This is a genomic window from Pseudotabrizicola sp. L79 (assembly GCF_036553525.1).
GTDB lineage: Bacteria > Pseudomonadota > Alphaproteobacteria > Rhodobacterales > Rhodobacteraceae > Pseudotabrizicola.
Window position 1 is genome coordinate 446,544 of the sequence record NZ_JAZHDA010000053.1, and the last position, 114,486, is coordinate 561,029.

At 61.2% G+C, this 114,486-nt stretch carries 110 protein-coding genes and 1 tRNA gene (2 of these 111 running past the window's edge); 47 read left to right on the forward strand and 64 right to left on the reverse strand.

All coding sequences use genetic code 11. From position 1 onward, the window contains the following. Both V3C85_RS17100 and V3C85_RS17105 read left to right on the forward strand, forming a co-directional pair. Nucleotides 1–320, forward strand: the 3' portion of a protein-coding gene (locus V3C85_RS17100) for an IclR family transcriptional regulator (protein ID WP_331796606.1). It extends 466 nt beyond the left edge of the window; 320 of the gene's 786 nt are visible here — the last part of the coding sequence; the start codon falls outside the window, past its left edge; the stop codon is at nt 318–320. Nucleotides 321–346: 26 nt separating this feature from the next. Then, on the forward strand, nt 347–1,402 hold the full coding sequence (locus tag V3C85_RS17105; RefSeq protein ID WP_331796608.1) for an ABC transporter ATP-binding protein: 1,056 nt from the start codon (nt 347–349) through the stop codon (nt 1,400–1,402). A gap of 9 nt (nt 1,403–1,411) precedes the next feature. On the opposite strand, the gene V3C85_RS17110 is transcribed toward V3C85_RS17105, so the two are convergent. The 4 genes from V3C85_RS17110 to argH form a co-directional block, all read right to left on the reverse strand. After that, a complete protein-coding gene (locus V3C85_RS17110; RefSeq protein WP_331796609.1) occupies nt 1,412–3,880 on the reverse strand; it encodes a DUF4175 domain-containing protein in 2,469 nt (822 codons plus the stop codon). Nucleotides 3,881–3,910: 30 nt separating this feature from the next. Next, nucleotides 3,911–5,176: a diaminopimelate decarboxylase gene (gene lysA, locus V3C85_RS17115; RefSeq protein ID WP_331796610.1), complete on the reverse strand. Its 1,266-nt coding sequence runs from the start codon at nt 5,174–5,176 to the stop codon at nt 3,911–3,913. An 81-nt stretch (nt 5,177–5,257) separates the two neighbouring features. Next, nucleotides 5,258–5,392: a hypothetical protein gene (locus V3C85_RS17120; protein ID WP_331796611.1), complete on the reverse strand. Its 135-nt coding sequence runs from the start codon at nt 5,390–5,392 to the stop codon at nt 5,258–5,260. A gap of 30 nt (nt 5,393–5,422) precedes the next feature. Further along, the gene (gene argH, locus V3C85_RS17125) at nt 5,423–6,826 is read right to left on the reverse strand and encodes an argininosuccinate lyase (protein WP_331796613.1); all 1,404 of its coding nucleotides are present in this window, start codon (nt 6,824–6,826) and stop codon (nt 5,423–5,425) included. A 22-nt stretch (nt 6,827–6,848) separates the two neighbouring features. On the opposite strand from argH, the gene V3C85_RS17130 reads away from it, so the two are divergent. Beyond that, on the forward strand, nt 6,849–7,397 hold the full coding sequence (locus V3C85_RS17130; RefSeq protein ID WP_331796614.1) for a TlpA family protein disulfide reductase: 549 nt from the start codon (nt 6,849–6,851) through the stop codon (nt 7,395–7,397). 40 nt (nt 7,398–7,437) lie between these two features. Here V3C85_RS17130 and fliP read toward each other — a convergent pair whose 3' ends face one another. Genes fliP through fliF form a run of 4 tightly spaced genes read right to left on the reverse strand, consistent with a single transcriptional unit; the run spans nt 7,438 to nt 10,640 of the window. Further along, nucleotides 7,438–8,145, reverse strand: a complete 708-nt coding sequence (fliP, locus tag V3C85_RS17135; protein WP_331796833.1) for a flagellar type III secretion system pore protein FliP — start codon at nt 8,143–8,145, stop codon at nt 7,438–7,440. A gap of 32 nt (nt 8,146–8,177) precedes the next feature. Then, nucleotides 8,178–8,450, reverse strand: a complete 273-nt coding sequence (locus V3C85_RS17140; protein WP_331796616.1) for a FliM/FliN family flagellar motor switch protein — start codon at nt 8,448–8,450, stop codon at nt 8,178–8,180. Continuing rightward, nucleotides 8,443–9,033 carry a FliH/SctL family protein gene (locus V3C85_RS17145; protein WP_331796618.1) on the reverse strand — a complete coding sequence of 197 codons (591 nt, stop codon included), beginning with the start codon at nt 9,031–9,033 and terminating at the stop codon, nt 8,443–8,445. Before V3C85_RS17145 ends, V3C85_RS17140 begins: the two co-directional genes overlap by 8 nt. Continuing rightward, on the reverse strand, nt 9,033–10,640 hold the full coding sequence (gene fliF / locus V3C85_RS17150; protein ID WP_331796620.1) for a flagellar basal-body MS-ring/collar protein FliF: 1,608 nt from the start codon (nt 10,638–10,640) through the stop codon (nt 9,033–9,035). Before fliF ends, V3C85_RS17145 begins: the two co-directional genes overlap by 1 nt. A 119-nt stretch (nt 10,641–10,759) precedes the next feature. On the opposite strand from fliF, the gene V3C85_RS17155 reads away from it, so the two are divergent. The 9 genes from V3C85_RS17155 (at nt 10,760) to V3C85_RS17195 (ending at nt 17,594) form a co-directional block, all read left to right on the forward strand. Continuing rightward, a complete protein-coding gene (locus tag V3C85_RS17155; RefSeq protein ID WP_331796621.1) occupies nt 10,760–11,233 on the forward strand; it encodes a flagellar basal body-associated FliL family protein in 474 nt (157 codons plus the stop codon). An 11-nt stretch (nt 11,234–11,244) separates the two neighbouring features. Continuing rightward, the gene (locus V3C85_RS17160; RefSeq protein WP_331796623.1) at nt 11,245–11,625 is read left to right on the forward strand and encodes a hypothetical protein; all 381 of its coding nucleotides are present in this window, start codon (nt 11,245–11,247) and stop codon (nt 11,623–11,625) included. Continuing rightward, nucleotides 11,622–12,191 (forward strand): MotE family protein, encoded by a 570-nt coding sequence (locus tag V3C85_RS17165; RefSeq protein ID WP_331796624.1) that lies wholly within the window; start codon nt 11,622–11,624, stop codon nt 12,189–12,191. The genes V3C85_RS17160 and V3C85_RS17165 overlap by 4 nt, the downstream gene beginning before the upstream one ends. A gap of 48 nt (nt 12,192–12,239) precedes the next feature. Continuing rightward, the gene (gene motA / locus V3C85_RS17170) at nt 12,240–13,109 is read left to right on the forward strand and encodes a flagellar motor stator protein MotA (protein WP_331796625.1); all 870 of its coding nucleotides are present in this window, start codon (nt 12,240–12,242) and stop codon (nt 13,107–13,109) included. 128 nt (nt 13,110–13,237) lie between these two features. Further along, a complete protein-coding gene (locus V3C85_RS17175; protein WP_331796626.1) occupies nt 13,238–15,214 on the forward strand; it encodes a hypothetical protein in 1,977 nt (658 codons plus the stop codon). Between the two features lie 138 nt (nt 15,215–15,352). Beyond that, nucleotides 15,353–16,156, forward strand: coding sequence for a lytic murein transglycosylase (locus tag V3C85_RS17180; protein WP_331796627.1), 804 nt, complete (start codon nt 15,353–15,355; stop codon nt 16,154–16,156). Between the two features lie 54 nt (nt 16,157–16,210). Beyond that, nucleotides 16,211–16,285, forward strand: a tRNA-Glu gene (locus V3C85_RS17185). 213 nt (nt 16,286–16,498) lie between these two features. After that, complete coding sequence (locus tag V3C85_RS17190) at nt 16,499–16,984, forward strand: twin-arginine translocation pathway signal (RefSeq protein WP_331796628.1); 486 nt, start codon at nt 16,499–16,501, stop codon at nt 16,982–16,984. A 4-nt stretch (nt 16,985–16,988) separates the two neighbouring features. Then, the gene (locus V3C85_RS17195; RefSeq protein WP_331796629.1) at nt 16,989–17,594 is read left to right on the forward strand and encodes a ferric reductase-like transmembrane domain-containing protein; all 606 of its coding nucleotides are present in this window, start codon (nt 16,989–16,991) and stop codon (nt 17,592–17,594) included. Here the strand turns inward: V3C85_RS17195 and V3C85_RS17200 are convergent. From V3C85_RS17200 to bhcA, 12 genes are all read right to left on the reverse strand, one after another. Beyond that, nucleotides 17,591–18,469, reverse strand: coding sequence for a DMT family transporter (locus V3C85_RS17200; RefSeq protein WP_331796630.1), 879 nt, complete (start codon nt 18,467–18,469; stop codon nt 17,591–17,593). The genes V3C85_RS17195 and V3C85_RS17200 overlap by 4 nt on opposite strands. A 17-nt stretch (nt 18,470–18,486) precedes the next feature. Continuing rightward, nucleotides 18,487–19,146, reverse strand: coding sequence for an ABC-type transport auxiliary lipoprotein family protein (locus tag V3C85_RS17205; protein WP_331796631.1), 660 nt, complete (start codon nt 19,144–19,146; stop codon nt 18,487–18,489). Further along, nucleotides 19,146–20,885 (reverse strand): MlaD family protein, encoded by a 1,740-nt coding sequence (locus V3C85_RS17210; RefSeq protein ID WP_331796633.1) that lies wholly within the window; start codon nt 20,883–20,885, stop codon nt 19,146–19,148. The genes V3C85_RS17205 and V3C85_RS17210 overlap by 1 nt, the downstream gene beginning before the upstream one ends. 9 nt (nt 20,886–20,894) lie before the next feature. Beyond that, on the reverse strand, nt 20,895–21,674 hold the full coding sequence (locus tag V3C85_RS17215) for an ABC transporter ATP-binding protein (protein WP_331796634.1): 780 nt from the start codon (nt 21,672–21,674) through the stop codon (nt 20,895–20,897). Between the two features lie 3 nt (nt 21,675–21,677). Next, nucleotides 21,678–22,805 carry an ABC transporter permease gene (locus V3C85_RS17220; RefSeq protein WP_331796635.1) on the reverse strand — a complete coding sequence of 376 codons (1,128 nt, stop codon included), beginning with the start codon at nt 22,803–22,805 and terminating at the stop codon, nt 21,678–21,680. 171 nt (nt 22,806–22,976) lie between these two features. Next, complete coding sequence (locus V3C85_RS17225) at nt 22,977–23,654, reverse strand: GntR family transcriptional regulator (RefSeq protein ID WP_331796636.1); 678 nt, start codon at nt 23,652–23,654, stop codon at nt 22,977–22,979. 8 nt (nt 23,655–23,662) lie between these two features. Beyond that, nucleotides 23,663–24,397: an SDR family oxidoreductase gene (locus V3C85_RS17230; protein ID WP_331796637.1), complete on the reverse strand. Its 735-nt coding sequence runs from the start codon at nt 24,395–24,397 to the stop codon at nt 23,663–23,665. Nucleotides 24,398–24,406: 9 nt separating this feature from the next. Further along, the gene (locus V3C85_RS17235; RefSeq protein ID WP_331796638.1) at nt 24,407–26,188 is read right to left on the reverse strand and encodes an IlvD/Edd family dehydratase; all 1,782 of its coding nucleotides are present in this window, start codon (nt 26,186–26,188) and stop codon (nt 24,407–24,409) included. A gap of 135 nt (nt 26,189–26,323) precedes the next feature. Further along, nucleotides 26,324–27,283, reverse strand: coding sequence for an iminosuccinate reductase BhcD (gene bhcD, locus V3C85_RS17240; protein ID WP_331796639.1), 960 nt, complete (start codon nt 27,281–27,283; stop codon nt 26,324–26,326). A 162-nt stretch (nt 27,284–27,445) separates the two neighbouring features. After that, nucleotides 27,446–28,609 carry a 3-hydroxy-D-aspartate aldolase BhcC gene (gene bhcC / locus V3C85_RS17245; protein ID WP_331796640.1) on the reverse strand — a complete coding sequence of 388 codons (1,164 nt, stop codon included), beginning with the start codon at nt 28,607–28,609 and terminating at the stop codon, nt 27,446–27,448. 4 nt (nt 28,610–28,613) lie between these two features. Further along, nucleotides 28,614–29,585, reverse strand: coding sequence for a beta-hydroxyaspartate dehydratase BhcB (gene bhcB / locus V3C85_RS17250; RefSeq protein ID WP_331796641.1), 972 nt, complete (start codon nt 29,583–29,585; stop codon nt 28,614–28,616). A gap of 41 nt (nt 29,586–29,626) precedes the next feature. Next, nucleotides 29,627–30,817, reverse strand: a complete 1,191-nt coding sequence (bhcA, locus tag V3C85_RS17255) for an L-aspartate--glyoxylate aminotransferase BhcA (protein WP_331796643.1) — start codon at nt 30,815–30,817, stop codon at nt 29,627–29,629. Between the two features lie 176 nt (nt 30,818–30,993). On the opposite strand from bhcA, the gene bhcR reads away from it, so the two are divergent. The 4 genes from bhcR (at nt 30,994) to manD (ending at nt 34,996) form a co-directional block, all read left to right on the forward strand. Continuing rightward, the gene (gene bhcR, locus V3C85_RS17260) at nt 30,994–31,812 is read left to right on the forward strand and encodes an HTH-type transcriptional regulator BhcR (RefSeq protein WP_331796644.1); all 819 of its coding nucleotides are present in this window, start codon (nt 30,994–30,996) and stop codon (nt 31,810–31,812) included. Nucleotides 31,813–31,925: 113 nt separating this feature from the next. Next, nucleotides 31,926–32,531, forward strand: coding sequence for a sulfite oxidase heme-binding subunit YedZ (locus tag V3C85_RS17265; RefSeq protein ID WP_331796645.1), 606 nt, complete (start codon nt 31,926–31,928; stop codon nt 32,529–32,531). 13 nt (nt 32,532–32,544) lie between these two features. Beyond that, complete coding sequence (locus V3C85_RS17270) at nt 32,545–33,744, forward strand: Gfo/Idh/MocA family protein (protein WP_331796646.1); 1,200 nt, start codon at nt 32,545–32,547, stop codon at nt 33,742–33,744. 25 nt (nt 33,745–33,769) lie between these two features. Continuing rightward, nucleotides 33,770–34,996 (forward strand): D-mannonate dehydratase ManD, encoded by a 1,227-nt coding sequence (gene manD / locus V3C85_RS17275; protein ID WP_331796647.1) that lies wholly within the window; start codon nt 33,770–33,772, stop codon nt 34,994–34,996. Nucleotides 34,997–35,039: 43 nt separating this feature from the next. On the opposite strand, the gene kduD is transcribed toward manD, so the two are convergent. The 4 genes from kduD to V3C85_RS17295 all read right to left on the reverse strand — a co-directional run bounded on the left by kduD (nt 35,040) and on the right by V3C85_RS17295 (nt 38,801). Continuing rightward, a complete protein-coding gene (gene kduD / locus V3C85_RS17280; RefSeq protein ID WP_331796648.1) occupies nt 35,040–35,795 on the reverse strand; it encodes a 2-dehydro-3-deoxy-D-gluconate 5-dehydrogenase KduD in 756 nt (251 codons plus the stop codon). Next, nucleotides 35,792–36,619, reverse strand: a complete 828-nt coding sequence (gene kduI / locus V3C85_RS17285; RefSeq protein ID WP_331796650.1) for a 5-dehydro-4-deoxy-D-glucuronate isomerase — start codon at nt 36,617–36,619, stop codon at nt 35,792–35,794. The genes kduD and kduI overlap by 4 nt, the downstream gene beginning before the upstream one ends. Nucleotides 36,620–36,665: 46 nt before the next feature. After that, nucleotides 36,666–37,964 (reverse strand): MATE family efflux transporter, encoded by a 1,299-nt coding sequence (locus V3C85_RS17290; protein ID WP_331796652.1) that lies wholly within the window; start codon nt 37,962–37,964, stop codon nt 36,666–36,668. 153 nt (nt 37,965–38,117) lie between these two features. After that, nucleotides 38,118–38,801, reverse strand: a complete 684-nt coding sequence (locus V3C85_RS17295) for a GntR family transcriptional regulator (RefSeq protein ID WP_331796654.1) — start codon at nt 38,799–38,801, stop codon at nt 38,118–38,120. A 318-nt stretch (nt 38,802–39,119) separates the two neighbouring features. Here V3C85_RS17295 and V3C85_RS17300 point away from each other — a divergent pair, with 318 nt between their 5' ends. The 9 genes from V3C85_RS17300 to V3C85_RS17340 all read left to right on the forward strand — a co-directional run bounded on the left by V3C85_RS17300 (nt 39,120) and on the right by V3C85_RS17340 (nt 48,899). Next, complete coding sequence (locus V3C85_RS17300) at nt 39,120–40,223, forward strand: ABC transporter ATP-binding protein (protein ID WP_331796656.1); 1,104 nt, start codon at nt 39,120–39,122, stop codon at nt 40,221–40,223. Between the two features lie 34 nt (nt 40,224–40,257). Then, nucleotides 40,258–41,187, forward strand: a complete 930-nt coding sequence (locus V3C85_RS17305) for an ABC transporter permease (protein WP_331796657.1) — start codon at nt 40,258–40,260, stop codon at nt 41,185–41,187. Between the two features lie 13 nt (nt 41,188–41,200). Further along, nucleotides 41,201–42,082, forward strand: a complete 882-nt coding sequence (locus V3C85_RS17310) for a carbohydrate ABC transporter permease (RefSeq protein ID WP_331796658.1) — start codon at nt 41,201–41,203, stop codon at nt 42,080–42,082. Nucleotides 42,083–42,116: 34 nt separating this feature from the next. Beyond that, nucleotides 42,117–43,682 (forward strand): extracellular solute-binding protein, encoded by a 1,566-nt coding sequence (locus tag V3C85_RS17315; RefSeq protein WP_331796659.1) that lies wholly within the window; start codon nt 42,117–42,119, stop codon nt 43,680–43,682. A 78-nt stretch (nt 43,683–43,760) separates the two neighbouring features. After that, complete coding sequence (locus V3C85_RS17320; protein ID WP_331796661.1) at nt 43,761–46,127, forward strand: DUF4962 domain-containing protein; 2,367 nt, start codon at nt 43,761–43,763, stop codon at nt 46,125–46,127. Next, entirely contained in the window at nt 46,124–46,867 is a 744-nt protein-coding gene (locus V3C85_RS17325) for an SDR family NAD(P)-dependent oxidoreductase (RefSeq protein WP_331796663.1), read from the forward strand. The genes V3C85_RS17320 and V3C85_RS17325 overlap by 4 nt, the downstream gene beginning before the upstream one ends. 21 nt (nt 46,868–46,888) lie before the next feature. Continuing rightward, nucleotides 46,889–47,200 (forward strand): cupin domain-containing protein, encoded by a 312-nt coding sequence (locus V3C85_RS17330; RefSeq protein ID WP_331796665.1) that lies wholly within the window; start codon nt 46,889–46,891, stop codon nt 47,198–47,200. Nucleotides 47,201–47,217: 17 nt separating this feature from the next. Then, the gene (locus tag V3C85_RS17335) at nt 47,218–48,129 is read left to right on the forward strand and encodes a sugar kinase (protein WP_331796666.1); all 912 of its coding nucleotides are present in this window, start codon (nt 47,218–47,220) and stop codon (nt 48,127–48,129) included. Between the two features lie 26 nt (nt 48,130–48,155). Then, entirely contained in the window at nt 48,156–48,899 is a 744-nt protein-coding gene (locus V3C85_RS17340; protein ID WP_331796667.1) for a ribonuclease activity regulator RraA, read from the forward strand. Nucleotides 48,900–48,915: 16 nt separating this feature from the next. Here V3C85_RS17340 and V3C85_RS17345 read toward each other — a convergent pair whose 3' ends face one another. Further along, the gene (locus tag V3C85_RS17345; RefSeq protein ID WP_331796668.1) at nt 48,916–50,076 is read right to left on the reverse strand and encodes an acetate/propionate family kinase; all 1,161 of its coding nucleotides are present in this window, start codon (nt 50,074–50,076) and stop codon (nt 48,916–48,918) included. Then, the gene (locus V3C85_RS17350) at nt 50,073–51,455 is read right to left on the reverse strand and encodes a bifunctional enoyl-CoA hydratase/phosphate acetyltransferase (protein WP_331796669.1); all 1,383 of its coding nucleotides are present in this window, start codon (nt 51,453–51,455) and stop codon (nt 50,073–50,075) included. The genes V3C85_RS17345 and V3C85_RS17350 overlap by 4 nt, the downstream gene beginning before the upstream one ends. Before the next feature lie 281 nt (nt 51,456–51,736). On the opposite strand from V3C85_RS17350, the gene V3C85_RS17355 reads away from it, so the two are divergent. The 3 genes from V3C85_RS17355 (at nt 51,737) to V3C85_RS17365 (ending at nt 54,671) form a co-directional block, all read left to right on the forward strand. After that, nucleotides 51,737–52,687 (forward strand): sugar ABC transporter substrate-binding protein, encoded by a 951-nt coding sequence (locus tag V3C85_RS17355; protein WP_331796670.1) that lies wholly within the window; start codon nt 51,737–51,739, stop codon nt 52,685–52,687. A 75-nt stretch (nt 52,688–52,762) separates the two neighbouring features. Beyond that, on the forward strand, nt 52,763–53,884 hold the full coding sequence (locus V3C85_RS17360; protein WP_331796672.1) for an ABC transporter permease: 1,122 nt from the start codon (nt 52,763–52,765) through the stop codon (nt 53,882–53,884). Between the two features lie 28 nt (nt 53,885–53,912). After that, nucleotides 53,913–54,671, forward strand: coding sequence for an ATP-binding cassette domain-containing protein (locus tag V3C85_RS17365; protein ID WP_445942037.1), 759 nt, complete (start codon nt 53,913–53,915; stop codon nt 54,669–54,671). Nucleotides 54,672–54,760: 89 nt separating this feature from the next. Here the strand turns inward: V3C85_RS17365 and V3C85_RS17370 are convergent, their stop codons facing one another. The 14 genes from V3C85_RS17370 to V3C85_RS17435 all read right to left on the reverse strand — a co-directional run bounded on the left by V3C85_RS17370 (nt 54,761) and on the right by V3C85_RS17435 (nt 67,944). Next, nucleotides 54,761–55,342: a DUF4202 domain-containing protein gene (locus V3C85_RS17370; RefSeq protein WP_331796675.1), complete on the reverse strand. Its 582-nt coding sequence runs from the start codon at nt 55,340–55,342 to the stop codon at nt 54,761–54,763. 148 nt (nt 55,343–55,490) lie between these two features. Beyond that, nucleotides 55,491–56,738 (reverse strand): organoarsenical effux MFS transporter ArsJ, encoded by a 1,248-nt coding sequence (gene arsJ / locus V3C85_RS17375; RefSeq protein ID WP_331796677.1) that lies wholly within the window; start codon nt 56,736–56,738, stop codon nt 55,491–55,493. 92 nt (nt 56,739–56,830) lie between these two features. Next, entirely contained in the window at nt 56,831–57,838 is a 1,008-nt protein-coding gene (locus V3C85_RS17380) for an ArsJ-associated glyceraldehyde-3-phosphate dehydrogenase (protein ID WP_331796679.1), read from the reverse strand. A gap of 5 nt (nt 57,839–57,843) precedes the next feature. Further along, nucleotides 57,844–58,689 carry an arsenate reductase/protein-tyrosine-phosphatase family protein gene (locus V3C85_RS17385; RefSeq protein ID WP_331796681.1) on the reverse strand — a complete coding sequence of 282 codons (846 nt, stop codon included), beginning with the start codon at nt 58,687–58,689 and terminating at the stop codon, nt 57,844–57,846. A 61-nt stretch (nt 58,690–58,750) separates the two neighbouring features. Continuing rightward, entirely contained in the window at nt 58,751–59,155 is a 405-nt protein-coding gene (locus V3C85_RS17390; protein WP_331796683.1) for a CBS domain-containing protein, read from the reverse strand. A gap of 178 nt (nt 59,156–59,333) precedes the next feature. Further along, complete coding sequence (locus tag V3C85_RS17395) at nt 59,334–60,305, reverse strand: FAD:protein FMN transferase (RefSeq protein ID WP_331796685.1); 972 nt, start codon at nt 60,303–60,305, stop codon at nt 59,334–59,336. A gap of 4 nt (nt 60,306–60,309) precedes the next feature. Beyond that, nucleotides 60,310–61,533, reverse strand: coding sequence for an NADH:ubiquinone reductase (Na(+)-transporting) subunit F (gene nqrF / locus V3C85_RS17400; protein ID WP_331796686.1), 1,224 nt, complete (start codon nt 61,531–61,533; stop codon nt 60,310–60,312). Beyond that, nucleotides 61,530–62,132 carry an NADH:ubiquinone reductase (Na(+)-transporting) subunit E gene (gene nqrE / locus V3C85_RS17405; protein ID WP_331796688.1) on the reverse strand — a complete coding sequence of 201 codons (603 nt, stop codon included), beginning with the start codon at nt 62,130–62,132 and terminating at the stop codon, nt 61,530–61,532. The genes nqrF and nqrE overlap by 4 nt, the downstream gene beginning before the upstream one ends. Then, nucleotides 62,129–62,791: an NADH:ubiquinone reductase (Na(+)-transporting) subunit D gene (locus tag V3C85_RS17410; protein WP_331796690.1), complete on the reverse strand. Its 663-nt coding sequence runs from the start codon at nt 62,789–62,791 to the stop codon at nt 62,129–62,131. Before V3C85_RS17410 ends, nqrE begins: the two co-directional genes overlap by 4 nt. Nucleotide 62,792: 1 nt before the next feature. Further along, nucleotides 62,793–63,599 carry an NADH:ubiquinone reductase (Na(+)-transporting) subunit C gene (gene nqrC, locus V3C85_RS17415; RefSeq protein WP_331796692.1) on the reverse strand — a complete coding sequence of 269 codons (807 nt, stop codon included), beginning with the start codon at nt 63,597–63,599 and terminating at the stop codon, nt 62,793–62,795. Continuing rightward, on the reverse strand, nt 63,592–64,401 hold the full coding sequence (locus V3C85_RS17420) for an RnfABCDGE type electron transport complex subunit D (protein ID WP_331796694.1): 810 nt from the start codon (nt 64,399–64,401) through the stop codon (nt 63,592–63,594). Before V3C85_RS17420 ends, nqrC begins: the two co-directional genes overlap by 8 nt. After that, nucleotides 64,398–65,519: a hypothetical protein gene (locus V3C85_RS17425; RefSeq protein WP_331796696.1), complete on the reverse strand. Its 1,122-nt coding sequence runs from the start codon at nt 65,517–65,519 to the stop codon at nt 64,398–64,400. The genes V3C85_RS17420 and V3C85_RS17425 overlap by 4 nt, the downstream gene beginning before the upstream one ends. An 8-nt stretch (nt 65,520–65,527) precedes the next feature. Next, complete coding sequence (locus tag V3C85_RS17430; protein WP_331796698.1) at nt 65,528–66,616, reverse strand: polyheme membrane-associated cytochrome C; 1,089 nt, start codon at nt 66,614–66,616, stop codon at nt 65,528–65,530. Nucleotides 66,617–66,801: 185 nt separating this feature from the next. Beyond that, nucleotides 66,802–67,944 (reverse strand): alpha-D-ribose 1-methylphosphonate 5-triphosphate diphosphatase, encoded by a 1,143-nt coding sequence (locus V3C85_RS17435; RefSeq protein ID WP_331796699.1) that lies wholly within the window; start codon nt 67,942–67,944, stop codon nt 66,802–66,804. A gap of 103 nt (nt 67,945–68,047) precedes the next feature. On the opposite strand from V3C85_RS17435, the gene V3C85_RS17440 reads away from it, so the two are divergent. Continuing rightward, a complete protein-coding gene (locus V3C85_RS17440; RefSeq protein WP_331796700.1) occupies nt 68,048–68,728 on the forward strand; it encodes a DUF1045 domain-containing protein in 681 nt (226 codons plus the stop codon). On the opposite strand, the gene phnN is transcribed toward V3C85_RS17440, so the two are convergent. The 7 genes from phnN to phnG are packed head-to-tail and all read right to left on the reverse strand — an operon-like array spanning nt 68,710 to nt 73,703. Continuing rightward, the gene (gene phnN, locus V3C85_RS17445) at nt 68,710–69,243 is read right to left on the reverse strand and encodes a phosphonate metabolism protein/1,5-bisphosphokinase (PRPP-forming) PhnN (RefSeq protein WP_331796702.1); all 534 of its coding nucleotides are present in this window, start codon (nt 69,241–69,243) and stop codon (nt 68,710–68,712) included. The two genes, V3C85_RS17440 and phnN, sit on opposite strands and share 19 nt — an antisense overlap. Beyond that, complete coding sequence (phnL, locus tag V3C85_RS17450) at nt 69,240–69,914, reverse strand: phosphonate C-P lyase system protein PhnL (RefSeq protein ID WP_331796703.1); 675 nt, start codon at nt 69,912–69,914, stop codon at nt 69,240–69,242. The genes phnN and phnL overlap by 4 nt, the downstream gene beginning before the upstream one ends. A 4-nt stretch (nt 69,915–69,918) precedes the next feature. Further along, on the reverse strand, nt 69,919–70,698 hold the full coding sequence (gene phnK / locus V3C85_RS17455; RefSeq protein WP_331796704.1) for a phosphonate C-P lyase system protein PhnK: 780 nt from the start codon (nt 70,696–70,698) through the stop codon (nt 69,919–69,921). Next, nucleotides 70,695–71,579: an alpha-D-ribose 1-methylphosphonate 5-phosphate C-P-lyase PhnJ gene (locus V3C85_RS17460; protein WP_331796705.1), complete on the reverse strand. Its 885-nt coding sequence runs from the start codon at nt 71,577–71,579 to the stop codon at nt 70,695–70,697. The genes phnK and V3C85_RS17460 overlap by 4 nt, the downstream gene beginning before the upstream one ends. Then, nucleotides 71,576–72,658, reverse strand: coding sequence for a carbon-phosphorus lyase complex subunit PhnI (locus V3C85_RS17465; protein WP_331796707.1), 1,083 nt, complete (start codon nt 72,656–72,658; stop codon nt 71,576–71,578). The genes V3C85_RS17460 and V3C85_RS17465 overlap by 4 nt, the downstream gene beginning before the upstream one ends. Then, a complete protein-coding gene (gene phnH / locus V3C85_RS17470) occupies nt 72,658–73,254 on the reverse strand; it encodes a phosphonate C-P lyase system protein PhnH (RefSeq protein WP_331796708.1) in 597 nt (198 codons plus the stop codon). Before phnH ends, V3C85_RS17465 begins: the two co-directional genes overlap by 1 nt. Then, complete coding sequence (gene phnG, locus V3C85_RS17475) at nt 73,251–73,703, reverse strand: phosphonate C-P lyase system protein PhnG (RefSeq protein WP_331796709.1); 453 nt, start codon at nt 73,701–73,703, stop codon at nt 73,251–73,253. The genes phnH and phnG overlap by 4 nt, the downstream gene beginning before the upstream one ends. A 120-nt stretch (nt 73,704–73,823) precedes the next feature. Here phnG and phnF point away from each other — a divergent pair, with 120 nt between their 5' ends. Next, nucleotides 73,824–74,543, forward strand: a complete 720-nt coding sequence (gene phnF, locus V3C85_RS17480) for a phosphonate metabolism transcriptional regulator PhnF (protein WP_331796710.1) — start codon at nt 73,824–73,826, stop codon at nt 74,541–74,543. Nucleotides 74,544–74,628: 85 nt separating this feature from the next. Beyond that, a complete protein-coding gene (locus V3C85_RS17485) occupies nt 74,629–75,810 on the forward strand; it encodes an alpha-D-ribose 1-methylphosphonate 5-triphosphate diphosphatase (RefSeq protein ID WP_331796711.1) in 1,182 nt (393 codons plus the stop codon). 120 nt (nt 75,811–75,930) lie between these two features. Here the strand turns inward: V3C85_RS17485 and V3C85_RS17490 are convergent, their stop codons facing one another. The 7 genes from V3C85_RS17490 to V3C85_RS17520 all read right to left on the reverse strand — a co-directional run bounded on the left by V3C85_RS17490 (nt 75,931) and on the right by V3C85_RS17520 (nt 84,358). Then, entirely contained in the window at nt 75,931–76,596 is a 666-nt protein-coding gene (locus tag V3C85_RS17490) for an SDR family NAD(P)-dependent oxidoreductase (protein WP_331796712.1), read from the reverse strand. 3 nt (nt 76,597–76,599) lie between these two features. After that, complete coding sequence (phnE, locus tag V3C85_RS17495) at nt 76,600–77,937, reverse strand: phosphonate ABC transporter, permease protein PhnE (RefSeq protein ID WP_331796834.1); 1,338 nt, start codon at nt 77,935–77,937, stop codon at nt 76,600–76,602. Nucleotides 77,938–77,944: 7 nt separating this feature from the next. Continuing rightward, complete coding sequence (gene phnE / locus V3C85_RS17500) at nt 77,945–78,823, reverse strand: phosphonate ABC transporter, permease protein PhnE (protein ID WP_331796714.1); 879 nt, start codon at nt 78,821–78,823, stop codon at nt 77,945–77,947. Nucleotides 78,824–78,906: 83 nt separating this feature from the next. Further along, nucleotides 78,907–79,803, reverse strand: coding sequence for a phosphonate ABC transporter substrate-binding protein (gene phnD / locus V3C85_RS17505; RefSeq protein ID WP_331796715.1), 897 nt, complete (start codon nt 79,801–79,803; stop codon nt 78,907–78,909). Nucleotides 79,804–79,847: 44 nt separating this feature from the next. Then, nucleotides 79,848–80,666, reverse strand: a complete 819-nt coding sequence (phnC, locus tag V3C85_RS17510) for a phosphonate ABC transporter ATP-binding protein (RefSeq protein WP_331796717.1) — start codon at nt 80,664–80,666, stop codon at nt 79,848–79,850. A gap of 133 nt (nt 80,667–80,799) precedes the next feature. Then, nucleotides 80,800–82,143 (reverse strand): esterase-like activity of phytase family protein, encoded by a 1,344-nt coding sequence (locus V3C85_RS17515; RefSeq protein WP_331796719.1) that lies wholly within the window; start codon nt 82,141–82,143, stop codon nt 80,800–80,802. A gap of 169 nt (nt 82,144–82,312) precedes the next feature. Beyond that, nucleotides 82,313–84,358: an NADH:flavin oxidoreductase gene (locus tag V3C85_RS17520; RefSeq protein WP_331796721.1), complete on the reverse strand. Its 2,046-nt coding sequence runs from the start codon at nt 84,356–84,358 to the stop codon at nt 82,313–82,315. Nucleotides 84,359–84,478: 120 nt separating this feature from the next. On the opposite strand from V3C85_RS17520, the gene V3C85_RS17525 reads away from it, so the two are divergent. Next, the gene (locus tag V3C85_RS17525) at nt 84,479–85,153 is read left to right on the forward strand and encodes a TetR/AcrR family transcriptional regulator (RefSeq protein WP_331796722.1); all 675 of its coding nucleotides are present in this window, start codon (nt 84,479–84,481) and stop codon (nt 85,151–85,153) included. Here V3C85_RS17525 and V3C85_RS17530 read toward each other — a convergent pair. After that, nucleotides 85,131–86,048 (reverse strand): LysR substrate-binding domain-containing protein, encoded by a 918-nt coding sequence (locus V3C85_RS17530; protein ID WP_331796723.1) that lies wholly within the window; start codon nt 86,046–86,048, stop codon nt 85,131–85,133. The genes V3C85_RS17525 and V3C85_RS17530 overlap by 23 nt on opposite strands. A gap of 142 nt (nt 86,049–86,190) precedes the next feature. Between V3C85_RS17530 and V3C85_RS17535 the strand changes: the two genes are divergently transcribed. Beyond that, nucleotides 86,191–87,423: an aromatic ring-hydroxylating oxygenase subunit alpha gene (locus V3C85_RS17535; RefSeq protein WP_331796724.1), complete on the forward strand. Its 1,233-nt coding sequence runs from the start codon at nt 86,191–86,193 to the stop codon at nt 87,421–87,423. Nucleotides 87,424–87,426: 3 nt separating this feature from the next. After that, entirely contained in the window at nt 87,427–88,488 is a 1,062-nt protein-coding gene (locus V3C85_RS17540; protein WP_331796725.1) for a hybrid-cluster NAD(P)-dependent oxidoreductase, read from the forward strand. 15 nt (nt 88,489–88,503) lie between these two features. Here V3C85_RS17540 and V3C85_RS17545 read toward each other — a convergent pair whose 3' ends face one another. After that, entirely contained in the window at nt 88,504–90,882 is a 2,379-nt protein-coding gene (locus V3C85_RS17545) for a DUF1989 domain-containing protein (protein ID WP_331796726.1), read from the reverse strand. A gap of 301 nt (nt 90,883–91,183) precedes the next feature. Here V3C85_RS17545 and V3C85_RS17550 point away from each other — a divergent pair, with 301 nt between their 5' ends. The 13 genes from V3C85_RS17550 (at nt 91,184) to V3C85_RS17610 (ending at nt 104,883) form a co-directional block, all read left to right on the forward strand. Continuing rightward, on the forward strand, nt 91,184–91,843 hold the full coding sequence (locus tag V3C85_RS17550) for a helix-turn-helix domain-containing protein (RefSeq protein WP_331796728.1): 660 nt from the start codon (nt 91,184–91,186) through the stop codon (nt 91,841–91,843). Nucleotides 91,844–92,059: 216 nt separating this feature from the next. Next, nucleotides 92,060–92,956 carry a class II glutamine amidotransferase gene (locus V3C85_RS17555; protein ID WP_331796730.1) on the forward strand — a complete coding sequence of 299 codons (897 nt, stop codon included), beginning with the start codon at nt 92,060–92,062 and terminating at the stop codon, nt 92,954–92,956. Between the two features lie 3 nt (nt 92,957–92,959). Further along, nucleotides 92,960–93,649, forward strand: a complete 690-nt coding sequence (locus V3C85_RS17560) for a GXGXG domain-containing protein (protein ID WP_331796731.1) — start codon at nt 92,960–92,962, stop codon at nt 93,647–93,649. A gap of 9 nt (nt 93,650–93,658) precedes the next feature. Next, nucleotides 93,659–94,984: an FMN-binding glutamate synthase family protein gene (locus V3C85_RS17565; RefSeq protein ID WP_331796732.1), complete on the forward strand. Its 1,326-nt coding sequence runs from the start codon at nt 93,659–93,661 to the stop codon at nt 94,982–94,984. Nucleotides 94,985–95,013: 29 nt separating this feature from the next. After that, nucleotides 95,014–96,321: a type III glutamate--ammonia ligase gene (gene glnT, locus V3C85_RS17570; protein WP_331796733.1), complete on the forward strand. Its 1,308-nt coding sequence runs from the start codon at nt 95,014–95,016 to the stop codon at nt 96,319–96,321. Nucleotides 96,322–96,535: 214 nt separating this feature from the next. Next, entirely contained in the window at nt 96,536–97,879 is a 1,344-nt protein-coding gene (locus tag V3C85_RS17575; protein ID WP_331796734.1) for an NAD(P)/FAD-dependent oxidoreductase, read from the forward strand. A 267-nt stretch (nt 97,880–98,146) separates the two neighbouring features. Continuing rightward, entirely contained in the window at nt 98,147–99,535 is a 1,389-nt protein-coding gene (locus V3C85_RS17580; protein WP_331796735.1) for an ammonium transporter, read from the forward strand. A 22-nt stretch (nt 99,536–99,557) separates the two neighbouring features. Next, entirely contained in the window at nt 99,558–99,722 is a 165-nt protein-coding gene (locus V3C85_RS17585) for a hypothetical protein (RefSeq protein WP_331796736.1), read from the forward strand. Between the two features lie 294 nt (nt 99,723–100,016). Further along, on the forward strand, nt 100,017–101,156 hold the full coding sequence (locus tag V3C85_RS17590; RefSeq protein WP_331796737.1) for an aminomethyltransferase family protein: 1,140 nt from the start codon (nt 100,017–100,019) through the stop codon (nt 101,154–101,156). A 74-nt stretch (nt 101,157–101,230) separates the two neighbouring features. Beyond that, complete coding sequence (locus V3C85_RS17595) at nt 101,231–101,848, forward strand: dimethylamine monooxygenase subunit DmmA family protein (RefSeq protein ID WP_331796738.1); 618 nt, start codon at nt 101,231–101,233, stop codon at nt 101,846–101,848. Further along, entirely contained in the window at nt 101,845–102,807 is a 963-nt protein-coding gene (locus V3C85_RS17600) for a PDR/VanB family oxidoreductase (protein ID WP_331796739.1), read from the forward strand. The genes V3C85_RS17595 and V3C85_RS17600 overlap by 4 nt, the downstream gene beginning before the upstream one ends. Nucleotides 102,808–102,817: 10 nt before the next feature. Further along, nucleotides 102,818–103,885, forward strand: a complete 1,068-nt coding sequence (locus V3C85_RS17605) for a heme-dependent oxidative N-demethylase family protein (protein WP_331796740.1) — start codon at nt 102,818–102,820, stop codon at nt 103,883–103,885. A gap of 50 nt (nt 103,886–103,935) precedes the next feature. Beyond that, entirely contained in the window at nt 103,936–104,883 is a 948-nt protein-coding gene (locus tag V3C85_RS17610; RefSeq protein ID WP_331796742.1) for a GlxA family transcriptional regulator, read from the forward strand. Between the two features lie 20 nt (nt 104,884–104,903). Here the strand turns inward: V3C85_RS17610 and V3C85_RS17615 are convergent, their stop codons facing one another. From V3C85_RS17615 to V3C85_RS17650, 8 genes are all read right to left on the reverse strand, one after another. Beyond that, nucleotides 104,904–105,467 (reverse strand): sarcosine oxidase subunit gamma, encoded by a 564-nt coding sequence (locus V3C85_RS17615; protein WP_331796743.1) that lies wholly within the window; start codon nt 105,465–105,467, stop codon nt 104,904–104,906. Beyond that, complete coding sequence (locus V3C85_RS17620; protein ID WP_331796745.1) at nt 105,460–108,408, reverse strand: sarcosine oxidase subunit alpha family protein; 2,949 nt, start codon at nt 108,406–108,408, stop codon at nt 105,460–105,462. The genes V3C85_RS17615 and V3C85_RS17620 overlap by 8 nt, the downstream gene beginning before the upstream one ends. Then, complete coding sequence (locus V3C85_RS17625) at nt 108,405–108,689, reverse strand: sarcosine oxidase subunit delta (protein ID WP_331796747.1); 285 nt, start codon at nt 108,687–108,689, stop codon at nt 108,405–108,407. The genes V3C85_RS17620 and V3C85_RS17625 overlap by 4 nt, the downstream gene beginning before the upstream one ends. A gap of 9 nt (nt 108,690–108,698) precedes the next feature. Further along, complete coding sequence (locus V3C85_RS17630; protein ID WP_331796748.1) at nt 108,699–109,949, reverse strand: sarcosine oxidase subunit beta family protein; 1,251 nt, start codon at nt 109,947–109,949, stop codon at nt 108,699–108,701. 277 nt (nt 109,950–110,226) lie between these two features. Further along, complete coding sequence (locus tag V3C85_RS17635; RefSeq protein WP_331796749.1) at nt 110,227–110,586, reverse strand: RidA family protein; 360 nt, start codon at nt 110,584–110,586, stop codon at nt 110,227–110,229. A gap of 18 nt (nt 110,587–110,604) precedes the next feature. Further along, a complete protein-coding gene (locus V3C85_RS17640; RefSeq protein ID WP_331796750.1) occupies nt 110,605–111,327 on the reverse strand; it encodes a DUF3726 domain-containing protein in 723 nt (240 codons plus the stop codon). Next, on the reverse strand, nt 111,324–113,006 hold the full coding sequence (locus V3C85_RS17645; protein WP_331796751.1) for a hypothetical protein: 1,683 nt from the start codon (nt 113,004–113,006) through the stop codon (nt 111,324–111,326). The genes V3C85_RS17640 and V3C85_RS17645 overlap by 4 nt, the downstream gene beginning before the upstream one ends. A 72-nt stretch (nt 113,007–113,078) precedes the next feature. Further along, nucleotides 113,079–114,486 carry the 3' portion of a BCCT family transporter gene (locus V3C85_RS17650; protein WP_331796752.1) on the reverse strand. It continues 137 nt past the right edge of the window, so the window shows 1,408 of its 1,545 coding nt (coding positions 138–1,545); its start codon lies beyond the right edge, outside the window — the gene reads right to left on this strand; its stop codon occupies nt 113,079–113,081.

Consider the following 114,486-nt stretch of genomic DNA (forward strand, 5'->3'; position numbering starts at 1 on the left):
TTGCCAGCGCCATCGACCGCCAAAGCTTTTTCCCGCATACGCCGCACACACTTGCCAGCGCCGAGGCGCTGCGGGACGAACTGACCACCATCCGCGCGCAGGGCCATGCCTTTGACCGCGAAGAACATGAACCCGGCATCATTTGCTGCGCCGTGCCGATCCTGACCAAGGGCGGCCGGGTTCTGGGGGCGCTGTCGGTGACGTCCACCACGGCGCGCACCTCGCTGACCGCGCTGGAGCAAGAGTCGGGCAGAATCAAGGAAATTGCGGCGCATATCGCCGCAGACGCGGAAAGCTGGCGCTTTCCGGAACAGGGTTAGGCCAGCATGGGCCAAGGGAGGGGACTATGACAGGTGTCACGCTGAACCGCGTTGTCAAACGCTATGGCGATGTGCAGGTGATCCACGGGGTTGATCTGGACATTGAGGATGGCGAGTTTTGCGTCTTTGTCGGCCCGTCGGGTTGCGGCAAATCCACCCTGTTGCGGATGGTGGCGGGGCTGGAGGTGACCAGCGCAGGCCAGATCAGGATTGGCAGCCGGGATGTGACCAAGGCTGACCCGGCCGAGCGCGGGGTGGCGATGGTGTTTCAGACCTATGCCCTTTACCCGCATATGACGGTGGCCGAAAATATGGGCTTTGGCCTGAAGATGACCGGCCACCCCAAAGCCGAAATCGCGGCCAAGGTGGCCGAGGCGGCGCGCATCCTGAAGCTGGAGCCTTATCTGGACCGCAAGCCCAAGGCCCTGTCGGGCGGGCAGCGGCAGCGGGTGGCCATTGGCCGGGCCATCGTGCGCGGGCCCGAGGTGTTTTTGTTCGACGAGCCCCTGTCAAACCTTGATGCCGAGTTGCGGGTGGAAATGCGGGTCGAAATCGCCCGTCTGCACCGCGAAATCGGGGCGACGATGATTTACGTCACCCATGATCAGGTCGAGGCGATGACGCTGGCCGACAAGATCGTGGTGCTGCGCGCGGGCCGGGTGGAACAGGTGGGCGCGCCGCTGGATCTGTATAACGACCCCGACAACAAATTCGTCGCGGGCTTTATCGGCAGCCCGTCAATGAACTTTGTCGCCGGCAAGGTTGCCGCTGCTGGGGTGGATTGCCCCGGACTTGGTGGCACAGTGACAGTGTCGGCGCATATGCCGGGGGTGGGCAGCGAGGTGACTCTGGGCCTGCGACCGCAGCATCTGACGCTGGTGCCCGGCAACTCTCATGTGATCGAAGTGGCCGAAGCCTTGGGCGGCGTCAGCTATGTGCATGTGACGGCTGCGACGGGCGAAAAGCTGATCGTCGAATCGCGTGAGACGCTGAAAGTGCGGCTGGGAGAGCGGGTGGGCATTCAGTTTGACCCCGCCCATATCATGGCCTTTGATGCCAAAACGGAAAAGCGGCTGCGCTAAGGCAGCCGCCTAGAACATATCCAGCAACCGCTTAAGGTAATCCAGTTCCGCATCCGGGCGGGACTGGTCACCCGTGCGGCGCCGGATTTCATCCAGCAAATCCTGCGCCCGGCGATAGACATCTTCGCCTTGCAGCATGTTGCGATCTGACCCGATCCGCGCACTCTCGCCCGGTTCACGCCCCAAGGGATCACGCTGGCTGTTGGGGTCGGCGCGGCCGAAATCTTCGCCCTGCTGCGCATCCCCCTGCTGGCGCTGGACTTCTGCCAAGGCCTCACCCATGTTGCGCATGCCTTCGCGCAGGGCCTCGATGGCCTCGGCCTGACGGTCCAGCGCACCGGGCAAGTCACCGTCGCGCAGGGCATCTTCGGCCTCGCGCATGGCGCGGCCCGCGCGGTCAAGCTCACGCCGGGCAGCCTCGCCCTGTTCGCTGCCCTCACCCGGCAGGGTGCCACGGCCCAATTCGCCCAGACGATCGCGCAATTCGCCCTGACGCTGGGCCAGATCACCGCCATTCGGCTGGCCCTCTTGCCCCGGTTGATTCTGGCCCTGCTGGCCTTCTTGCATGTCGCGGAAGGCATCGTCAGACAGATCTTGCTGTTCGCGCAGGGTTTCGTTCAACTCGCGCATGGCCTGATTGCCCTGACCTTGGCCCTGACCGCCCTGCCCTTGCGTGACCTGCATGTTTTCCATCAGCTGGCGCAGCATCTCCATCAATTCCTGCGCCTCGGCCATCCGGCCTTCTTCCATCAGCTTTTGCAGCTCCTCCAACATCTGTTGCAGCTGATCGCCCGACATTTCCATGCCTTCCATATTCTGCGAAAGCTGGCTGTCCGGGTTGCGCTCTGCCTCTTCCGCCAGTTCGCGCATATAGTCATTCAACGCCTGACGCATTTCCTGCATCAGTTCGTCGATCTCTTCGGGGCTGGCCCCGTTGCGGATTGCCTCATCCAGCCGATCCTGGGCGCGTTGCAGGCGTTCAAAGGCACTGGCCAGATCACCCTCTTCCACCAGCAGCGCAATCTGCCACAACTCCTCGGCCATCTCGTCACGGCGTTCTGGTGTCAACGTGGCGGCCTCGGCATCCAACTGGCGTGTCACCACGCGCAGACGCAGATAGGCGCGTTCGTTGCGGATGAATTCCTGCGGGCGGTTGGTAACGGCCTTCAGGATCTGCGCGGCGCGCGGGGCATTGCTGCGCGCCCAAAGAAGATCGCGCCTCATTTCGATCAGAGCCGCAGCCAAAGGATCAAAAAAACGGCGACCGGGCAAGGTAACATGCAAGGGCTGCGCCGTGCCCTGCTGGCCCGCCGCATCGGTGGCGGCAAAGACCATGGTCACCGGCAGATTGGCGAAAACATGCTGCGACAGGTCATCAACCAGGGTTTCCGTAAACTCGGCCCGATTGCCCGAGACCGGCATCGGCAGATCCAGCACCACAGGGTCACGCGGTTCAGGCTGGGCAGCAAGGCCATAGCGGCGGTCGATGGCGGGCAGATCAAGCGCAATCGTCACCTGACCGGCAATAACCCCGTAATCATCGGCGGTGGAAAAGGGTTGGCGAAACCGACCATCCGCCTCGCGCCCCATCTCGCCAGTCGGGGCGACGGTGGGCAGGGCATCGGGGGTGGCGGTAAAGGCCCAACTGCGGCCACCCGGTCCATCAATGGCAACCGTGCCCGATGCGTTCAGCGCGAAATTCCGCGCGATGCTTGGCTCGGCCTCGGCCGGGGGGGGATCGCCCGATACGGTTTCTGACAGGCTCAGCGCACCAACCTCGCCATACAGGCGAAACTGAAAAGTGCTGCCAATGGGCAGGTCCAGCGTTTGGGCGGTGACATCGTTCAGATAGATCGTGGGCTTGCCGGTATAGGCCGGGGGCTGGGCCCAACCTTCCCAAGTGGGGCCCGCCGCCAAAGCCCCTGCCCCGCCCGGCGCCAAGGCCGAGACCGAGGTAACGCGCCACAAAGAGCCAAAGATCAGCGCCATCACAAAGGCTGTCAGCGCCACATAGCGCAAGGCAAAGGGATCGCGCGCGGACAGTTTCAGATCAGGCTCGACCGCCCGTGCCTGTGCCGCCCTTTGGGCCATGCGGTGCACATGGGCCTGCCATACGGCCAGCGAGGCAGCATCGCCCGTGCCGATCACCTGCTGATCGGTCAGCGCGGCCAGTGGGCGTCCGGGCAGGCGCGAATCAAGCCGCACCAGCGCCTCGGCCCGCGTCGGTGCGCGGAATTTGCGCAGCCCCATCACCAGCGCCACACCAATGCCAAGCACCGCCAGCACCGCGACGGCCCAAACCACCTCGATCGTCACAAGGTCTTGCAAACCAAAGGCCAACACAGCCAGAACCGCCAGAATCAGCGTCGAGAGCGGCCAGAAGGCCCGCGTCAATCGTTCGGCCCACAGCCCCGCCAGCGTCAGCCGCAGGGGCAGTGTGATGCGTTTCAGCGTGTCAGACGGGTCGGTGATCGCCATGCCAGCCTTTCAAACGGGCCGGATGAAATATCACAGCCATTCTGGGATGGTATCGCGCGAAAGGATTTCGTCAAAGGTTGGTCGTGCCCGAATGACAGCGAAGTGATCTGCTTTCACCAAAACTTCCGGAATCAACGGCCTGGTGTTGTATTCGCTGGCCATCACGGCGCCATAAGCGCCAGCACTGCGAAAGGCGACCAGATCGCCCTCGGCCAACAGCGGCAGGTCACGCGCCTTGGCAAAGGTATCGCCCGTTTCACAGACCGGGCCGACCACATCAAAGGGTTGGCTGGGGCTGCCCGGCGCGCCTTCCAGCACGGGGATGATATCGTGATGCGCGCCATACATCGACGGGCGGACCAGATCATTCATCGCCGCATCAAGGATCAGGAAATCCCGGCCCTCACCATTTTTGACGTAAATGACCTTGGAAACCAGAATCCCGGAATTGCCCGAAATCAGGCGGCCGGGTTCGATCTCGATCTCGCATTCCAGATCGCCCAGAACGCGCTGGATCATCTGGCCGTAGTCGGTGGGCAGGGGGGGCGCCTCATTCGAGCGGGTGTAGGGAATGCCCAGCCCACCGCCCAGATCAAGCCGGCGGATGGTGTGGCCATCGGCCCGCAGTTGCAACGTCAGTTCGCGCACCTTGGCAAAGGCGGCCTCAAAGGGGGCCAATTCGGTCAGCTGGCTGCCGATATGCACATCGACACCCACCACCTCGATGCCCGGCAGACTGGCCGCCTCGGCATAAACTTCGCGGGCTTTGGCGATGGGAACGCCAAATTTGTTTTCCGATTTGCCGGTGGCGATCTTTTCATGCGTCTTGGCATCGACATCGGGGTTCACCCGCAGGGTGATGGGGGCCACAAGGCCAAGGCTGCTGGCCACCTCGGACAGCACGCGCAGTTCGGGTTCGCTTTCCACATTGAACTGGCGAATGCCGCCGTTCAGCACCAGCTTCATCTCCTCGCGGGTTTTGCCCACGCCAGAAAACACGATCCGGTCACCCGGAACACCTGCCGCCTTGGCGCGCAGATATTCGCCGCCAGACACCACATCCATGCCCGCGCCCAGATCGCCCAGCAGTTTCAACACCGCCACATTCGACAGCGACTTGACGGCAAAGCACACCAGGTGGGGCATCGGTGACAGCGCTTCGGAAAACAATGTGAAGTGGCGCGTCAGGGTTGCGGCTGAATAGCAATAAAACGGTGTGCCGACCTGCGCCGCAATATCGGCAATGGCCACGTCTTCGGCATGCAACATGCCGCCCTTGTAAAGGAAATGGTCCACGCGCGTCTCCTGTCCCGTTCCGGTTGGGCTTTACCCAATGCCGGGGGTGAATTCAAATCTGATTGCAGCGGTCAGCGGGGCCTAGCCCCCGACGACAACCCCAAGCTGCGCATCACCGCTGACACTGACACCCACCGCCTTGGCCGGGGTTTCGGGCGGGCCATCGGCACCGCAGGCCGACAAGACGATCAACCCGATCACAGCAAAGATCCGCATCTTGTTCCCCATTCCCTTATCCGCCAAATGTCAGCCAATCAGCGCTTGCCAGCGGGCGATCTGGGCCCGCACCTGATCGGGCGCGGTGCCGCCATAGGATTGACGCGAGCGAACCGAGTTCTCGACCCCCAACACATCAAACACATCGGCGCGAATGCCCGCATGCACCGATTGCATCTGGGCCAGCGTCAGATCCGGCAGATCGATGCCCTTGGATTCGGCCATGGCAACCAGCGTGCCGGTAACATGATGGGCGTCGCGGAACGGCAGGTTCAATTCCCGCACCAGCCAATCCGCCAGATCAGTGGCCGTCGAAAAGCCCGAAGCCGCTGCCACAGCCAGACTTTCGCGGTTGGCCGCCATATCGCTGACCATCCCGGTCATCGCGGCAAGGCCCAACATCAGCGTATCGGCCGCATCAAAGACCTGTTCCTTGTCTTCCTGCATATCCTTGGAATAGGTCAGCGCCAGACCCTTCATGATGGTGAACAAAGCCACCGTCGCCCCCAGAATGCGGCCCAGTTTGGCCCGCAGCAACTCGGCCGCATCGGGGTTTTTCTTTTGCGGCATGATGCTGCTGCCCGTCGTCCACTTGTCAGACAGACGCACAAAGCGGAACTGCGCGCTGGACCAGATCACCAATTCTTCGGCAAAGCGCGACAGATGCATCGCACAGATGCTGGATGCCGAAAGAAATTCCAGCGCGAAATCCCGGTCAGACACCGAATCAAGGCTGTTGGCCGTGGGCCGATCAAAGCCCAGCGCCTGCGCCGTGGCCTGACGATCAATCGGAAAGGACGTGCCCGCCAAAGCCGCCGCCCCCAAGGGGCATTCATTCATGCGCCGCCGCGCGTCTTCAAACCGGCTGCGATCACGGGCAAACATCTCGACATACGCCATCATGTGGTGGCCCCACGTCACGGGCTGCGCGGTTTGCAAATGGGTAAAGCCGGGCATCACCCAGTCCGCCCCCGCCTCGGCCTGTTGCAAAAACGCGCGGATCAGGGCGGTCAGCCCGGTGATGGCGGCATCACACTGGTCGCGCACCCAAAGGCGGAAATCGACCGCCACCTGATCATTCCGGCTGCGCGCCGTGTGCAAACGGCCCGCAGGTTCACCGATGATCTCTTTCAGCCGGGCCTCGATATTCATGTGGATGTCTTCCAACTCCACCCGAAACGGGAACTTTCCGGTTTCAATCTCTGACAAGACGGTGAGCAGGCCTTTCCCGATCGCCTCGGCATCATTAGGACTGATAACACCCTGCGCGGCCAGCATCGCCGCATGGGCCCGCGAGCCGGCAATATCTTGCGCGTAAAGCCTGCGGTCGAACCCGATAGAGGCGTTGATCGCCTCCATGATGGCGTCCGGCCCTTCGGCGAAACGCCCGCCCCACATCTGGTTGGCGGTCTGGGTATCGGCGGATGCGGTCATGGATGCGGCCTTCGGAGGTGTCATGCTGCGGAAAAAACTTGCCATTCTTTATACGGCCTTTGCCTTGGGTGCAAATGCGGGGCTTGCCAGTGCCGACCCGGCCGCGCTGCGGGATGGCGACATGAAGAAACTGGCGATTCATACCCAAGCCATCGCCCTGCCCGAGGCCACGTTGCTGGACGCAGCCGACGCCCCGCACAGTATGGCAGACTATCACGGGCAATGGGTTGTGCTGAATTTCTGGGCCACTTGGTGCGCGCCCTGCCGCAAGGAAATGCCGTCCTTGCAACGCCTGCAGGCCAAACTGCCCGAAATCGCCGTTGTTCCCGTCGCAACAGGGCGCAACGCCGTGCCCGGCATTGAAAAGTTCTTTGCCGAAGCCGAGATCACGACACTGCCGATCTTGCGTGACCCGAAATCAGAACTGGCCCGCTCTGCCGGGGTGATGGGGCTGCCGGTGACGCTGATCCTGAACCCAAAGGGCGAAGAAGTGGCCCGCCTGATTGGCGATGCCGAATGGGACAGCGACAGTGCCGTGGCAGTGTTGCAGGCCTTTGCGGCTGGCGAATAACGTCGATCATCCAGGTCGCGACAGCAGATACCCTGACGGCCTAAAGATACGACCGCACAAGGGCGGCGGCGATCAGGCTCCACCCATCGGCGACCACAAAGAAGGCCAGCTTGAACGGCAGCGACACGATGGCGGGGGGCACCATCATCATCCCCATCGACATCAGCACGGCCGCAACCACCAGATCAATGATCAGAAAGGGCAGAAACACCAGAAACCCGATCTGAAAGGCCAGCTTGATCTCGCTCAGCATGAACGAGGGCACCAGCAGCGAAAACGGGGCCTGCGCCACATCAGAAACCGACGCGTCGGGCCGCAGCGAAGCCAGTTGGAAATAGGTTTCCGGGTCAACGCGCAGCGCCATGAAGGCACGAAACGGCTCGGTGATGCGGGGCAAGGCCGTGCCGATGTCGATTTCCTCGCGGCTCAGCGGGCCGATTCCGTTAACCCAGGCATCGGTAAAGACCGGGTCCATCACATACCACGTCAGGAACATGGCAAGGCTTACGATCAACATGTTGGGCGGGGCCTGCTGCAACCCGATGCCCTGGCGCAAGATCGACAGCACGGTGACGATAAAGGGAAAACAGGTGACCATGATGGCCAGACCCGGCGCAAGGCTTAACACCGTAAGCAGCAGGATCAGTTGAACCGATCGCGCCGACAGGGATGGCCCATCCCCAAAATCAAGGCTCAGCTGTTGGGCCGCCACGGGTTGCACCCAAAGTATGGTGCACAGGCAGGCCATCAGCGCAAAAAGCCAAAAGCGCGCGACGGTGTTCACGATATGCCCGACCGCAGATCAGCGACTTCCGTCAGGCGCACGGCCAGTTGGCCCGCACGGTCGCCTTCCAATTCCTGCAACTCGCCCCGCGCGATCAGGCGGTCGCCGATATACAGCTCAACCGCGTCTTCCACCCGCCGATCAAGGGGCAGAACGGCATCTTGCGACAGGGTCAACAGGTCTTTGACCAAGGGCCTTGCCCGCCCGACAGAAACGGTAATTTCAATCGGAACCTGCGCAAACGGGTTACTGTCAGCCGTCTTATCCATTGCTGTCCTCCTTCTCGGGGCAGTCGAAGAAATCATGCACGGCGCGAATGATGTCGCGGGTGGCCGTGTCCAGATCGACGCGGAACTCTTCCTGCCGCATCCTGATGTAGACCTGCCCTTCGCCCAGCGTCGGCTCTTCCTGAAACTGCAACGGCAAGCCCGCCGCCTGTGTCAAAAGCCGCTCGATCGCCGGGCGGGCAACGGGGTTTAGAACGATATCAATCGGCTGATCCGACGCATCTTCCAGCAGGGGCATCACGGCATCCAGCACGACCGGGGCAATCGCTTCCCGTGCCACTTCGGGCAGCAGGCGGGTGGCCAGTTCAATCAGGACCGGCTGGACCGAGCGCAGCAGATGCGCGCGCGCCTCTTGATAGGTAAAGGCCAGATGCTGCAGATTGTTGGCCAGTTCGGCTGATATCTTCCGGGCCTCCTCGGCATCGGCAGCCATGGCATCTTCCCAGCCGGCGGCATAGCCGGTTTCATAAGACTGCAGGCGCGCGTCCTCAACCTCGGTCGATTGCATCACGACGACGTCAGAAACCGCAGCGCGCGTCTCAAAAACCTCAAGCTTCAATGGCATCAACTGCGCTCCTCCTGCTTTTCAAGCCATCCTCGCAAAATCTCGACCGACTCTTCCTGACGTGAATCGATCAGACGTTTCAGCCGGGCGACGGCATCTTGGGGCGGCTGCATGTCTCCGGCACGATCCGCGGGGTCGAGAACAGAAAAGTCAGACATGTCATCATCCGCGATCTCTCCGGTCAGGGCAGCAGGGCTGCGCGACGCGGGCGAGGGCAAGGCCGCAGGGCCGCCCGCCCCCAAGGCCTCTGGCACAGTGGCGGGTTGGCGCGCCTGAACCACCAAGGGCCGGATCACAAACAGCGCCAAAGCAAGAGCCACAAAAGCCAGCAATCCAAACTGGATCAGCGTCATCACATCCAGCGGCCCCGCAAACGACAGCAACCCGGCCTGCGCCACTGTGCCTGCCGAAGCATCAAGCTGAAAATCCATTGATTTCAATGTCAAAGCATCGCCGCGGGCTTCATCCATGCCGGCGGCCGATGCCACCAGTTCACGCAGATCCGCCAGTTCCTGATCCGTCCGCGCGATGCGCGAAACGGTGCCATCAGCGGCCACACTTGTCACCCCATCGACAAGCACGGCAATCGTCATTCGCCGCACCGAGCCAGGCTCTTTGACGATCTCTCGTTGCGTTTCCGAAACATCGAAATTCACGCGCTCACGATTGGAAGAACTTTGGCTGGTGCCAGAACTGCCGGACTGGGCATCTCCATCCGGAAGATTCGATGCCACGGTCACTTCACCCGCGGGCTGTGTCGCATTTTCCGACCGCGTCTCATTGTCCGATGAAATGGCCACCCGGTTCTGCGGATCGACCAATCTTTCGGTAATGGCCTCTCGGTCGCGCACAAGCTCGACGCTGACTTCGACAATTGCCTTGCCCGGGCCAACACGCGCCTCAAGCAGCCGTTCCACATTACGCTTGACCGTCTCGGCCCGAGAACCGTTCGCCTCCCCGCCCAGGCCCCCGCCGCCCGGCGGCACCACACCCGCCATGGCATCAATAACGGTGACCTGGTCAGCCGAAATCTGCCCGATCGCCCCCGCAATCAGGTGGCGCAGGGCATCAGCCTGATCCTGCGACACTGTGCCAGACGCCATGGTGACGGTAATGCTGGCCGTGGCACTTTGCCCTCGCAGCAGACTGTTGCCCTGCTGTGCGGCAATATGCACCCGTGCCAGACGCACATTGGGCATCGCCAGCGCCGTGCGGGCCAATTCGCCTTCCTTTGCGCGCCAATAGGCGGCGTCGAACATCTGCGATGTCGTGCCAAAGCCCGAAAGCCCATCCAGCAGCTCATAGCCCTGCCCGCCCGAGGCTGGCAGCCCTTGCGCCGCAAGCTGCATGCGCAGGGAATCGCGGCTGGTGCTGGGCACATAGATGGCATCGCCCCGCACCTCATAGGGGGTGGCCGACTGATCCAGTGCCGCGATCACCTGCCCCGCGGCATGCGATTCAAGCCCCGCATACAAAAGGCTTTGCTCTGTTGCCGTGCCCATCCGTGCCAAAGCGAGAATCGACAGAAAGACACCCAACGTGGCCGCCACCAGAATCAGGCGCCGCGCCATGGTCATTCGGGTCCAAAAGCTGAGAAGATCGTTCACCTGTGCCTCCGCCTCGGGCCGTTCTGGCCCCGACAAATCGATCAATGGAGGAGGCGTCTTAACAATCGGTTAGTGACCTTCGATCTATTTTTGTTCTGCAACCTGGATAGAGGCGAAACATGACTGATACGACGGCTTCCCCAGAGGGCGCTGCCACTGGCGGCAAGAAACCCATCATTGTCGGTATTATTGGCGCCATTGTGCTGGGGGGGGCGGGCTTTGCAGTGACCTATCTCGATCTCTTGCCGCTCGGCCACAAGACGACCGAGGGTTCAACGGTGGCCCCGATGCCCGCCGTTGAATTTGTGGCACTTGATCCTTTGACCATCACACTTGGGCCAGACTCCGCCGCCCGCCATTTACGTTTTGGCGCACAATTGGAATGCGCGCCGGGTCACGCCGAAGAACTGCGCCAGATGGCACCGCGCGTCCTTGATGTGTTGAACAGCTATCTTCGCGCCGTCGAACTGCGCCAGCTGGAAGATCCGCACACCTTGCCAAAGCTCAAGGCCCAGATGCTGCGCCGGATTCAGATCGTCACGGGGGAAGGTCGCGTGACCGACTTGCTGATTTCAGAATTTATCTTGAATTGAGAGAGCCGCTGATGACCATTATTGCAGATTTTCTTGTGGCCACCGGGGGCTTTGCAGCCGCCCTTTACTGTTTTCTGCTTTCACGGCGCCTCAAGCGCTTTACGACACTTGAATCCGGCATGGGCAACGCCATCGCGGTGCTTTCTGCCCAGGTTGACGACATGACGGCAGCATTGTCCAAGGCAAAGGACACTGCTTCCAGGTCTGAGGGCGCGCTGGATATGCAGGTCAGGCGGGCAGAGGCAGCAGCCGCGAGATTGGAAGTGATGTTAGCATCGCTGCACGATCTGGAGACCGACGCCCCCGCACCCGACCCCGCAGCGGAAGGAGAGCCTCGCGTCAGATTTGTGCGCCGACGGGCCGCTCGCCAGCCCCTGAGGGTTGCCGAATGAACCTCAGCCGCAGTTACAAAAGAATCGGCCCACTGACTTTTTTGGCGCTGATGTTCGCTGTGTCGGGTGCTTTGCGCCTCGGCCAAGGCATTGGGACGGCCATGGCACTTCAGGCCGATGAGCCCGAAAACACATTATCCGCCCCGGTGCAATGCCCCGACCCGCCCGAGCGGTTGGCAGAGGCGCTGAACACCAGAGATGCCGCTGTAACGGCGCGCGAGGCTGCTATGCGGGACAGAATGGCAGCCTTGACGCTTGCCGAACAAAGCCTCGAGACCCGGCTCGCAGAACTTGCCGCTGCCGAGGCGTCGCTGAAGGCCACGCTGGCTTTGGCGGATGGTGCTGCAGAAAATGATCTCACACGTTTGACGGCCGTTTATGAGGCAATGAAGCCTGCCGAAGCAGCGGCCCTGTTTGAGACCATGGCCCCCGAGTTTGCCTCTGGCTTTCTTGGCAGAATGCGTCCTGAATCGGCCGCCGCCATTTTATCTGGAATGCAACCAGAGTCGGCCTATTCGCTCAGTGTGCTGATTGCCGGCCGAAACGCCTTGGCACCCAAGGATTGAACAAAATGCCGGGCGCTCCCAGCACAATGCAAAGAGAGAGGAAAACAGATGCTTGGATCTATTGGCATCGGCGTGATTTTCGTCATGGTTTTCGGTGGCTATCTGCTCGCTGGCGGCAAGCTAGCGATCATCATGAAATCGCTTCCGTTCGAACTGATGATGATCGGCGGTGCGGCCGTAGGTGCATTTCTTGTCTCGAATGACAGCCATGTGCTCAAGCAAACCGGCAAGGATATCGGCAAAGTTTTCAAAGGCCCAAAATGGTCGCCAGCAGATTACCGCGACCTTTTGTGCCTGTTGTTTGAACTGATCCGTCTGGCGCGCAGCAACCCCGTCGGCCTAGAGGAGCATATCGAAGCGCCTCAAACCTCTTCAATCTTCTCCCGCTATCCCAAGATCTGCACCGACCACGAGGCAATTGACCTGATCTGTGATACCTTTCGCGCGGCCTCGATGAATTATGACGACCCGCATCAGGTCGAAGAAGTTCTCGACAAAAGAATGGAGACAAACCGCCACCACGCCCTGCATTCCAGCCACGCGCTGCAATCCATGGCAGATGCCTTGCCCGCCTTGGGCATCGTTGCCGCCGTTCTGGGGGTGATCAAGACCATGGCGTCCATCGACCAGCCCCCCGAAGTGCTGGGCAAGATGATCGGCGGCGCGCTTGTCGGCACCTTTCTTGGCGTTTTTCTGGCTTATGGGATTGTCGGGCCTTTTGCCAACAAGGTGCGCGCCGTTGTCGAAGAAGACGACCACTTCTACCAATTGATCCGAGAGGTTCTTGTCGCCAACCTGCACCAGCACCCCGCCAATATCTGCATCGAAGTCGGGCGCCAAAACACGCCCCACACTTTGCGGCCCAGCTTTAGTGATATCGAGACGGCGCTGCGCAGTCTTAAGCAGGATGCCGCATGATACGGATATTCCTACTTTTCTGTTTCATCGGTCATGGCGCTTGGGCTCAAGCATTGGCCGTTCAATCCGGAGAGCACGGGGCATTCACACGGCTGACCGTTCCTCTGCCGGCAGGCACTGACTGGGCCATGGCGCGCACAGATGCAGGTTACGAGCTTCGCCTCAGCACGTCCAACCCGCGCTTTGACCTTTCGCGCGTCTATCAACTGATTGACCGGAATCGATTGAAGTCCATTTGGGCCGACCCGAGATCGGGAGACCTTCAGTTGGGCATTGGCTGCAACTGCCATGCCGAGGCGTACCTGTGGCAAGAGCGTTGGGTGGTGATCGATATCAAAGACGGGCCTCCTCTTGCAGGCTCAGCTTTTGAGAAAACCTTCGCAGGGAATTTGCTGCCCCCCTTGGGCGACACAACCCAGCGCCGGCCTCGCCAAAGGCCATTAAGCAATAGTGAGACGAGCTATGATTGGACGAAAATCAAACCCGACAGCAAAGTGCCCACGGTTGCATCAGATCTGGCAGGTGGGGCCCAAAGCCCGCCGGATCTTGCAGATTTCCGCAATGCCCTGATTGCAAACCTTGACCGTGAGGGCGCCAATGGGGTGGTTCGCTTTTCTCCCTCTGCCGCAGTCGAACCATCTTCGACGCAAGGGGCGGGCGACGACGAGCGACAATTTGCAATCGGGGACAACCGCGATTTGACCCGAAATGGCAATACTTGTCCCCCACATGACAAATTGAACCTTGCCGATTGGGCCGAGGGGGAAAGCCCCGCCACAGAGATGGCAAAGAGCCGTGCTGCCATTTTGGGTGAGTTTGACCGCGTTGACAGAACTGATCTGATTAGCGCTGTCAAAGTCCACCTCTACTACAGTTTTGGGGCAGAAGCCCGAAGCCTTCTGGCAAGTATGGGAGAAGGCCAAGCTGAAGATCCTGCGCTTTGGGCGCTGTCTTACCTTGTTGACGGGTCGTTGCCGGATGAAAATCCATTTGTCGGCCAGGAAACCTGCTCCGGCGCGGCGGCGCTCTGGGCCCTCGCAGCCCTGCCCGCCAAAAGCGCGAGTCCGGACGTCGAGGCGAATGCCGTTGTCCAAACGTTCATGTCGTTGCCCGCCCCATTGAAAGACCTAATGGCTTCTGATCTTGCCGCGAAACTGCAAGCTTCTGGCAAACCTGCGCAAGCCGATATCCTGCTGAATACACTGAGACGATCAACATCAGGCAGAGCGGACACAGGCTTTCTGGTGGCCGCACAATTGGCCTTGGATCGCAACGATGCAGAACTTGCACAGCAGGCATTGGACGGGATCAAGGACCCAGCACAATCGGCACAGGCTTTGATCTTGCGGGCAGAGTTGGCCTTTGACCAGAAGTCAGCCATTGACCCAGCCTTTGTGACAGAACTGGAAGCCCTGAATTTTTCACAAGGCGCAGGGCCAGATGGCCCGGCCATTGCCCGTGGCTTGGCTTTGGTCAAATCCGTTACGGGCGATTGGACAGAAGCCTTCGCATTGGCCGCATCAGACAGCAGCACAGCACAGGATCTTTGGGCTTTCTTGCCCGAGGGCGCAGGAGATAGAGATTTCCTGGTACAATCCGCACGCGCAACCAAGGAAGACCGTGCCATGATCTCCACTGCCAACCGAATTCAAATTGCAGATCGGTTGCTGGCTTTGGGTTTGCCCGACCTGGCAACAGATTGGATTTCCCCTCAGGATGACCAACCAGAACGGTTGGCCACCCTCCAACTTGCACAGCGGGATGGTCGATCTGTTCTTCAGACGCTCATCGGCATCGACTCTGCGACTGCAACAGAGCTGCGGATAAAAGCCTTTGAAAGTTTGGGAAGTTTTGATCGTGCAGCGGATTTGCTGGCGCGCGAAGGGCGCCTGGAAGAAGCCGTCCGCCTCCGACGCTGGGCCGGCGACTGGGATTTGCCGGATCCGATAGCCGATACCCCTTGGTCGGCATTGGCTCAGATGGATCTACCACAAGATTCAATCGACGCACCTGTCAGCCTGTCTTCGACCCGGTCCCTTCTGACAAAAACCGAAGAGCAGGTTTCCACAATTCGCGCACTCCTTGATCAAACCATGGTGGACTGACATCGAACCAAAGACCGCAGTTCCAATGCAGAGGCTGCTCATCTTCTTCGGTGAACACCTCGTCAAACCGACACGTCGGGCTTGAATGCTTGGCCGCACTCTTTACAGTTGGCGCTAATGTCGATGTCAGGAAGTATCATGTTCTTTTTCGCAAAGCCCTTTAGTGTTGCCTTGGTCATGGCCCTATCCGCCACACAGGCGGTTGCGGCCTCTTGCTCTGACACTGGCGCCAGATTCGAAGCCTGGAAACCAGAATTCGCGGCCGAGGCAAAGGCGCAAGGCGTTCGGGAAAAGGGCTTGGCCGCGTTGATGGGCACCAGCTATTCCAAGGCCACCATCGCGGCAGACCGCAACCAGAAAAGCTTCAAATACACGCTTGAAAAGTTCATGCAGGTGCGCGGCGCTGATGCGATCATCAAGCAAGGACGCGCCCGCAAGGCCAAGAACGCCAGCTTTTTCGCCGGTCTCGAAAAAAGCTATGGCGTCCCGGCGGGGGTGCTTTTGGCGATTCACGGCATGGAAACCGGCTTTGGGTCTTTCATGGGCGACACCAATGTCGTCTCTGCGATTGCGACCCTTGCCTATGATTGCCGCCGGTCTGCGTTTTTCACCCCTCATCTGATTGGTGCGTTGAAACTGGTCGATCAAGGCAGCATCACCGCAAACACCGTTGGCGCCAAACACGGAGAGCTTGGGCACACCCAATTCCTGCCCGGCAACGCCTTGATCTATGGCGTCGATGGAAATGGCGATGGCCGGGTTGATCTGGGCAATCTGACCGATGCGATGGCCAGCACCGCCAATTTTCTGCGCAAAAAGGGCTGGAAGCCCGGCGCAGGCTATCAGCAGGGCGAACCGAACTTTGCCATCCTGCACGAATGGAATGCCGCCAAAGTCTATCAGCAGGCCATCGCGATCATGGGGAAAAGAATCGACAGCTAAGGCGCTTTTCCACCCTTGCAGAAGCAGATGGGGTCGGGTAATCACGCCGCCAGTGGCCCGTTCGTCTATCGGTTAGGACGTCAGGTTTTCAACCTGAAAAGAGGGGTTCGACTCCCCTACGGGCTGCCACTTCCCTCCAGAATGATCTCGCCCTAGGCGCAAAATACCGGCTCGGCGCAGGGCAGATGCAGCCCTCTTTGCCCGACCAGCCGCCCCCCCAATCCTGCCTGATCACAAATGCGTTGCGGCGGTTCGACCGCTGCACAGCCCATACTATGTTTAGCTTGGGCCAGCGCCTATGTGTGGCCGCAGCCCTGGGCCGACCAACAAGGAGGAACCGTCATGTCCCTGATAAAGCCGACACGCCGCAGCCTGTTGATCGCTGCCGCTTCGGCCGTAGCCCTAGGATCAACGGGGGTGACGCCGGCGCGGGCCCAAGGTCTTGCGCCCACCCCCACCATGCGCGGGGGGGCCAACAACTACCTTCCCGGCGCCCCGATTGTCGAGCGGATCGGCAGCGGCGGCTTTTGGATGACAGGCACCGTGCGCCGGGCGGGCGACGGGATGCCGCTGGCCGGGCAGCGCATCCAGATCTGGGCGCATACGACCGAAGGGCATGAGCGCGACCCTCACAGCCATGGCGCCACCCTGACCGATGCAAATGGGGTGTTCCGCCTTGAAATGCCGCAAATCGTGCCCGCCTTTGGCCAGCCGCACGGGCATCTGGCCTATGATGGCGATCAGTTTGAAACCGTGTTCCTGCGCCCGGTGATGGCCAGCGCCAGCGATACCTCGTTGCAGGCCGATTTCGTCTTACAGCCCATCTGATCGCATGCCGCCAGCCAAGGCCATTCTGATCTGGCTTGCCGTTTTGGCCGCGATGTCCCTGCCCCTGTTCATTGCCGCGACCAGCCCGCTGCTGCAATGGCGTCAGCCGATTTACATCGTGGCGGGCCTCGCGGGGGTGGTGGCGCTGATCCTGTTGTTCGTGCAGCCGCTGCTGGTCGCCGGGGCGTTGCCGGGCCTGCCAGCCCAGCGGGGGCGGCGCCTGCATCGCGGCTTTGGCGTGGTTCTGGTTGGATTGGTGGCGCTGCACGTTGCGGGGCTGTGGATCACCAGCCCCCCCGACGTGATCGACGCCTTGCTGTTGCGGTCCCCCACACCGTTTTCGCTCTGGGGCGTTCTGGCCATGTGGGGGCTGTTCGCCGCCGCCACACTGGCCCTGCTGCGCCACCGCCTGCCGCGCCCACTTTGGCGTCTGGGGCACAGCACGCTCACCTTATGCGTCGTGCTGACCACAGCCATCCATGCCCTTACCATCGAGGGCACAATGGGCGCTGTCTCAAAGGCTTTACTTTGCGCACTGGCCCTCGCCGCCAGCCTTTGGGCCGTGACCCAGCTTAAATCCTGGCGGCACCTGCGCAGAAAATTGCGCTAGCGGCGCGCGGGCCAAACCTCAACCAAACCCGCCACCAGCACCAAGGCCCCGCCCAAAAGTTCCAGCGGATGCAGATGCTCACCAATCAAGACCGCCGCTGAAACCGCGCCAATCATCACTTCGGCCATCAGCAGAATGCTGACACGCGCCGGGTCCAGCCGAACCGTCGCCCACATCAACCCGATCAGCGACACGGCCCACCACAGCCCCCCCGTCAGCACCGACAGCCCGATGATCGCCCCCAAGGGTTGCCCGCCAAGCTGCGGCACAGGCTCCAGCATCGGCGCCAACAGAAGCGAGGCCGCCGCCGCACCCATCGCAAAAACCAGGGTCGCCGAAATCGGCTCGACCGTCGATTTGACCCGGATGCCAACGGTCGAGAACGACCACAAGATGCCCCCAACCAGCGACATCCACTCGCCCAATCCCTGCGGCAGCGGCATCTCGCCTTCGGCCCCCAGCATCACCAGCAAACCGATCAACCCCAGCACAATCGCCACAATCCGCAACGGCGGGGTCGGCCACCCCATGACAAAACGCCCGATCAGCGTGCTCCAGACCGGGCTCAGGAACCACAGCAGGATGATGATCGCCACACGCCCATATAAAAAGCCGATGGAATACAGCGCAAAGGCCGCCCCGCCCAGCGCGATGGCCCCCAAGGCCAGACCATTGGCCTGCCACAGCACCGCGCGCCGTGGCCATGCCAAGGGCAGCAACAGCGCAACCGCCGACAGCGCAATCGCGGCCGTGCCCCAGGCACCGCCCAATCCCCATGCACCCAAGGCCCGTACCGGCAGCCAATACAGGCCCCAGAACACCCCCGTCACAAGAACGGTGGCCGAGGCGACAGCCGTGGCGCGATCCGTTTCCATACGGCCCGGTCAGCCGATCATGGCGTGTTGCCCGACGCCGCCAGACGCACCCCGCGCTGGCGCAAGACCCAATCCAGCGCCTCGCCCACCACGCGCGACGTGGCCCGGTCATAGGCCGCCACCAAAGCCTCGGTCGAGGTGTCTTCGGCCCGGTCACTGGCCGCGAAGGTGCGGCTTGCCAGAACCGAAACATCCTCTTCCCGCACCAGCCGCAGCGCCAGCCGCACCTCGATTGTCGCGGCCTTTGACCCCGGCTCCAGCGCCGCATCAAAAGTGACGATATTGCTGATCACAGCCACATCGCCAGACGACCCCAGCGGCTTGCGCCCGACGAACCGAAACCCGCCCGACCGCTCCAGCCCATCCACCAGCGCCGATTGAATCATCTGCGGCACTGGCTCGATCCATGTGGCATCAGGCAGATATTGCACCTGCGTGGCCGAGGGGCGCACCAGAATCCGGTCGGTATCAATCGCACCACTGGCCGAGGGTATTTCGACAATCACATCTTCGGCGCGCGGTGTGCCCCGCGCCACCGGTCCGGGCAGGGGCGCTTGCAACTGAAAGGCGTCCCGCGGCTCTGCCGCATCGCTCAGCGCACTCAGCGCCGAACATCCGGCCAACAGGCCAAAGGCGGCAATCAGGGCAATCGGGTGGCGGCGCATGGCTATCCTCATCAACGTCTGAATTCCGGAACATCCCGGCCCAGCAAATACCGGGTCGGGTCTCGTTCGATCCGCTTGACCAGCTGCTCCAGCGTCGCCACCAAAGCACTGCTTTCACGGGCCAGCCGGGTAAACTGCGGCAGCCCTTCACGCGCAAAGTCCTGCACCGGGGGCGAGGCCGCCTGCACCGTGCGCTCAATCTCGGCAAAGGCCGAATTCGCGCGCCCGGCCATGTCGCGCAGATCGGCGGTGATCTGCGGCAGATCGGCCGAAACCTGCGCCACCGCCGTATCCACCCGCCCCAGCATCGCCCGCACATCGGCAGCAATGGTCGCCACCTCGTCGTTCAACACCCGATCCGCCGAGGTAAAGGCCCCATCCGCACTGGCCAGTGCCTTTTCCCCGGCGGCCAGCGCACTGTCCAGTTTTGTCAGCGTGTCATTGGCGCGGGTAAAGGTATCCGACACCGTCGCCATCGCCTGCGAGGCATCTTCGCTCAGCCCGTCAATCCGCCCGGCAGCGGCGGACAGATCGGCCCCCACCTCCTCGACCACGCGCGCAGCCGTGGCGGTGGCGGTGCGGATGTCTTCCACGATGGCGGGCAAATCGGTTTCCGCCACCACCCGCGCCGAATCCACCACCGTGCCCGCATTGGCCACCAGCGCCCGGCCTTCGGCCACCAGCGCCGCTCCATCGCCATCGACAAGCGTCTGAAAACTGACCGACGCGCTGTCAAACGATTCCAGCGATTGCGTCATCCGCTCCAGCATGGCGTCGGTTGATTGCAGGGTGGCTTCGGCTTCGGTCAGCCGGGCCGAGGCAAGACTGCCGGTTTCGCGAAACTCCTGCATCATCGCGCGGGCATCCGTGCTGACCAGTTCAAGCTGCGAGCGCACCGCTTCGGTTGTCGCCGCCAGATCGGCCAGCGCCTCGGGCAGGTTCTGCGTCATCACCGTATCCGCCGTATCCAGCGCCCGCCGCCCGCTGTCCAGGGCGCCATCGGCCCGATCCAGCGTGCCTTCTGCGCGCACGGCCAAGGTCTTGATCTGGCCCAAGGTGTCGTCCGCGGTGTTCAGCGCCGTGGTCGCAGCATTCGAAATTTCTTCCAGCCGGGCTGAAAAAGACGCGATCTCCTCGCTTGCATCGGCCACCGTCGCCGTCACCGCCGAGAAATCCTCAAGCACCTGCCCCAGATTTTCCGAAGACCCCTCAAGATTGGCCAGAATGCTGGTGATCCGGGCCTGATTCTCCGGCCCCAGAATCTCGCCCAACTGGCGGGTCACCGACAGCACTTCTTCCACCACCTGCGGCGCATCCTCGCTCAGGCTTTGCAACACCGACCGCCCGGCCCCGATCATCGGCACCGCACCATCGGCGCCGGGTTTCAGCAGCGGGCTTTCGGGCGACCCGGCGGTCAGCCCGACATAGGCCACCCCGGTCACCCCCTGCATCTCGATCGTGGCCACGCTGTCCTCGCGCACCGGCGTATCGGCCCCCACCTCGATGCGAACCCGGATACTGCCACTTTGATCGGGGGCCAGCCCCACATCGACCACCTGCCCCACCGGCAAGCCGCTGAACCGCACCTCGGATGCCGAAGACAGGCCAGAAACGGTCGAAAAATCAATGTCGTAATAGGCGAACTGCCGGTCCAGCTCGACCTGCGCGAACCACAGAAAGAATGCCAGAATGCCCAGAAACCCTGCCAAGGCAAAGGCTCCGATCAGCACATAATTCGCCTTCGTCTCCATTCCGGTATCCTAGCTGGTTCCCGCCGCCTGCGGCACTTGCGCCGCACGCGCCCGCGGGCCCTGAAAATATTCCTTCACCCAAGGGTGATCGACCTTCAGCATGTCTTCCATCGTGCCCGTCACCAGCACCTTGCGTTCGGCCAGCACGGCCACGCGGTCACATACCGCATGCAGCGTATCCAGATCATGCGTCACCAGAAACACCGTCAGGCCCAGCGTCTTGCTCAGCTTGCGGATCAGCAAATCGAAATCCGCCGCACCAATCGGGTCCAGCCCCGCCGTAGGTTCATCGAGAAACACGATTTCAGGGTCCAGCGCAAGGGCACGGGCCAGCCCCGCCCGCTTGCGCATCCCCCCCGACAGTTCCGACGGGTATTTATCCCCCGCCGACCACGGCAACCCGGCCAGCGAGATTTTCAACCGCGCCAAGGCCTCGCGCGTGGCCGGGTCAAGTTCCTTGATCGCCCGCAGCGGCACTTCCACATTCTCGCACACCGTCAGCGAGGAAAACAGCGCCCCATCCTGAAACATCACGCCGATCCGGTGGCCAATCGCGGCCTGCGCGGCCTCTGCGCCATGCAAGATGTCGGTGCCCAGCATCGTCACCTGCCCGGCCTGCGGCACCAAAAGCCCCGCGATGATGCGCAACAGCACCGATTTGCCCGTGCCCGATCCGCCAACCACACCCAGAATCTCGCCGCGATACACATCCAGATCCAGCGCCTCATGCACCACATGCGTCCCGAACTGGGTGCGCAAGCCACGAACTTCGATCACCGTCTCGGTCATGGCTCAGATCCCGATCTGCGCGAAAAAGATCGAAAACAGCGCATCAATCACAATCACCGCAAAAATCGCGGCCACCACACTGCTGGACGTCATGCTGCCCAAGGATTCCGCCGTGCCCTTTACCCGCAACCCGGCCTGACAGCCGATGATCCCGATCACCAGCGCAAACACCGGCGCCTTGACCAGACCGACGAACACATGTTTCACATCGGTGCCTTCGATCAACCGGGTTTGAAACATCGCGGGCGAAATCCCCAACTCTACCCAGGCCATCAGCGCGCCACCAATCAACCCGGCCAGATTGGCGATCAGCCCCAGAATGGGCAACATCAAGATCAGCGCCAGCACCCGTGGCACGATCAAGGCGGCCACCGGATCAATCGCAAGCGTCCGCATCGCGTCAATTTCTTCGCGCATCTTCATCGACCCGATGGCCGCCGTAAAGGCCGATGCCGTGCGCCCCGCCACGATGATCGCCGTCAGCAAGATGCCCAATTCCCGCAGGATCGAAATCGAGATCAGATCCACCACGAAAACCTCGGCCCCGAACTGGCGCAACTGCATCGAGCCCTGAAAGGCCAGCACAACGCCGATCAAAAAGGCCATCAGGGCCACAATCGGCACCGCCCCCAGGCCTGCGGCCTGACAATGGTGCACCAGCGCCGTCAGCCGAAAGTCGCGCGGATGCAGCACGCTGTGCCCCAAACGGCTGAGAAACATTCCCAGCAGCGCCAGCGATTGCGCCAACACCCCGCCCGCCCCGGCAATGCTGCGCCCCACCCGGTCCAGCATCTGCGTCAGGCTTGGGCGCCCGCCATCGGCCTTGGCGGCGTCAGGCTTGGGCAGAGCGGCAAAAACCGTGTCCAGCAATTGCCGGGCTTCGGGCAGGGCACCGTCAATCTGCAAACGTCCCCCCGCGGCCTCGATCGCCTGCTGTTTCACACCAATGGCCCAGGCGATGCTGGTGTCGATCCATTCCGCCGCCGCCATATCCAGAACCAGGGTCTGGTCGTCCGGCACGCCCTTCAGCGCCCGGTTTACCTGCATCACATCGGCCACCCCCAACCGCCCAGACAGCGCGGCACGGGTGCCGTCTGTGCTGCTGTTCACGCTGATGCTGCCGACAGCCATTCCGGGTGGGTTCCTTGCTGCTGCTGCATCATCGCTCGCGCCTCTGGCAAGTTCAACCCAGATCGGCCCGGGCAGCCCCCGGCAGCAATCCACACCACCCGCATGTTGCCCTGCCGCTTCAATGCCTGTGCGGGCCTGCCTGAAATAACGGCGCGGCCACCGGCCCTGCCATCAATCCGGTCGCTTGGGCCTTTGCGCCTGTGCTTCTTCGGCCTCGATCACCGGGCGGATATATTCTGCCAGATTGCCGATATGCGCCTCGATCGCGGCCCGCGCAGCCGGGGCATCGCGCGCCATCAGCGCCTGCACGATGGCCGCATGTTCGCCCACCACCCGCGCCCGGCTGCGCGCCAGACGCGCACCCAGAAACCGCGCCCGCCACAGCCGCGCCAGATACGACCGATGCGTTTCCGCCAGGGCCGCATTGCCCGAGGCCGCCACAATGGCCGTGTGAAAGCTCATGTCGATCTCAAACAGATCCAGCGGATCGGCCCGGTCTTGCTTGGCGGCAATGTCGTCATTGATCGCGCGAATGCGGGCCAGATCCGCCTCGGTGGCATGGCGGCAGGCCAGTTCGGCCGACAATTTCTCCAGCACCTGCAACACCGCCACCTGATCGGCGATTTCCTTGAACCCCGGCTGGGCCACAATCGGGCTGCGCGACGGGCGCAACACCACCAGCCCCTCTTGCGCCAGAATGCGGATCGCCTCTCGCATCGGGGTGCGGCTGACCCCCAGTTCCAGCGCATTGTCACGCTCTTTGATCGGCGCGCCGGGGGGCAGCGCACCGCGCAAGATATCGCGACGCAAATGCGCGGCGAGATCAATGGCCAGATTGGCGTCCGACATGCCCGGCCTTAACCGCGCCCGACAAAGGGCATGGTGGTGGCCATGATCGTCATGAACTGCACATTCGTCTCAGGCGGCAGATTGGCCATATGCAGCACCGCCTCGGCCACATGGGCCACATCCATCGTCGCCTCGGCCCGGATCGACCCATCCGCCTGCGGCACCCCTTTGGTCATCGGCAGCGCCATTTCGGTCAGCGCATTGCCGATATCAATCTGCCCGCAGGCAATGTTGAACGGCCGCCCATCCAGAGACAGGGTCCGTGTCAGCCCCGTTACCGCATGTTTCGACATGGTATAGGGCACCGACCCCGGCCTTGGCGCATGCGCGCTGATCGAACCGTTGTTGATGATCCGCCCGCCCTGCGGGTCTTGCCGCCGCATCTGGCCAAAGGCCGCACGGGCGCACAGGAACATGCCGGTGATGTTGATATTGGCCACATTCAGCCAATCCTCGACCTTGATGTCGTCAATCAATGTCGCAGGCAGGCCGACGCCCGCATTGTTAAACAAGGCATCCAGCCGGCCCCATTGCGCCACCATGCCCGCCACCGCCGCATCCACCGCCGCCGGGTCTGTCACATCACAGGGCAGCACCAGTGCCGCGGCATGGCCCTGCGCGGTTTTGTCCAACGCCGCCGCGCGCCGCCCAACAAGACCGACGCGCCAGCCGTTTTCCAGAAAGTGCCGGGCGGTGGCGCGGCCAATGCCGCTGCCTGCCCCGGTGATCATGATCGTCTTCATCGCTTTACCCTAATGATTGTCGCGCGGCAAATCGCGGCCCACCTTGTGATAGGCCGTCGCCAGTTCCAGACAGCCGCCATCGGCCAACTGCCCCACATGCTTGCGGTAAATCTCTTGCCACGGGGTCTGATGGTGCAATTCCGGCGCCACCCAGGCCGCACGCCGCGCCGCCCATTCGGCATCGTCCACCAGCGCATCCAGACGGCTGGCATTCAGATCCAGCCGCACGCGATCCCCCGTCTGCAACAGGGCAAGGCCACCCCCGACCACGCTTTCGGGCGAGGCATTCAGGATCGACGGGCTTTCCGACGTGCCCGATTGCCGCCCGTCGCCCACCGTCGGCAGATGGTTGATCCCGGCCTTAAGGATCGCATCCGGCGGCTGCATGTTCACCACCTCGGCCGATCCGGGATAGCCCACGCAACCCACCCCGCGAATGAACAGAATGGTCTTTTCATCAATCTCCAGCGCCGGATCATTGATCCGCTCATGGTAGTCCTCGGGGCCTTCAAACACCACGGCGCGGGCCTCGAACACCCCTTCGCGCCCTGGTTCCGACAAGAAGCGTTTGCGGAAATCGGCCGAGATCACGCTGGTTTTCATCAAGGCGCTGTCAAACAGATTGCCCGACAGAACCAGGAACCCGGCGTTCAGCCGCAGCGGATCGTCATAGGGGCGAATGACCGCCCGATCCTCGCTTTCCACCCCGGCCAGATTGTCGCCCATGGTCTTGCCCGTGGCCGTCATCGCGCCCTGATGAATGCGTCCGGCCTTCATCAACTCTCCCATCACCGCAGGCACGCCCCCGGCGCGGAAAAAGCTTTCGCCCAGAAACTCACCAGCGGGCTGCATGTTCAGCAGCAGGGGCACATCAAAGCCCACTTTCTGCCAATCCTTCACATCCAACGCCACGCCCGCATGGCGCGCAATCGCCTGCAAATGCGGCGGGGCATTGGTGCTGCCACCAATCGCGGCATTCACCACAATCGCGTTTTCAAACGCCTCCCGCGTCAGAATATCCGAAGGCTTCAGATCCTCATGCACCATCGCCACGATCCGCCGCCCGGTTTCATATGCCATCGCCATCCGTTCACGGAACGGCGCAGGAATGGCGGAATTGCCCGTCAGGCTCATGCCCAGCGCCTCGGCCATCGCATTCATCGTGCTGGCCGTGCCCATAGTGTTGCAATGGCCCAGGCTGGGCGCACTGGCGCAGACCCGGCTCATGAATTCTTCAAGGTCGATCTGCCCTTCCGACAACAGCCGGCGGCTTTCCCAGACAATCGTGCCCGACCCCGCCCGCTTGCCCTTCCACCAGCCATCCAGCATCGGGCCGCCGTTCAGCGCAATCGCCGGAATATCCACGGTCGCCGCCCCCATCAGCATGGCAGGCGTTGTCTTGTCACAGCCCGTGGTCAGCACCACCCCGTCGATCGGATAGCCGTGCAACACCTCGACCAGCGACAGATAGGCCAGATTGCGGTCCAGCGCCGCCGTCGGACGCTTGCCGGTTTCCTGAATCGGATGCACCGGGAATTCCATCGGAATGCCCCCCGCATCCCGAATCCCCGCCTTGATGCGATCCATCAGAAAGACGTGAATCTTGTTGCAGGGCGCAAGGTCGCTGCCGGTCTGCGCGATGCCGATCACCGGCCGCTCACCCTGTAATTCGCCGCGCGTGTATTCCTGATTCAGATAGCGCTCGATATACAGCGCCGTCATGCCGGGATTGTTGGGGTTGTCAAACCACTCTTGCGACCGGAACTTCTTGTTGGCGCGTGTCGAACCCATCTGCCTGTCCTCCTCTGACGGGCCGGGGGCAACCGCACCCCCACTGCCCGTTTGGATGCACATTCCAGATTTGGTATACCAAATGCAAGCCCTCCTCTGCAAAGCCCCCCCTGCAAAGGCCGCACGACGGAGTGGCTAGACGTCGATGGCGCTGCCCAAGCCACGCTCTTGCGCCCGCACCACCGCACGGCCCGCCACCGCCAGATCCTGCAAACCCACCCCGGTGCCGTCAAACAGGGTCACTTCACTGTCAAAGGCCCGCCCCCGATGCCTCCCGGTGATCACCGCGCCCAAGGGGGTGATGGCCGTGGCATCCACCAACCCGGCCTTCACCGCATGTTGCGCCTCGCCAATCGTCACCGATTGCGCCACCTCATCGGTAAACAGGCTTGCCCCGGCAACCAGCGCGGGGTCCACCTCTTGCTTGCCCACCGTATCCGTGCCCATGCAGGCCAGATGCGTGCCGGGCGACACATGCGCCGCCATCAGACTGGCCGCAGGGGATGAGGTGATGGTCACAATCACATCGGCCTCGACCATCCGCTCCAGCGGCACCGCCTCAAAGGGCAAGCCCAATTCGGCAGCCACCGCCCCCAGCCTGGGCAACATGTCAGGATGCAGATTCCACGCGATCACCTTTTCAAACCGCCGCACCCGCGCCGCTGCGCGCAACTGGAACGCCGCCTGATGGCCCGCCCCCACCATGCCCAGCACCTTGGCATCCGTGCGGGCCAAGCGGTCGATGGAAATGGCACTGGCCGCCGCCGTGCGCAACGCCGTCAGCAGATTGCCCCCCACCATCGCCACCGGGCGACCGGTGTCGGGGTCAAACAAAAAGACGCTGGACTGGTGATTGATCATCCCCTTGGCGGCATTGCCGGGAAAATAGCCCCCGGCCTTGACGCCCAGCAAATGCCCCGTCCGGTCCAGCCCGGATTTGAACCCGTATTGCCGCCCCTCGCCCAGCGCCTCGCGCACCACCGGAAAGTTATAGGCCCCGCCCGCATCCATCGCGGCAAACACCGCCTCGACCGCCGCAAAGGCATCTTCGGGCGAAACCAGATCGGCGATCAACGCCTCGGGAACGATCAGCATCGGCACTCCTTTTTCGGGCTGGGCCCGGTCTTGTTAACCATGGCCCCACGCGCGCCCCCCGGCACATCTGTCTGCACAGGGGGTGTACGGGGGGTGCATGGATGTCAGACAGGGAAAAGCAGCAGGTTTTCCCTGTCCGGGGTCAGGTTAATGCCGCGCGCGTCAATAGGCCTTGCCACGGGCCGAGACGGGCCAAACCACCTCAACCTTGCCGCCCCGCACGCCCACATACCAGTCATGAACATTGCAGGTCGGGTCACAATGGCCCGGCACCAGCTTCAGCTTGTCATTGACCTTCAGCACACCCTGCGGGTCTTCGACCACGCCATGTTCATCGCTGCATTTGACGTATTTCACATCCGTCCGGCCATAGATCACGGGCAAGCCACTATCCACCGATTGCGCCTTTAGCCCGGCATCGACAATGGCTTTGTCGGCCTTCACATGGCTCATCACACTGGTCAGAATGAACAGCGCATTTTCCCATTCGCCCTGATCAATCCGCTTGCCATCCTTGTCCAGAATGCGGCCGTAATCGGCATCCATGAACGCATAGGAACCGCACTGCAATTCGTTGTAAACACCTGAATTGCTTTCGAAATAATAGCTTCCGGTGCCACCACCGCCAACGATGTCGCAGGAAATTTCGTTTGCCGCCAGCAGATCCACGGCCTCTTTCACCTGCGCCACGGCAAGGGCGATCTTGGCCTTGCGGTCGTCATAGCTGTCCATATGCTGCATCGCACCCTGATAGGCCTGAATGCCCGCGAATTTCAGCCCCGGCGCCGCCTGAATGGCCTGCGCGATGGCCAGCACTTCGGGCGCCGTCTTCACGCCGCAGCGCCCAGCCCCGCAGTCGATCTCGACCAGACATTCGATCTGAGTGCCATGCCTTTGCGCCGCCGCTGACAGATCAGTGATATTGGCCAGATCGTCCACACAGCAAATCGCCCGCGCCCCCAACTTGGGGATCCGGGCCAGACGGTCGATCTTGGCCGGATCGCGCACCTGATTGGAAACCAGAACATCCCTGATCCCACCACGGGCAAACACTTCGGCCTCGCTAACCTTTTGACAGCAAACACCAATCGCGCCACCTAGCCGCTCTTGCAGCTTGGCAACATCCACCGATTTGTGCATCTTTCCATGCACCCGATGCCGCATGCCATGGGCGCGGGCGTAGTCGCCCATCTTCGTGATATTGCGCTCCAAAGCGTCCAGATCCAGCACAAGGCAAGGGGTCTGGATATCGGCCTCATCCATGCCCGGCAGCGCCGGAATGTCATAGCCAACTTCAAGCCCGTCCAGTTTCACATGCGAATTCATCATCTCAGCCTTTCATCCAGGGCAGGTTGTCAAGGTCCACATTGCCACCGGTGATCACAACCCCCACCCGACGGCCCCGGAAGACCTCTTTGTTTTTCAAAATGGTCGCCAAGGGCACCGCGCAGCTTGGCTCCATCACAATCTTCATGCGCTTCCACGTCAGCTTCATCGCCTCGACGATCTCATCTTCGGTGGCCGTGAACACTTCGGTGACGTGGTTGCGCACAAAATGCCATGTCAGGTCTTTCAGCGGCACCTTCAGCCCATCCGCCACCGTCTCGGGCGCATCATCGGCAATGATGCGACCCGCCTTGAAACTGCGATAGGCATCATCGGCATTCTTTGGTTCAGCCGCATAAACATCCACCCCCGGCGCAAGGGCCGACACTGTCAGGCAGGTGCCCGAGATCATGCCACCGCCACCAATCGGCGCAATGATGGCGTCCAAGGCCTCCACCTGCTCCAACATCTCACGCGAACAGGTCGCTTGCCCCGCCACCACACGCGGATCGTTATAGGGATGCACGAATTCCCCCCCGGTGCGGGCCTGCACCTCGGCAAACACGGCCTCGCGGCTGGTGGTCGAAGGTTCGCATTCGGTGATCACCCCACCATAGCCCCGCACCGCATCTTTCTTGGCCTGTGGCGCCGTGCGTGGCATCACCACGTTGCACGGAATGCCCCGCCGCCCCGCCGCATAAGACAGCGACAGCGCGTGGTTGCCACTGGAATGGGTGCAGACACCCAGACGCGCCTGCTCATCACTCAGGCCAAACACCGCGTTACACGCGCCCCGCACCTTGAACGCCCCAGCCTTTTGAAAGTTCTCACATTTGAAGAACAACTCGGCCCCGGTCAGCTCGTTAAAATAGCTGGAGGTCAGCACTGGTGTGCGGTGAATATGGGGGCGGATGCGATCATGCGCGGCCACCACATCGTCGAAAGTCGGGATATACATCGTGCTCAGATCTTTCATGTCAGCACCCTGGTTCTGTTCATCATGCTTTGGGGTGATGGCTATTCTGCCGCCATCGCCATCGCGCCCGCCGACCCGCGGTAATACTCTTGCGCCGCCGCCACGCCCGACCCAAGCCGGATCGGCCAGCCCAGATCGGCCATGCACATCTCGGCAGTGGCCAGACCAGACAGCACCATCACATCGGTCAGCATGCCCAGATGACCGATGCGGAACACCTTGCCCGCAACCTCTCCCAGACCCACGCCAAAGGCGACGCCATATTTTTCGGCTGCCAGTTTCACCAAGTCGGTGCCGTTGCATCCGGGCGGCACCACAACGGCGGTGATCGTGTCGGAATATAGGTCTGCCGAAACGGCACAGGGCGTCATCCCCCAGGCCGCAACCGCACGGCGCACGCCTTCGGCCAGACGGTGGTGGCGGGCATACACCGCCTCCAGCCCCTCATCTTCCAGCATCTCGATGGCCTTGGCCAAACCCGAGATCAGACCGACCGCTGGGGTATAGGGATAGCCACCCGTGGCATAGGATTTCAGCATGTCACGGAAATCGAAAAAGGTGCGTGGCAGGGTGGCTGTCTCCATCGCCGCCGTGGCCTTGGGTGACACCCCAAGGATCGCCAGACCCGCCGGCAGCATGAACCCCTTTTGGCTGCCCGCCACGGCAATATCGACGCCCCAGCCCGTAAACTCGAACGGCATCGACCCGATCGACGACACCCCATCGACAAAGAACAGCGCATCGTGCTTTGCCGCCGTCAGGGCGCGACGAATGCCGCCGATGTCAGACACCACACCCGTTGCCGTTTCATTATGTGTGGCCAGCACCGCCTTGATCCGCCCCGCGGTATCGGCCTTCAGCGCGGCCTCGATCCGGGCCAGCGGGGCACCTTCGCCCCAGGGTGTTTCGATGATCTCAACCTTCAGCCCGTGCCGCTGGCACATGTCGATCCAGCGATGGCTGAACATGCCGAACCGCGCCGCCAGCACCGTATCGCCGGGCGATAGCGTGTTTGAAATCGCCGCCTCCCATCCGCCCGTTCCGGTGGACGGCAGGATGATCACCTCACCCTCGGCCATGTTCAGCACCCGGCGCACGCCCGCCACGGCGGGTTTGAACATCCGCGCGAAAGCGGGGCTGCGATGGTCGATGGTGGGCATGTCACAGGCCTTGCGCACCGCTTCGGGCATATTGGTCGGGCCGGGAATGAAGACGGGGTTTTGCAGGCTCATGTTCGCACCATTCAGGTTCAGGATGCTGCAAGCCTAAGCGCAGCATGGCGCCCACACAATTTTTTCGAAAAAGTTTTTCATTTGCTTTGGTAATTCATTTTTTCGTCTATAATCAGCGACATTGCTTTTTTCAGCCATCTGGCCCGACAGGATGACAGGAAGAAAAGGAAAGCCGCATGACACAGCCCCCCCGCCCGCGTGGCAGACCAAAGGCCTTTCACGACAAGACCGAACAGAACACCGTTCAGGCCCTGGATCGGGGGCTTGATCTGTTGGCCGCGCTGGCGGCAGGGCAGGGCCAAACGCTGACGGAATTGGCCGAAAGCACCGGTCAGGCCGTGGCCACGGTGTATCGCGCGCTGGTCACGTTGCAATCGCATGGCATGGTTGAATGCGAAGAACCGGGGCAGACCTGGCATGTCGGTGCCGGTTCCTTTCGTATCGGGTCGGCCTTTTTGCGCCGCACCAAGGTGGTCGAGCGAGCCCGTCAGCAGATGGATCATCTGATGCGCGAAACCGGCGAAACCGCCAATCTGGGGATAGAGGTGCAGGACGAGGTTTTGTTCCTGTCACAAGTCGAAACGCATGAGGCGATCCGCGCCTTCTTTCCGCCCGGCACGCGCGGGCCCATGCATGTTTCAGGCATCGGCAAGGCCCTGCTGGCCTGGTTTGACCCGACCAAGGTGCAAGGCATTCTGACACGCAAGGGGCTGGCGGCCTATACACCGCGCAGCCATGACAGCGCCGACTATCTGCTGGCCGATCTGGCGCGTATCCGCGCGCGGGGATATGCGATTGACGATCAGGAACGCGCCGAAGGCATGCGCTGCATCGCCGCCCCCATTTTCAACGGCCATGGCGAACCGATTGCCGGCATTTCGGTTTCTGGCCCCGCGTTTCGCATGCCGCTTTCTGCGGCCGATCACTTGGGCACATTGGTCATGCGCGCGGCAGATCAGGTAACACGGGCGATTGGTGGGCAGGCCAACAAATAGGGGCGGTCCTGCTTTGGGCTCATCGATCCGGGTGGGTCTGAGGTCAGGCACCAAAACAGGCGACGGAAGTGCGACGGCCCGGCGTATTTGTGAAAACCCGTAGGAGCCTTTCGATGTCTTCCCTCTCTGATACCTTTAACCGCCCAGTAACTTTTTGGGCGTTGCTGTCCTTGCCCGCCATTCCGATGATCGCGGGGCTGGCCTCGGGTGATCCGCGCGCAGTGCATGGCTTGTTGCACCCCACTGGCGAATTCGCTGCGCGCTTTCTGATTTTCAGCATGATGATCACGCCTCTGACCATGCTGTTCAAGGGGTGGCGCGGGCCCAGATGGTTGATGAAACGGCGGCGCTATCTGGGTGTTGCCGCATTTGCCTATGCAATGCTGCATGCAATCTCCTATTTGGTCGACAAGGGAACTGTGGCTTTTGCCAGTTCTGAGATCACCAAGTTTTATATTTGGACCGGCTGGATCGCCTTTCTGATCTTTGTGCCGCTCGCGGTCACCTCATCCGATGGCTGGGTGCGCACGCTTGGCCCGCGGTGGAAGACCCTGCAGCGCTTTGTCTATCTGGCTGCTGTTCTAACGCTGCTGCACTGGGCCGCGTTGCACAATTGGGGCGGTGTTGGGCCGGCTCTGGCCCATTTCTTACCGCTTGCCGGGCTAGAGGTTTATCGCCTTTGGTCCACCTATCACCGCAGGCAGTTACGCGTTGCCTAACGTAGGATGGTGATTGCCAGACGCCAGCCAACAAACTAGGATACTAGTCACCCAACATACACAGAGGGTGGAGAGTATGAGCAAGCTAAAGGTTTTGGTTGTTGGCACCGGGTTTGCGGGCCAAGGCCATGCCGCTGCGTTTCGGGCTACGGAGGCCGATGTGGTGGGCATAGTCGGGCGCACACAAAAGGTTGTGGCCGACGTCGCTGACGCACTGGCCATACCCTACCACGGCACGGATCTGCATCAGGCACTGCTTGCCTGCCAACCCGACATCGTTTCAGTCGCAACGCCGGGTGGGGCGCATTACGCAGCAATCAAACAAGCCATTGCCTTTGGCTGCCATGTCTTTTGCGACAAGCCCATGACTGAATGTGGGGATACAGCCATTGCCCTGTACCAGCTTGCCCGGCAAAAGGGCGTAAAGACAGCCTATGCCGCAAGTTTTCGCTACACACCCAGCGTGCAGCATGCCCGTCGGCTGATCGCACAAGGCGCAATCGGGGCGCCGACCGAGGTCGAATGCATCTCTCATTTCAACCTTGAACGCGCGATTCCCTTTGGCTGGTCTCATCGCAAAGAAGACGGCGGCGGGCGGCTGAACAACAATTTTACCCACACCCTTTCGATCGTCTCGGCAGTCATCGGTGACAATATCCTGTCAGTCATGGGCGATCTGCGCGATGATCTGGGCAGCGCTCCGATTGTCGAGGGCGTTCATAACTTTGCAACCCGACGTGATTTCATTCCCACAGACCTGAGCGATCCAGCGCTCAAATGGGGGCAAAGCAATGTGGAATGGTCCTACACCGTGCTGGCCCGGATACAAAGCGCCTTTGCCGATCAGCCGGTTTCTGTGCTGTTCAAACATGGTGGCCTCGTGCCGCGGTTTCATGAAGATCATATCGTCTTCTACGGTCGTGAGGGGGCCATTTATCTGAAAGGTCACTACGGCAGCGGGGCCTTGTTTCACTATACAAAGACCACCGGCTGGATTGAACAGCCCTTACCTGCAGACCTTGCCGCCGCCGTGCCTGATGTTCCCGGCGAAACCGAGCAGTGCTGGCACATACTGGCCGATCTGTTCGTAAAGGACATTCAGGGCAAAGCGGTCGAGCCCTATCCCACCTTTGCAGAAGGCAGCCAGTATCAGCAGATCATTGACTTGATCCGGCAAAACGACGGCTGGGCAGATGTGCCACAACTCTCATGATGCACCACCAACAAAGGCAGCGCCCATGAAAATCACCGATGGCAAAATCTTCGTTGGCGGCCCCGGCAAGAACTACGTCACCCTGAAGATAATGACAGATCAGGGCATTTATGGGCTGGGTGACGCCACATTGAACAATCGTGAAACCCTGCCCGCCGCCTATCTACAGGACTATCTGATCCCGGCCCTGATCGGGATGGACCCACGCAACAGCGAGGATATCTGGCAGTTTCTGTACCGCGGCGCCTATTTCCGGCGGGGGCCGATTGCCATGGCTGCCTTTGGAGCCATCGACATGGCTCTGTGGGACATCAAGGGCAAGCTGGCGAACATGCCGCTGTATCAACTGTTCGGAGGCAAGAGCCGGACAGGCGCGATGGTCTATGCCCATGCTACTGGATCGGATCTGGCCGATCTGACCGACTCGATCGCCCATTACGTCGAACAAGGCTATAAAGCCGTGCGGGTGCAATGCGGCATTCCGGGGATGCCGACAGCAGGCTATGCCGTGCCCGAGACCAAAGGGGAAGGCAAGCATTACATAACCGATTTCAGCGGCATCCGGCCCAAGACCGAAATCTGGGATACCGGCCACTACATGCGCTATATGCCGGATGCCTTGGCCGAAATCCGCGCGCGCTTTGGCCCTGACCTGCACATCCTGCACGATGTTCACCATCGCCTGACCCCGCGAGAGGCCGCAGAGTTCGCCAAAGCGGTGGAGCCTGTCCGGCTTTTCTGGCTGGAAGACCCGACTCCAGCCGAAGATCAGGATGCGCTGCGCCTGTTGCGCCAGCATTCAACCGTTCCCATAGCAATCGGCGAGGTTTTCAACTCGGTCTATGATTGCAACACGTTGATTGAGGCCGAGCTGATCGACTACATCCGCGTGGCAGTGACCTATGCCGGCGGCATTACCCCGGTTAAGCGCATCGTTGATCTGGCGGGTTTGCACCATGTACGAACAGGATTTCACGGCGCGCCCAGCCATTCTCCACTATGCATGGCGGCCCAGGCACATTTGAATGCGTGGGCCCCGAATTTTGGCATTCAGGAATATCTGGTTCTAGGCACAGCCGAATGTGACGCACTTTTCCCCTCGAACCATACAATGGAAAGCGGCATGGTCTATGTCAGTGATGCGCCAGGCCTTGGAGTGGATTTCGACGAAACACAAGCGGCGCGATACAGCTATAGGGCAGGCAGCCACCCGATTGTGCGACTGCAAGACGGAACCATGTGGAATTATTAGCCACGCCCGCCTAGGCGGGCGCGGCTGTCCGAGCTGATCGATGCTATCGGCCCAGCCAGCCCCCATCTACCGGCAACGTTATACCCGTCACATAGCGGGCTGCGGGCGAGGCCAGAAACGTGACCGCCCCAGCAATGTCGGATGGCTCGGCCCAACGTCCGGCAGGGATGCGATCAAGGATGGCCTGATTTCGAGCGGCATCTTCGCGCAGCGCTTCGGTGTTGTTGGTAACCACATAGCCCGGAGCCACAGCATTGACCGTAATGCCTCTGGCCGCCCATTCGTTTGACAACAGCTTGGTAAGCCCGGCCACACCACTTTTCGACGCAGTATAAGACGGCACCCGAATGCCCCCCTGAAACGACAGCAGCGACGCGATGTTAATGATGCTGCCGGCCTGCCCTGCCACCGTCCTTGCCCGAGCAAAGGCTTGCGACAAGAAGAAAACAACTTTCAGGTTGATGTCCATCACCGCGTCCCAATCTTCTTCAGTAAAGACCAGGCTATCGGCTCGCCGGATGATGCCAGCATTATTGATCAGTGTATCTATCGGGCCAAACCGCTGAACGGCGGCTTCGAAAGCGGCCGTTGCACCAGAGACCGTGCCCAGATCAGCCTCGAGTGGATCAGCTTTGCCCCCGACAGCCCTGACGGCTGCCAAGGTATCCGCCATCGACGACCTCCCAACGACAATAACGTGGCAGCCATGTTGCGCCAGATCGACCGCGATAGCCTGACCGATGCCGGTATTGGCCCCAGATACAAAGGCGCGGCGGCCGTTTAGGCTGAAGCTGCTCATGCCAGATCCCCCATCGCCACCATATCGACATCGGTATAGTCCAAATTGTCTCCCGCCATCGCCCAGATGAAGCTGTAGGAAGACGTGCCCGCCCCGCAATGGATAGACCAAGGTGGCGACAACACCGCCTGCTGATTGCGCACAATCAAATGACGGGTTTCATCTGGCTCTCCCATCAGATGCAGCACAGTCTGGTCCTCGGGCAGATCGAGATACAGATAGGCTTCTGACCTACGCTCATGCCAATGGGCGGGCATGGTATTCCAGACTGATCCTGTCGCCAACTTGGTCATGCCCATGACGATTTGACAGCTTTCCATTACTGCCGGATGTACGAACTGATAGATGATCCGCTCATTAGATGTGTCGCGTCCTCCGAGCGCCACCTGTTTGGCCTGATCAATGGTGATCAGCCGGTCCGGAATGGCCTGATGGGCTGGGGCAGACAAAAGATAGAACCGCGCATCTGGCCCCGACACGGTCACCGGGCCAGCCCCCATGCCCAAGTACAGCATATCGTAGCGGCCAAGTGCATAAGAGGCCCCCCTAACCTGCACCACACCGGCCGTTCCAAGATTGACCAAGACAACTTCACGCCGATCAAGCCACGAAGGCGTTCCAGTCTCGGCCACCTTGTCAATCGTCAGCGGCCCCGATGCGGGAAGCGCACCCCCGACAATCATCCGGTCATACTGGGAATAGACCAGTTGAACGGTGTCAGCTAAGAACAGATCTTCAATCAGGAACTCCGCCCGCAGATCTTGCGTACCCATCGTTTTAGCATGGCGCGGGTCGATTGCCCGGCGCAGTTGGGTGTTCAACATATCGGCCTCCCTTACACAAAATAGTCTGTTGATCGGCGACCGGGCATCACCCCGAAATCACCGATTTCTTCCAGTTTCCCGTCAGCAAGCGGCGGTGGAAGGCGGGAAATTTCAGCACTTCCTCCCACAGTTGGATGGAAAGAACCCAGACCGCCCCCACATCAAAATACAGTACCGCCAGCGCCGTTGCGGGCACTCGAAACAACCATTGAGCAGCAACAAACAGGTTCATCACATAGATCGTGTCGCCACTGGCACGCAGCGTGTTTCCACAGATCGCGTTCGACCCTTTTGGGAACGGAAGGATCAACAGAATGGGTAGAAAGGCCAGCACGATGCTGCGTGTTTCGGCGCTTAGGTCGCCATAGAGAGCATTGGCCGACAGGCACACCGCCAACAATAGGAGCGCCACCCCGAAAGAGGCGATAAATGCCCCTCTCCAAGCGCTTGCCAAAAAGCGGTCTAGCACCTGCTCTTGTTCTTTTTGGCCCAGAAGCTGCGCCACAATGATGCCCGCCGCAACCGCCCACTGCATGCCGACAGTGCCGGTGACATTGATCCACGGGCCAATCAGCGTCATGGCCGCAAATTCGTTCAGGCTAAGTTTCGCATAGATCAGCGCACAGACCTGAGTTGACACGGCAGCACTGAGAAAGGTCGCGGCAATGGGCAAGGAAAAGCCCAGATGCCGGTTCAGCGATTGCAAAAAACTGGGCTGGCGCCAGCCTGGCACATGACGCAGATGACCGGCAACACGCACCAGACGATGCAGCAAGAACGCAACCTGAACCACCACTGCGATAACACTGCCCATGGCTGCACCCGCCACGCCAAAGGCCGGCAGGCCCCAATAGCCATGGATCAGCACCACACTACTGACCACATTTATGGGAACAGACAGACAAAGGCTGTACAGGGGCAGCTTGGTCTCGCCGCAACCGTTGAGATAGCTTGAAATACACTGACCAATTGCCTCGCCCAGGATCACCAGACAGAATACCGCCAGATATTCCTGCGCCAGGCCAGCCACCTCGGTCGATGGAGCCATGGCGATAATGATGGATCCCCCAAAGGCAAGAACAAGGATCAACCCCACAAGGCCCACCGTCAGGCTGATGGCCATACCCGCGGCAAGGGCAGATTTCAGAAAGACTGGATCAGACGCCCCGAAGGCTTGGGCCGTGCGGATCTGCATCGCACCAGAAAAGGCCTGAATCGCCCCAAGCACGAACCCGGCAATGGCAGCGGCAAGGCCGACCGCCGCCAGAGATGTCTCTCCCAACGCGGCCACAAGATAGGCATCAATCACAACCGTGCCGTGCAGGAAGATGGCCTTGATGGTCATGGGCCAGGCCATGGCAAACACATGGCGGGCGGTCGGGCCCGTAGCAGGTGTCACAGGCGTTTCACTGGGGTCACAAGGCATCGACGCGCGGCTTTCACAGTTCATCTCGGAGGGAAGCGCAGCCATGACAGGCCGCAGCGCCACCGCAGGCCCTCAGATATCCCCGGCCTCAAAGTAGTTGGCGTTGGTTTCCGAGATCCACCGGATCGTTTCATCCAGTCGTGACAGATGTAGCCTGCCTGCCTCCAAGGCACCGTCGCAATCATGGGCCGCCACGGCCTTGGCAATCGCGCGATGATCATTCACCAGTTCAGGCATCCGATCTTCTTTTGAAAGACCCAGCCTGCAGAGCCTATCCACCTTGGCCTTTTCGGTCATGATCACGTCAAAGGCAAAATCTGCATCTGCTATGCTGCACAACAGCTTGTGAAACTCATAGTCAAGAACGCCGAACCGCTCGACATCGCGGTCGCGAATGGCTTGCTCTTGGTCTGCGAGGGCCGCTTCAAGCTTGGCGGCATCCTGTGCGGTGCAGCGCAGCGCCGCACGGCGCAAGACTTCAGTTTCGACCGAAAGACGCACAAAGCGGGACTTTGCGGTTTCGCGCATCGAAAACCGCTTCACCTCGGTTGCGCGCTGCGGTCGGATGAACAGGAGATCAAGATTGGCAAGCCGACTAAAGGCATCGCGCACGGGTTGGCGCGACACTCCGAACCGGGCAGCGATATCGGCCTCGGAAATCTTGTCCCCCGGGCGCAGGTTCAACGTCAGGATCTCTTCGTGCAAAAAGTCGAAAATATCATCAACACTTGTCCGCCGCTCACCAAGCTGGTTCACATGTGCGCCCAAAACCCTCTCCTTCGTTCGTTCAACGCCGCTTCGCCCACAAAATCTGCGCCGCCCGGCCTAACCCGCCAATACGGCAGGTTAAGCCCTATGCCACGCGCGCAGACCGCAAAAGCGGTGCCTTATGTCATTGCCTCTGACCCGCGCCATCGCTGTTATGCGCTGCCAGTCTTGAGATTTGAATTCAAGCTACACCATTTCAGACTAGTATACCAGAAAAATTACTAGTATACCAGATTTCACGATGAGGCGAATCGGCCTCTCGATTTCAATGCACTGCGAGGAGGTGGTGCATTCAAGGGAGGCGATATGTCCGGAGTCAGCCTTAAAGGAATCGTAAAAGCCTACGGCGCGGTGCGCGTGGTCCATGCGATCGACCTGGAAGTTCAGGAAAAGGAATTCGTTGTGCTTGTCGGCCCATCGGGTTGCGGCAAATCTACGACACTTCGCATGATCGCCGGTCTGGAGGAGATCAGTGATGGTGAACTGACGATCAATGGCCGGGTGATGAACCGCGTAGCCCCAAAGGATCGGGATGTCGCGATGGTGTTTCAAAACTACGCGCTTTATCCCCACCTGAATGTCGCCGACAACATCGCCTTTGGCCTGCGTATCCGCAAGGAAAGCAAGGAAAACATCGCTGCCGCAGTCGATGAGGTTGGCAAGATCCTTGGCCTGACGCCCTATCTGGAACGCCGCCCTGCCGATTTGTCGGGCGGACAGCGCCAGCGAGTGGCTATGGACCGCGCCATCGTGCGTCGCCCCCGCGTCTTCTTGTTCGACGAGCCGCTGTCAAATCTTGATGCCAAGCTGCGCACCCAAATGCGCGCCGAGATCAAGCGCCTACACAAGCGGTTGGGCGTGACCAGCATCTATGTGACCCACGACCAGGTCGAGGCGATGACACTCGCCGACCGGATCGTGGTCATGCACGATGGCCGGATCGAACAGATCGGCACACCGATGGAGTTGTTCCTGAACCCGGCCAACACCTTTGTGGCGGGTTTTCTGGGCTCTCCACCAATGAACATGGTCAAGGCCCGCATCACGGCTGCCGGGAACGCGCCCGTTGCCGAATTTGGTAATGACAAGCTAACACTCGCGCCGTTAGAGGCCCTGAAAGACGCAGTTGGCACAGAGGTGATCCTGGGCATCCGCCCTGAATTCGTCACCATCGCAGACAGCGCAACACCAGAGCGAGTTTCAATCGATGTCGATCTGATCGAGACGCTTGGGTCCGAAGCCTTGATCCATGCCACGTTGCAAGGGCAAGCGTTTGTCATTCGCACCGAGACCGTGGGGCGAATGGACAAGCTGAACGATGTTTCGGGCTTTACCATCAAACCGCATCTGGTTCGGGTGTTTGACGCCAAGACCGGACAGGCCCTGCCGGGACAGGTGTTGGAGCCATGAGCACCCCCCGAACCAGCCCCCCGTCAAGACTGAGTTGGCCAATAAGGCCCCAAGCAAGCTGACACGCATCACCGACCATCTTCGGCGAGAGTGGCAGCTTTATGTGATGCTTTTGCCAACCATCCTTTGGCTGCTGATCTTTCTCTACAAGCCAATGTATGGATTGCAGATCGCCTTCAAGGATTACTCGATTTTCCGTGGCGTGGCGGGCAGCCCCTGGATCGGATTCGAGCATTTCGAAACCCTGTTCAACAACGACCAGTTTTTGCGCGCCCTGAAGAACACCATCATCATGAGCTTTTACGGGCTGGTGTTCGGGTTCCCGGTTCCGATCATGCTGGCGCTGATGTTCAACGAGGTGCTGAACCAGAAATTCAAGAAGACAGCACAAACCATTGTCTATCTGCCGCACTTCATTTCATCGGTCATCATCGCTGGCATCGTGATCACGGCTTTCTCACCATCGGCCGGGATAGTGAACACTATGCTGGGCTGGATCGGGATCGAGCCGATCTATTTTCTGACCAAACCTGAATGGTTCCGCCCGATCTTTATCGGCACGGGCATCTGGCAAGAGGCCGGGTTCCAATCAATCGTCTATCTGGCCGCCATCGCTGGTGTATCGCCCACGTTGTACGAATCTGCCGTAGTTGATGGGGCAAGCCGGTGGCAGATGATGTGGAAGATTACCGTGCCGTCGATCATGCCAACGATCATCATCATGCTGATCATCCGTATCGGCAGCATCCTCGAAGTGTCGTTCGAGATGATCATCCTGCTGTATCAGCCGGCGACCTATCAGACCGCTGATGTCGTCAATACCTTCATCTACCGGCAAGGCTTGCAAGGCGGGCAGTATGATTTCGCCGCTGCCGCCGGATTGTTCAACGCAGTTGTGGCCTTTGTTCTGGTGATGACAGCGAACACGATTTCCAAGCGCTACTCGCGCACGTCACTGTGGTGAGGAGACACGCCAAATGGCCAATATGAATCTCTATTCCCGCGGCGACAGGTTATTTGTGATCGTCAACATGGTGCTGATAGCCCTGTTCACCATCTCGACACTGTACCCCTTCATCTATATTGCGTCGCTGTCTCTCAGCACCGGGTTCGAGGCCCGCGCGGGCAATGTCGTGCTGACCCCGGTCGGCTTTACCCTAGAGGCCTATCGGCAAGTTCTGTCAGAACCGCTGTTCTGGACCAGCTACAAAAACACGTTCATCTATACGATCGGCGGCACGTTGATGAGCCTGGCATTCATCATTCCCGGGGCCTATGCCTTGTCGCGGCGGCAGTTGTTCGGGCGGCGGTTCTGGAACCTGATGGTTGCCTTCACGATGTGGTTCAACGCCGGCCTTATCCCATTCTTTCTGAACATGCGCGATCTTGGTTTGCTGGACAGCTACTTCGGCATCATCATCGGTTTTGCGGTCAACGGCTTTAACATCATCCTGTTGCGCAACTTCTTTGAAGCAATCCCGCAAAGCTTTGAAGAAGCCGCGCGGATGGATGGCGCCAACGAATTCCAGGTACTGTGGAAAGTCTATGTCCCGCTCTCAAAACCAGCCATCGCCACCGTTGCCCTGTTTTGCATCGTATCGCGCTGGAACGGCTTTTTCTGGGCCATGGTGCTGCTGCAGGACGAAGACAAGATCCCGTTGCAGGTCTATCTGCGCAAGGTGATTGCAGACCTCAGCGATGATGAGGAATTCGCCAACACCCTGCTGACCGCCGCCTATTCGTTCGAAACCGTCAGCGCCGCGATCATCGTCTGTTCGATTATCCCGATCCTGCTGATCTACCCCTTCCTGCAGAAGTATTTCTCAAAAGGCATCCTGATGGGTGGGGTCAAGGAATAACCGCAAGAATGACGCATCAAGGGAGGAAACCAAAATGCGGAAACTAACAGTGACACTTGCCATTCTTGGCACCACCGCTCTGACCTCGCCCGTATTGGCGGATGACCATCTTCGCATTGTCGAAGACCCGTTGGAATTGACGATCCACATGCACTGGCCCCGCGCCCAAGGGTATGGACCGGGCGGCGATACCAGCAAACTCTATCCGGTCGAAGAAGCTGCGCGCGAGATGACCGGCGTTCATCTGATCGACAAAACCTCGGGCAAGAACACCAAGGACAACAACGAGGCGATGAACCTGCTGATCGCTTCGGGCGATCTGCCCGATATCGTGGGTGGCAATCTGATCAAGCAGCCGGTCAACCAATATGGCCCCGAAGGTGCCTTTGTGCCCCTGAACGATCTGGTCAAGGAGCACGCCCCCCATATTCAAGCTTTCTGGGACGCCAACCCCGAGGTGCTTGCGTCGATCACCGCTTTCGACGGCAATTATTACTACATTCCTTATCTGCCTGACGGCAAATTCGGGCGGGCGTGGTACATCCGCCAGGACTGGCTTGACAAACTGGGCCTGCAACAGCCGCAAACCGTTGATGAATACTACGAAGTGTTGAAGGCCTTTCGCGACCAAGACCCGAATGGCAATGGCAAGAAAGACGAAATTCCCTTTTTTGCCCGTGACTGGGAAGAGGTGATCCGGCTTGTCACCCTTTGGGATGCGCGATCATCAGGGTCAGACACCTATCATGACTTTTACGTTTCAACCGAGGGCAAGGTGGTGCACCCCTATGCCCAAGACGCGTATCGCGATGCGTTGGCGAATGTTGCGCAGTGGTACAAAGAGGGGTTGATCGACCCCGAAATCTTTACCCGCGGATCATCGTCCCGCGATTATCTGTTGGGCGAAAATCTTGGGGGATCAACCCATGACTGGTTCGCATCGACCAGCGGCTACAATGCCGCCTTGGCGGAAAAGATCGACGGGTTCAATTTCACTCCCTTCCTGCCGCCAGCTTCGGCCAAGGGCGTGCGGGTAGAAGAACACCGCCGGACCCCAGTCAAACCCGATGGCTGGGCGATCAGCTATACAAACGATCATGTGGTCGAAACGGTCAAGTACTTCGACTTCTGGTTCACCGAAGAGGGTCGCAACCTGTCGAACTTCGGGGTTGAGGGCAAGACGTGGGACATGGTGGACGGCGAGCCAACCTACAAGCCCGAAGTGCTGAACAGCGACTCTCCGGTCAACAGCCAGATGTATCTTGAAGGGGCGCAGATTTATCGCGGCTATTGGATGGACTATCGCTACGAATGGCAGTGGACCTCGCCCGAGGCGCGCGCCGGGATCGAGCTGTATGATGCCAACAATCTGTTGCTCGATCAGTTCCTTGGTGTGTCCTTCAACAAGGAAGAGCAAGAAATCTACGACAAATACTGGCCGTCTCTGCGCACCTACATGCTTGAGCGTCAGCAGGCCTGGATCCTTGGCACAGGGGACATCAAGGCCGATTGGGATGGCTATATCTCCACCCTGAACAAGATGGGGTATGAGCAGGTCATCGAGGTGATGAACACGGCCTATGCCCGTCAATACGGCTGATCCTTCGCAGTCGATGGGCGTGGCCCAGATCTTCCGGCCACGCCCCATTTCTCCGACCTTCCAGAACAAGGCACGCTCATGTCTGCCCAACCCCTTCTTCGGCTTGACGAACCCAAGGCAAGCCGCCTGACGATTCACTACGCGCCAGATGCGCAAACCGAGATCGCGGAAAACCCACCCCGCTTTACTTGGCTGCCAGTGATCGAGGATGAGGCGCAATATATCCTGCGCGTTTCCCCAGATGCAGGCTTTCCGGCCAAATCCACGCAGGTGTTCAAGAACATCCCGCTGAATTTCTTTACACCTGACGTCACCTTTGCGCCGGGGGTCTATTTCTGGTCCTATGCCGTTTGCGCGGCCACAGGCGACCCCATCACAGGGTGGAGCGAGACGCGCCAATTCTCTATCGAGGCAGGGCTGCCCGAAACCCCGCTGCCGTCGCGCAAGGCACGCTATGCCAAAGCCACCCGCAGTCACCCCCGTTTGTGGCTAACCCCTGACAGGCTGGAAACGTTCCGCGCCGCCGTAAAAGCTGATCCCAGCCACTGCACTTGGTCGCATTTCTACGCGCATTCCGTGCTGCCTTGGATGGACCGCCCGGTGATGACAGAACCTGCGGGCTACCCAGACCACAAGCGCGTGGCAGCTGTCTGGCGCAAGACCTATATCGAGTTACAAGAGCTTTGGTATGCCATCCGTCATTTAGCCATCGGCGGTGTGGTGACGGGCGATGCCGCCATGCTGGCCCGCGCCAAGGAATGGCTGCTTGAGGCGGCAAGCTGGTCGCCAAGCGGTGTCACCTCGCGCGCTTATACTGATGAGTGGGCTTACCGCGTGACCAATGCCCTCGCATGGGGGTATGATTGGCTCTATGATGTAATGGATGCGGAAGAACGCGCTTTGGTCCGCGCAGCACTGTTGGAACGCACCCGCGATATCGCCGAACACGCGATCAAAAGCGCAAACATCCACCTCTTTCCCTATGACAGCCACGCCGTCCGCTCAGTCTCGCTGACGCTGATCCCAGCCTGCATCGCTTTGCTGGCCGAAGATGAGAGCGGCGCGGATGAAGCCCGGGAATGGCTGGATTACTGCATCGAGTTTCTGTTCACCGTCTATTCGCCCTGGGGCGACCATCAGGGCGGTTGGGCCGAGGGCACCAACTACTGGATGATGGGCATGGCCTATCTGATTGATGCGGCCAACAGGCTGAAATCCTATACCGGACTTGACCTGTACCAGAGGCCTTTCTTTCAGAAGACTGGGGATTTCCCCTTGTTCTGCAAGGCCCCCAATACGCGCCGCGCCACCTTTGGTGATGACAGCACCATGGGCGATCTTCCCTGCATCAAGACCGGGCTGAACATGCGCCAATTCGCCGGTGTCACTGGCAATGGTGCCTATCAGTGGTATTGCGAAGAAAATCTGCGGCTGAACCCAGGAACCGAAATGGCCTTTTACAACTGGGGCTGGTGGGACACCAATTTTGACGAGATGGTGTTTCGCACCGATTTTCCGACTGTCGAGGCCAGAGAACCTGAAGGCGGTCTGCGCTGGTTCAAAGGCATCGGCTGGGTGGGCATTCAGCACGCCATGGCCGACCCAGAAAACCATATCCAGTTCGTCATGAAATCCTCGCCCTTCGGGTCGATCAGCCACAGCCATGGCGACCAGAATGCCTTTTGTCTGGCAGCATTTGGCGAAGATCTTGCTATTCAGTCCGGGCATTACGTCGCCTTTAACAGCACGATGCACCAGAACTGGCGGCGGCAGACAGTTTCAAAGAACGCGATCCTGATTGATGGCAAAGGGCAGTATGCCGGGCGCGACAAGACCATTGCCATGAAATCGACGGGCCGCATTTTGGCCGCCGAACAACGCGACAACCACTATTTCATCAGCGGCGATGCTACCCCGGCCTATAAGACACTTTCGCCCGAGGTTACTTCTGTGCTGCGCGACGTGTATTTTGTGAACAACGAATACTTCGTGATCGTTGATCAGATTGATGCTGATACGCCCGTTTCCATTGATTGGCGCCTGCATGCCAATGCGCCCTTTACGCTCGGCGACAGCACCTTTCGCTATACTGGTGAGCGGGCTGGATTCTATGGGAAAATCCTGTGGTCCGAGGCTGGCCCCGCCCATCTGACGCAAGAAACCGGTTTTCCCAATGTTGACCCTGCCGAAATCGAAGGCTTGCCCGTCAGCACCTGCCTGACCGCGCGCTTTCCAAAATCAATCAGGCACCGGATTGCCACGCTGATCGTTCCCTATCCGCTGGCGGCACCGCGCCGCGTGTTCAGCTTCCTCGACGACCAAGGCTATGACTGCGATCTCTATTTTACCGATGCCGAGGACCGCAGCTTCAAAGTCGTCATCCCCAAAACCTTCGATGTCGGCACAACACCGTCCGGCGCTGCCAAGAAAAAGGATACCAAATGAAACTTCAGGGAAAAACCGCCATTGTCACCGGCGCTGGCCGCGATATCGGCCTGGCCGTCGCGCTGAAACTTGCCGCCGAGGGCGCGAATGTTGCGATCAACTATTTCTCCAGCAGCGCAGGGGCCGACCAGGCGGTGGCAGATATCACCACTGCCGGGGGCCGGGCCTTTGCTCTGCAAGGTGACCTGACCAAACAGGCCGATGTTGATGCGCTGATCGCAAAGACAGTTGCCGAATTTGGTGGCATCAACGTGCTGGTCAACAATGCAGGCGGCCTGGTGGCCCGCAAGAAACTGGCCGAAATGTCGCTGGAGCACTGGCAGACCGTGATGGATCTCAACCTGACCAGCACGTTCCGGATTACCAAGGCCTGCCTGCCGCACATGGAAAGCGGTGCAATCGTCAACCTGGCCAGCCAGGCCGGGCGTGACGGGGGCGGGCCGGGGGCAGTGGCCTATGCCACGGCGAAAGGCGCCATCATGACTATGACGCGCGGTCTGGCCAAGGAACTGGGCCCCAATATCCGCGTCAACGCTCTGTGCCCAGGCATGATCGATACTGATTTCCATAACGTCCACACACCAGATGCCGGTCGTCGCGGCTATGAAGCCGCCGCCCCGCTGAAACGGCAGGGGAATACCGATGATGCGGCCAATCTTGTGCTCTTTTTGGCCTGCCAAGATTCTGCCTTTATCACGGGTGCGAATATCGACATCAACGGCGGCATGCTGTTCAGCTGATCTGAAAGACAAGGAACACAGATGACCAGATTTCCGATTGTCACAACCGGCGATAACGTCACCCGACAGGTTCTGTCTGACCATCCTGATCTGATGGTTGTAGCCTTCCGCTTTGCAGCGGAAGGTGCGGTCGGGGCACTGCACAGCCACCCGCATGTGCAATCGACCTATGTGGAAAGTGGGCGCTTTCGCTTCACGCTGGGCGATGAACAGCGAGAGGTCGGCCCCGGGGACAGTTTTGTCATCCCTTCCGGGCAAGAGCATGGCTGTGTCTGCCTGCAACCGGGCACATTGGTCGATTGCTTTACACCGCGCCGCGACGATTTTCTTTAACAATGGGGGCAGCTGACATGCGGTTTCTTGCAATCGGCGAATGCATGGCAGAGCTGGCCCCGGCCGATACGGAAGGGGAGTATCGCTTGGGCTTTGCAGGTGATACTTTCAACACCGCATGGTATCTGGCACGCATCCGACCGGCGTCCTCTGTCTCCTTCCTGTCCGCTGTGGGAGATGATGCCATTTCCGGCCAATTGCGTTCGGCGATTGTGGCTGGCGGCATCGACGACGGCCAAATCCGAACTCTGTCAGGCCTAACGGTGGGGCTATACCTTATTTCTCTCAAGGACGGAGAGCGGAGCTTTTCTTATTGGCGCGGGCAGTCAGCAGCGCGGCGCCTGGCAGATGATCCTTCATTTCTTGAACAGGCCCTGAAAGATGCAGACCTGATCTATTTTTCTGGGATTACCCTTGCGATTTTGGCCCCCGACGCCCGCATGCGCCTGATGGATGCAGTGCGCACAGCGCGGACTGCAGGCAAGACCATTGCGTTTGACCCGAACCTGCGGCCCCGTCTTTGGTCGGATACGACCGAGATGACGCAGACGATCATGCAGGCCGCTGCGGTCAGTGACATCGCGCTCCCCTCATTCGAGGATGAAGCGCATTGGTTTGGCGATACAGACCCCAAGGCAACAGCAGACCGCTATGCCGCGCAGGGGGTTTGCACGATCATCGTCAAGAATGGTGCCGAGGCCGTGTATTACAGCCATGGCACTGAAAGTGGCCTTGTCCCCGTGCCCCCCCTGACGGCCATTGTCGATACCACAGCCGCAGGTGACAGTTTCAACGCCGCCGCTCTGGCGGGCCTGCACGAGGGCAAACACATCACAGATTGCATCGCCGCGGCGTGCCGCTTGGCAGGCCTCGTGGTTCAGGGCAGAGGCGCGCTTGTGCCAGTAGATCCCATCCCCTTCGGGCCCTGACCACCGCGTTGCAAAGGAACAGCCAGATGCCGAACCCTCCCCCCGCCGACACGATGCCGCTGCTGCCCGAGACTCTGGCCCGCTTGGCACAGGCCAGCACAGCAACCATCGCAACGCTACTGTTCAAACGCGGCTATCACAATGCGTATGTGCAGGGGGTCACCCCCTTGGCACCGGGCAAACAGCCCATGGTCGGCCCTGCCTATACACTGCGTTATATACCTGCACGGCCCGATACCGACCCGCTGGATGCTTTTCGTGAGGCTGATCACCCCCAACGCGTCGCCATCGAGGAATGCCCAGCAGGCGCAGTGCTGGTGATGGATTGCCGAGGCGATGCCTCTGCCGCTTCGGCTGGGTCAATCTTGCTGACCCGGCTTGCCATTCGTGGGGCTGCCGGCGTGGTCACCGATGGCGGCATTCGCGACGCAGCCGGGGCTGCGGCTCTGGATATGCCGGTTTTTGCTGCAAAGCCTTCGGCCCCGACCAATCTGACCAAACATCATGCTGTGGATATCGGCCTGCCAATCGCCTGTGGCGGCGTCGCAGTCTATTCAGGGGATATCGTTTTGGGCGATGGGGATGGCGTGATGATCATCCCACGCCATCTTGCCAACGACCTTGCCGAGGAAAGCGAGGGGATGGAATTGTTCGAGACCTTTGTGATGGAAGAAGTCAGGCGCGGCGTACCGATCATCGGGCTTTACCCGCCAACTTACCCAGAGACTTTACTGCGGTTCAAGGCGTGGCAAACCAGCAGGGCCAGCTGACAGCGCGCCATCGCACCTATTGCACAGCCGCACGCGCGGCGCGGGCGATCACCAGTTCCTCGTTCGTGGGGATGACAAAGACCGGCACCTGGGCTGCATCGGGCGAAACACGGCCCAGATTTTCCGCATTGCGGGCAGGGTCAACCGCCACCCCCATCCACCCCAACCGGTCACAGATCAGTGCCCGGATCCCACGGGCATTTTCGCCGATGCCGCCACAGAAAATCAGCGCATCCATGCCCCCCATCGCCGCCGCCATCGACGCAATTTCACGCTGGCACCGCGCACAGAAATAGGCGATCGCATCCTGCGCCTTGGGGCTTTGCGCGGCGGCAAGGGTGCGCATGTCGTTGGACAGGCCAGACAGGCCCAACAGACCGGATTGCTTATACAGCAGGTCTGAAATGGCGGCGGCATCCATCCCTTGCTGATCCATCAGATACAGGATCACGCCAGGGTCGATCTGGCCGCACCGCGTGCCCATGGCAAGGCCATCAAGCGGTGAAAACCCCATGGTCGAGGCCATGGAACGCCCGCCCTCTATCGCGCAAAGCGAAGCGCCATTGCCCAGATGGGCCACCACAACCCGGCCCTTGGCCAGATCGGGGGCGATGCGAGCGAATTCACCCGACACATATTCATAGCTTAGCCCATGAAACCCATAGCGCCGAACGCCCTGATCGTAAAAGCGCTGCGGCAGGGCATAGGTATCGTTGACCCAAGGGTGGTTGCGGTGAAAGGCCGTGTCAAAGCAGGCCACCTGCGGCACATCGGGAAAGCTGGCGATGGCCGCACGAATACCCGTCAGATTGTGTGGCTGATGCAAAGGCGCAAAGGGTGACAAGCGGTCAAGCTGATCAAGAACCGCGTCATCAACAATGGCAGGTGCCGCGAAATCGGCCCCCCCATGAACCACCCGATGACCAACGGCCACCAGATCAAGATCCGGCCATTGGCCCCGAAAGCCATCAAGCACCGCATGCATCGCGCCCAGATGGCTGGTCAGATCGCCACTGGCCGGCAGGGCCGCACCGCTGCCCATCTTCAGGGTGATCTGCGCTTCGGGGCCGATCCTGTCTACCAGACCCACCGCCAGCGGCGCGTCGCCCTTGGCTGGAAACAACGCCACTTTCAGCGAAGATGACCCGGCATTCAGCGTCAGAACGGCCCGCGTCATCCCCGTGCCCCACTGGCAAAATGATGCACCGCTGCCACGGCGCAGGATGCAAGCCGCGACATGGCACTGTCAGACCGGCTGTTCAAAATCACCGGCACCTTGGCCCCCAGCACAAGGCCCGCGCTTTCGGCATGGCTCATAAAGGCCAGTTGCTTGGCCAGCATGTTGCCGGCATCAATATCTGGCACCACCAGAATATTGGCGCGCCCCGCAACCATACCCTTCAGCCCCTTGGTGCGCGCAGCCCCCATATCCACAGCGTTATCCATCGCCAAAGGCCCTTCGACCAACCCACCGCTGATCTGGCCACGATCCGCCATTTTCGACAAGAGGGCGGCATCAATCGACGATTGAATGGCCGGGTTCACCGTTTCCACGGCCGACAACACCCCGACCCGCGGCTCCATTCCCAAGGACAGGGCCAGATCGATGGCGTTCTGGCAAATATCAACCTTGGTCGCCAGATCAGGGGCGATATTGATGGCCGCATCTGTCACCATCACCGGTTCAGGCTGGCCCGGCACATCCATCACGAACACATGGGTAAAGCGTCGCCCCATCCGCAGCCCTGCCACCTTGTCAAGCATGGGTTTCAACAGATCTTCGGTGTGCAGATGGCCCTTCATCACGGCAGCGGCCCGGCCCTCATTGACCAACGTGCAGGCAAGGGTCGCGGCACCAATGTCGGTCGGGCAGTCGATGATTTCGATCCCCGTCAGGTCAGCGCCGATGTCAATCGCAGCGGCGCGGATGCGATCCGCCATCCCGATCAGGATGGGGGTGATGATGCTTTCACGCATCGCCAACAAGGCCCCGTCCAACGATTTGGCATCATCGGGGCAGACCACGGCTGTAGGCAAGGCGGGCAGCGGGCGGGCCCTTGCCAGCAGGGCCTCAAAGTGCCGATGGCGTTGAACGATCAGTCCGGGCAGATCAAGCGCATCGCAATCAAATTTGGCAACGGGTGCATCCACCACCGCTTCGCCCGTCAAAATCACGGAATCATCCGCAACGCGGCGCACCGTGGTAGACAGCCGCACGGCGCCGTCAGGCAGTTTTTCCAGCACTTCCACCCGGCAGATCAATTCCTCGCCCGCATGGGCGCGGGCATGAAAGTTCAGCATCTGTTGCCGATACAGGGTTCCCGCCCCCGGCAGTTGCATTCCCAAAACCGCAGAAATAAGCGAGGCCACAAACATACCCGGCGCCACGCGCTCGGTCTTGCCATCGCCATCCAGATCGCTGTCGGTCAGATGCATCGGGTTATGATTGCCTGACGAAACGGCAAAGACATACAGATCATCCTGCGTGATCAGGCGGCGCTGTTCCGCCACATCTCCGACAGCCAGTTCGGTGAATGTCTTGTTCACGATGCGCATCGGCCCAACTCCTGATCGTTTCGCCCCCGGCACCGGAACGGTCAATGCCCCGACTGTCAAGGGCCACCACTGACCCAGTTCGCCGATTGGCCTGCCCCCTGGCCAACCGATGCGGAATTCATCGGCGGTGTGCAAAGGCTGTGGGCCACTTCGCAAAATTGCAAGCGGTTGCGAAAACTATTGCAACCGGTTGCAAGAATGGCATGATTGTGGTTATCCTGAGTCGCCGGGCGGGTGAGGGCCTGTGCTTCAAGATAAAACGACGCAACTGGGAGGTTACGATGACATCAATGATCAAGAAGGCGGCACTGTTGGCGACAGCGGCCGCAATGCCGATGATGATGGCCACCACGGCATCCGCCGAAGGCGAACGCTATGTGCTGGTCAGCCATGCGCCCGACAGCGACAGCTGGTGGAATACCATCAAGAACGCCTTGGCCCTGGCGGGCGAGCAGATGGGCGTAACCGTCGAATATCGCAACCCCCCGACCGGCGATCTGGCCGATATGGCCCGCATCATCGAGCAGGTGGCAGCCTCGAACCCCGATGGCATCATCACCACCCTGTCAGACCCCGATGTTCTGTCTGGCCCGATCCGCGCCGCCGTTGATGCGGGCATTGATGTGGTCATCATGAATTCCGGCACGCCCGATCAGGCGCGCGCCGTGGGGGCGCTGATGTATGTTGGCCAGCCCGAATATGACGCGGGCCTTGCCGCTGGCATGCGGGCCAAGGGCGATGGCGTGACCTCGTTCCTGTGCGTGAACCACTACATCTCGTCGCCATCTTCGACCGAGCGGTGCCAGGGCTTTGCCGATGGTCTGGGCATCGAGTTGGGCAATCAGATGATCGACTCGGGCCAAGACCCGTCGGAAATCAAGAACAAGGTCATGGCCTATCTGTCGGCCAACCCCGACACCGACGCGATCCTGACGCTTGGCCCCACCTCGGCCGACCCGACGCTGCTGGCGCTGGAAGAAAACGGCATGGCAGGCGACATCTACTTTGGCACCTTTGATCTGGGCGAAGACATCGTCAAAGGCATCAAGGCAGGCGTGATCAAGTGGGGCATCGACCAGCAGCCCTTCTTGCAGGCCTATCTGCCGGTTGTGGTCCTGACCAACTATGATCGCTACGGCGTTCTGCCGGGCAACAACATCAACTCGGGGCCGGGCTTTGTGACCGCTACGGCGCTGGAAAAGGTCGAAGCCTTCGCTGGCGAATACCGCTGATCGTGAATGAACCGGGGCGGCCAGCCAATCTGGCCGCCCTTCTTTTTTCGACATCCCCGGTTTCACGAGGCCAACATGTCTGACACCCCAACCCAATCGCACACGGACGAGCGGATCAAGACCCGTTCCCGCCTGCGCGAGTCTCTGATCCGCCCCGAACTTGGCGGCATGATCGGCACCATCGTTGTTTTTGCGATGTTCTTTCTGTTTGCCTCGGACAGCGGCATGTTCAGCAGCCAGGGCGTGATGAACTGGAGCCAGGTTTCCGCCCAGTTCATGATCATCGCCGTGGGGGCGTGCCTGCTGATGATTGCCGGGGAATTCGACCTGTCGGTCGGGTCGATGATCGGCTTTGCGGGCATGATGATCGCGATCTTTTCGGTGACGCTGGGCTGGCCGATCTGGGTGGCCATCCTGATCACCTTTTTGGTCTGCACCCTGATCGGGGCGCTGAATGGCTACATCGTCGTTCGCACGGGCCTGCCCAGCTTTATCGTTACGCTGGCCTCTTTGTTCATTCTGCGCGGGTTCACGATCTTTTTCCCCCAGACGATCGAGCGCAAGACCATCATCGGCGGCATTTCCGATGCGGCCGTGGGTGATTGGCTGGCCCCCCTGTTTGGCGGCAAGATCCTGACGGGCTTGTTCGTCTGGCTGGGCGAAAACGGGCTGATCGCAACTTTTGACCGCGGCAGCCAACAGGGCAAACCGGTGGTTGATGGTATTCCGATGCTGATTGTCTGGGCGCTTGCTCTTGTGGTGGTCGGGCATATCGTGCTGACGCGCACACGGTTTGGAAACTGGATTTTCGCCGCTGGCGGTGATGCACAGGCGGCCAGCTATGCCGGGGTGCCGGTGAACCGCGTCAAGATTCTGATGTTCATGTTCACCGCCTTTTGCGCCACCGTCTTTGCCACCTGTCAGGTGATCGAATTCGGCTCGGCCGGGGCGGACCGTGGGCTTCTCAAGGAATTTGAGGCGATCATCGCCGTGGTCATCGGCGGCGCGCTTTTGACAGGGGGGTATGGGTCGGTCATCGGGGCTGCCCTTGGCGCGCTGATCTTTGGCGTGGTGCAGCAGGGGCTGTTCTTTGCCGGGGTCGAAAGCTCTTTGTTCCGGGTGTTTCTGGGGGTGATCCTGCTGTTTGCCGTGATCCTGAACACCTATGTCCGCCGCCTGATTACCGGAGAACGATAAGATGCACACACGCGCTCCTCTTTTGCGGATGAAGAACATCGAAAAGCACTTCGGCGCCGTGATCGCGCTGGCAGGCGTGTCGATCGATATTTATCCGGGCGAATGCCACTGCCTGCTGGGCGACAATGGCGCCGGGAAATCGACCTTCATCAAGACGATGTCCGGTGTTCACAAACCCACCAAGGGCGAAATCCTGTTCGAAAACAAACCGATGCACTTCGACAAGCCGCGTGACTCGATCAATGCGGGCATTGCCACGGTTTATCAGGATCTTGCCATGATCCCGCTGATGTCGGTCAGCCGCAACTTCTTTATGGGCAACGAACCCCTGCGCAAGGTCGGGCCATTCCGGTTCTTTGACCACGCCCATGCCAATGACGTGACCATGGATGAGATGCGCAAGATGGGCATCAACCTGCGCGGGCCCGATCAGGCCGTGGGCACCCTGTCCGGCGGAGAGCGGCAAACCGTTGCCATCGCACGGGCCGTCTATTTCGGGGCCAAGGTGCTCATCCTTGATGAACCCACATCCGCCTTGGGTGTGCGCCAGACGGCCAATGTGCTGGCGACCATCGACAAGGTGCGCAAACAGGGTGTGGCGGTGGTGTTCATCACCCATAACGTCCGCCATGCGATGGCCGTGGGTGACAGCTTTACCGTGTTGAACCGTGGCCGGACCCTTGGCACGGCGCAACGCGGGCAGATCACGCCGGAAGAGTTGCAAGACCTGATGGCCGGCGGGCAAGAGTTGGCAGAACTGGAAGGCAGCTTGGGCGGCACCGTCTGATCCCCCGCCCCACGCAGCAAGACCGCACTTTTGCGCCACCCGGATCACGCACAGGCTGTGCCGCGATCCGGGTGGCCTGCTTTCTGGCCTTAGTCGCGGAATGCAGCGGTAAGCTCGGGCGGCAGGTCAAACTCGGCCAATGCCCTTGCCCGCCCCTCGGCCGACATCTTGCGTGCAGTCTTTTCGACGATGTCCTGCACCGCCAGCGGATCCTTGCCTTGGGCGAAACCGGCAAAATACCACCGCAGAAACGTAAAGCAGATCACATCTTCCAGCGCCTGCACCTCGTCGTCGCGCTTTAGCGCCTCTTTGCGCAGCAAGACACCGACGCGCGCGCAATCTTCGGGGCCAAAACCCGCATCGGCCATGATGCCCGCCACCCGTTCCCCATGCCGCCGCCCCTGTTCGCGCCGCCAGGCCAGATACCCTTGCTTGCCCTGCGGATAATCCGCGCGCGGCAACAGCCAGCGTTCCACATGCTGACCTCGCGCAGCGATCTGCAACACCGGGCTGGCCTTTGGAAACAGCCGCGCCAGTTCCACACTCATCCGCTCGCCATACACCAACGCAGCCGGGCGCCCGTCCTCTTGCCCCGGATCGGCGGCATTTGCGGCATCAATCGCCTGCAAGGCCCGGGCCAAAGCACTGTTCGCGGAAAAAGTGTCAGTCATCATCTGCCCCTGATGGTCAAAGCTGTGCCTGCCCGTCAACCGGCGGCAATGGTCCCCAGCCTTAGCATGGAAACCCACGTCACCAAACCATTTGGCATCGAAAGACGCTGCCCGTGCCCGCCAAAGCGGGCATGGGTGGCGCATGGGCCTAGGCCGTCACAATCCGCCGCGCCGCCAACCAGCTGAACAAAGCCATGCCACCGGCACAAGCAAGGCACAGCGGCAATCCCCCAATCTGAAAGCTGAGGCCCGAAATCAACGTGCCAATCAACCGCCCCGCCGCATTGGCCATGTAATAAAAGCCAACATCACGGGTGATCTGCCGGGCCGACCCAAAGGCAAGGATCAGATAGGAATGAACCGAGGAATTGATCGCAAAGACAAAGCCAAACACCAACAGGCCCACCACCAGCACCCCCGTCAACCAAGGCGCGGGCCCACCAGCAACGGTTGCGGCCACGGCCAAGGCAAAGGGGATCGGCACCAACAACCCTGACCAAAGCACCGCTTTGCGCACCATCTGATCCTCGGGCTGGGTGCGCGCGCCCAACAGACGCGGGGCAAGGGCCTGAACCGCCCCATATGCAATGATCCAAACCGCCATGAAGCCACCCACCAGAAAAAACGCCTCGCGCCGGCCTTCGGCGGTGCCATCAGACAGGACTGACTGGAAATACACAGGCAGGCCCACGACAAACCAGACATCCCGCGCACCAAACAGAAACATCCGTGCCAGTGACAGCCGGTTTACCCGCGCATCCGGCGACCGCCAGCCCCCCCAGGCCTCGTCTGTCTTCATGCGGCCCGGCAGGCCCGCGGGCAAGAACAGCACCACCGCCAACAGGATGGCAGCCAGAACCGCGGCCATACCCCAGACAGCCGCCTGAAACCCGGCCAGCCCCAGCAAGGCCGCGCCAAGGAAAAACCCAAGCCCCTTGACCGCATTCTTGGACCCGGTCAGATATGCCACCCAGCGAAAAAGCCCCCCCTCGGCCGCGGGCGCCAACAGCTTGACCGCTGATTTTGAAGACATCTTGGCCAGATCCTTGGCCACCCCAGACACACCCTGCACGGCCATCACGAAAACAACAGAGGCCACAACCGTCCAACCTGGGTCAAGCTGGGCCAGGGCCACCAAGGCCCCGATCTGCAAGACCAGCCCCGCATACAGCGTGGCGGCCAGCCCAAACCTTGCCGCCAACCAGCCCGCAGCAAGATTGGTCACGATGCCCGCAAATTCATACAGCAGGAACAGCCAGGCCAGTTGCACCGGCGAAAAGCCAAGGCCGTTGAAATGCAGCAAAACCAGCATCCGCAAGGCACCGTCTGACAGCATAAAGGCCCAATAAGCCGCCGTGACGGCAGCATAGGCACGCAAAGGATTGGGCTGGGTCATGGTCTGGTCCTTGATCGCGCTGCGCTTTGCCGGGCGGAGGCCGGGGGCCAGCCCCCGGACCCCCGGGATATTTATGAACAGATGAAACGCGGCTAGAGCGTTTTGGAAACCATGCGGACGATATCGGCCAGACGGCAGGCATAGCCCCATTCATTATCATACCAGGCGTAAATCTTGACCTGTGTGCCGTTGATCACCATGGTTGACGGCCCGTCGATGATCGACGACCGCGGGTCATTGGTGAAATCACACGACACCAAAGGCCGTGTTTCATAGCCAAGAATCCCGTTCAGCGGGCCCTCGGCGGCGGCTTTGAACAGGGCATTCACTTCCTCGGCCGTGGTTGGGCGCTCCACCTCAAACACACAGTCGGTCAGCGAGGCATTCAGCAAAGGCACCCGCACCGCATGGCCGTTCAGGCGGCCCTTAAGCTCGGGGTAGATCAGCGTGATTGCCGTGGCGCTGCCCGTGGTGGTGGGGATCAAATTCATCAGGGCCGAACGCGCCCGCCGCATATCCTTGGCCGGGCGGTCAACGATGGTCTGGGTGTTGGTGACATCGTGGATTGTGGTGATCGACCCATGCTTGATGCCCAAGGACTCGTGGATCACCTTGACCACCGGGGCAAGGCAATTGGTGGTGCACGACGCCGCCGTGATCAGCGCCTGCGATCCATCGTAAAGCTGATGGTTCACGCCATACACAAGGTTCAGTGCCCCGCCATCCTTGACCGGCGCGCTGACCACCACCTTTTTCACCCCCGCCGCATAATAGGGGGCCAGTTTGGCGGCGGTCTTGAACACCCCGGTGCAATCGATCACCAGATCGACGCCCAGTTCAGCCAAGGGCAGCGCATCGATGGTTTTTTCATGGGTCAGGCGAATGCTCTGGCCGTTCAGAACCAAGGCATCCGGGGCATGGCCCACCGGGGTGCGCCAGCGACCATGCACGCTGTCGAATTCCATCAGCAAGGCATGCTGCCCAGCATCGCCCATCGGGTCGTTCAGCAATACGATCTGGCCGGCGGCGCCCGTGTCGATCAGATCGCGAAGCACCAGTTTTCCAATCCGGCCAAGGCCGTTCAGCGCAATACGGGGCATGGGACTTAGCCTTTCTTCGGGGTGGGGGCATCGTTGCCGATGGCATCGACGCGGGTTTGCAGGGACAGGCGGTTCAAGCTGTCGAACGGCAGTTCAACAAAGGCCTGAATCCGGCGCCGCAGGGCAGCATAGGTTTGCGCGAAAACCAGCGCCTTTTCAGCCTCGGTGCCTGTGGCCTTGACCGGGTCGGGCAGGCCCCAATGGCCGGTGATTGGCTGGCCGGGCCATGGCGGGCATTCTTCGGCGGCGGCGGTGTCGCAAACGGTAAAGACGAAATCCATCACCACGGACTCGGGCTGCTGAAATTCCGAAAGATGCTTGGACCGCAGGGGTGCCACGTCATGGCCGTTGCGGCGCAAAATCTCGATCGCCATCGGGTTCAGTTCAGAATTTGGCCGGGTGCCGGCGGAATGGGCGCGGAACCTGCCTTGGCCAAGGTCGCGCAGCAATGCCTCGGCAAAGATCGAGCGGGCGGAATTGCCCGAGCAGATGAACAGCACGTTGTAATCATTTTGCGCCATGGGGCGTTCCTTTTCGGACGACATGAGAGGGGCAAGCAGATCGGGCCGGGCGCGGCCCACATCCAGGGCCAGAAAGCCGATCAGGGACTCGGCCGTGGAAAGATCGACGGAATAGAACAGCGACCGCCCCTGCCGCACCACATTGCACAGCCCCGCAGCCGACAGATCGGCCAGATGGTGTGACAGTGTGTTCGGCTTTAACCCAAGCGCCGCCGCGATTTCGGTGGGGCGCACCCCTTGCGGGGCAAAGCGCATCAGCAGCCGGAAAACGGCAAGCCGGTCAGGGTGACCAAGGGTGGCAAAGGCATGGGCGGCGCGATTTTGTTCCATATTTCCCGATTAATGGAAATACGGGGCAGGGACCAGTGAAGTTTTTGTAACACGGCTGCCGTCAGTGCCAGTTTTCGACCAAGGCGCGCAGCACATCGGCCCGGCTGATCTGGCCCACCAGTCGGCCATCCTGCACCACAGGAAAGCGGCGAAAGCTGCTGGCAAGGAACTGCTCGGCCGCAGTCACCAGATCCGTCTCGGCGGCCAGCGTTTGCACCGAGCGGCTCATGAAGTCGGCGACGGGGCGACCCGATTCCTGAAAATAGGCGGCGTTCAGGGCGGCCCGCAGGCAATCTTTCTTGGACAACACCCCCACCAAGGCGCCCGCGGCATCCACCACCGGCGCGCCAGAAATCTTGCGGTGCAGCAATATCTCCATCGCTTGCAGAATATCCATCTCGGGGCGCAGGGTGACCAGATCGGCGGCCATGTAATCGCGCACACGCGGGCGGGCAAAGCGGGTCATGGGCCACCCCCTTGGCCCTTGCTCCTTTTGCAGGCCCCGCAGGCCGCCCCGGGCACGCAGGCCAGCCCCCCGCAAGACCCCCTGATCGGCGCGCGGCCAAAAATCACCCCCAGCGACAGGCCTGCAACGGCCAGAACCACAAGACAGAATGCGATCAGAAAACCCGCCATAGCCCCCCCTAAGCCGCATATCGGCGCGCAAAGTCGCCCGTCGCGATGGTCTGCACACCCCCGGCTTGGCGCAGCATGAACAGGGCTGCCAGACCGGCATCGCGCGCAAAAGCCGGGCCATGGTCGGCCCCCATGGCAAACAGTGCCGTTGCCAGGGCATCCGCCGTGCTGGCACGGGGCGCAAACACCGAAACCGAGGCCAAAGCCCCCGCCACGGGCTGCTGCGTGTGGGGGTCGATGATATGGCTAAATCGGCGGCCCGCCACGTCATAGCCATTGGCGCGGTCGCCCGATGTTGCCAAGGCTTCGCCGTTGATCACCACGCGCGCCTGCACGGCCTCGGCCCCCGGCAGGGGCCGTTCGATCGCGGCGCGCCATGGTCGGCCACTGGGATGGCGGCCTTGGGCCATCACCTCGCCGCCAAGTTCCACAAAGGCATCGGCATGGCCCAGATCGGCCAGGCGCGCCATGATCAGATCCAGCGCATGGCCCTTGGCGATGCCGCACAGATCCAGCGTCTGCGCCGGATGCGCCTTTTTTGCGGCGCCATCCACCAACGCCATGTCGGCAAACCCGCCCGCCGGCGGCGCTGTGAGGGGGCCAAAGCCAAACCGCCCGGTGATGCCGCCCAACGTGGGATCAAAGGCACCATCTGTCAGCGCCGCAATCCGCCTTGCCTCGGCCAAGGTGGCGCAGGTTGCGGGCGACAGGGGCATGGGCGCGGTGCTGTGCCATCTGTTAAAGCGCGACAGTTCCGACTGGGGGCGGTAGGGCGACATCAGCCCGTCTATCTGCTCGACAACCGCCATGACCACAGAAATGATCGCATCCGCATCGGCCCCTGCCGCCACCCTGACACGCCAGCCCGCGCCAAAAGCCGGGCCTTCGATCTGCAACACGTCGCTTGCCCCAGCCTGCGCGGGCGCGGCGCACAGCATGGCCCCAGACAGCAAAAGGAAACGGCGCCGGGTCAGTGTCATCGGGTCACCCTCCGAAGTCGTCGTTGAAGATGTGATCGGGGCTGACGCCCAGATCCTCTAGCATGGCCAGCACGGCGCGGATCATCATCGGCGGGCCGCACAGATAGTATTCACAGTCTTGCGGGGCCGGATGCGTGGCCAGATGGTTTTGCAAGGCCACCTGATGCACAAACCCGGTCGCCCCGTGCCAGTCATCCTCGGCCGCGGGGTCTGACAGCGCCGGGGTCCAGCTAAAGTTCGGGAATTCGGCACAGAGCTGGTCGAACTCTTTATCATAGAACAGATCAACCCGGCTGCGCGCACCATACCAAAAGCTTATCTTGCGGGATGTTTGCTTGCGCCGCAGCTGATCATGGATGATCGCCCGCAAGGGGGCCATGCCAACACCGCCGCCGATGAACACCATCTCACGATCACTGTCCTGCGCGGCGAAAGACCCAAAGGGCCCCGAGATCTGCACCAGATCGCCAATCCGGCGGCCAAACAGATAAGACGACACCAGCCCCGGCGACACGTCGGGGTGTTGCGGGGGCGGCAAGGCCAGACGGATCAGCAAGACGATCACCCCATCGCCGTCACTGGCGACACTGGCCATCGAATAGGCCCGCGATTGCGCCGTGGGGCTGTGCACCACCAGCCCCTGCAACCCCATCTTGGCCCATGCGGCCTGATGGGGGGGCGAAACCTCGTAATCGGCAAAGGCCTGATCATAGGGGGGGGCCTCGACCATGACAAAGGCCCCCGGCGTAAACCGGAAATCGGCCCCACCGGGCAGGCGCAGCACCACTTCGCGGATCAACGGGGCCACTGTGCGGCAAGAGACAACAGTGCATGCATAGCTTTGCGCCGACAGCATCGTTTCGGGCAATTGCACCGACAGCGCCTCGCGCAGCGTGGTCTGACAGGCCAGACGCACACCTGCGGCCAGCTCTGCCCGCGTCAGCAGCGCAGCCTCGGTCGGCAGCGCGGGCGGACAGCCGGTGCCCAAGGTGACGCGGCATTGACCACAGGTGCCAGCCCCCCCACAGGCCGATGGGATGGCAAAGCCCGCGTCGCCCAGAACCGTCAGCAGACGATCGCCGGTGCGTGCCGTCAGGCTTTGCCCCCCATTCACCTGCACCACCACCGGGCGCGATGGCACCAAAACCGCCCGCGCCATCAGCACCAGTGCCACCAGCACCAGAACGATGCCAACAAAGACCGCGCTGCCCAGAACGATGTCACTCATCCCGCGCCCACCCCGATCAGCGCGGAAAAGCCCATCGACATCAATCCGGTGACAACAAAGGCCAGACCCAATCCGCGCAGCCCCTTGGGCACATCGGCATAGCGCAGCTTTTCCCGAATGGCGGCAAAGGTGACAATCGCCAAGGCCCAGCCAATGCCACTGCCAAGCCCATAGGCCACACTCTCGGGCAGGGTCAGCCGGCGTTCAACCATGAACAGGCTGCCCCCCAGGATTGCGCAGTTGACGGTGATCAGCGGCAGAAAAATGCCAAGGCTGCGGTGCAGGACCGGGGCGAACCGATCCAGCGCCATTTCCAGAACTTGCACGATGGCCGCGATCACCCCGATGAACGAGATCAGCTTGAGATAGGTCAGATCAACCTCGGGCAGGCCCGCCCAGGCCCAGGCCCCCTCGACCAGCAGCCCCTGAAAGATCAGATGGTTTACCGGCACCGTCACCGTCTGAACCGCGATCATCGCCACACCCAGACCAAGCGCGGTATCCACCCGTTTCGACACCGCCAGAAAGGTGCAGATGCCCAGAAAGAAGGTCAGCGCCAGATTTTCCTGCAAGATGGCGCGAAAGAAGATGTCGGTCATGGCCGGGCCTCCTCGGCCGGGGGGGCCACGGGATAGGCATTCGCCTCGACCTGATCAGGGCGCAGGCTGCGGATCAGCCAGATCATCCCCCCGATGATGAAAAACGCACTGGGTGCCAGCAGCATGAACCCCAGCGGCGTGAACCAGCCACCCTCGCTGGCCAATGGCAAGACCTGCACCCCAAACAACGTGCCGGCCCCCAACCCTTCGCGCAGGGTGGCCACGGCCAGCAGGATGATGCCATAGCCAAGCCCGTTGCCCAGACCATCCAGCACACTGGGCCAGACGGGGTTGCGCATGGCAAAGGCCTCGGCCCGGCCAAGAACGATGCAATTGGTGACGATCAGCCCGACAAAGACCGAAAGCCGCTGGCTGATGTCATAGGCAAAGGCACGCAACAGCTGATCCGCGACAATCACCAGCGCGGCGATGATGGTGATCTGCACCACCAACCGGATCGCCGATGGCAAGTGGTTGCGGATCAGGCTGATCGCCGCCGAGGCGACCATAAGCACCGCCGTCAACGCCACAGCCATGGTCAGCGCCGTATCCAGAGCGGTGGTCACGGCCAGGGCCGAACAGATGCCCAGCATTTGCAGCGTGATCGGGTTTGCATCGATCAGCGGTGCGGTCAGGTGGCGCAGGTTTGATCCGGCCATTCTATTGCCCCCCGGCTTTCAACTGATCAAGAAAGGGCCCAAACCCCTGCGGCCCCAGCCAGAACCGCACAAGATTGGCAACCCCGGTGGCCGAGCGTGTGGCCCCCGTCAGGCCATCCACCTCGGTTTCTGCACTTGCCGCGCCACGCACCACAGTGATGCTGATGGCACCATCGGCATCGCGCAGCGTCTTGCCCGCCCAGCTTGCCTGCCACGCCGGATCGGTCACGCGCGACCCAAGGCCCGGCGTCTCGCCCTGTTCGTAAACGCTCAGTGCTGCGACCGTGACCAGATCGCTGTGCAAGGCCAGATAGGCCCGGATCGTCGATTGATAGCCCGTGCCGTAAACCGGCAAGACCACCAGCGCCAACCCGTCGCGCCCCTGCAAAAGATAGGCCGGGGCATGGCTGGGGCGGTGGCCGATGCGGGCGATATCCTCGTCGGCACTCAGGGCCAGCCCCTGCGCCGTATCGGTCTGCACCGCCAGATAATCAAAGCTCGCGGCCTCCACCGCAGGGTCGATCTGGCCGCTGTCCAGTGCCACGACAACCGCCTCTAACCGCTCCGCCCCGCTGTCGCGCAAAATGGCCTCTAGCCCCGGCAGGCGGGCCATCATCGCATCAAGGCTGGCCTGACGGGCAGCGGCTACATGGGCCTCTTGCCTTGGCTTCAGCGCAACAGCCGTGGCCGAAACCGTCACAGCCGCAACCAGTGCCACCAGAAAGGCCACACCCATCGCCTTGACCGGGCTGTCATTGGGCATGGCCAGAAAGCGCCGCCACAGGGCCAGGGCGGAAAGGTTAGCCATGATGCTGACGCCCTTTGCGGTAGCGAACATTGGCGGCAATCACCATCTGGTCGATCAGCGCGGCAAAAACGCTGGCCAAAAGGGCCGCAAAAACCACCGGGGCCAGTGCCCCCACCCCCGCCGCGCCCGCGCCAAGCACAGCCACCAGCGCCCCGGCCAAGCCGCCGTAGACCCACCGCCCGACATTGGTGCAGGCCGCAGCCACCGGATCTGCGATCAGGAACACCAGCCCAAGGGCCAGCGTGGCACTGGTCAGCGCGGCCCAATCCGGCGCGGGCTGCAGCGCCATCAGCGCCGCCAGGCCAAGGCCGAACCCCAGCACCACCCGTCCCGAGATCAGCCCCAGCAGCAGCAGAACCGCCCCGCCCAAGCCCGCGCCAATAGCAACGCCAAGGCCGGGTTGGCCCGCCGTTGCGCCGGGAAATGAAAACAGCAGAAAGGCAAGCGCGACAACCGCCGGGTTCACAAACCCCCGCCCCCGCGCGCCAAAGATCAACCCGCCCAGAACCAAGCCAAAGCTAAGCGCCACCCCCTGTTGCCACAGCGGCACGGCACCGGGCAGCATCAGCACAAATACCAACGCCGGCACGATCATGTCCCACGCCAAAGGCTGGCCGCGCAGCCGCGCAAACATCCCGGCCCAAACGGCCCAGACACCCAAGGCCAAGGCCACCGGCCCGATCATCGCCCCCCCACGCTCGGCCACGGCCATCGCCAAGGCAGGCAGCAGCGCAAGGGCCGTGACAGCCGTGATACGGTTCGCCTCCCATCGCCAGACCGGGGTGGTTTGCACCATCGTCATGCCCGCACCTCTTGCGCCAGGCTGCGCAACACGCGGCGCAACATTGCACCGTAATCGCTGCCCGAGGGGCAGAGCGCGCCAAGACTGGCAACATCCTCTTCCAGCAGTTCCAGACAGCCCAACCGCTCGGCCGTTTCCACATCGCCACAGGCCAGTGCCCGCATCAAGGGCGCAGGCAGGATGGCAAAGGGGAAGGCGCGCTCAAACGACTCCAGCGGCAGCATCGCCGCCCCCTTGGCCTGCGGCAACCGGGCCAACAGGCGCTTCCAGACCGGCAGGCGCTGATCAGCGGCGGCGTCATCCAAATGCAGATCATACCGGCCCAGACAGGGCTGTGACGCCCGGTCCAGCACGGCGCCCAGGGGCAGCACCACCGGCCCCTGCCCCGCCCGCGTCACCACGCGGGTGCCCATGATCTGCCCGCAGGCCAACAGATGCCCGATCGCCACCACATCCTGCGCAGTGGCCTGCCAGACCATGCGCTGGCGCGATACCGGCATCATCCGGTGGATCATCGGCCCCGCCGCCCTCGACGGGCCAGAAAAACGGGCAAGGCGCAGCCGGTCATCCTCGGGCAGCAGCGGCGGGCCGGGGGGCTGACACAGGATCAGCGGCCCCGGCGTCAACAGCTTTAGCGCCGCCATCCCACGGTGCAGCAACTCGGTATCCAGCAGCCGCGGATCGGCCATGGCCGCGATCACGAAAATGGCCGCCGGGCTGGCATCCGGGTCAGGCAAATGGCCAAAGGGACGGGTCCGAAAGCTGGCCCAAGCCCCGGCCTGCTGCAACAGCCGCCGCAATCCGGCACCATCATCCTGGGGCACCAGCGTATCAAACCGCCGTGCGGCGTCGCTGTCTGCCTGAACGGCAATGTCAATCCGGGCCAACCTGCGCCGCGCACCAAAGCTGATGTGGCTGACCCTGCCAGCCACGGGGCTGACCAGACAAATCTCTGGTCGCGCCCTGTCATGACACAGGGCCTGCCCCGCCAGCACCTTGTCGCCCTCGGCCACCCGCAAATCAAAGATCACATCCGGGTAATCGCGGGCCAGCACAGCCACACAGCGCACCGCGCCGTCCGGCCGCACTTCGGCTGGCCCCACATCGGCTTGCGTCATGCCCGGCATCAAGGGCGCATCAAACCGCTGGTGTCGATGTCGGCCATTGTGGCCAGATCTTCCATGCTGTCGATCAAAAGCTGCGTGGCATAATGCGGGTTATGGGCATAGGCCCCGTGATCCTTGCCGACAAACTGGTAATTATAGGCCGCTTGCAGCAAGCGCAGTGTCCAGCTTTGATAGGCATTGGGAAACACCGCTTCGGCAGCATCGGCCACCCCATCAGCGTTCAGATCGTTGAAAAAGTAGGGATAGGCATCCACCGAATAGGCAATCGGCTTGCCCACCACCTGCGCCGCATAAGCCATGATCGCCCCATTCAGCCGCCCATGCAGCGTATCGATAACCACCCCGATCCCGGCGGCGGTATTGCCATCGCCCAGAATATCAACGGGCGTGGTGCGAATGGCACTGAACTCGGCCGCGCCCTGGTGGCAGGTGGTGCAGCTTTCCAGCTTGACCTCTGTGTCATGCGCACCATGACAACTGACACAACTGTTCAGCCCCTGCACATGGCCAAAGGGCCCGGCATAAACCTTGCCATCATATTGAAACCCGCCCCGCACCTCGGCACCCAATTGGGTCGAGGCCGCCGCAGCATAGTGGATGTTGATAAAGCGCAGGTCGGGCGCAACCGTATCAGGCGCAAGCGCACCGACAGCAGCCGTCACCCGATCCATCGAACTGCGGCCCTGATGGCAAACCGAACACACCGCCGAGGACGAGTCGTTGCTGACCACCTGCCCATTCGGGAACAGAACTTCGGTCAGCGCCTTGGCCCCGTCGCTGTGGCAGGCGGCGCATTCGACCGTGGTGCCAATGGGCACCGAATGATCAATCACACCAGCCGATGTCTGCGGCGCCGACAGGTAATCAACGATCCCCGTGGTCGAGTGGCAAACGGCGCAGGTGCCCGGAATTTCGGCCTCGGTATCCCAGTGCCGAAAGGCCTCGGATGTAGAATCAGCATGGGGCGAGGCCAACCAGGCCCGCAAGATCGCCTCGTCATGGGCCGAAGGGCCAGTTTGGGCCAGTGCGGGCTGCACACCAATCGCAAGACAGAAAATCGCCAATGCCCCGAGAGAACTATACCGCATGGATTGGTGCTCCTGTGATGAAATGCCGCAATACTGCAACCGTAGCAGGAAATCTCCCAACCGGCTTGACTCAGATCAATGGGGCGTGGATTTGGCTTCCGATACGCGCAAAACGCAGGCATTTATCATGCTGCTCTCTCTTGGCCGCACAAATTTTCGCAGGTGGCGTTGGTTGTTGCCACTCCTCAGGCCACACATTTACCCTGCACCCAAGCTCCCCGCAACACCGCCGCTGAGTGGCGGGTTGAAACGCGGATGACATCCGCCCGCGCCCCGACCAACATACGCCCCCGATCAGACAACCCGGTGGCATCTGCAGGGGCAGCGGTCACTGCGGCAAAACCGCGAGCCATATCCCCCCAAAGATCACCCAGCATCAGCGCCGCCGCCAGCAAGGACGACGGAACATAGTCTGACGAGACGATATCCAGCAGATCAGCCCGCGCCAGATCGATGGCCGCCACATTGCCCGAATGGCTTCCGCCCCGGATCAGGTTTGGCGCCCCAACCATCACCTTTATACCATGAGCATGGCAGGCCTGTGCCGCTTCGACTGTTGTCGGAAACTCGGCGAAATGCGCCCCATGGGCAGCCGAGACTGCAACCTGCGGTGCGGTTGTGTCATCATGACTGGCAAGTGTCGCCCCATAACGCCGCGCTTCGGCCACTGCTGTTGCCTCATGCAGGGCACCCACCCTGTCGCGCAGGCCGCGCTGACGGGCAACATGCTCCAGAAACTCGGCCTCGGACAAGCCCTGCTTGCCGCAGATATAATCGCGCAATTTGCTCAGATCACGAAACTGCCGCTCGCCGGGGGTGTGGTCCATCAGGCTGACAATTCCGATGCGGTCATCAGGACCAAACTTCGCCATTTCCGCAACCAGGGTTTCCGAACAGATCTCAGCCCGCAGGTGCAGGAAATGGCTGATCCGCAAGGCCCCCTCAGCGCGCAAGTCCAGAATTTCATTCGCAAGGGCGCGCGCATATTCGCCGTAGTTTGCCTTGGCCGTCGACACCACCGACCCCACGCGCAGCGCATCAAACACCGTGGTGATCCCGGTGCTGGCCAACTCACCGTCATGTGCCACGATCGCAGCGCGATGCGGCCAATTCACCCTCGGGCGCGGTTCGATATGGCGCTCCAGATTGTCGGTGTGCAACTCGATCAATCCCGGCGTGACCAGATCGCCCTCGCAATCCACCGCCCCCGGCGGCACGGCGCAACCTTGGTCGATAGCAGCGATCTTCCCCTGCCGCATAACGATCGATCCGGTCAGCACCTCTGTCGGCAGAACAAGGGTGGCATTCGCAAGGATCATCTCGGTCATCTGAATAGTTCCTGTATTGTGCTTGATGGGCAAGGCAGGTCAGATCGCATCAAACCGTCACACTTGTGTGACACTGCCCGTTTAGTTCACCACGATGGAAAAGATGCAGCGCTTCGCCGTTTACTTCGCCCCGAGAGAGGGCGCCTTTGCCACCCACGCTGCGGCATGGCTGGGCTGGGACGCGGCTTTGGGCAAGCCAGTGGCGCACCCAAAGCTTGCTGGCCTGCCCGCACCACTGGCCAACCTGACCGCAACGCCGCGCAAATACGGTTTTCACGCCACCATCCGCGCACCGTTCCGCCCGGTCGATGGCTTGACGGCAGGCCAAATCGCTCAGACCATCGCGGATCTTGCGCACAAACTGGCCCCCGTCACCTGCGCCGGGCTGCAGATCGAAAACCTGCACGGCTTTCTGGCACTTACCCCCATTGGCAGAGAAGCGGCGCTGCGGGATCTTGCGGCACAGGTGGTCGCGGGCACCAATGCCCTGCGCGCTCCACTTACCGCCACAGAGCGCGCCAAACGCCGGCCCGACCAACTGTCGCCCCGCCAACTGGCCCTGCTGGATCACTGGGGTTATCCCGGTGTGATGGAGGAGTTCCGCTTTCACCTGACACTGACAGGCCAGCTTGCCGCCGATCAGGTAGCGCAGGTCACGCAGGCTGCTCAGGTCCATTTCGGCCCGGTCCTGCCGCGCCCCTTTGTGGTTCAAGATCTGTGCCTGTTTGGCGAAGATGCCATTGGGCGGTTTCATCTGCTGCACCGCTATCCCCTGTCCGGCTGAAGCGCGGCCAGCAATCGCGCGATGCCGACCTCTTCACTGGCATCATTGATCACTGTCACCGCTTTGATTCCCGAGGGCAGGGCAAAGGCTGCACGACGCAGGCGCTGTTCAACATCAGCTGCCGTTTCGCGACCACGCGCTGCCAGCCGGGTGGCCAGAACTGCCTCGGGCGCAGTGATCAGAATAACCTTCAAATCTGGAAACGCCGACACGGCCTGCGGCAAAGCAAGGCGTGAACCGTTAAAGACCACAGGACCACGCCCGCCTATCTGATCGTGCGGAATGCCATAGCGCAGACCGTGTGCCTGCCAATCCAGCGCAAAGGCGCCCGCAGCCTTGCGGCGCGCAAACTCTGCCTCGCTTATCCCTTCGAACGGTTCGCCGCCCGCATGGGCGGGGCGGGTGATCACCCGGCGCACCAGCCGCAGATCAGGGCGTCGCGCGCAGGCCCCGGCCAAAAGCGTGTCCTTTCCCACCCCCGAAGGCCCAACCACGGCAAAGATCATCCCGCTCATCCCGGCGTAAAGGCGGTCACATCAACCAGCCGGTCACATACCCGCGCCCGCGCGGCGGAATCGTGAAAAATACCCAAAATCGCAGCCCCACGCGCCTTGGCCTCTTCAATCAGGGCCAGCACGACATCACGGTTCTCGGCATCAAGACTGGCCGTTGGCTCATCCAGCAACATCGCAGGAAAGTCATGGGCAAAGCCACGGGCGATATTCACGCGCTGCTGTTCTCCCCCTGAAAAGGTGGAGGGCGACAAGGCCCACAGCCGCTGCGGAATGTTCAGCCGGGCCAACAAATCGGCGGCTCGGGCCTGTGCCTGCTCTGGCCGCTGGCCCAGATGCAGCAGCGGTTCGGCCACCACATCCAGTGTTGGCACGCGTGGCACCACCCGCAGGAACTGGCTGACATAGCCCAAGGTCTGGCGGCGCAGATGAATGATCTGACGAGGCGTTGCACGGGTGACGTCGAGATCACCCACCAGTATGCGCCCACCCTCCGCAAGGTAATTACCGTGAACCATGCGCATCAGCGTGGATTTGCCTGCCCCCGACTGGCCAACCAGTCCGACACATTCGCCGTGCCGCACTGTCAGCGCCGCCCCGGCCATAACCGGAAGGAGAGCGCCACCCTGATTGTGCAGGGTAAAGCTCTTGGAGAGGTTTTCGATCTCGATCATGGCGTCAGACCTGCAACACAGAGGAAACAAGCAGCTGGGTGTAAGCGTGTTGGGGGTCATCCAGCACCTGATCGGTCAGGCCCTGCTCGACCACCCGACCCGACTTCATGACCATAAGCCGATCCGCCAACAGCCGCACCACGGCCAGATCATGCGTTACAATGATCACCGACAGGCCCAGATCGCGCACCAACCCGCGCAACAGATCCAGCAAACGAGCCTGCACGCTGACATCCAGTCCGCCGGTGGGCTCATCCATAAGCACCAGTCGCGGAGCCGTCACCAGATTGCGTGCAAGTTGCAGACGCTGCTGCATACCGCCCGAAAACGCGCTCGGGCGGTCATCGATCCGGTCGGCGGAAATTTCAACCCGCCCCATCCAATCCGTCGCCATGCTGCGGATATGGCCATAGTGGCGCGCCCCCACAGCCATCAACCGCTCACCAATGTTTCCGCCAGCACTTACCCCCATGCGCAACCCATCGCGCGGGTTCTGATGCACAAAGGCCCATTCGGTGCGCATCAACCGCCGACGATCGGTTTCTCCCATCGCAAGCACATCGCGCCCGTCATAGGTCAACTGTCCCCGATCAGGCGCGTGATGCCCGGCAATGGCCGTCAACAGCGTCGACTTGCCTGAACCACTTTCTCCGACAATTCCCAGCACCTCGCCGGGGAACAGATCAAACGATACATCCGCGCACCCGACGCGCGTGCCATAAGCTTTGCTCAGACCCTGCACCTGCAACAGTGGCTGGTCTGTAAAAGGGCTATGCGGGGTCATGCCATCACCTCATGTGCGCTCTGGTGAGCAAGCCGCCCCTCATGCCCCGCCTCTCGGCGAACCACACAGAAATCGGTGTCCGAACAGACGAACATCCGCGTGCCAACATCATCGGTGATCACCTCATCAAGATAGCTTTCCCCGGCCCCGCATAAATCGCAGGCATGCGGCGCTTTCGTGGGTTGAAAGGGGTGGTCGTCGAAATCTAGGCTGACCACTTCGGTATAGGGCGGCAGCGCATAGATCCGCTGTTCACGGCCGGCACCGAACAACTGTATGGCAGCCGAGCCCGAAAGTTTGGGATTGTCGAATTTCGGAATGGGCGAAGGGTCCATCACATAGCGCCCCTCAACTTTGACTGGATAGGCATAGCTGGTGGCAATCTGACCGTGCCGGGCAATGTCCTCATACAATTTGACATGCATCAGCCCGTATTCCTCCAGCTCGTGCATCTTGCGGGTCTCTGTCTCGCGCGGCTCCAGAAAACGCAGCGGTTCGGGGATCGGCACCTGATAGACCAGTATCTGGCCCGGGATGAGTGTCGCTTCGGGAATACGGTGCCGGGTCTGAATCACGCTTGCATCGCAAGTGTGCTCGGTCACCTCGACGCCTGCGGTGCGCTGAAAGAACTTTCGGATGCTGACGGCATTGGTGGTATCGTCAGCTCCTTGATCAATCACCTTCAGCCGGTCTTCGGGCACCAGACAGGCTGCCGTTACCTGCACCCCCCCCGTGCCCCAGCCATAGGGCATCGGCATTTCACGACTGGCAAACGGCACCTGATAGCCGGGAATGGCAATGCCCTTCAGAATGGCCCGGCGGATCATACGCTTGGTCTGCTCATCCAGATAGGCGAAGTTATAGGCATGCCCTTCGGTCATTCTGCGGCCTCCTTCAGCGGGTTGGCCTCGGCGCGCAGACGGCGGACCAGTTCAAGCTCGGATTGGAAATCGACGTAGTGGGGCAACTTGATATGTTCTAAAAACCCGGTCGCCTGCACGTTGTCACAATGATACAGAACAAATTCCTCATCCTGCGCCGGTGCACCGCTGTCCTCTTCGCCCAGCTCTTTCCAACGCAAGGCCCGGTCCACAAGGCTCATGGCTATGGCCTTGCGCTCTGACTGGCCAAAGACCAGCCCATAGCCGCGGGTGAATTGTGCGGGTTCGGTCCGGCTGCCCTTGAACTGGTTGACAGTCTCACATTCCGTCACCTCGATCTCGCCGATCTCGACTGCAAACCCCAGCTCGGTCAGCTCAAGCTCGACCGCCAAAACCCCAATCCGCAATTCCCCGACAAAGGCATGGGTCCGCCCATAGCCGCGCTGCGTGGAATAGGCCATCGACAGCACAAAACCCTCATCCCCACGGGTAATCGCTTGCAAGCGCAGGGCGCGGTCGGCTGGCAATTCCAGCGGATCACGCGTCAGATCAGGCGGTGGCGTGTTGTCATGCGGGGCCGCCTCAATCAGCCCGTCACGATCCAAAAGCCCGGTCACATGCGGCACCGGGCCCGGCGTCACTGGCGCCCTCGGGGCGGCGGGAACCTCCCCCTCGGCAGCCAGTTTGAAATCCAGCAACCGATGGGTGTAGTCAAAGGTCGGCCCCAGAACCTGCCCACCCGGCACATCCTTGAACGTGGCCGAAATCCGGCGATCCAACACCATCTCAGCTGTATTGATCGGCAGCGAGGCCCCAAGGCGCGGCAGCGTCGTGCGATAGGCGCGGATAAGAAAAATCGCCTCTATCAGATCGCCCCGCGCCTGCTTGATCGCCAAGGCAGCAAGATCGGGGTCATACAGACTGCCTTCGGCCATCACCCGGTTTACTGCCAGCTTCAACTGCTGCCGGATTTGCGACAGCGTCAGATCTGCCACCGACCGGTCGCCCCGCCGTTCTTCAGCCAACCAGGCATGAGCATTGTCTATCGCTCGTTCTCCCCCTTTGACGGCCACATACATCAGCGTTCCCCCACGTTGGTGGATCGGGGCACCCCCGCGATCTGCGACCTACAGGTCAGATAAAAATCAAAGCCCAAGGGGAAGCGCGCATGATTGGCCTGAAACAACGCCGGATCGGACAGGTTCAAATACGCCTCAGCCTGAATACCCGGCCCCGTCAACCGCACCCCCTCGGCCCGCAAGGCGGGCATTTCAATCAGCACCGTGGCCGAGCGGTCGGGATAATCCGGCTCACCCGGATGCAGACGCGACAGATACGTCGCGATCTCGGCCAACGGGCCATAGGCAAAGCGCGCCGAACTCAGATCGGGCGCATCAGCCGCCAGAACCGGCGCCCCGATGTGAAAGGCGATCCATCCCCGTAAGGCCGGGCTGTCGACACTGGCGCATAGAAAAACAGGCGTGGTGTCGTCGGCCAGTGTCAACAACGTGGTGCCCGCCGCAGCCGACATTGGCGCAGGTGGCCGCGCATCTGCCAGCCAATGCAGGCTGCCCGGTCGAGCCATCGCCTCAAGCAAAATGCGAAAGGCGCGGGCCGATTGCACCGGAAAATCGGCAAAGCCAGCCGAAAGCAGATCCTGGGCTTGGGATGTCATGCGTCTTCTCCACGCACCAAGGTAAAGAAATCAACCTTCGTCGCCGCCGCTTTTTCCGCGCGTGCCTGCCGGGTGGCAACGACTTCGGTGGCCAGCACATCCAGCACAGTGCGGCGCAGGTCCGGCTCGGCGGCGGTTTGCAGAAGCGCATCCAGCACCGCCGCACGGGCACAATGGGCGCGGTCACGGCCCTGCACATAGGCATGGCCCACCGTGCCATCAGCCAGTCGCACAGTGGCGCGGGTCACTGTCATTTCACCCAGATTGAACGGTGCTGCCGTGCCGCCGATCCTACCACGCACCATCACCGCCCCCACCTCGGGGCTTCGGATCACCTCATGCATGGGAAGATCGGGGAACAACGCCACCAACCGTGCCGGATCGGCCTTTGCCAACAGCGCCATCCAGATCTGGCGCGGGGTTTTCGCAGTCGCCTTTTCAGTGGTCATGCAGGCCCTCGACATCTTGCTGATTTGTCTAGATTACTATACAACTAGACAAATGCTTAGCCGAACGCTCTGCATCGCTCAACAAGACTGTTGTGAATTTTTCGTAACAAAGGCCCCACGATGACGCGTCAAACCCTTTGGCAAACGATCCACACCGCCTTGGCAGCCGAGATTGCGGCGGGCCACTATCGCACAGGGGACAAGCTGCCAACCGAGGCCAAACTGGCCACCCGCTTTGGCGTGAACCGACATACCGTGCGGCAGGCGCTGGCAGCTCTGGCCGAAGCTGGCACGGTGCACAGCAGGCGCGGTGCAGGTGTTTTTGTGACCACCCACCCCACTGACTACCCACTGGGCCGCCGGGTTCGGTTTCAGCAGAATCTGGCCGCAAGCGGACGCAGCGCTTCGCGCCGGATCACGCTGATAGATACCCGCGTTGCCGATGAAGACGAGGCCAAAGCACTGCATCTCTTGCCCGGGGACTTGGTGCATGTGGTCGAGGGCGTGTCTTTGGCGGACAACGCCCCGCTGGCAACCTTTCGGTCTGTCTTTCCTGCCGCTGCCCTGCCCGGCCTGCCGCAAGCGGTTCAGGAACACGCCTCGATCACTGCGGCGCTTGGAACCTGCGGCATCGCCGATTATACCCGCGCCGAAACGCGCATCACCGCCAAACTGGCCAATCCGGTTCTGGCACTTACGCTGCAAATTGCCCAGGGTGCGCCGATCTTGCGCTCGGTCGCGGTGAATGTCGATCAAAGCGGCCGGCCCATTGAATATGGCACCACATGGTTTGCCGGTGACAAGGTGGCGTTGACGGTTCAGCCGGAAGATCTGACCTAGACGTGCCGTTGGCCTTGGCTGTGTCACATCCGCGTTGCGATGCAACGCTATCCACAAACGCATGCCCCAAACGCCAGAGCCTGCCATGCCAGCCCAATTGCCCCCCCTGTGCCTGACCCGCGCCCGCATCCTGCGGGAAGGGTACTTCAGCGATCAACCGCTTACACTTGCGGGCGGTTTACTGACAGAGGGTGGCGGCACCGAGGTTGATCTTGCGGGCTATGCAGTGCTGCCCGGCATCATCGACCTGCATGGCGATGGGTTCGAGCATCACGTCTTCCCTCGCCCTTCTGCACCGTTTCCCCTCTGGGCAGGCCTCGCCTCTTACGACCGCGAGGCCGCAACTCATGGCGTCACCACCACCTATCTGGCTCAGGGCTGGAGCTGGGAAGGTGGCCACCGAGGCCCAGACCATGCTGAGGCCCTGCTTCTGGCACTAGAGGAGCATCGCCCGAAATCGCTGATAGAACAGCGGGTGCAATTGCGGGCAGAGACGCACTTTATAGAGGCGGCTGATCGGCTGATGGCAGCGGTCCGCCGCTTTGATCTGGGCTATGTCGTGTTCAACGACCATCTGGAGGAAGGGTTGACGATGTCGCGCCAGCAACCCGAAGCCTTTGGTCTGTGGGCGCGCAAGTTGGGGGTTGGGGCCGAAACTCTGCTGGCCCGACTAAAGGCCGCCAAGGCTTGCGCAAAAGCGGTGCCGCGCACGCTGTGCCAACTGGCCGACGCCTTCGAACAGCGGGGCGTCCGCTTTGGCAGTCATGACGACCCTGATGCTGAAACGCGTGAGTTCTTTTCAATGATTGGTGCGCGGATCGCTGAGTTCCCGATCTCGCGGCGGGCTGCGGCGGCGGCGCGGGCGATGGGGGACCCGGTGATCATGGGCGCACCGAATGTCGTGCGGGGAGGCAGTCAGTCGGGAAATATCGCGGCAGTGGATCTGATCCGCGATGGCCTATGCGATGCTTTGGTGTCGGACTATCATCTGCCGGCGCTGCCTCTGGCGATCTGGACGCTGGTTGATCTGGGGGTGCTGGATCTGGCGAAGGGGTGGCAGATGATCTCGACCGCGCCCGCGCGCATCCTGGGCTTGCACGACCGGGGGCGGATTGCGGCGGGGTTGAGGGCTGATCTGGTTGTCATGAATGAGGAGAGCCGCCAGATCGAGGCGGTGATCTGTGGTGGGCGGCTGGTCTTTGCCTGCGGAGAGGCGGCGCTGCGGCTGATGCAGCCGGGCCAGCCTATGCGGCTGGCGGCGGAATAGGGGGCGGGCGTTGTCTCTGGCAGAGACAGCTTTCTGGCCACACAAAATCAACGACTTGCACGCCGGCATTTGGGAAACGTTAATCTTTGCGCCGATGACTTTCCCACGGGCTCCCCCGCGCTACCACGCAAAGGGGGTGCCGTCATAGCGCAAGAACTGCCCCGTTTGTGCAATGGTCAGGCCATCAGCGATGTCCAGGATGCCTGCGGCAACATCGGCTGGGTCGAGATCGGCCTGCGCCCCACCCATATCGGTGCGCACCCAGCCCGGGTTGATCAGCGCCACAGCGATACCTTCGGGGGCCAGATCGGTGGCAAGGCCCTGCATCACCTTGTTCAGCGCCACTTTTGACGCCCTATAGGCGATGCTGTTGGAACTGGCTTGCCCCATGGCCGACATCTGACTGGAGATCGACAGGATACGCCCGCCCCCCGCAGCCCGCAGATTGGGCAGCAGCGCCTGCGAGACAGCCAAGGGAGCCAGTGTGTTGACGGCCAAGACCTCGGCAAAGCCTGCGTAGTCCACCAGGTCGAGGGCAGACTCGCGCGGGCCCATGATGCCGGCATTGTTGATCAATATATCAACCGGACCCACAGCCTGCGACAGGGCGGCAAGCGCCGCGACATCGCGCAGGTCAAGAGGGTGGGCGGTCACCCCTGCCGGGGCCGCGCCGCTGCGCAACGTGGTGCTGACGCGCCAGCCCCGGCCAAGGGCGTCAACACAGAGCGCCGCACCAATGCCCCGCCCTCCGCCGGTGACGAGAATATGTGGTGCGGTCTGTGTCATGTCTTATCCCTTGATCAACTTGCGGCGCAGCCAGCCAGAGAAGCTGTCCATCGCCATGACCATCAGCACAATCAGGACGATGTAATAGGCCACTTCTTCCCAATCCTTCTGGGTCTGGATGGCCTGCGTCAGCATCAGGCCGATGCCGCCGCCGACAATCGCCCCGATGATCGTAGCGCTGCGGGTGTTGGATTCCAGGAAATACAGCACTTGCGACAAGAGTATCGGCGTGATCTGCGGAATCACGCCAAAGCGCGCACGCAAGAGGCCGCTTGCCCCGGTCGAGCGCAAGCCTTCAACCTGTTTTTCGTCAATGTTTTCAAGCGCCTCGGAAAAGAGTTTCCCGAAACTGCCGGTATCGGTCACCAGCATGGCAATAGCCCCTGTCATCGGGCCGGGGCCAAAGGCGCGGGCGAGCACGATGGTCCAGATCAGGCCATCAACCCCGCGCACGAAATCGAACAGGCGTCGCACCGCGCCGCGAAACAGGCCGAGCGGCATGATGTTTCGGGCGGCCAGAAAGGCCAGCGGCAGCGCCACGATCGCCGCACCCATGGTACCCAGAAAGGCCATCAGCACAGTTTCAAACAGCGCCCAAGCCACATCGCCATGCCGCCACATGCGGTTTGTCCAGAAGTCCTGCACCATGCCCAGCGCATTTGCACGGGCCCGATCGACCCGTTCCCCCCACAGGGCGAGTGCGGCCAGCTCTGCCAGAGTCTTGCCGTAAAAGGGGCTGTCGAGAGTGAAGAAAAACAACTCCCACCCCGGGAAATAGCGGAAGGTTTCGACCTTGGACCGGGTATAGGAAAAGCGCCCGGCAGAAGTGGTGACAGCGACCCGCGTGTCAGAGGCGTTGATCCAGTCAGGCAGCGGTTGCGGCGCGGTCAGGATCAGGCGGTTGCCCTGCGGCTGAATGTCGATCGTGCCATAGCCGGGCACGACATAGCGCGCACCCGCCGCATCATAAGTGACGCGGTGACCGTCGCCCAGATCTATCTGTGTGACATCGCCCTGCAGCGCAACCCAATCGGGGGTGGTGCCGGGCGGATAGCTGCCCTTGTTTTCGCCCTCATAGGCTGCGGTGACGGTGCCAGTGCGGTTGTCACGGGTGACATGCACCTTATGGCTGACGAAATCAGACAACAGGATGGCCGCATTATCCATGCGGGCGCGTTGGGCCAATCCGGAAAGATCAAAGGCCACGGCCGTATAGGCGAGATAGGCCAGCACCAACAGCGGCAGGCCCATTGCTATCGCTCGTTTTCGCGCGAAGCGGCGGATCATGGCCTGCGCGAGTTCGCCCGATGCGGTCGACATGGCGGTATGGGTTGCGATCATGGCCATGTCAGTGCCCCTTTACCAGACGGTGGCGGAAATGGTCAGAAATCCGGTCGATAACGACGATGGACAAGAACAGCAGCAGGAAGATGGCGACCACCTGATCATAGCGCCCCTGCCCCCATTGCATGGCCAGTTTCAGATCATGGCCGATGCCGCCTTCGCCGACAAAACCAAGGATGGCACTGGCGCGGACATTGACCTCAAAGCGCAGGAGCGCATAGGACAGCCAGTTGGGCGCCACCTGCGGGATCACCCCTAGCCACATGCGTTGCGACCAGTTGGCACCGACGGATTGCAGGCCCTCGACCGGCTTGAGATCGGCATTTTCGGCAACTTCGGAAAAGAGTTTACCCAGCGCGCCCCCAGTGTGAAAGGCGATGGCGATAACCGCAGGGACGGGGCCGCCGCCAAGGATGTAGATCAGCACCAGCGCGATGACGATTTCTGGCACTGCGCGCATGGCATCCATCAGGCGGCGGAACAGCGGAATGGCGCGGGGCCAACGGGCGAGGCCGCGCGTGGCAAGCAGCGAAAGGCCCATCGCCATGCCGGCCCCGATCAGGGTGGCGACGGCGGCGATGTTCAGGGTTTCGATCAGGGCAGGACTATGCTGCAGAAACAGGGCCGGGATTTCGGCGCGTTTGGCCCAGGCTTCGGCCATGACTTCGGCCGGAAACTGGAACACGTTGCCGATGCCGTTCAGAAAGCCCCCGGCATTTCGGCTTTCGGCCAGTTGCCAGCCCGAGGCAAAGAGCGCGATGAAGACAACCAGCAGGATGCCGCCGTAAAGACGCTTGCGGCGCACCAGTTCCAGATAGCTTTCTCTGGTCTGTGTCAGGTTGGGGCGTTTGCCCCCGTGCGGCCCGAATGCGATATCGACCATGAATCCCCCTTGGGGTTGCGCGCGGCAAGAAAGGCAAGGGCCGGGCCGCCGTTTCCGGGGCCCAGCCTGCAATGGTGCAGGAATTACATGCCTTCTTGCAGTTTGCGGGCGGCAATGATGCCCGAGAATGCCTCATGCGTGACGGGCACGAAATCCTTGGCGTCCCCGGCTGCGACGCCATAGGCGCAGGTCGGGTCGTCTTCCCACAGGTTGGCGGTCAGGTCGGTGACCTTGTCCTTTACCTCTTGCGGCAGGGCCTTTCGCAGCACAAGCGGTCCTTCGGGGATCAGCTTGGATTGCCAGATCTGGACCAGATCGTTCATATCGACCAGACCTGCATCCGTGGCGCGACGGAAGGCACCGGAATTGTAGTCATCTTCCCAGTTTCCAAGACCATCGGCCCAGGAAACGCCTGCGGCGAAATCGCCATTTGCGACGCCGACGATGGTCTGCTCATGCCCGCCCGAGAATTTCACCTCGGCGAAATAATCTTCCAGCTTGCCATAGGTTTCGGTCAGTTCGGCGCCCGGCACCAGATAGCCCGAGGTCGAGTTCGGGTCGCCGAAGGCGAAGACCTTGCCCTTGGCGTCTGCAATGCTGGTGATGCCTGAATCCTTGCGGGCAAAGCCGAATGAGTAATAGCCAGTCGAGCCATCAACATTCTGCTTGGTCAGCCTGACATCCACTGCTTCGGGGTCGGTCAGGTAAATCTTGGCGTAGGCCGATGCACCCAGCCAGGCGTAGTCGATGGTGCCGCCCAGCATCCCCTGAATCACACCATCATAATCGGCAGGGGTGAACAGCTTGACCGGAACGCCCAGCGCCTCTTCAATCTTGGCACGGAAGCATTCGTTCGAAGTCATGCGGTCTTGCGCATTCTCGCCCCCCAGCAGACCAATATTGAACTGGGTTATCTCTTGCGCGGTGGCAAGGCCGGACAGGGCCGTGGTCAGGGCGGTGGCCAGAAGAAGCGTTTTCATTTTCGTCTCCAAGTGGGGTTCCCCTGTTTCAGCAGGGGTCGGGGTTAGCCAAGCATCGCCTCGGCATAGGCGTTGTCGGCGGTGGCATCGGTGGGAAGGCTGGTCGATGTGGCAGACTCGTTGAAGGTTGCGTCGGCACCATAGATGTCACGGGCGACACCCGTTGAGAGTTGGTCGGGCGTGCCATCAAAGACGATGCGCCCGTCGCGCATTCCGATCACCCGGTCGCAATAGCGGCGCGCGGTATCCAGCGTGTGCAGATTGGCGATGACCATGCGGCCATCTTCGACATTGATGCGCTTGAGCGTATCCATGACAATCTGGGCATTCATCGGATCAAGGCTGGCAATGGGTTCGTCAGCCAAAATGATCTTGGGGTCTTGCATCAGCGCACGGGCAATCGCCACGCGCTGCTGCTGCCCCCCCGACAGTGCCTCGGCCCGCTTGGGGGCCTGATCGGCGATACCGAGGCGATCAAGAATGTCGATCGCCCTGAGGATATCGTCGCGCGACCACAGGTTGAACAGGGTTTGCACTGTCGAGCGGCGGTTCAGGATGCCGTGCAGCACGTTCGAGGCAACATCCATGCGCGGCACAAGGTTGAATTGCTGAAAGATCATCGCACTTTGGCTTTGCCAGGCACGCGCTTCGGCACCCTTAAGCGCCAGAATATCGCGCCCTTCGACCATGATCTGGCCCGAAGTGGCATCTGTCAGCCGGTTCATCATGCGCAGCAATGTGGATTTGCCCGCCCCCGAACGCCCGATCACCCCCACGAAACAAGGCCGGTCGATCGAAAAGCTGATCCGATCAACGGCCGCTTTCTGGCCGAAATGGCGCGAAACCTCGATCACTTTCAGCATGGTTAGCCCCTTTCCTGTCAAAGCGGGGTCTAGCGCCGCTATGTGACGTGTTCTGGTAAGCTGTGCGAAACTCTTGTGACGAAGCGGCAGGGTGGCCCTGCCGCCCCATCGTCAAGACCGGTGAGGACTAGCGCTACTGGGCAGCCAGAAACTCGGGCACGGAGAGCAGGACAACTTCGTTATCGGCTGCGGCATTCAATTTGCGGCCAGCCGAGAAAGGCAGGTTGTTGTCGATGGCGACCATGATGTGGCTGTCATCAACCCGCATCACATCTTCGATGGTGAAGAACGGCAGGCTGAACCGGCCATCCTGACCGCCGTCTGTGGTCAGCCGCGCCTTGCCCTGAGGATCGGCGATGTTCATCAGATCAATCTGGCCGATGCGGCGCACAAAGCCATCTGCATCGACGCTGGCCGTGTCGATCAGCACCACATGCTTGACGATGGCAGGCAGCGGAAAGCAATCGGGCATGGGGTCGCCCGCGCATTTCAGCGAAGGCTCGCCTTCGCCATTGTCACGTTCGATGATCAGAGCGCGGGTTTCGTCGATGAAGTTGAAGTCACCGATGGCCGTGGCCCCGTCGGCCAGTTTGAACTTGAAGCTGGCCCCTGTCCATTCGCGGCGGGCCGGATCGAAGGCCATGCTGCGCAGAAACGCGCCCTCGGCCTGACCATCGGCCCCCAGCAGCGGCTTTTCCAGCAACGCCCAAAGCAGACCCGTTCCCGGTTGCAGGGCCATGCCCTCAAACCCTCCTGAACGGGGAACGGTCCAATCGACCCCCATGACCGAAGTGGCCGAAATGCCGGGTGTGTCCGGCCCTTTCAGCAGCTGATCAGCGACCAGCGTTGGATAGACGCCCTTGATGCGGCCATCGAGTCCCGCCTCGATCAGGTAAGGGCCGAATTCATCACCCATCCAGATCGAGTCGCCAACGCGCTGAAGGCTTTCCAGATCGAAATCTGCCCCAGTCAGATAGCGGCTCTCGGTGCCATCCCACGAGATGCGGAAAGGCACTTTGAAGTCGGGATCATGCAGGAAAACGGTTTCCTTGATCTCGACCTTGCCGGAGTCGAAATCAGGTATCATACGGCTGAAGAACAGCATGGCGTCGGGGCTGTTGGCCTTGGAGCCAAAACCGTTGTCTGTCAGCACATAGACCGAGCCATCTTCGGCCCGGTTCATCGCAAAGCCGGAAAAGCCTTGTAGCGGTTGGCCGATGAAGGGCAGGTTGATGCCGGTCAGCCGTTTGCCGTGCAGTGTGCCGGTGTCGCCTGGTACGGACATCGGCACGCCATTACGGGTGGCACCGGTGAATTTGCCGCTGATCCAGGCATCGCGGGGGGCATCAGCGGGAGGTGCCACAAGGCTGAGCGCAGGCAGATAGGCATGGCCGGCCAGAGTGGCGGGGAAGGTTTCCTGCGCCGTGGCAGGGGTGGTAAGGGCAAGCAGCGCAAGAGGAAGGATACGGGCTGTCATGGGGCACTCCATCGTTGGTGCCCTGTCTTCGCCCGGCCGCATGACAGACGTGTTGCGCCGCGGCTATGGTTCTGCGACAGTTTTGCCAAAGGCCGTTATGCGCAAAGAACAGGCCATGCGCATTCAGGCCAGTGCTGGGCGCCCCCATGATGGCGACGCCCGTTAATGGTCAGATATCCTTCAGCAGACGCAGCGCATCATAGATAGCCGCATGGATGTTGCGCGCGCTGACCGCGTCACCGATGCGGAACAGCTGAAAGCGGCCTTGGGGGTTGCGCATCACCTGTTGCGGCTGGCCTGCGATCAGATCATCGTAATCGACAGCACCAAGGTTTGACGACAGGGGCCGCAAGTCGAAATACAGATCGTCCAGCGGCAGGGTGCCATAGTTGACCACCACCTGATCATAGGTTTTTTCCGTGGTCAGGCTGCTGTAATCCGTGCCGATGGTCGCCCTTAGCCGGTTGCCATCGCGCGCCACGTCTTTCAGGCGGCGGGTGACGGTGAACTGCACATCCTTGTCCTGCAGGGCGCGCATATAGGGCACCAGATTCATCGCCATGATGTCGGGCGCAAAGGTGCGGTCGGGGGTCATCACCTCGACCTTGGCACCGGCGGCGGCGGCCACCTCGGCTGCCATCAGCCCCGGATGATCGCCGCTTTCGTCGTAGATCAGAACATCCGCTCCGGGCTTTACATCGCCCGAGATCAGATCCCAAGAACTGACGATCAGGGGCTGCTCTTTGCCGCTTTCGAACAATTCGGTATTGGGCAGGCCGCCGGTGGCGACCACCACCACATCGGGGGTCAGCGCGGTGATGTCGGCAGCCTCGGCCCAGGTGCTGAAGCGAAACTCGACATCGCGGGCCGCGCATTGCGCCATGCGCCAATCAATGATCGAGATCATCTCGCGGCGGCGGGGATTGCGCGCGGTCAGCCGGATCTGGCCACCGGGGTTGGGCTGGGCTTCGAACACGGTGACGGCATGGCCGCGTTCGGCCGCCACCCGCGCGGCCTCAAGCCCCGCAGGGCCTGCGCCCACGACCACCACCTTTTTGCGCACCGGGGCCGGGGCAATGTCATGCGGCATGGTCAACTCGCGCCCAGTGGCGGGGTTGTGGATGCACAGCGCCTCGCCCGCCGCATAGATGCGGTCAAGGCAATAGGTGGCGCCGACGCACGGACGGATCTCCTCTTCCCGCCCCTCGATGATCTTTTTCACGATATGCGGATCGGCCATGTGGGCGCGCGTCATGCCAACCATATCCAGCAGCCCGGCCGCCACCGCATGGCGCGCGGTGGCAACGTCAGGAATACGCGAGGCATGGAAGGTGGGCATGCCCGTCGCGGCCCTGACCTGGCCCGCGAAATCCAGATGCGGGGCGCTTTTCATGCCCTGCACCGGGATCACATCTGTCATCGCCGGGTCGGTGTGAATGCGCCCGCGAATGACATTCAGAAAATCGACCATGCCGCTGTCGGCAAGGCGCTTGGAGATGACAAGCCCTTCCTCGGGCGTGATGCCGCCTTCCGCCGCCTCATCTGCCGTATAGCGCAGGCCGACGATAAAGTCCGTGCCCACCCGTTTGCGAATGCCGCGCAGCACATCAGTCAAAAGCTGCATCCGCGTGTCCAGCGTTTGGCCGCCATAGGGGCCATCAAGATCATTGGTCAGCGGTGACCAGAACTGATCGAGAAGGTGGCCGTAAACCTCAAGCTCGATCCCGTCCATACCCCCCGCCTGCATCCGTTCTGCGGCATCGGCAAAGTCCGAAATGATGCGTTCAATATCCCAGTCTTCGGCCAGTTTCGGAAAGGCCCGATGGGCGGGTTCGCGGTGCTTGGACGACGAAACGGATGGCAGCCAGTTTCCCTTGTTCCAGGTGGTGCGGCGGCCCAGATGCGTCAGCTGAATCATCACCGCACAGCCGTGGTCGTGGCAGGCATCCGTCAACTGCCGAATCCACGGCACCACTTCATCCTTATAGGCCAGAATGTTGTTGAACACCGGCGGGCTGTCTTTTGACACCGCGGCCGATCCTGCGGTCATGGCCAGCGCCACCCCGGCCTTGGCGCGTTCGGCGTGATAGGCGGCATAGCGTTGCTTTGGCATCCCGTCTTCGGGATAGGCCGGTTCATGGCTTGTCGTCATGATCCGGTTGCGAAGGGTCAGGTGTTTCAGCTGATAGGGTTGCAAAAGGGGATCGTTGGACATGACGCGGGCTCCATGACAGATGCCCTTAGTTCTTCGCCAAATGTTCACTTGTGTCAAGTTTCAGTTCATCGCTGTATATTTTTCTTGAGAGGGGGCCAGCAACGGCCTATCCTGCCGGGCATGAACGATGGTGCAGACAGTCAGGACGACCCGGAACGAGAGGGCCCAGAGAAAACCTCGGGCTGGCGCGGATCGCGTGACCTGTGGCTAGAGGCCGCCAAACAGGCGCTGATCGAATCCGGGGTGGATGCGGTCAAGGTGCAGCCCTTGGCTAACCGTTTGCAGATTGCGCGCACCAGCTTTTACTGGTTTTTCAAGGATAGAAATGCCCTGCTGGCGGCACTGCTGGCCGATTGGCAGGCCAAGAACACAGGCGCTTTTGTCGAGGCCTGCGCCAGCTATGCCGAAACCATTGCCGAAGCGATCCTGAACCTGATCGTGGTTTTTCAGGACGAAACGCTGTTCGAGTCGCAACTGGATTTTGCCGTGCGGGGCTGGGCGCATCAATCGGATGCCGTGGCCGCGCAGGTGCATCAGGCCGATGAAACCCGGCTGGCGGCGATCTGTGCGCTGTTTGAAAGGTTTGGCTTTGCCCCGGATGAGGCCGATGTGCGGGCGCGCACGGTGTATCTGACCCAGATCGGCTATATCGCGATGCAGGTGAAGGAAAGCATGGCGGTGCGCGTCGAGCGCACGCCGCGCTATGTGCAAACCTTTTGCGGCACAGCCCCCACGCAAAGCGAGTTGGACCGGTTTCACGCCCGACTGAAGGTCAGCCCCGAAGCTGAACTGTGATCCAGTTGACGAATTGCCGGGTGGCCGGGGTCATCTCTCGGTGCTTGGGCACCAGCAGGCAATAGCGGTCTTCACTGGTCAGGCATTGGTGGCCCAGACGCACCAGACGGCCCTCACGCAGATGGTTTGCCAGCAACATCGACCACCCCAAGGCCACGCCTTCGGCATTCAAGGCCGCCTCGATGGCATCGGTGTAATGGTTGAACCGCAGCGCACTGGTCTGTGCCGCGTGGCCCAGCGACGGGCCAAGACCCACGGCCCGCGCCCAAGACCGCCAGGTTTGCCAGGACGGCGTCACGATATCCGAGGCGATCAGGGGCAATCGGGCAAGATCTATGCCCTGCGGCGCAGGCCCAAGGCGCGCCAGCAGGCGCGGGCTGCACACAGGAAAGACCTCATCTTCGCGGGTCAGCAGGCACTGCCCATCGGCAAAGGGCGGCCTGCCAAAGCGGATGACCACATCCAGACGATCGCGCCGCAGGTCGGTTGGCCCATCGTCAGACACCAGTTTCAGCTTGATTTCGGGGTGCAAGGCGCGAAATTCAGACAAACGCGACAAGATGAAAAAGTGGCTGAACGCCAGCGTTGCACCCACATTCACCGTATCATCCGCCACGGGGCGGCGGATCGTTTCGATCATTTCGGCCATATTGGCAAAGGCATTGCCCACCGTGCCCGCCAGCGCCGCCCCCGCGGCCGTCAGGGTAACCCGCCGATGGGCGCGCAGAAACAGGGCGGTGTTCAGATCATCTTCCAGCAGCTTGATCTGACGGCTGACCGCCGCCTGCGTCACGCCCAGTTCCGCCGCCGCCTGGGTAAAGCTGCCCAGCCGGGCCGCCGCCTCAAAGGTGGCAAGCGCACTCATCGAAGGAACGCTGCGCCGCAGGTTTGCCATGGAGGGTGTGCTTTCCGTCAATACATAATTTGAAGTTATCGTTTCATCGAATATTTGTGTAGTTGAGAGCGGCGGCATTTGCACGAAAGTTGCGTCTGCTTTTCACCTTTTTCCGACGCCCTCTTTGCTCATGGATGCCCAGATGATCGACAATGGCCACCTTGCCACCTTGCTGGATGCGCAGACCAAGAATCACGCGCTGACGCGGCCGTTCTATACGGATGCGGGCCTGTATCGCGCCGATCTGGAGGCGATCTGGTATCAGGACTGGATCTTTGCCGCCTCGGTGGCTGAATTCCCCAAGGCGGGTGCCTATGTGACACTGCAACTGGGGGAATACCCGATCGTCGTGGTGCGCGGGGCTGATGGGCAGATCAGGGCCTTTCACAACGTCTGCCGTCATCGCGGGCAGCGGCTGTGTTCCAAGCCATCGGGAACGGCGGCCAAGCTGGTTTGCCCCTATCATCAGTGGACCTACGAAACCGATGGGCGCCTGTTGTGGGCGCGCGACATGGACGCAGGGTTTGATGCATCGAAACATGGGCTTAAGCCGGTTCAGTGCGCCATTGCCGCAGGCATGGTGTTTGTCTGCGTGGCAGAGGAACCGACGGATTTCGCATCGGTGCAAGCGGCGGCAGATCGCTATACCGCGCCGCATGGCATGGGCGATCTGAAGGTGGCGCATCAATCGCGCATCATTGAAAATGGCAACTGGAAACTGGTGCTGGAAAACAACCGCGAATGCTATCACTGCGCGGGATCGCATCCGTCGCTGTGCCGCACCTTCAATGATGATCCTGATCTGGTCGGATCGGATGACAGCCTGTCGTCGCCTGCCGGGGCAGCCCATGTGAACCGGTGCGAAGATGCGGGCCTGCCCTCGCGCTATCTGATCTCGGAAAACGAGCAGTGGCGGCTGGTGCGCATTCCCTTTGTGGGCGATGCGGTCAGTTACACGATGGACGGCAAGGCCGCCGCGCCCAAACTGCCCGGCATGCCCTTTGCCAATGCCGGCACCCTGCTGTTCTTCCATTACCCGAACACATGGAACCATTTTCTGTCAGACCATGTGCTGAACTTCCGTGTCCTGCCTGTCAGCCCGACCGAAAGCGAAGTGGTGACGACCTGGCTGGTGCATAAGGATGCCGTGGAAGGCCGCGATTATGATCTGAACCGCCTGACCGAAGTGTGGCTGGCCACCAATGACGAAGACCGCCGGGTGGTTGAGGAAAATCAGGCCGGCATCAATTCGCCCGCTTATGAGCCGGGGCCCTATTCGGCCAAGCAGGAAAGCGGTGTGATCCAGTTCATCGACTGGTATCTGGCCACCATGCGGCGCGCGGTGGCCGCCCCTGCCCGTCTGGCGGCAGAGTAAACCATGGGGCACGAACGCCAGAACTGGACGGCTGCACCCTGGTCTGATGCCGAGGTGCTGGAATGCGCCATGGTCATTCCCGAAACGGCCGATTGTGCGACCTTTGCCTTTCGCGCTCCGTCGGGGGCATGGTTCGACTATCAGCCCGGGCAGTTCCTGACGCTGGAGCTGCCTGTGCCGGGGGGCCCCTTGATGCGGACCTACACGATTTCGTCCAGCCCGTCGCGGCCCTTGTCGATTTCGGTGACGGTCAAGGCGCAACCGGGCAGCATCGGCACGCGCTGGATGCTGGATCATCTGAAACCAGGCATGCGGATCAAGGCGCATGGGCCTGCGGGGGTGTTCAGCTCTTTGCGCCATCCGGCCGAAAAATACCTTTTCATTTCAGCCGGATCCGGGATCACCCCGATGATGGCGATGACGACATGGGCGTGGGATTCCGGCGCCATGCCCGACATCACCTTTGTGCATGCCGCCCGCAAGCCGAGTGACATCATCTTCAAGCAACGGCTGGAAGGCTTTGCCGCCCGTGTGCCGGGCCTGCAACTGTGCTTCACCGTCGAAGAGGTTGAACCGTTCTCGGTCTGGTATGGCTATCGCGGGCGGCTTAGCCAGATCATGCTGGGCCTGATGGCCCCGGATTACCTTGAGCGCGAGGTGTTCTGCTGCGGCCCTGCCCCCTTTATGCAGGCCGTGCGCGACATGCTGGTGTCACTGGGCTATGACATGGCGCGCTATCACGAAGAAAGCTTTGCCGCCCCGCAGCCCGAAGAAGTGCAGGTTGAGGTTCACGAACCCGCTTCGGTTTCGGAAGTGACCTTTGCAGGTTCCGGCACATCCGTGGCCTGTGATGGCACCGAAACGGTGCTGGCCGTGGCCAAACGCGCCGGGCTGAATATTCCGTCCAGCTGCAATTTCGGTCTGTGCGGCACCTGCAAGGTCAAGAAGATCTCGGGCGAGGTGGCGATGGTGCATAACGGGGGCATTTCAGACGATGAAATCGCCGAAGGTATCATTCTGGCCTGTTGCGCCCGCCCCCAGGGCACCGTCGTGCTGGATCTGTAGGGCGGGCCGCCCCCGTCAGCTTTGCGGGCGGGTTTTCTTGGGGTCGTAATGCGACAGCCCCACGATCACGGCCGGCAACCGCTTTTGGTGGCCGTCCAGCTTGCCCACCTCAAGCGGGGTGCCAAGGGCGGCATGGGCCAGATCCACGCGGGCCAGCGCAATGTTCTTGCCCAACAGTGGCGAGCGCATGGAGGATGTGACCACCCCTATCTGTGCCCGCCCGACATAAAGGCCATCGCCATGGCCGACATCAACATTGGCCTCGATCTCAAGACCCACAAATTTGGTGCGCGGGTTTTCCTTGCGGCGGATCAGCGCGTCGCGGCCGATAAAGTCATCGGTCTTTGATTTCAACGGCACGGTAAAGCCGATGCCTGCCTCGAACGGGTCGGTCTGATCGCTGAAATCATAGCCTGCAAAGATCAACCCCGCCTCGATCCGCACCATATCCAGCGCGGCAAGGCCCATCGGGCGCAGGCCCAGATCACCCCCATTGGCCCAGACCGCATCATAGACCGCGGCGCCATCCTTGGGGTGGCAAAAGATTTCATAGCCCAACTCGCCGGTATAGCCGGTGCGCGACACCACCACCGGCGCCCCTGACGGCCCCCCGACCCGGCCAATGGTCAGCCGGAACCACCCCAATTCGTCAATCGTCGGCTGATGCGGCGCTGTCCAGATCATGCGCCGCATGATTTCGCGCGCATTGGGGCCCTGAACAGCCAGATTGTGCAACTGATCGGTCGAAGACCGCACCATGACATTCAGGCCCAGCTTTTGCGCCTGTTCGCGCAGCCACAGGCCCGAGCTGTCGTCGCCCCCAATCCAGCGGAACTGATCCTTGCCCAGACGGAACACGGTGCCGTCGTCGATCATGCCGCCGTGGTCGTAGCACATGGCCGAATAGACCACCTGCCCCACCGACAGTTTTTTCATGTCGCGCGTCAGGCACCATTGCATCAGGGCCTCGGCATCCGGGCCTGTCACCTCAAACTTGCGCAGGGGCGACAGATCAAGCACCACAGCCTTTTCGCGGCAGGCCCAATATTCCTCGATAGCGCCATTGGCAGAATAGACCTGCGGCAGCCAATAGCCTTTGTATTCCACCATATTCCGGGTTTTTGCCGAAATCGGCGCGTGAAAGGCAGTTTCCTTGGTCATTTTCGGCTCTGACTCCGGCGTGGGGCGATAGGCGATGGAACGGCTAAAGGTTTCAGCGCCCGAATAGGTGCGCACATGGATATCGGACAGATACCAGCCATTCGCAGGCGACGTGTCATCCGGGCAGGCCGAGTTGACACAAACAAGGTCAGTCAATGCCCGAAACAGCACATAATCGCCCGGGCGTGACCACGGCTCGTCGCTGATCAACACGCCATGGGCGTCGATATTGGTGTTGAAGAACAGGTTGACCGCCATCCAGCCCGGGCGCGGATCAACCCCATGCCGGGCCAGGGCCGCATTGAAATTGTCAGAGCAATTGGCATGGCCGGGATAGCCGATATCGTCATAATATTTCGACGCGCAGGCCATGGCAAAGGCATCATGGCGGCCGACGGTATCTTGCACCACTTCGACCAGCGGCACGAAATCCTGATCGTAATATTTCGAATGCAAACCGGGCATCGAATAGGCATGGCCCATCAACGTGCGGCTGGTGGTGACATCCAGCGCGTGCTGAATGCCCCTCTCCAGTTTGCGGGCATCAAAGCATTGAAAATCAGTGCATTGGCGGCCTTCGACATCAATGATCTGGATATAATCACCGGCCTTGACGAAATAGCTTTCGGCGGTGGCCGAATTCACCCGCAGATCCAGCACCGGATCGGCCAAAGGGTCGGGCAAGTCGAACTTGCCCAGGATGCGCGGGGTGGCGCGCTGAAGATGCACGGTAATGGGGGTTGCGGTCATATATGTGTCGGGGGCCATCGGCAGACCGGGGGCGGCGATGATCAGCCACCCGTCGTCTTGCGCTGTCAGGCCAGCCTGCGCCCCGGCAGGCGTGTCGGGCGCAAACAGGCGCAGCGCACCCGCCTGCGCCAGCGCGATCCCGCGCGTCACAAGGGCCCGGCGCAAGCGCCCCAAACCGGGGCCCGCCGCGTCGCCCAGCGCCAACATCGCCTTAAGCCCGCCCGCATCGGAATTGGCGACCTGCCCCAGAATGGCGGCGGCGATGCGGCCTTCGGGCGTGGCCGCCACCAGTTCAACCGGTTGACCGCCTTCGTCATTCACAAGCGTAAGGCGATCGCCTTGCCCCAGACGCAGCAGCAAGGCCCCGCCCCCTGGCACGACATGGCGTTCGCGCCCGTGGTGCCTCTCCAGATCTCGGGGCGTCAGAATGCGACTGGGGCGCGGCGGCCCTGCCATGACATTGGGATAGCGGGTGTCGAGCATCAGCCTGCCTTGTGCGCAATTTTAACAGTGGTAAAACTTGTTCATCTTCAAGAATAGTTGCAGAGTCGGATTGGCGCAAGCATTTGCACAGGGAAACAGGCGAAAATGCTGTCACTGCACAGATCCTGGGCGTGGCTGCTGCCTGATCTGCGGGCCCCGCGTGTCTTGAACGTGGGGGGCAACCCTGACCAGCGGCCCTGTCGGCACAAAGCTGACGGCGCGCCCGCCCCTTGCCCCAAAGGGTGTTTCCCTTTAGTGAAATTGATCACAGGCTTCCCCCTTGGATCAGCAGGGTTTCCCGATGGACGATCACACGCGCCCCCCCAGTCTGCCCCGCGGAAAACCCGCCTTTGAACAAGATCCGCACCGTTTGCGCGAAATCTCGGAACGCAACCTTGAGGCAGCGATTGGCCGCGAAGTGCGCAATTTCCGACGCCAACAGGGCATGACGGTGGCAGATCTGGCGTCGGTCACCGGGCTGTCGATCGGGATGCTGTCAAAGATCGAGAACGGCAATACCTCTCCATCGCTGACCACCCTTCAGGCGCTCAGCCATGCTTTTTCGGTGCCGGTAACGGCCTTTTTCCGCAGCTTTGAAGAGCGCCGCGAGGCCCAGCATGTCAAGGCGGGCGAGCATGTCGAGATCGAGCGCCGTGGCACAAGGGCGGGGCATCAGTATAACCTGCTGGGCCATATCGGCTCTAATTCATCAGGTGTGGTGGTCGAACCCTATATGATCACCCTGACGACCGAGAGTGACACCTTTCCCGCCTTTCAGCACGAAGGATTAGAGCTGCTGTTCATGCTGGAAGGCGAGGTCGATTATCGCCACGGCGATCAGATTTATCCGCTGAAACCGGGTGACAGCCTGTTCTTTGACGCTGATGCGCCGCATGGGCCAGAAAATCTGGTGAAACTGCCCGCGCGGTATCTTTCGGTGATCGCCTACCCCCAGGGCTAAGCCCCCATTTCCCACATGATCTGCGCAAGGTTTTGCCCCTGTCCCACGACAGGGGTTTTTCATTTTGCACATTCCTTCATCAGCCCCAGCCAGTCTGCCGATTTCATCATCACATACGGCCAACAGTTTCCCGTAAGGTGAAATTTGTTTCTTCTGAGTTGAGGCCCGGCAGGCCGGATGCTAGCGTCAACTGGTAATTTGGAGGGAGACGAATCCATGTGCGGAATCGTTGGGCTGTTCTTGAAGGACCCCAAACTAGAGCCCCAACTGGGGGCCATGCTGACAGACATGCTGATCACCATGACAGACCGTGGCCCCGACTCGGCCGGGATCGCCATCTATTCGTCAGCGGGAAAGGGGCTGGGCAAGATCACGGTGCAATCTGCCGATCCCGGAACTGACTTCAAAGATCTGGACGGCGATCTGAAAGAGGCCATCGGCGCACCGGTTGCCATGCTGATCAAATCGACCCACGCCGTTCTGGACGTGCCCTTGGCACAACTGGAGGCCGCCCGCTCGGCCCTGCTGCACCTGCGGCCCGGCATCAAGATCATGTCATCAGGCGAAAACATCGAGATCTTCAAGGAAGTCGGCCTGCCCAAGGACGTGGCCGCCCGGTTCGACGTGGCCAGCATGGGCGGCACCCATGGCATCGGCCACACCCGCATGGCGACCGAAAGCGCCGTGACAACCATGGGCGCGCATCCGTTTTCAACCGGGTCGGATCAGTGCCTTGTTCACAACGGGTCTTTGTCAAACCACAATGGCGTTCGGCGCGAGTTGAAGCGGCTGGGCATGACCTTTGAGACGGAAAACGACACCGAGGTTGGCGCCGCCTTTATCAGCCACAAACTGCAAACCGGCGAAACGCTGGGGGCGGCGCTTGAGGCAACGCTGACCGATCTGGATGGCTTTTTCACCTTTGTCGTGGGCACCCGCAACGGCTTTGGCGTGGTGCGTGACCCCATCGCCTGCAAGCCCGCCGTGATGGCCGAAACCGACCAATATGTTGCCTTTGGCAGCGAATACCGCGCGCTGGTCAACCTGCCGGGCATCGAACAGGCCCACGTTTGGGAACCCGAGCCCGCCACCGTATACTTCTGGGAGCGTTGAGCCATGCAAACATTCGATCTGGGACAAGAGGGGCTGCGCGCCCTGAACGCCTCGCTGCATGCCTTGAAAGGCCAGACCAACATGACCGCCTGGGAGGTGATCAACCCCAAGGGCGCCCATGCCATCGCCGCCGGGGTGGATGCGCCGGTTGACATCACCGTGCGCGGCTCAACCGGCTATTACTGCGCGGGCATGAACAAACAGGCCACCATTCGCATCAAGGGCAGTGCAGGCCCGGGCGTCGCGGAAAACATGATGTCGGGCACTGTCATCATTGACGGCGACGCCAGCCAATATGCCGGGGCCACGGGCCGGGGCGGGTTGCTGGTGATCAAGGGAAATGCCTCCAGCCGCTGCGGGATTTCGATGAAGGGCATCGACATCGTGGTGCATGGCAACATCGGACACATGTCGTGCTTCATGGCGCAATCGGGCAATATGGTTGTCTTGGGCGATGCTGGCGATGCGCTGGGCGACAGCCTGTATGAGGCGCGGCTTTTCGTGCGCGGCAGTGTCAAATCGCTGGGGGCTGACTGCATCGAAAAAGAGATGCGCCCCGAACATCTGGCCCTGTTGGCCGATCTGCTGAAACGCGGCGAAGCAGATGGCAAGGCCAAGCCCGAAGAGTTCAGGCGCTATGGCTCGGCCCGCAAACTCTACAACTTCAACATCGACAATGCGTCGGCCTATTGAGGCGAGAAAATGACCGATTTCCCCAAAACCCCGCCGCGTTATTCGGCCACCTTCACGCCCGCGATCAATGCCGAAATCCGGCGCGCTGCGGCTTCGGGCATCTATGACATTCGTGGTGGCGGCACCAAGCGCCATCTGCCGCATTTCGATGACCTGTTGTTCCTGGGCGCGTCGATCAGCCGCTACCCGCTGGAAGGCTATCGCGAGAAATGCTCGACCGATGTCTGGCTGGGCACCCGCTTTGCAAAAAAGCCCATTCATCTTGAGATTCCGATCACCATCGCCGGCATGTCTTTCGGTGCCCTGTCTGGCCCGGCGAAAGAGGCGCTTGGCCGTGGCGCTTCAGAGGCCGGCACCTCGACCACCACAGGCGATGGCGGCATGACCGAGGAAGAGCGCGGGCATTCCAAAACGCTGGTGTATCAGTATCTTCCCAGCCGCTATGGCATGAACCCCGATGATCTGCGTCGCGCCGACGCCATCGAGGTTGTGGTGGGCCAGGGGGCCAAACCGGGTGGCGGCGGCATGCTGCTGGGCCAAAAGATCAGCGACCGCGTCGCCCAGATGCGCAACCTGCCCAAGGGCATCGACCAACGCTCGGCCTGCCGCCACCCCGACTGGACGGGGCCGGATGATCTTGAGATCAAGATCATGGAGTTGCGCGAAATCACCGATTGGGAAAAGCCGATCTATGTGAAAATCGGCGGCGCACGCCCCTATTACGACACCGCCCTTGCGGTCAAGGCCGGGGCCGATGTGGTGGTGCTGGATGGTATGCAGGGCGGCACGGCGGCCACGCAGGATGTCTTCATTGAACATGTCGGGATGCCGATCCTTGCCTGCATCCCGCAGGCGGTCAAAGCGCTGCAAGATCTGGGGATGCACCGCAAGGTGCAGCTGATCGTGTCGGGTGGGATCCGCACCGGGGCCGATGTGGCCAAGGCCATGGCACTGGGGGCCGATGCTGTAGCCATCGGCACGGCAGCCCTGATCGCCCTGGGCGACAATGACCCAGTCTATGAGGCCGAGTATCAGAAGCTTGGCACCACCGCCGATGCCTATGACGACTGGCACGAAGGCCGCGATCCGGCGGGCATCACCACCCAAGACCCGGAACTGTTTCAGCGCTTTGATCCGGTTCTGGGGGGGCGTCGGCTGAAGAATTACCTCAAGGTCATGACGCTTGAGGCCCAGACCATCGCCCGTGCCTGCGGCAAGAACCATCTGCACAATCTGGAACCCGAAGATCTGTGCGCCCTGACCATCGAAGCCGCCGCCATGGCGGGGGTTCCGATTGCGGGCACCAACTGGATCCCCGGTCGCACCGGATTTTGACACAACAAGAACGACAGGGAGTCACGACGATGTCAAAAGACCTCGCCAAATGGGCCGCCGAAAAGGGCGTCAAATATTTCATGATCTCTTACACCGATCTGTTCGGTGGCCAACGGGCGAAACTGGTGCCCACGCAGGCGATCAACGACATGGCCGAAGACGGGGCAGGTTTTGCCGGGTTTGCAACCTGGCTGGATCTGACCCCCGCCCATCCTGATCTGATGGCGGTGCCAGACCCCGACAGTGTGATTCAACTGCCGTGGAAGAAAGATGTGGCCTGGGTTGCGGCCCGTGCCATGATGGAGGGCGAGCTGGTCGGGCAAGCCCCGCGCAATGTGCTGGAAAAGCTGATTGCCGAGGCCGCCAAGGAAGGGTTGCGCGTCAAGACCGGGGTCGAGCCAGAGTTCTTTATTCTGAACGCCGATGGCACCGGCCCGTCTGACATCTACGACACGGCGGAAAAGCCCTGCTATGACCAGCAGGCCGTGATGCGCCGCTATGATGTGATCTCGGAAATCTGCGATTACATGCTGGAACTGGGCTGGGAGGCCTATCAGAACGACCACGAAGACGCGATCGGCCAGTTCGAAATGAACTGGAAATATGACGATGTTCTGCAAACCGCTGACAAGCACAGCTTTTTCAAGTTCATGGTCAAATCGGTGGCCGAAAAGCACGGGTTCCGGGCAACCTTTATGCCCAAGCCCTTCAAAGGGCTGACGGGATCGGGCTGTCATGCCCATATTTCGGTCTGGTCGCTGGATGGCAAGACCAATGCCTTTGCCGACAAGACCAAGGAATTGGGTCTTTCGGATCAGGGTCGCAACTTTCTGGGCGGCATCATGAAACATGCCAGCGCCCTGGCCGCGATCTGCAACCCCAGCGTCAACAGCTATAAGCGGATCAATGCGCCGCGCACCAGCAGTGGCGCGACATGGGCCCCCAATTCCGTCACCTGGACGGGCAACAACCGCACCCATATGGTGCGCGTTCCCGGCCCCGGCCGGTTTGAGTTGCGCCTGCCTGATGGGGCCGCAAATCCCTATCTGATGCAGGCCGTGATTCTGGCGGCGGGCCTTGACGGGGTGCGCAGCAAGGCCGACCCCGGACCGCGCCATGACATCGACATGTATCAGATGGGCCATATGGTCAAAGACGCGCCAAAACTGCCGCTGAACCTGCTGGATGCCTTGCGCGAATATGAAAAGGACACGACCCTGACGGCGATGATGGGCGCAGAATTCTCGGCAGCCTTTCTGAAGCTGAAGCTGAAGGAATGGAACGATTATTGTTCCCATTTCTCGACCTGGGAAACCCAAGCCACATTGGACATCTGACCCCCTGACGCTGCCCACGAAAGACGCAAGGCCCCGGATGCTTCGGCAGTCTGGGGCCTTTTATTTTTGCATGTCTGCTTGAAATTCACGCGTTCACGCTGGAAAATATTTTACTCACAGGAAGAAGGTTTGACACAAAGGCAACTCGGCACCTAGGCTTTTGCGCAGGGCGGGCGCAATCCGCCGCCATGACATTCAAGAGCAAGAGGTTCCCATGAAGAAGAAAGTCGCCGTGATCGGCGCGGGCCCATCCGGTTTGGCCCAGCTGCGCGCCTTCCAGTCAGCCAAGCAAAAGGGGGCCGAGATCCCCGAGGTCGTGTGCTTTGAAAAGCAGTCAAACTGGGGTGGGCTGTGGAATTACACTTGGCGCACCGGGCTGGATGAACATGGCGAACCCGTGCATTGTTCGATGTATCGGTATCTGTGGTCGAACGGTCCCAAAGAGGGGCTGGAATTCGCGGATTATTCGTTTGAAGAGCATTTCGGCAAGCAGATTGCCAGCTATCCACCGCGGGCCGTGCTGTTTGACTATATCGAGGGCCGCGTGAAGAAGGCAGGTGTGCGGGACTGGATCCGCTTTTCCACCACGATCCGCATGGTGAAATACAATGCCGACGCGGGCAATTTCACCATCACCGCGCATGATCTGGTCAATGACCGGATGTATGACGAAGATTTCGACAATGTCATCGTCGCTTCGGGCCATTTCAGCGTGCCGAATGTGCCGGAATATCCGGGCTTTGACAAATTCAACGGCCGGGTTCTGCACGCCCATGATTTCCGCGATGCCCGCGAATTTGCCGGCAAGGATCTGCTGATCCTTGGCAGCTCTTATTCCGCCGAAGACATTGGCAGCCAGTGCTGGAAATATGGCGCAAAATCGATCACCGTCGCCTATCGCAATGCGCCGATGGGCTTTCACTGGCCGGACAACTGGCAAGAAGTGCCCGCGCTGGACCACATGGACGAAACAACCGCCTATTTCAAAGACGGCACGTCAAAAAAGGTGGATGCGGTTATCCTGTGCACGGGATACAAGCACCACTTCCCCTTCCTGCCCGATGATCTGCGGCTGAAAACTGCCAACCGCCTTGCCACGGCTGATCTGTATAAAGGCGTGGCTTGGGTGCATAACCCAAAGCTGTTCTTCATCGGGATGCAGGACCAGTGGTTCACGTTCAATATGTTTGACGCGCAGGCCTGGTGGGTGCGTGACGCCATCATGGGGCGCATTCAGTTGCCCGCGGACAAGGCGACCATGCTGAAGGATGTCGAGGATCGTGTCGCGGGCGAAGATGCGGGGCAAGACGCGCATGATGCCATTCACTATCAGGGCGATTACGTCAAAGAGCTGATCGCCGAGACCGATTACCCGTCGTTTGATGTCGATGGCGCTTGTGACGCCTTTTTTGAATGGAAGGATCACAAAAAGGCAGACATCATGGGTTTCCGCAACCATGCCTACAAATCGGTGATCACCGGCACGATGGCCCCGGTGCATCACACGCCGTGGAAAGACGCGCTGGAAGATTCCATGGAAAGCTATCTCAGGAACTAGGCGCAAGACTCAGTGTGCCAAGGCCCCGGTGTCCGCCGGGGCCTTTTGCTTTTGCGGCAATCGGTGTTTCCACAGTGCATCTATTATGGGCAAGGCCCCCTTTGCCCCGCAGCTTCTGGCGGATTGGCATGCACATTGCCCTTAAGATTAAAATTATTCGCCCTTGGTGAAAATTTTTACCCCCCGCATCGGTTCGGACGTGGTGAACTTTTGGTGCAGGCTGCACCACGACAAAGCCGGTCAGCCATGCCAACATGGGAGACGATCATGGAAGAGCAAATCGCGGCCCTTGCCGCAGAGTTGGCCGCCCTGAAAGATGCCACAGCGGGGATGAACCGCACAGCGGCCGAGACTTTCTACTGGCTGACCATCCCGCTGATGGTTTTGATTCACGCGGGGTTCCTGTCTTACGAAATGGGCGCCTCACGCGCCAAGAATGCCTTGGCCTCGGGGATCAAGAATATCCTGGCCTTTGCCTTCATCATTCCAACCTTTTACTATGTGGGCTGGTTCATCTATTGGGCCTTTCCCACCGGCTTTACCATGTCGGCAGGGCCTGCCGGGATCTCGGGGCTTGATTATGCCATTGCGGCCGCCAGCCCTGTCGGATCGGCCATGGGCCCGAATGTCGCCGACAGCGCAACAGGGGTGTTCTTTGGCGCCTTTGCCATGTTCGCTGCCACCACGGCCTCGATCATGTCAGGCTCGCTGATCGAGCGCATCCAGATCGTAGGCTTTACCATTCTGGCCATCGTTCTGGGCAGTTTTGTCTGGATTCTGGGCGCGGCCTGGGGGTGGCATGCCGATGGCTGGCTGGTCACCACACTGGGTTATCACGACTTTGGCGCGGCAGGCGTGGTGCATGCGATTGCCGGGTTCTTCACGCTTGGGGTGCTGATCAACCTTGGCGCCCGGGTGGGCAAGTTCAATCCTGACGGCACGGCCAATGCGATTTCGGGCCATTCGATGCCCTCGGCGCTGGTGGGTCTGATGCTGATCATCGCCGGGTTCTGGGGCTTTTTGATGGGCTGCGTGATCTTTCCGGGCGAAGCCTGGTCATGGGGCCAAGGCATCTTCGCCACAATCTACGGCACCCCCGTCACACTGTCCGCCATGACGTTCAACATCCTGATGGGCTTTGCCGGAGGGGCAATCGCGGCTTGGGTCATGACGCATGATCCGTTCTGGATGATGTCGGGTGCCCTTGGCGGGATCATCTCGGTTGCGGCGGGGCTTGATCTTTATTGGCCGCCCATGGCCTTTGTCATCGCGGCCATTGGGGGCATCATCATGCCGTTGGTTGCCGGATTTGTCGAAAAGATGAAGATCGACGATGCGGTGGGCGCTGTCGCGCTGCATGGTGTAGTCGGCCTGTGGGGCGTTGTTGCGGTTGGCATCTTTGCCGCGGGCTATCCGGCCTTGGCGTCAGAAGGCGCGCCGACAATCACGCTGTATGGTCAGGTGATCGGGGCGCTGGTCATGGCAGCCCTGGGCTTTGTGCCCGGATATGTCGTGTCCTTCGTGCTGAAAAAACTGGGGATGCTGCGGGTGCCGAAAGAATCCGAGATCATCGGCCTCGACAAGGTGAAAGTGCCGATTTCGGCCTATCCCGAATTCCTGATGCCCGGCACCTCATCCACCAGCCCTGCGGAATAACACCCAAGAAAGCGAGGATATCATGCTGATCGGAACGAATATCTCTGACTGGGCGGCCGTTGACGGGGCCTATTACGCAGGCACCGGCAGCGAAGCCATCTGGCTGGCCATATCGGCTGTCCTGTGTGTGCTGGCCCTTGTGGCGGGCAAGCGGCACGAAAAGGCGGCCTACAAGCGCGTGGGGTAACTACGCGACACACCACCGCTGGCCCATGGGGCACAGTGACCAAGGGCCCCGATCTGATCGGGGCCCTTTTGGTTGGCCCTTTTGACCCGTCCCAGATCGGGCCCCTTGGCCCAATGGCCCGCCCCGGTTGGCCCGCTGCCTGACTGGTGACCAAAACGCGAAAGGATTGATCAGTTCCCGCGGATTTTTCGGGCAATGTTTTCTGTGAAGAAAGTATTTTGCATTTGGTTATTGCCATCCCACCCAATCCCAAACACAGTTTTGAAAAACCAGATCAATTCAGGGAGTCCCCGCATGACCAACTCGTGGCGCTTTTCATCGCTGATCGACCGCCATCGCGCGCTTGGATCTGATCTGGAAGATTGGTCCGGCATGGGCACAGCCTGGTCGTACACCACGGGTGACCCAGACGCGGAATATATGGCGATCCGCACCAAGGCCGGGTTGATGGATGTCTCTGGCCTGAAAAAGGTGCATATCACCGGCCACGCGGCCAGCCATGTGATTGAACGCGCCACCACCCGCAACATGGAAAAGCTGATGCCGGGCCGGGCGGTCTATGCCTGCATGTTGAACGATGCCGGCAAGTTCATTGATGACTGCGTGATCTATCGCATGGGCCCCAACAGCTTTACGGTCGTCCACGGCTCGGGTCAGGGGCATGAGCAACTGACGATGGCGGCCACCGGGCGCGATGTCTCGATCCGGTTTGATGACAATCTGCACGATCTGTCGTTGCAGGGCCCCTTGGCCGTGGATTTTCTGGAACAGCATATCCCCGGCGTGCGCGCCCTGCCCTATTTCTCGCATATGCCGACCAGCCTGTTTGGCAAGCCGATCACCCTGTCGCGCACGGGTTATACCGGAGAGCGTGGGTATGAGATTTTCTGCCGTGCGCAAGATGCAGGCCTGATCTGGGATCGCATTCTGACCGAGGGTGCAAGCATGGGGATCATCCCCTGCCGCTTTACCACCTTGGACATGCTGCGCACGGAAAGCTATTTGCTGTTCTATCCCTTTGACAATTCGGAAATGTATCCGTTCGAGAATGAAGGCCCCGGCGACACGCTGTGGGAACTGGGCCTTGATTTCACCGTGTCACCCGGCAAAACGGGCTTTCGCGGGGCGGAGGAGCATTACCGCCTGAAAGGCAAAGAGCGGTTCAAGATTTGGGGGCTGCGGCTGGACGGCAAGAATGTGCCCGGCAACGGCGCCCCGGTGTTCCGCGGCGACACCAAGGTAGGTGTGGTCACCCAAGCCATGTATTCGCCGCTGAACGACTGGACCATTGCCATCGCACGCCTGCCGGTCGATTGCGCCAATATCGGCACCGCGCTTGAGGTGCGCTGCGCCACCCATGGCCCGATCAAGGCCACAACCCATTCGCTGCCGTTTTACGACATCGACAAAAAGCGCCGCTCGGCCAAGGGCTAAGGCCGCCAGCGCCCGCCGGGCCATGCGCCCGGTGGGACGATTGCAATCCATCAGGGGGCAAAGTGCTGAAAGAGATGACAAAGACCGAATTTCCACCCGCGATCAAAAGCCGTCCGGTCTATGGGCAGCTAGAGCCGCGACCGGGCGCCCTGCATCTGATCGTCGCGGATGGCGAAGGGGCCGAGGCTGTCACCGATCTGTTCGCCAAGGCCAAAGACCGGCAGGCGATGCTGGACACGGCACATATCCTTTACACCGCTGGTCCCAATGGCACCGACCAGTGGGATCAGATCGCCGCTTTGGGCGCGCGACAGGCGCAGCGGGCGGCCTCGTTGCCGACGCTTTTGTTCCGGTTGGCGCGGGTGCTGCAAGATATGCCGATGGGCGCGCAAATCTATCTGACCGGCACCGAAGGCCTGATGGGACAGGCCGAGCGCGATGTGATGGCGCTTGGCTTTCCGCATGCTGATATTCAAAAGGAACATCGCGGATCAACCGTCCGGCGTGTGCAATGCGTGCATTGCAAGGGCATCACGGAAAACGTGAAAACCGACCCGTTCCAATGCAGCCATTGCGGCCTGCATCTGTTCGTGCGCGACCATTACTCGCGGCGGCTGGCCGCGTTTCAGGGCGTGAATATCGACGCCGAGGACAAGGGGCAGATCCCCCCGGCGGTGGAGCGGTTCAAATGAGCGGTGGTGCCAAGCTGAATGTCCGCGTGGCCGAAGTGGTCAAGGTGAATGATCTGATCACCCGCTTTCGCTTTGTCGCCCGCGATGGTGGGGAATTGCCTGCCTTTTCGGCCGGGGCGCATGTCGTGGTGGAAATGGACGATCACGGCACACGCCGCCTGAATCCCTATTCGCTGATGTCTGACCCCGAAGATCGGTCGGGCTATGAAATCTCGGTGCGGCGCGACGACGCCGGGCGTGGCGGATCGCTGTATCTGCACCACCACGTCAAACCCGGCGACGAGATGGTTCTGGGCCATCCGACGAACCTGTTTGCGTTGGACAACCGCGCCCGCAAGCATCTGCTGTTGGCGGGGGGCATTGGCATCACCCCGTTTCTGGCGATGATGCATCAGCTTTCCCGCTTCGCCGGGCGGTTCGAATTGCACTATGCCACGCGCAACCCTGAGCTGTGCGCCTATGGGCCTGCGTTGAAGGCCGCCTATGGCGACAGGGTCAACCTGTATTTCGACGATCTGGGCCAGCAGATGCCCCTGGCCGATCTTCTGGCCCGCCAACCCATCGGCACCCATGTCTATGTCTGCGGCCCCAAGGGCATGATCACTTGGGTTCACAGCACCGCCGCCAGCGCAGGCTGGCCCCCGCATGCCGTGCATTCCGAGGAATTTACCGCCCCCGCCACTGGTGCGCCCTTTAGCGTCGAACTGGCGGCATCGCAAAAGACCATTGCCGTTGGCGCCACCCAATCGCTGCTTGAGGCGATGGAGGCCGCCGGTGTCGATGCGCCGTATCTGTGCCGGGGCGGGGCGTGCGGGCAATGCGAATGCGACGTTCTGAAGATCGACGGCACGATCGACCACCGCGACCATTGGCTTTCCCCCGAAGAACAGGCCGCAGGCCGCAAGATCATGCCCTGCGTCAGCCGGTTCACCGGCAAGACGCTGGTCCTTGACCGCTAGGAGCACCCCGATGAGCCTTGATTTCAAATACGGCTTCGATGACTTCTTCCGCGACGAAACCTATGTGGATGACTTCACCTATCGCAATTCACCCGCGGGGATCTTGCGCTTTCCATTCCCGTTTGACCGCGACGATTATATGTATTCGGTCAATATGGAACCGCATGTGCCGGGGCGCAAAGGATCGGTCTTTGAAAAGACCTTTGACATTGACGAACATTACCTAAGCGAAATGCGCGACCGGGCACGGGTTCTGGCCAAAGACCCGCTGCGCTGCCAGTCACTACCCCATATGACTCTGGCAGGCTGGGATCTGCTTGAGCTGATCATGGAAACCAAGGCGCGGGAATATCCACAGTGGTTCTCGCTGACCAAGGATGGCAATCAATGGCACTGGATCAACCGGCCCCTGGGCATTGATCAGAAGTTCACCTTTCTGGACGAAAGCACCCTGCCCTATGGCCCGATGGAATATATCACGCGCCAAACGCAAGGTGACTTTACCTTGCAGGATGAACGCGAAGGCACCCTGTGGATTGATGCAGGCATGGTGACAACGCAGGCCGACTGGTCGCTTGATTTTGACATCGGCATGAACTTTCACGAATGGCACGCGCCCGTGCCTTTGGCCCATGAAAAGGGTATTTTCGACCGCGCCCTGAAGTTTTTGCTGAAGTTGCAGCACGGCGCGCCGGTGCGTCGGTTTAACTGGACGATGACGGTGAATCCGCTGTTGGACACCGCGCCGGAAACCTATCCCGAATGGGGCCATATGCGCACCGGCCTGACGCAAGAGAACATGGGCCAGATGATGCATCTGCGGGTCGAATTGCAGACGCTGTATCGACTGCCCCGGTCGAATGCGATCTGCTTTGACATCCGCGCCTATTTGGGCAAGTTTGATGAACTGGTAACCGTGCCGAAATGGGGCCGCCGCTTGCATCGTGTGGTGCGCGACATTCACCCCGATCTAGCGGCTTACAAGGGCTTTTTGCGCAACCGCGATGCGATGGTGCAATGGCTTTCGCAATACGATGACGGGGCGCCAACGTCGCCCGGATGGTGGCCAGAAGAGTGACCCTTCACACCGACATGCCCAAGACGCCCCCGCTTCGGTTGGGGTTTCTGATGTTTCCGGGGTTTCCGATGGCCTGCCTGACATCGGCCATCGAACCCTTGCGGGCAGCCAATGAAATCACGGGCCGCAAAGAGTTTGAATGGCGGTTGGTGGCCGAGATGCCAGCCCCCGTCCGATCCTCTGCCGACGTGCGGTTTGAACCTGACATGACGCTGGATACGGCCGATGGGCTGGATCACCTGTATCTGATCGCCCCGCCCAAGGCAGAATTCTGCGCCCCCCGCCACAGCATGGCCCGCCTGCGATGGCTTGACCGCACCGGCATGACCTTGGGTGCCTTTTCGGGCGGTATCTTCCCCTTGGCCCGCGCCGGCCTGATGGAGGGGCGAAATTGTTCCGTGCATTGGTGCTATGACGCGGCCTTTCGCGCGGAATTCCCAGACGTCATGCCGTCCGAGGCGGTGATCCTGCGCGACCGTCGGCGCATCACGGCATCGGGCGCGGGGGCGGTGTTCGACCTGATGCTGCGGCTGATCGAGGATCGTCTTGGCCGCCAATGCATGACCGAAGTGGCCTGCTGGTTCCAGCATCCCTTTGTGCGCGATGAAGACGCCAGCCAAAAGGTGCCCGTCGCCCGCACAGCCGCCACCGCCGACAGGCTTTCGCCAGCCATCCGCGAGGCGATCAGGCTGTTCGACACCCATATCGAAGACCCGTTGCGCATTCCCGACGTGGCCGCCGCTGTTGCCATGTCTGACCGGCATTTTGAGCGGTTGTTCAAACGCGAAACCGGGCAAAGCCCCTTGCGCTATTACCGCCACCTGCGGCTGGCCAAGGCGCGGCAAAGGGTGCTTTATTCCAACGACACGCTGCGCGAGATTGCCTTGGCTGTCGGCTATCTGGCCCCGGCCCCCATGGCCCGGCACTATCAAGAATTGTTCGGCGTCAGCCCGCAGGATGAACGCCGCCTTGCCTCGGGCCTGCAACCGACCAGGTAGGCTGGCAAGGCAGCATTCTGTCAGATCACCGATTTGGCCGTAATTTCCAGCGCATGCCACAGGCTTTGCGCCGAAGATCGCGGGCCGTAAAGTGTGACAAGATCGGCCCGGTGCTTGACCAGATACACACCCAGATGCTCGATCACCGTGCGGCTGGCATAGCCATCGGGCTGCATCGGCAGATCAAGATTTGTCAGCCGTGCGAACAGCGGCTCCAGCCCCTGCCCGGCCACATCAATCCGCACCCAGGCATCGGTCTGTTCGGTGATCGACGCCGCATCGGCGAACTGAGATTTCAGCAAGACTGCGACATCTTGGTGAGTGGCGAAATCAGCCTCGACAAACCACATCTCGGGGCTGACCCAAAAGGCTGAATAGGGCGTGCCGGTCTGATGCCGCGCCACGGCGGGCAAGGGCAGCCCGGCCTTGGCGGCAGCGGCGGCAAAGGGGCCATCCTGCCCCCGCCGCATGGCCAGCGAGGCCAGTGCCACATCGCACCGCTCGACCAACTTGAAGGGGCCGATCTGGGTGGTTTCCGCCGCGTCGTGCCCCAATGCGGTCAGGGCTTTCCATGTATCAGCCACGAAGACGCTCTCCTTTCGGGTCAAAGAAATGCGGGCTTACGATTTCAACTTCGGTATCTGTCTTGGTCAGAAAATTCACGGCCCGCATCTTGCGCCCGATCTTCTGATCCCCCGCCTTAAGATAGCCCAGCGCGATGTCAGACCCCAGATGCGGGGAATACACCTTGGAGGTCAGCCAGCCACCATCGCTGGCCAGATCGACCGGGGCGCCGATTTCCATGAAATGGCTGCCCGCCGACAGGCTGGCCTTGGGGTCAACCGGCTTGACGCCGACCAGCCGATAACCGTCGTCGCGGGTCATCCCCTCGCGCTGGCTCAGCACCATGCCGATGCTGTCTTTCTTCTTGGACACCATCTTGCCAAGGCCCATGTTCAGCGCCGACGACTGCCCGTTCAGCTCGCCGCCCGCCACATGCCCCTTTTCCACCCGCATCACGCCCAGCGCCTCGGTGCCGTAAACCACGGCGTCAAACTCGGCCCCGGCCTCGGTCAGTTTACGGATCAGCGCATCGCCATAGCGGGCCGGCACGGCAATTTCATAGGCCAGCTCGCCCGAGAACGAGATGCGGAACAACCGCCCCCGCAGCCCCTGCACCGTGATGTTTGCCGCCCCCATATAGGGAAAGGCCGCATCAGAAATGTCTTGATCGACAAGCTTTTGCAGCAGGTTGCGGGCATTGGGGCCAGCCACCGAGAATTGCGCCCAAGCCTCGGTTGTCGAGATGATCTGCACATCCATATCCGGCCACAGGCACTGGCGGCAGTATTCCAGATGGCGGAACACCGTGACAGCATTGGCCGTGGTGGTGGTCATCACATATTCATGCTCGGCCAGTCGCGCCGTGGTGCCATCGTCAAACACCATGCCATCTTCGCGCAGCATCAGCCCGTAACGGCACTTGCCCACCGCCAACGTGCTGAAGGTGTTGCAATAAACCTTGTCCAGAAAGGCCCCGGCATCGGTGCCCTGAATGTCGATCTTGCCCAATGTCGTCACATCGCAGATGCCAACGGATTGACGGGTGGCCAGAACCTCGCGGTCAACGCTTTGGCGCCACGTCGTCTCGCCGGGTTGGGGCAGCCATTGGGTCCGCAGCCAGTTGCCAACCTCGACGAAAACCGCACCTTGTTCGGTGGCCCATTTGTGGCTGGGTGTCAGGCGAAAGGGCTTGAACTCTTTGCCGCGCGACCGCCCGGCCAAAGCCCCCATCGCCACCGGCGTATAGGGGGGGCGATAGATCGTGGTGCCCGTGGCCGGGATGGATTGCCCTGTCAACTCTGCCATCACGGCCAGACCCAGCACATTCCCGGTCTTGCCTTGATCGGTGGCCATGCCAAGGGTGGTATAGCGCTTCAGATGCTCGACGCTGGTCATGTTTTCCTGATGCGCCAGCCTGACATCCTTGACCGTCACATCGTTTTGCAGATCGATCCACGCCCGGCCCTTGCCCTGTGGCACATGCCACAGCGGCGAAATCGCCAGATCGGCATCCTCGGCCTGCGGCAGGTCGGGGGCTTTGGCGGCGATGCCCATGGCCTCTAGCACTGCCATGGCCTGCGATGCGCCCGTGTGCAGGGCAGCTTGGGTGGAAAGGGCACCATTGGCGGCCCCCACGGCCACCAGCCCGGCAGGCCCATCGGCACCCGGCACGAATGCCGCAATATCATCGCGCCAAACCGGGCGCGACCGATGGTGCGAGGTGATGCTGACATTGGGGTTCCAGCCCCCCGACACCCCCAAAGCCGTGCAGGCAATGGTTTCGCGGCGGCCATCGGCCCGCTGCACCGTGATCGAGGTCAGCCCCAGACGCCCGGCGCTGTCAACAACCGTGGCGCCCTGCAAATGCCGGATGCCGGGCAGCGCAGCCCCGCCCTGCCGGGGGTCGATCACCGCCACCACATCAACGCCTTTGGCTTGCAGATCTCGCGCCGTGCGCAGACCATCGTCATTGTTGGTGAACACGGCCACCTTGTCGCCCACAGCCACACCCCAGCGGTTGGCAAAGGCACGCAAGGCCCCCGCCAGCATGATGCCCGGCCGGTCATTGTTTTCAAAGGCAATGTGACGCTCGATCGCGCCCGCGGCCAAGATCACGCGGCGCGTATAGATCCGCCACAGGGTTTGGCGCGGCTTGCCCGGCAGCGGGGTGGCAAGGTGGTCTGACACCCGTTCAACCGCTGAATAGATGCCGTGGTCAAAGGCGCCGACCACCGTGGTGCGCGGCATCAGACGCACATTCGGCAGCGCCGCCAGTTCGGCAACCACGCCTGCCGCCCAATCGGAACCCGGCTGGGCGCCAATGTCGTGGGTTTCGGCATTCAGCCGCCCGCCCATGCGGAAATCTTCATCCGCCAGAATGACCCGCGCCCCAGCCCGCCCTGCCGTCAGCGCCGCCATCAGCCCGGACGGACCCGCGCCAATGATCAGAAGATCGCAATGGGCAAAGGCTTTGTCATATTCGTCGGGGTCTTCCTCGGTGGTCAGGGCCCCCAGACCGGCCGCGCGGCGGATGATCGGCTCATAGACCTTTTCCCAAAAGGCGGCTGGCCACATGAAGGTCTTGTAGTAGAAACCCGCCGTGAAAAAGGCGTTCAACCGGTCATTGATGGCCAGCGCATCCATCTTCAGGCTGGGCCAGGCATTCTGGCTGGTTGCCTGCAATCCGTCAAACAGCTCGGCCACCGTCGCCCGCGTGTTTGGCTCCTGCCGCGCGCCCGCACGCAGATGGACCAGCGCATTCGGCTCTTCGGATCCGGCCGACAGCGGGCCGCGGGGGCGGTGGTATTTGAACGACCGCCCCATCAGCCGCACACCATTGGCCAACAGGGCCGAGGCCAGCGTATCGCCCGGATGGCCCGCATAGGCCTTGCCGTCAAATGTAAAGCTCAGCGTCTGGCTACGGTCGATCTGACCGCCCGAAATTCTGTTCGTCTGGGTCATTTGCTGCGCCCCTCTGCCCGCGCGACATCGCGGGCCAGTTCAACCTTGGTGATTTCATGGGTAACGGTGTTGCGCGTCACCACCAGCCACGACCGATCCCCTTGTTCGTGATACCAAAGCTCGCGGTGCAGGCCGGCGGGGTTGTCGCGATTGTAGAGATAGTCATGAAAGATCTCGATCCCGGCGACCATCCCATCGGGGCGGTTGATCAGGCTGGCATCGCCCAGATAGACAAATTCCTGCGCGTCCCGAGGGCCAAGAAGAGGGTGGTTGATGATCATCTTTGTGCCTCAATGCAGGTTCGGTTGGGCGCCTTGGCCCTTTTCGTCAATCATCAGCCCCTTGAGGAACCGATCAAACCGATAGGCCGTGGCCGTGGGATGCGGCGTGTCGCGGGCCAAAAGATGCGCAAAGCACATGCCGCTGGCCGGGGTTGCCTTGAACCCGCCATAGCACCAGCCCCCGTTGAAATAGAGACCGTCAACCTGCGTCTTGTCGATGATGGGCGAGCCGTCCATCGACATGTCCATGATCCCGCCCCAAGTGCGCAACAGCCGCGCCCGGCCGATCATCGGCATCAACGCCATGCCGCCTTCGGCCACATCCTCGATCACCGGCAGGTTGCCGCGCTGCGCATAGGAATTATAGCCATCAATATCGCCCCCAAAGACCAAACCGCCCTTGTCGGACTGGCTGACATAGAAATGCCCGGCCCCAAAGGTCATCACGCCATCAATCACCGGTTTCAGACCCTCGCTGACAAAGGCCTGCAAGACATGGCTTTCAATGGGCAGGCGCATGCCCGCAAAGGCCATCACCTTCGATGACGACCCAGCCACCGCCACGCCAACCTTTTTGGCGCCGATGAACCCACGAGAGGTTTCCACCCCCTTGATCCGGCCATTCTCGATCCGCATGCCGGTGACTTCGCAGTTCTGGATCAGATCGACACCGCGCAGATCGGCCCCACGCGCATAGCCCCAAGCCACGGCATCATGGCGCACCGTGCCGCCACGGCGCTGCATCAGCGCGCCCTTGATCGGGAACCGGGCGTTGTCAAAGTTCAGGAACGGATACATCGCCCGCACCTGATCACGGCTCAGCAGTTCGGCATCTGCCCCGTTCAGGATCATGCCATTGCCCCGGCGCGTTAAGGCATCGCGTTGTGCATCGCTGTGGATCAGGTTGATGATCCCGCGCTGGCTGACCATGGCGTTATAGTTGAAATCCTGTTCCAACCCTTCCCACAGCTTCAGCGAGAATTCGTAGAACGGCTCATTGCCATCCAGCAGATAGTTCGACCGGATGATCGTGGTGTTGCGGCCCACGTTGCCGCCGCCCAGATAGCCCTTTTCCAGAACCGCAATCCGCGCCTGGCCAAATTCTTTCGCCAGATAATAGGCCGTGGCAAGGCCATGCCCGCCACCACCGATGATGATGTAATCATACTCTGGCTGCGGCGCGGGGTTGCGCCACATCGGCTTCCACCCCTTATGCCCGGTCAGTGCCTCGGCAATGACGCGAAACCCCGAATAGCGCATGGCGGCCCCTCCTGTTCTGGCGCAGACCCTAGACTGGTCAGATCGCGAAACCCGTTTGGTTTCCGCCATCGGTTGAATGAAATCCGCCATCAGCCAGAATGAAAGGTGATCGGCCAGTATAGAAACGCCATGCCGCATCGCACGGGCTCAAGTTCCGCGGGGGCTGTTTGGAGGATATCCTCGGCCAGACCACGACAACGGCAATTGCGAGCAAAATCAAAGACAGGCGACAGCGCACCCGCCGCACTGACGAGCAATCCGAGGGTTCGCTAAGACCTTAACCCGAATGCGGATTGCGCGCGATGACGATCATTTCCACCCGCATCCCCGGACGGGCAAGTGCGACGCCCCCGGTGGCGCGGGCAGGCGGATTGGCGCGATCGACCCATGCATCCCACACCGCATTCATGCCCGCAAAATCCGACATATCGGCCAGCCACACCTGAACCGAGCCGATATCGGCCTTTGACGCCCCGGCCTGCGCCAACACGGCATCGATATTGGCCAAGACCTGCTGGGTTTGCACCGTGATGTCTGCCGTCAGATCATCCGGCACCTGACCGGCCAGAAAGATCAGGTCACCGATGATGACAGCCTCGCTCATCCGGGGGCCCGGGTCGATCCGTGTCAGGGTCATGTCTTGTCCTTTGTTCGCTTAGTCATTGTCGCTGGTGGTGCCACCTGCCCCGCGCCGCGACTGTTCAGACGCGGGCACGGTGGTGCGCATCGACAGGGCGTTCAGCCCGGCCAGCGTTGCGGCGGGCACGGCACAGGGCGTGGTTTTGGTGGCAGTCTGATCAACCGGGGCGATGGCGGCAGCGGGGGCTACGGTGATATTATCTTGCGCAATCTGCCCCAGCGCCAAAAGCGCCTTTGGGTCGATCGGCCTGCCCGGCAAGATCGTCACAGTGCCCCCAGACCACCCAAAGGCCAGCGCTGACTGCGATGCTTGGGCCATCCGGGCAAGGAACGGCAGCACCAGCAGCGGGTGGCGCAGGGCCTGCAAGCCGATGCCGCCGTGATAGGGGCCGGCATCAAGCTGGGCGTGGTCTTCCAGCGCCGCGCCCGCCGCAATGGGGCACAGGCCATCATGTGACGCAGCGCGCCAAAGCCGGTTGGTGGTATCAATCACACCCGTCGCCGGGGCCCACCCCGCCAGATGCGCCAGCAGGGCCGTGGCCCCGTCAACGCCCTGGGCCGTCAGCCATCCGATTGCAAAGCCCGCCTCCTCGGCCAATCCCCAACTCAGGCCGGCACCGCGCGCGGCCTTCAGGCACAGGGTTTCCACCTCGTTGCGCGACAACTGCGTCAGATCTGCCGGACAGGCGGCGTAAGTGGTGGCCGAAGCCGTCGGATCATGGGCTTCGGGCAGGGTCATGATGCCACCCCGGCCGTCAGTTCATGCGGATAGGGCAAATCCTGAAACAGGCTGATCCGCACCCATTTGTCTGACCGGGGGTCAAAGCGGCTGGCCCCAAAGAACGCCAGCTTGCAGCGCATCAGATCAATCGGCAGGATTTCGGCCCCGATCAGGTTGTCGCGCACCTCGGCAAAGGGATGACGGGCGGCAATCTGGGCGCGCCGCAGGGCATAGCGGTGCTCGGGATGGCGCAACAGAAAGCTGGCGACAGGCTGCGCGTCATCTTCCGTGGCAAGCGCGGCGTGCAGCTCTTTGGCCAGACGGGCGATGCACAGGGGCTGCTCAAGTGCGGCACCATCTTCGTGATGCCGGTCGCCCAGACGGGGTTCCAGCTTTTCTTCGGACACATACCAGAACCGCGCCGTATTGGCGGGGTTGTCAAAATCAATGCCCAGCGCCCAATCGTAATGCTGGGCCAGGATACCACGCAGGGTGCCGATGGTCATGGCCCCGTCAATCCGCTGGTTTGCCGGCTCATCTGCCGCCATGCACTCGCCCAGCCCGTCAATCAGATCACCATGCGGTTCCAGCATCAACGCCAACAGCGCTTCTTGCCCCTCCAGCGTCAGCGCGGCCTCGCCCCAGCGCCACAGGGCATCCCAAGGATGGGCCTGACCGGCCTCGGGCCAGAGTGCCAGCTTGTCCTTGATCTTTTCCAGATCACGGCGCAGATCAGCCAGTTTGCCAATCTGGATCGGATGCTGTGAATGCCAAAGGGCCGCATTCTGGCGCGCCGCCTGCACCGCCATGTGCAGGCCCGCCAGCGCCGTGTCGTGGGCCAGGGTCTGGGCGCGCACGCGGGCCAGCGCCTCTTCGCGGGCCATCATCCAGTTGTTCATCAAAACCGGGTGCCGCACCAGAAAGGGGGCCATGCCCAATCCGGTCGAATTGCCAACCCCAAGGCTGCGGCGGGTGCTGGCATCCAGGGGCACGGACCGACTGCCGCCCTTGGCAGCGGCCAGGTGATCGACCAGATCGGCGCAAAAGGCACGGATCAGCCAGACGGTCAGCATCTCGGCCTGAAAGGGGGTGGCCAGTTCGGCGCGGTTTTCGATGGCCTCACGGTCGGCGGCCCCGAATTTGCCGGTGCCATAAACAGCCGTGGTGCGCATCAGATAACCGACGGCGGCCACCTCGGCCGGGTCGGGTTGCAGGCCTTGCGACAATCGGTCGATCACATGCGCAAACAACCGAACCGAGCGATTGGCACGACTTAGCGTCAGTTCACGCGGCGATACCCGGCCTGCCTCTTGCAGCGGCACGTTGGCGGCAAGGCGATCAAGATCGGCAGCATCAGGTTCCCCATCGAACAGCGCAAAGGTGGCATCCCAGGCGGTTGCGATCACCCGGTCTGACCGCAGTTCATCAGGCAGATCATGGGCAAAGGCCACAAGGCTGTAACTGCGCAGCGGGCCCTTGGCCCGATAAACCGCCCGGCCCACACCCTTGGCATCCACCTGCCACAGGGGGCGGTCAAACTGCCAGTGTTCGGCCTGCATCCGGGCCAGCATCTGGCGCAGGAAAGACAGCCGGGTCGGATGGGCAGACCCCATGCGATCCAGCCGCATCACCTGGTCTGGGCTGCGGCGAAAACAGGCCGCATCTGGAAACGGGTTCAGGTTTGCACAGGTGGTCATTGTCGTCCCCTCGCAAAGTCATCAATGGTCTGTCGCACTTGGGGGGCGGGTCAGCCGCCCCCCAAAGGTTGCTTATTTGCGCCCCAGCATCAGGGTGATGCGCAGCGCATCCCACAGCGAGGGCAACAAGATGATAGAGACAGGCACAGCCGTGACCACAATAAAACTTTGCAGTTTGCCAATGCCGCCAGACCCGGTGGAAATCAGGATCAGCGCCATCACCCCCATCGCGATCCCCCAAAAGGCACGCAAGATGACCGAAGGCTCGCCATCCGTCATGGCCCCCGAGATCACATAGCTCATCGAGTCGCTGGTGGTTGCCACAAAGATCATCGTCAGGATCAAGAACAGCACCGACAGCAAAAGTCCTGATGGCATGGCATTGGTGATCGCCAACAGGGCGGCAGGCAGGTTGAACCCTTCGAACGGGGCCGAGATCACGCCGGGTGTGGCGATTTCAAACGAAATGCCCGACCCCCCGATGATGGTAAACCAGAAGTTGGTGATCAGCGGGGCGGCAATCGACAACATCAGAACAATCTGACGGATCGACCGCCCCCGGCTGACCCGGGCGATAAAGATCGCCATCAGCGGGCCATACCCCATGAACCACCCCCAAAAGAAGACGGTCCACCAGCCCAGCCAACCCGGATCACCAAACACCCCGGCCTCGCCGCGATACATGGCCATCTGGAAGAAGTTTTCAAAGTAAACACCCATCCCGCCGACAAAGCTGGTCAGCATGGCCGAGGTTGGGCCGAACACCAGCAAAAAGACCAAAAGGGCGATGGCCAGCAGCACGTTCAGGCTGGACAGCATCTGAATGCCACGCGACAGCCCCGAAATGGCCGACAGGGTATACAGCGCGACCAGCGCCATGATCACGACCGCCTGTGTGGCAAAGGTGTCGGGGATACCCGTCAAGGCGTTCAGACCATAAGACATTTGCAGGCCCAAAAACCCGATGGGGCCAACGGTGCCCGCCACCACGGCAATGATGCAGGTGGCATCGGCAATCAGGCCGATCGGGCCGTGAATCGCGCGCTCTTTGAACACCGGATACAGCAAGGTGCGCGGGGCCAGCGGCAGGCCTTTGTCATAATGGTAATGCATCAGCATCACCGTGGTCAGCGACCCAAGGATCGCCCAGGCCAGAAAGCCCCAGTGCAGAAAGCTTTGCGCCAAGGCGATATTGGCACGGGCCTGCATATCGGCAGGCGCATCACCAAACAGCGGCGGGGTCGACAGGAAATGGGCAATCGGTTCTCCGGCCGCCCAGAACACACCACCACCGGCCAACAAGGTACACATGATCATCGACGCCCAGTTGAACGTCTTGAATTCGGGCGTGGCTAGCCCACCCATCACCGACCGCCCACCCGGCAAAAGGCACAGAACCAGACCGATCAGAAAAGTGGCCAGCAGCAAAATCTGCCAGTAAAGGCCAAAGTAGCGGGCCGAAAAGGCAAAGCCTGCATCA

Coding starts and splice junctions, on each gene's coding strand:
- V3C85_RS17105 (WP_331796608.1), top strand. CDS start 347: ATGACAGGTGTCACGCTGAACCGCGTTGTCAAACGCTATGGCGATGTG.
- V3C85_RS17110 (WP_331796609.1), bottom strand. CDS start 3,880: ATGGCGATCACCGACCCGTCTGACACGCTGAAACGCATCACACTGCCC.
- V3C85_RS17120 (WP_331796611.1), bottom strand. CDS start 5,392: ATGCGGATCTTTGCTGTGATCGGGTTGATCGTCTTGTCGGCCTGCGGT.
- argH (WP_331796613.1), bottom strand. CDS start 6,826: ATGACCGCATCCGCCGATACCCAGACCGCCAACCAGATGTGGGGCGGG.
- V3C85_RS17130 (WP_331796614.1), top strand. CDS start 6,849: ATGCTGCGGAAAAAACTTGCCATTCTTTATACGGCCTTTGCCTTGGGT.
- fliP (WP_331796833.1), bottom strand. CDS start 8,145: ATGGCCTGCCTGTGCACCATACTTTGGGTGCAACCCGTGGCGGCCCAA.
- V3C85_RS17140 (WP_331796616.1), bottom strand. CDS start 8,450: ATGGATAAGACGGCTGACAGTAACCCGTTTGCGCAGGTTCCGATTGAA.
- V3C85_RS17145 (WP_331796618.1), bottom strand. CDS start 9,033: ATGCCATTGAAGCTTGAGGTTTTTGAGACGCGCGCTGCGGTTTCTGAC.
- V3C85_RS17155 (WP_331796621.1), top strand. CDS start 10,760: ATGACTGATACGACGGCTTCCCCAGAGGGCGCTGCCACTGGCGGCAAG.
- V3C85_RS17160 (WP_331796623.1), top strand. CDS start 11,245: ATGACCATTATTGCAGATTTTCTTGTGGCCACCGGGGGCTTTGCAGCC.
- V3C85_RS17165 (WP_331796624.1), top strand. CDS start 11,622: ATGAACCTCAGCCGCAGTTACAAAAGAATCGGCCCACTGACTTTTTTG.
- motA (WP_331796625.1), top strand. CDS start 12,240: ATGCTTGGATCTATTGGCATCGGCGTGATTTTCGTCATGGTTTTCGGT.
- V3C85_RS17175 (WP_331796626.1), top strand. CDS start 13,238: ATGGCGCGCACAGATGCAGGTTACGAGCTTCGCCTCAGCACGTCCAAC.
- V3C85_RS17180 (WP_331796627.1), top strand. CDS start 15,353: ATGTTCTTTTTCGCAAAGCCCTTTAGTGTTGCCTTGGTCATGGCCCTA.
- V3C85_RS17190 (WP_331796628.1), top strand. CDS start 16,499: ATGTCCCTGATAAAGCCGACACGCCGCAGCCTGTTGATCGCTGCCGCT.
- V3C85_RS17195 (WP_331796629.1), top strand. CDS start 16,989: ATGCCGCCAGCCAAGGCCATTCTGATCTGGCTTGCCGTTTTGGCCGCG.
- V3C85_RS17200 (WP_331796630.1), bottom strand. CDS start 18,469: ATGGAAACGGATCGCGCCACGGCTGTCGCCTCGGCCACCGTTCTTGTG.
- V3C85_RS17205 (WP_331796631.1), bottom strand. CDS start 19,146: ATGAGGATAGCCATGCGCCGCCACCCGATTGCCCTGATTGCCGCCTTT.
- V3C85_RS17210 (WP_331796633.1), bottom strand. CDS start 20,885: ATGGAGACGAAGGCGAATTATGTGCTGATCGGAGCCTTTGCCTTGGCA.
- V3C85_RS17215 (WP_331796634.1), bottom strand. CDS start 21,674: ATGACCGAGACGGTGATCGAAGTTCGTGGCTTGCGCACCCAGTTCGGG.
- V3C85_RS17220 (WP_331796635.1), bottom strand. CDS start 22,805: ATGGCTGTCGGCAGCATCAGCGTGAACAGCAGCACAGACGGCACCCGT.
- V3C85_RS17225 (WP_331796636.1), bottom strand. CDS start 23,654: ATGTCGGACGCCAATCTGGCCATTGATCTCGCCGCGCATTTGCGTCGC.
- V3C85_RS17230 (WP_331796637.1), bottom strand. CDS start 24,397: ATGAAGACGATCATGATCACCGGGGCAGGCAGCGGCATTGGCCGCGCC.
- V3C85_RS17235 (WP_331796638.1), bottom strand. CDS start 26,188: ATGGGTTCGACACGCGCCAACAAGAAGTTCCGGTCGCAAGAGTGGTTT.
- bhcD (WP_331796639.1), bottom strand. CDS start 27,283: ATGCTGATCGTTCCCGAGGCGTTGATCGCCGATCTGGTTTCGCCCGAA.
- bhcC (WP_331796640.1), bottom strand. CDS start 28,609: ATGAATTCGCATGTGAAACTGGACGGGCTTGAAGTTGGCTATGACATT.
- bhcB (WP_331796641.1), bottom strand. CDS start 29,585: ATGAAAGATCTGAGCACGATGTATATCCCGACTTTCGACGATGTGGTG.
- bhcA (WP_331796643.1), bottom strand. CDS start 30,817: ATGAGCCTGCAAAACCCCGTCTTCATTCCCGGCCCGACCAATATGCCC.
- bhcR (WP_331796644.1), top strand. CDS start 30,994: ATGACACAGCCCCCCCGCCCGCGTGGCAGACCAAAGGCCTTTCACGAC.
- V3C85_RS17265 (WP_331796645.1), top strand. CDS start 31,926: ATGTCTTCCCTCTCTGATACCTTTAACCGCCCAGTAACTTTTTGGGCG.
- manD (WP_331796647.1), top strand. CDS start 33,770: ATGAAAATCACCGATGGCAAAATCTTCGTTGGCGGCCCCGGCAAGAAC.
- kduD (WP_331796648.1), bottom strand. CDS start 35,795: ATGAGCAGCTTCAGCCTAAACGGCCGCCGCGCCTTTGTATCTGGGGCC.
- kduI (WP_331796650.1), bottom strand. CDS start 36,619: ATGTTGAACACCCAACTGCGCCGGGCAATCGACCCGCGCCATGCTAAA.
- V3C85_RS17290 (WP_331796652.1), bottom strand. CDS start 37,964: ATGACCATCAAGGCCATCTTCCTGCACGGCACGGTTGTGATTGATGCC.
- V3C85_RS17300 (WP_331796656.1), top strand. CDS start 39,120: ATGTCCGGAGTCAGCCTTAAAGGAATCGTAAAAGCCTACGGCGCGGTG.
- V3C85_RS17310 (WP_331796658.1), top strand. CDS start 41,201: ATGGCCAATATGAATCTCTATTCCCGCGGCGACAGGTTATTTGTGATC.
- V3C85_RS17315 (WP_331796659.1), top strand. CDS start 42,117: ATGCGGAAACTAACAGTGACACTTGCCATTCTTGGCACCACCGCTCTG.
- V3C85_RS17320 (WP_331796661.1), top strand. CDS start 43,761: ATGTCTGCCCAACCCCTTCTTCGGCTTGACGAACCCAAGGCAAGCCGC.
- V3C85_RS17325 (WP_331796663.1), top strand. CDS start 46,124: ATGAAACTTCAGGGAAAAACCGCCATTGTCACCGGCGCTGGCCGCGAT.
- V3C85_RS17330 (WP_331796665.1), top strand. CDS start 46,889: ATGACCAGATTTCCGATTGTCACAACCGGCGATAACGTCACCCGACAG.
- V3C85_RS17335 (WP_331796666.1), top strand. CDS start 47,218: ATGCGGTTTCTTGCAATCGGCGAATGCATGGCAGAGCTGGCCCCGGCC.
- V3C85_RS17340 (WP_331796667.1), top strand. CDS start 48,156: ATGCCGAACCCTCCCCCCGCCGACACGATGCCGCTGCTGCCCGAGACT.
- V3C85_RS17345 (WP_331796668.1), bottom strand. CDS start 50,076: ATGACGCGGGCCGTTCTGACGCTGAATGCCGGGTCATCTTCGCTGAAA.
- V3C85_RS17350 (WP_331796669.1), bottom strand. CDS start 51,455: ATGCGCATCGTGAACAAGACATTCACCGAACTGGCTGTCGGAGATGTG.
- V3C85_RS17355 (WP_331796670.1), top strand. CDS start 51,737: ATGACATCAATGATCAAGAAGGCGGCACTGTTGGCGACAGCGGCCGCA.
- V3C85_RS17360 (WP_331796672.1), top strand. CDS start 52,763: ATGTCTGACACCCCAACCCAATCGCACACGGACGAGCGGATCAAGACC.
- V3C85_RS17365 (WP_445942037.1), top strand. CDS start 53,913: ATGAAGAACATCGAAAAGCACTTCGGCGCCGTGATCGCGCTGGCAGGC.
- V3C85_RS17370 (WP_331796675.1), bottom strand. CDS start 55,342: ATGACTGACACTTTTTCCGCGAACAGTGCTTTGGCCCGGGCCTTGCAG.
- arsJ (WP_331796677.1), bottom strand. CDS start 56,738: ATGACCCAGCCCAATCCTTTGCGTGCCTATGCTGCCGTCACGGCGGCT.
- V3C85_RS17380 (WP_331796679.1), bottom strand. CDS start 57,838: ATGCCCCGTATTGCGCTGAACGGCCTTGGCCGGATTGGAAAACTGGTG.
- V3C85_RS17385 (WP_331796681.1), bottom strand. CDS start 58,689: ATGGAACAAAATCGCGCCGCCCATGCCTTTGCCACCCTTGGTCACCCT.
- V3C85_RS17390 (WP_331796683.1), bottom strand. CDS start 59,155: ATGACCCGCTTTGCCCGCCCGCGTGTGCGCGATTACATGGCCGCCGAT.
- V3C85_RS17395 (WP_331796685.1), bottom strand. CDS start 60,305: ATGACACTGACCCGGCGCCGTTTCCTTTTGCTGTCTGGGGCCATGCTG.
- nqrF (WP_331796686.1), bottom strand. CDS start 61,533: ATGAGTGACATCGTTCTGGGCAGCGCGGTCTTTGTTGGCATCGTTCTG.
- nqrE (WP_331796688.1), bottom strand. CDS start 62,132: ATGACCGACATCTTCTTTCGCGCCATCTTGCAGGAAAATCTGGCGCTG.
- V3C85_RS17410 (WP_331796690.1), bottom strand. CDS start 62,791: ATGGCCGGATCAAACCTGCGCCACCTGACCGCACCGCTGATCGATGCA.
- nqrC (WP_331796692.1), bottom strand. CDS start 63,599: ATGGCTAACCTTTCCGCCCTGGCCCTGTGGCGGCGCTTTCTGGCCATG.
- V3C85_RS17420 (WP_331796694.1), bottom strand. CDS start 64,401: ATGACGATGGTGCAAACCACCCCGGTCTGGCGATGGGAGGCGAACCGT.
- V3C85_RS17425 (WP_331796696.1), bottom strand. CDS start 65,519: ATGACGCAAGCCGATGTGGGGCCAGCCGAAGTGCGGCCGGACGGCGCG.
- V3C85_RS17430 (WP_331796698.1), bottom strand. CDS start 66,616: ATGCGGTATAGTTCTCTCGGGGCATTGGCGATTTTCTGTCTTGCGATT.
- V3C85_RS17435 (WP_331796699.1), bottom strand. CDS start 67,944: ATGACCGAGATGATCCTTGCGAATGCCACCCTTGTTCTGCCGACAGAG.
- V3C85_RS17440 (WP_331796700.1), top strand. CDS start 68,048: ATGCAGCGCTTCGCCGTTTACTTCGCCCCGAGAGAGGGCGCCTTTGCC.
- phnN (WP_331796702.1), bottom strand. CDS start 69,243: ATGAGCGGGATGATCTTTGCCGTGGTTGGGCCTTCGGGGGTGGGAAAG.
- phnL (WP_331796703.1), bottom strand. CDS start 69,914: ATGATCGAGATCGAAAACCTCTCCAAGAGCTTTACCCTGCACAATCAG.
- phnK (WP_331796704.1), bottom strand. CDS start 70,698: ATGACCCCGCATAGCCCTTTTACAGACCAGCCACTGTTGCAGGTGCAG.
- V3C85_RS17460 (WP_331796705.1), bottom strand. CDS start 71,579: ATGACCGAAGGGCATGCCTATAACTTCGCCTATCTGGATGAGCAGACC.
- V3C85_RS17465 (WP_331796707.1), bottom strand. CDS start 72,658: ATGTATGTGGCCGTCAAAGGGGGAGAACGAGCGATAGACAATGCTCAT.
- phnH (WP_331796708.1), bottom strand. CDS start 73,254: ATGACATCCCAAGCCCAGGATCTGCTTTCGGCTGGCTTTGCCGATTTT.
- phnG (WP_331796709.1), bottom strand. CDS start 73,703: ATGACCACTGAAAAGGCGACTGCGAAAACCCCGCGCCAGATCTGGATG.
- phnF (WP_331796710.1), top strand. CDS start 73,824: ATGACGCGTCAAACCCTTTGGCAAACGATCCACACCGCCTTGGCAGCC.
- V3C85_RS17485 (WP_331796711.1), top strand. CDS start 74,629: ATGCCAGCCCAATTGCCCCCCCTGTGCCTGACCCGCGCCCGCATCCTG.
- V3C85_RS17490 (WP_331796712.1), bottom strand. CDS start 76,596: ATGACACAGACCGCACCACATATTCTCGTCACCGGCGGAGGGCGGGGC.
- phnE (WP_331796834.1), bottom strand. CDS start 77,937: ATGATCGCAACCCATACCGCCATGTCGACCGCATCGGGCGAACTCGCG.
- phnE (WP_331796714.1), bottom strand. CDS start 78,823: ATGGTCGATATCGCATTCGGGCCGCACGGGGGCAAACGCCCCAACCTG.
- phnD (WP_331796715.1), bottom strand. CDS start 79,803: ATGAAAACGCTTCTTCTGGCCACCGCCCTGACCACGGCCCTGTCCGGC.
- phnC (WP_331796717.1), bottom strand. CDS start 80,666: ATGCTGAAAGTGATCGAGGTTTCGCGCCATTTCGGCCAGAAAGCGGCC.
- V3C85_RS17515 (WP_331796719.1), bottom strand. CDS start 82,143: ATGACAGCCCGTATCCTTCCTCTTGCGCTGCTTGCCCTTACCACCCCT.
- V3C85_RS17520 (WP_331796721.1), bottom strand. CDS start 84,358: ATGTCCAACGATCCCCTTTTGCAACCCTATCAGCTGAAACACCTGACC.
- V3C85_RS17525 (WP_331796722.1), top strand. CDS start 84,479: ATGAACGATGGTGCAGACAGTCAGGACGACCCGGAACGAGAGGGCCCA.
- V3C85_RS17530 (WP_331796723.1), bottom strand. CDS start 86,048: ATGGCAAACCTGCGGCGCAGCGTTCCTTCGATGAGTGCGCTTGCCACC.
- V3C85_RS17535 (WP_331796724.1), top strand. CDS start 86,191: ATGATCGACAATGGCCACCTTGCCACCTTGCTGGATGCGCAGACCAAG.
- V3C85_RS17540 (WP_331796725.1), top strand. CDS start 87,427: ATGGGGCACGAACGCCAGAACTGGACGGCTGCACCCTGGTCTGATGCC.
- V3C85_RS17545 (WP_331796726.1), bottom strand. CDS start 90,882: ATGCTCGACACCCGCTATCCCAATGTCATGGCAGGGCCGCCGCGCCCC.
- V3C85_RS17550 (WP_331796728.1), top strand. CDS start 91,184: ATGGACGATCACACGCGCCCCCCCAGTCTGCCCCGCGGAAAACCCGCC.
- V3C85_RS17555 (WP_331796730.1), top strand. CDS start 92,060: ATGTGCGGAATCGTTGGGCTGTTCTTGAAGGACCCCAAACTAGAGCCC.
- V3C85_RS17560 (WP_331796731.1), top strand. CDS start 92,960: ATGCAAACATTCGATCTGGGACAAGAGGGGCTGCGCGCCCTGAACGCC.
- V3C85_RS17565 (WP_331796732.1), top strand. CDS start 93,659: ATGACCGATTTCCCCAAAACCCCGCCGCGTTATTCGGCCACCTTCACG.
- glnT (WP_331796733.1), top strand. CDS start 95,014: ATGTCAAAAGACCTCGCCAAATGGGCCGCCGAAAAGGGCGTCAAATAT.
- V3C85_RS17575 (WP_331796734.1), top strand. CDS start 96,536: ATGAAGAAGAAAGTCGCCGTGATCGGCGCGGGCCCATCCGGTTTGGCC.
- V3C85_RS17580 (WP_331796735.1), top strand. CDS start 98,147: ATGGAAGAGCAAATCGCGGCCCTTGCCGCAGAGTTGGCCGCCCTGAAA.
- V3C85_RS17585 (WP_331796736.1), top strand. CDS start 99,558: ATGCTGATCGGAACGAATATCTCTGACTGGGCGGCCGTTGACGGGGCC.
- V3C85_RS17590 (WP_331796737.1), top strand. CDS start 100,017: ATGACCAACTCGTGGCGCTTTTCATCGCTGATCGACCGCCATCGCGCG.
- V3C85_RS17595 (WP_331796738.1), top strand. CDS start 101,231: ATGACAAAGACCGAATTTCCACCCGCGATCAAAAGCCGTCCGGTCTAT.
- V3C85_RS17600 (WP_331796739.1), top strand. CDS start 101,845: ATGAGCGGTGGTGCCAAGCTGAATGTCCGCGTGGCCGAAGTGGTCAAG.
- V3C85_RS17605 (WP_331796740.1), top strand. CDS start 102,818: ATGAGCCTTGATTTCAAATACGGCTTCGATGACTTCTTCCGCGACGAA.
- V3C85_RS17610 (WP_331796742.1), top strand. CDS start 103,936: ATGTTTCCGGGGTTTCCGATGGCCTGCCTGACATCGGCCATCGAACCC.
- V3C85_RS17620 (WP_331796745.1), bottom strand. CDS start 108,408: ATGACCCAGACGAACAGAATTTCGGGCGGTCAGATCGACCGTAGCCAG.
- V3C85_RS17625 (WP_331796747.1), bottom strand. CDS start 108,689: ATGATCATCAACCACCCTCTTCTTGGCCCTCGGGACGCGCAGGAATTT.
- V3C85_RS17630 (WP_331796748.1), bottom strand. CDS start 109,949: ATGCGCTATTCGGGGTTTCGCGTCATTGCCGAGGCACTGACCGGGCAT.
- V3C85_RS17635 (WP_331796749.1), bottom strand. CDS start 110,586: ATGACCCTGACACGGATCGACCCGGGCCCCCGGATGAGCGAGGCTGTC.
- V3C85_RS17640 (WP_331796750.1), bottom strand. CDS start 111,327: ATGACCCTGCCCGAAGCCCATGATCCGACGGCTTCGGCCACCACTTAC.
- V3C85_RS17645 (WP_331796751.1), bottom strand. CDS start 113,006: ATGACCACCTGTGCAAACCTGAACCCGTTTCCAGATGCGGCCTGTTTT.